Below are 112,048 nucleotides of genomic sequence, written 5' to 3'. Positions count from 1 at the left end.
CCCGGCCGCGCCCAGCCGGGCGACGGCCGCCACGACCGCACACCCCCACCCCACACCCGGAACGAGGACCACGCGATGACCCAGAACCCCTTCGACGCTCTCGGCGGGGCCGGCGGCTTCGACATGAACGCCCTGCTCGCCCAGGCCCAGCAGATGCAGGAGCAGCTCGCCTCCGCCCAGGAGCGGCTCCAGGAGGTGCGCGTCGACGGCACGGTCGCCGGCGGCTCCGTCACCGTGACCCTGAGCGGCTCCGGCGAGCTGGTCGCCGTCGCCATCAGGGCCGGCGAGTTCGACGGCAACGAGCCCGACGAGCTCGAGGACCTCGGCGACATGATCGTCGCGGCGTTCCGTGACGCCAAGGCCAAGGCCGACGCGATCGCCGCCGAGGCGCTCGGTCCGCTGGCCGGTGGCGGCGGCATCCCCGGACTGGGCTGACTCCCTTTGTACGAGGGCGTCGTCCAGGACCTCATCGACGAGCTCGGCCGGCTGCCGGGCGTCGGTCCCAAGAGCGCGCAGCGGATCGCGTTCCACCTGCTCCAGGCCGAGCCGGCCGACGTCCGCCGTCTCGCCGACGTGCTGATCGAGGTCAAGGCCAAGGTCAAGTTCTGCTCCGTGTGCTTCAACGTCTCCCAGGACGACCAGTGCCGGATCTGCCGCGACCCGCGTCGTGACCCCTCGGTGCTGTGCTGCGTCGAGGAGTACAAGGATGTGGTGGCCATCGAGCGGACCCGTGAGTTCCGCGGTCGCTACCACGTGCTGGGCGGCGCGATCTCGCCGATCGACGGGATCGGGCCCGACCAGCTCCGGATCCGGGAGCTGATGGTCCGCCTGGCCGACGGCACCGTCCAGGAGGTGATCCTGGCCACCGACCCCAACCTCGAGGGCGAGGCCACGGCGACCTACCTGACTCGGATGCTGCGGCCGATGGGGTTGCGCGTGACGCGACTTGCGAGTGGACTGCCAGTGGGCGGTGACCTGGAGTACGCCGACGAGGTCACCCTGGGCAGGGCTTTCGCTGGAAGGCGGTCCGCTGATGACTGACACGTCCGGAACGACCGGGGCCGACACGACCTCGCCCCTGACGGGCGACCTGGCGGAGCTCGCCGGACAGATCGCCGCGCAGGTGGAGACCTTCCTGGTCGCCCTCCAGGCGGTCGCGGCGGAGGAGGACGGCGGCCTGGCGATCCCGGTGCTGCTGCTCGAGACCGCGCAGATCTCCCTGGCCGGGGCCCGGCTGGGCGCGCAGGTCGACTTCCACCCCCGGGCGGAGTACCAGCCCGACGTGGGGCCCGAGCCCGACGTGGACCCCCTGCGCCTGGGCCTGGCCCGCACGCTCGGGCCGGTCGACACCTACAGCTTCGTCACCGACCCCTACCAGCCCGAGGTGGTGACCAGCCAGCTCTCCGACGACCTCACCAGCGTCGCCACCGACCTGGCCAACGGTCTGCGCCACTACGTGGCGGGCAACGTGATCGAGGCCCTGTGGTGGTGGCAGTTCTCCTACGTCTCCTCCTGGGGCAACCTGGCCGGGACCGCCCTCAACGCCCTGTGGTCGGTGGTGCACCACGACCGTCTCGACGCCGAGTTCTCCGGCGAGGACGAGCAGGTCGCGGCGGCGAATGAGATGTTGGAATCCGACGCGATCAGCGGAAGTTAGACTTGCTCCTTGGCCGGCACCGCCGGCCCTGTCAGGTGCGAAGAGACCGAGCAAGGGGTGTGGCGTGGGCATTGTCGTGCAGAAGTACGGCGGCTCCTCGCTTTCCGACGCCGACGCCGTCAAGCGCGTCGCGCGTCGAATCGTCGAGATGAAGAAGGCCGGGCACGACGTGGTCGTGGCCGTCTCCGCCATGGGCGACAAGACCGACGAGCTGATCGACCTCGCCCACGAGGTCTCACCGCTGCCGCCCGCCCGCGAGATGGACATGCTGCTCACCGCCGGGGAGCGGATCTCCATGGCCGTGGTGGCGATGGCGATCTCCGACCTGGGCTACACGGCGCGGTCCTTCACCGGCTCGCAGGCCGGCGTGATCACCGACGCGGTCCACGGCAAGGCCAAGATCATCGACGTCACCCCCGGCCGCATCACCGCCGCCCTCGCCGAGGGACACATCGTCATCGTGGCGGGGTTCCAGGGCGTCAGCGCGGACACCAAGGAGATCACCACCCTGGGTCGCGGCGGCACCGACACCACCGCGGTGGCGCTGGCCGCCGCGCTGGGCGCCGACGTCTGCGAGATCTACACCGACGTGGACGGCGTCTTCACCGCCGACCCGCGCATCGTCAAGACCGCCCGCAAGCTCGGCAAGGTCTCCTACGAGGAGATGCTCGAGCTGGCCGCCTGCGGGGCCAAGATCCTGCACCTGCGCTGTGTCGAGTACGGCCGCCGGCACGGCATCCCCATCCACGTCCGCTCGTCGTTCAGCCATCTGCAAGGCACCTGGGTCGTGGACGACCCCAGTGAGGGAGGCACCATGGAACAGCCCATCATCGCCGGAGTGGCCCACGACCGGAGCGAGGCCAAGATCACGGTCGTCGGTGTGCCCGACAAGGTGGGCGAGGCGGCGCGGATCTTCGAGGCGCTCGCCGACGCGCAGACCAACCTGGACATGATCGTGCAGAACGTCTCCGCCGTGGCGACGGGACTGACCGACATCTCCTTCACCCTGCCCCGCACCGACGGGCAGACCGCGATGGCCGCCCTCGCCCGGATCCAGGCCGAGGTCGGCTACGAGAAGCTCCTCTACGACGACCGGATCGGCAAGGTCTCGCTGATCGGCGCCGGGATGCGCTCCCACCCGGGCATCACCTCGAAGTTCTTCGGCTCGCTGGCCGGGGCCGGCGTCAACATCGACATGATCTCCACCTCCGAGATCCGGATCTCGGTGATCGTGGCCGAGTCCGACGTCGACGACGCGGTTCGCGCCACGCACACCGCGTTCGACCTGGACGCCGACGAGGTCGAGGCCGTCGTCTACGGCGGGACCGGCCGATGACCAGCATCGGCATCGTCGGCGCGACCGGCCAGGTGGGGGTGGCGATGCGCCAGATCCTCGAGGAGCGCGACTTCCCCGCGAGCCAGGTCCGGTTCTTCGCCTCCGTGCGCTCCGCCGGCAAGGTGCTGCCCTTCCGCGGCCAGGAGATCGTCGTCGAGGACGCGGCCACCGCCGACCCCACCGGGCTCGACATCGCGCTCTTCTCGGCCGGGGCCACCACCTCGCGCGCCCAGGCGCAGCGGTTCGTCGACGCGGGCGTCATCGTCATCGACAACTCCTCCGCCTTCCGCAAGGTCCCGGAGATCCCCCTGGTGGTCTCCGAGGTCAACCCGGAGGCGATGGACGAGGTGATCGCCGCCGGCCGCGGCATCGTGGCCAACCCGAACTGCACCACGATGGCGGCCATGCCGGTGCTCAAGGTGCTGCACGACGCGGCCGGGCTGAAGCGCCTGGTCGTCTCGACCTACCAGGCCGTCTCCGGCTCCGGCGTGGCCGGCGTGGAGACCCTCGCCACCGGCGTGGAGAACGCCGGGGACGCGCGTGGCCTGGCCTACGACGGTGCGGCCGTCCCGGCGGGGGACCCCGGCCCCTACGCCGAGCCCATCGCCTACAACGTGCTCCCGCTGGCGGGCTCGATCGTCGACGACGGCCTCAACGAGACCGACGAGGAGCAGAAGCTGCGCAACGAGTCGCGCAAGATCCTGGGCCTCCCCGACCTGTTGGTCTCCGGCATCTGCGTGCGGGTCCCGGTCTTCACCGGCCACTCGCTGGCGGTCAACGCCGAGTTCGCCTCCGAGCTGACCGTCGACGCCGCGCGCAAGCTGCTCGCCGACGCCCCTGGCGTCGCCCTGGAGGAGATCCCGACCCCGCGGAAGGCGGCCGGCCAGGACCCGTCGTACGTCGGCCGGATCCGGCAGGACGAGGGCGTCGACGGCAACCGCGGGCTGGCGCTGTTCATCAGCAGCGACAACCTGCGCAAGGGTGCCGCGCTCAACACCGTGCAGCTCGCGGAGATCATCGCCGCCGCCCGCTGAGCCCATGCCCCGTGGGGGCAGCCGAAGCACCGTTCCCGGTCCCGGGGGCGGTGCTTCTGCGTTCCGCCACCATGTGGCGGGAGGACGGGCCGGGATAACCGGCCGGGGGAACGCGCCCGGGGGAACGGGCGGGAAATGCAGCAGGCCCCGGACCCTGACGGATCCGGGGCCTGCTGCCGGGAAAACTCTGTCGGGCTGACAGGATTTGAACCTGCGGCCTCCTCGTCCCGAACGAGGCGCGCTACCAAGCTGCGCCACAGCCCGATCGTGGGCGTCACCGTGCCAGGCACGACTGCTCACGAGCAACGCGAGCATAGCGGAGCCTCGGGGGCTCCCCGAAATCGGGTGGGCGCCGTGGGCGCTCAGTCGCGGGGGAGCAGGGTGAGCAGCGTCGCCTCCGGACGGCAGGCGAGCCGCAGGCGGACGTAGGGGCTGGTGCCCAGCCCCGCGGAGACGTGCAGCCAGGACGAGCCGGGGTCGCCGTCGACCGAGTCCGCCGGGTGGCGGTGGAGCCCGCGGGCCCGCTCCGGCTCCAGGTCGCAGTTGGTGGTCAGCGCCCGGCCGCCCGGCAGGCAGACCTGCCCTCCGTGGGTGTGGCCGGCGATGATCGCGTCGTAGCCGTCGGCGGCGAACTGGTCGAGGACCCGCAGGTAGGGGGCGTGGCAGACCGCCAGCCGGAGGTCGGCGTGGGGGTCGGCGGGCCCGGAGACCCGGTCCAGGTCGTCGTAGCCCAGGTGGGGGTCGTCGACCCCGGCGAACGCGATCCGGGTGCCATTCACCTCGAGGGCGCCGAAGGCGTTGGTGAGGTCGAGCCAGCCCGAGGCGTCGAACGCCGACTTCAGGTCCGGCCACGGCAGCTGGGGGACGTCGGTGTGGCGGGACCCGTCGTCGGGGAGCAGGTAGCGCAGGGGGTTGCGCAGGCTGGGGGAGAAGTAGTCGTTCGAGCCGAGCACGTAGGCGCCCGGCACCTCCAGCAGACCGCCCAGCGCGTCGAGGACGACGGGCACCGCGCGCTGGTGCGCGAGGTTGTCGCCGGTGTTGACCACCAGGTCGGGCGCCAGGTCGGCCAGGGAGGCCAGCCACTCCTGCTTGCGCCGCTGGTCGGGGGTCATGTGGATGTCGGAGAGGTGCAGCACCCGCAGCGGGGCGTGGCCGGCCGGCAGCACCGTCACCTCGACCTTCCGGAGCGTGTAGGCACGCGCCTCCCAGGCGGCGTACGCCGCGAGGCCGGCACCGGCCGCCACTGCGAGGCCGGCGGCGCGGGGCAGGATCTCGCTGGGGGTCACCGCACCTAGGCTGCCACACTGGACCCATGAGCACTCTCAAGGACCGCCTCCGCGCCGACCTGACCACCGCGATCAAGGCCCGCGACGAGCTGCGCTCCTCCACGCTGCGGATGGTGCTGACCGCGATCACCAACGCCGAGGTCGCCGGCAAGGAGCACCGCGAGCTCTCCGACGACGACGTGATCGGCGTGCTCAGCAGCGAGGCGAAGAAGCGGCGCGAGGCCGCGGCCGCCTTCGAGGACGGCGACCGCCCGGAGCAGGCGGCCAAGGAGCGGGCCGAGGCCGAGGTGCTCGCCGACTACCTGCCGACCCCGCTGACCGAGCAGGAGATCGCCGACCTGGTCACCTCCGTGATCGCCGAGACCGGCGCGGCCGAGCAGGGCATGCGGGCGATGGGACAGGTCATGGGCCGGGTGCAGGCGCAGACCAAGGGTCGCGCCGACGGGGGCGCCGTCGCCGCGGAGGTGCGGCGCCAGCTGGGCTGAGCCGGCTCAGCCCCGGCCTCGGCGGCCCTTCCCCTTGCCCTTCTTCTTCTTCTTGGGCTCGGGGACGAAGCCGGTCGAGGGGTGGTAGACGACCGTGTCGCCGGCGCTCAGCTGGGCACCGCTCTCGGGGGTCGTCTTGGCCACCGAGCCGTCGGGGATCTCGGAGTTGAGGTAGCCGCCCAGCGACGGGTTGAAGCCCGCCGCCCGCAGCGCTGCCTCGGCGTCGGCGACCGGCATCCCGACCACGTCGGGCACCGAGGTGAGCACCCCGGCGATCTGGGTGGAGTCGGGGCGCTGGAAGTCCTCGTCGGGCAGCGAGGCGGCGACGGTGCCCATCGCGTCACCCCACATGGGACCGGCGTTGCCGGAGCCCGAGGCCGAGGAGATGTAGGAGCCGCCCACCACCTGGCCGTTGAGGCTGACCCAGTGGCCCACGTCGTTGGCGCCGGCGATCATCGCGGCCGTGGCGAGGTTGGGGGTGTAGCCGACGAACCAGACCGCCATGTTGCCGTTGATGGTCCCGGTCTTGCCGGCGGCCGGCTGCGGCGGGGCGATCGCGGCACCGAAGCCGCCGGGCTCCACCACGCCGCGCAGCACGTCGTTGACCGCGTCGGCCACCGCACCGGGCAGCACCTGCTGGCACTTCTCCGGGTACTCCTTGAGCAGGTTGCCCTGGGCGTCCTCGATGGCGCTGACCGGCCGGGAGTCGCAGTGCAGCCCGCGGCCGGCGAAGGTCGCGTAGGCCTCGGCCATCTCCAGCGGGCTGGTGCTGGGGATGCCCAGGGTGAACGAGGCGACCCGCTCGGCGCCGAAGCCGTTCTCGTCGCCCTCGGGGTTGGTCAGCCGGATGCCCATCTGCTTGGCGAGGTTGAAGGGCTCGCAGATCCCGGTCTCCCGGATCAGCTGCACGTAGAAGGTGTTCACCGACTCCCGGGTGCCGGTGTACATGTTCTTGGTGCCGGACGTGGTGGAGTTGCTCACCGGCCACGGGCCGTAGTCGTAGGGCTTGCCGTCGCAGTCGATGAAGTCCTCGCGCCGGAAGACCATCGACTCGGGCGAGTTGAAGGTCTGGGTCAGCGACATGCCCTGCTTGAGGGCGGCGGCGAGGACGAAGACCTTGAAGGTCGAGCCGGCCTGGAAGCCGCGGGAGTCGCCGTACTCCTCGGGGACCACGTAGTTGAGGTAGGTCTGGCCGGCCTGCCGGTTGGCGCCCATCGGGCGGGACTGGGCCAGGGCCTTCACGTTGCCGGTGCGGGGCTCGACCATGGCCAGGCCGCCGATGGCGTTGTCGGTGGGGTAGACGTGGCTGCGCACCGACTCGTCGGCCGCCTGCTGGTAGCTCAGGTCCAGGGTGGTGCGGATGGTGAGCCCGCCGGACTTGATGAGCCGCTCGCGGTCGGCCTCGGTCTTGCCCAGGGAGCGGTCGGCGAGGAGGTACTTCACGACGTAGTCGCAGTAGAACGGGGCGGGGGAGTTCACGCACCCGTTGGCCGACGGCTGGATCTTGAGGCCCAGCTTCTGGCCCTTGAGCTTCTCGGCCTTGTCGCGGGGGATGACGTTGAGCTCGGCCATCCGGTCGAGCACGACGTTGCGCCGGGAGAGCGCGCGCTCGGGGTAGTTGGTGGGGTCGTAGCCGGTGGGGTTCTTCACCAGGCCGGCCAGCGTCGCGGACTGCTTGAGGTTGAGCTGCTTGGCGTTCTTGTCGAAGAAGTGCCGCGCGGCGGACTGGATGCCGTAGGCGCCGTCGCCGAAGTAGGCGATGTTGAGGTAGCGCTCGAGGATCCACTCCTTGGAGTAGTTCTGCTCGAAGGCGATCGCGTACCTGAGCTCCTTGAACTTGCGCGCGTAGGTCTCGTCGGTGGCGGCGTCCGCCTCCTCGTCGTTCTCGGCCTGGTCGATCAGCGTCAGCTTGACCATCTGCTGAGTGATGGACGAGCCGCCCTGCACCACGCCGGCGCTGGCCTGGTTGGTGACCAGGGCGCGGAGCGTGCCCTTGAGGTCCAGGGCGCCGTGCTCGAAGTAGCGGTAGTCCTCGATGGCGACGATCGCCTCGACCATGTTGCGCGAGATCTGGTCGAGCCCGACGCTGATGCGGTTCTGGTCGTAGAGCGAGGCGATCAGGTTGCCGTTGATGTCGTAGACGGAGGTCTTCTGGGCAAGCGGCTTGGCCTCCAGCTCGGCGGGCAGCTCGTCGATGCCGCGGGAGACGTCTTCGGAGGCGGAGCCGAGCACGGCCGCGAACGGCAGCACGAGCCCCGCGGCGAGGACTCCGACGACGGTGGCCACCGCCGCCATCACCCCGAGGTGGGAGAGGATGCGACCGGTGCGCGGGTTGCCCTCTGCGGACCCCTGGGCAGGCTGAGACATGTCACCCAATGTACGGGAGAGTCGGGTGGGGGCCACCTCCACGACCACCCGTCGTTGGGCGCGCGGGTCGGCCCGGAGTGGCCGCAGGTCCCGCCGGGACTAGTCCGAGATGACTACTCAAAGTGGGCCATACGAGTCTGGCTGACAGGGGTGCTGGTCCATACCTTTACACCAGATCACAAAAGCGTGAGTGGACTTCATGGGGATGTCCACCCGCATATTGAGGATCTGGGGAGAAAATCATGTGGGTCGAGGACTGGACGTCGAAGGCAGCATGTCGGGATTCAGCCCCCGACCAGCTCTTCGTGCGGGGTGCCGAGCAGAACAAGGCCAAGCAGCTGTGCAACAGCTGCCCCGTGCGCACCGAGTGCCTCGCGGAGGCGCTCGACAACCAGATCGAGTGGGGCGTCTGGGGTGGCATGACCGAGCGTGAGCGCCGCGCCCTCCTCCGCCGGCGGCCCGGTGCCAGTTGGCGCAACGTCTTGGAGAGCGCCCGCGAGGAGCACACCCGCACGGCGTCCCCGCTCACCGCCTCCGTCGACGTCTGAGCCCAGCCCTCACTCCTCGCCGGCGAGCAGCCCGCCGATGCGGCGCAGGCCGTCCAGGTCGTGCACGTCGGTGGGCAGCGCCCTGACCACCACCTCCGGCACGTGCGGGTGGGCGGCGGCGAAGCGCGTCACCAGGCGTCGCTCCCGGCCGACCATCGACAACCGGTCGGCGTGCAGCCGCAGCAGGCCCGCGGTGATCGACCCCGGGTCGGAGCGGCGCAGCCGGTCGGCCGCGGCCCCGGCCTCCTCGGCCGTGAGCGTCCCGCTGGTCGCCGGGCTGGCCCGGTTGACCACGAGCCCGGCCAGCGGCATGTCCTCCTCGGCGAGCCGCTCGACGAAGTAGGCGGCCTCGCGCAGCGCGTCCTCCTCGGGGGCGGCCACCACCAGGAACGCGGTGCGGTCGTCCTGGAGCAGGGCGAAGGTCTTCTCCGCGCGGGCGCGGAAGCCCCCGAAGAGCGTGTCGAAGGCCGCGACGAAGATCTGCATGTCCCGCAGCACCTGGGTGCCGAGGATCTTGGTCAGCGCGCCGGTCATCACCCCGACGCCCGCCGACATCAGGCGGGCCGGCCCCCGGGCCGGGGCGGTGAGCAGCCGGATGAAGCGTCCGTCGAGGAAGCTGGAGAGCCGCTCCGGCGCGTCGAGGAAGTCCAGCGCGGAGCGCGAGGGCGGGGTGTCGACCACGATCAGGTCGTAGGACCCGTCGGCCTCGGCCTTGCGGTAGATCTGGCCGAGCTTCTCCATCGCCATGTATTCCTGGGTGCCGGCGAACGAGCTGGACAGCGCGACGTAGAACGGGTTCTCCAGGATCTGCCGAGCCTTCTCCGGGGTGGCCTGGCTGCTCACCACCTCGTCGAAGGTGCGCTTCATGTCGAGCATCATCGCGTCGAGCGAGCCGCTGCCCCGCACGGTCGGCACCGGTCGCGGGGTGTTGTCGAGCTTCTCCACCCCCATCGCCTGGGCCAGCCGACGCGCCGGGTCGATGGTCAGCACCACGACCTTGCGCCCCCGCTCGGCCGCCCGCAGCGCCAGCGCCGCCGAGGTGGTCGTCTTGCCGACCCCGCCGGACCCGCAGCAGACCAGGATCCCGATGCCGGGGTCGTCGAGCAGGGTGTCGACGTCGAGGACCGGTGCCTGTGTGGGGTGGGAGGCCAGCGGGCCCACCCGGGTGCGTCGCTCGCTCATCGTCCCATCCCCTGTTCCTTGAGGCAGGCGGCGAGCTCGTACAGCCCGCCCAGGTCCACCCCGCCCGCCAGCAGGGGCAGCTCGTAGGTCGGGCGGCCCAGCTCGACGACCAGGGCGCGCTGGCTCTCCTCCAGGTCGCGACGCTCCGCGTGCTCGCGGCCCTCCTCGACGAGCTCCTCGACCAGCGCCGGGAGGTCGTCGTCGGCCTCGACGCCGGCCGCCACGAGGTCGTCGCGGATCCGGTCGGTGTCCAGGGTGCCGCGGGCGGCGGAGGACAGCGCCTCCTCGTCGAGGTCGCGGGGCCGGACCAGGTTGACCACCACCCCGCCGACCGGCAGGTCGGCCCGCCTGAGCTCGGCGATCCCGTCGGCGGTCTCCTGCACGGGCATCTCCTCCAGCAGGGTGACGAGGTGGACCGCCGTGCGTGGGGAGCGGAAGAGGGTCATCACGGTGTCGGCCTGGCTCTTGATGGGCCCCACCTTGGCCAGTCCGGCGAGCTCGCCGTTGACGTTGAGGAACTGGGTGATCCGGCCGGTCGGCGGGGCGTCCAGCACCACGGCGTCGTAGGTGACCGCGCCCTTGCTGCGGGCGTTGCGCTGCACGGCCTCGTAGACCTTGCCGGTCAGCAGCACGTCGCGCACCCCCGGCGCGATGGTGGTGGCGAACTCGATCACCCCGAAGCGGTCCAGCGCCTTCCCGGCCCGGCCCAGCTTGTAGTACATCGCCAGGTACTCCAGCAGCGCCGACTCGGCGTCGATGTGGAGCGCGTGGACCACCCCCGCCCGGCCCTTGCTGTCGGCCAGACCGCGGGCGACCCGGGTCTCGGCGTAGGGCAGGGGGTCGACGTCGAACATCCGGGCGATGCCCTGGCGTCCCTCCACCTCGCAGAGCAGGACGTTGCGTCCCGACGAGGCCAGCGCCAGGGCGAGGGCTGCGGCCACGGTGGACTTCCCGGTGCCCCCCTTCCCCGTCACGACGTGCAGGTCGACGCCGGACCAGTCGGTCCCGGACGCCTGGGTGGGTGCGCTCTCGTCGCTCACCCCAGCAGGATAGGCAGGCGCAGGTTGTCCGGGTCGTCCGGAGAAGGGCGTACGGATGTGCAAGTTGCGAAAACCGCCCGAATGTCCCCGGCGACCTCCTTACGATCATCGGCTGCAGCACCAGGGACCCACGCTCCGGCGGCTCGCGGGGGAAGCCGCCGGAGCGGGGTCGCCGAGTGCCGCACCAGTGGACGCTCGGCCCGGGCCCGCTTTCTAGCGGCGCATCCTGCGGGTCAGCGCGTGGGCCTCCTCCAGCAGCAGGGCGCCCAGCTCGCGCTGCCGGGCCGTGGCGAAGCGCTGCTCGATCCCGGTCAGGCTGAGCGCCCACGCCGGGCGGTCCTGGGTGTCGAAGACGGCCGCTCCCATGCCCCAGCTGCCCTCGACGAGGAGGCCCGGGTTGACCGCCCAGCCGTCGGCGCGGGTGCGGGTGATCCGCTCGCGCACCCGGGCGGGCGCGTGCGCCTCGCCGTACGCCGTGACCAGATCGGCGCGGCGCAGGTAGTCGTCGACGTCGGGGTCGGGGAGGTGGGCGAGGATCGCCAGGCCGGCCGAGGCGACCCCGAGCGGGAACCGGATCCCCTCGTGGAGCACGTGGGAGCGGATCGGGAAGCTGCCGTCCTCGCGGAGCAGGCAGACCGTCTCGTCGCCCCGGCGCACGGAGAAGAAGGCGCTCTCGCCGGTCGCGACGCTGAGCCGCCGGACCACCGGCTGCGCGAGCGCGGTCACGTCGTACCGCTCGGCGGCGGCGACGCCCAGCAGGTAGAGCTCGGGTCCGAGCACCCACCGCCCCGAGGCGGGGTCACGCTCGGTCAGCCCCTGGTCGGCCAGCGAGACCAGCAGCCGGTGGGCGGTGGGGCGGGCCAGGCCGGTGGCGCGGGCCAGCTCCGAGGTCCCGGTGCCGTGCGGCTCGTGCGCCGAGACGGCCTTGAGCAGTGCGGCGGCACGGCCGACCACGTCGACCGGGGTGTCCCGGAGCGGGGATGCGGGGGTGTCCACTCAATGAACGCTACCGCGGACCAGGGTTCGCTCAGCGAGAGATTCGCGTCAGCAGGGTGGTCGGGCGTTGACGCCGCGCGAAGCCGGGCATTGAATCGCCACACAGTTGCACCGAACGAGGAGGAGTCGATGGACAAGGTCGTGGCCAGCGCCGCGGAGGCGGTGGCGGACATCGCGAGCGGAGCCACCCTCGCCGTCGGCGGGTTCGGGCTCTGCGGGATCCCCTCGGTGCTCATCGAGGCGCTGCTGGCCTCCGGGGTCGACGACCTCGAGGCGGTCTCCAACAACTGCGGCGTCGACGACTGGGGCCTGGGCCTGCTGCTCGCGCAGAAGCGGCTGCGGCGGATGGTGTCGTCCTACGTCGGGGAGAACAAGGAGTTCGCCCGGCAGTACCTCTCCGGGGAGCTGGAGGTCGAGCTGACCCCGCAGGGCACGCTGGCCGAGCGGATGCGGGCCGGCGGCTCCGGGATCCCGGCATTCTTCACCGCCACCGGCGGCGGCACCCAGGTCGCCGAGGGCGGACTGCCCTGGCGCTACGACGACTCCGGCAACGTGGTGGTCGCCTCCCCGCCCAAGGAGACCCGCGAGTTCGAGCTCTACGGCGAGCGCCGCGACTACGTGCTCGAGGAGGCGATCGTCGCCGACTTCGGCCTGGTCCGCGCCTGGAAGGGCGACCGGCACGGCAACCTCGTCTACCGCGACTCCGCACGCAACTTCAACCCGCTCGCCGCGATGTGCGGCCGGGTGACGATCGCCGAGGTCGAGCACCTGGTCGAGCCCGGCGAGCTGGACCCCAACGACGTGCACACCCCGGGGGTCTACGTGCAGCGCGTCGTCGCGCTGACCCCGGAGCAGGCCGCGGAGAAGCGGATCGAGAAGCGGACCGTGCGTCCGGCCGGAGAGGACGCCTGATGACCGAGCCGACCGGCTGGACCCGTGAGCAGATGGCCGCCCGCGCGGCCTCGGAGCTGACCGACGGCTCCTACGTCAACCTGGGCATCGGGCTGCCGACCCTGGTCCCCAACTACGTCGCCGACGACGTCGAGCTGGTGCTCCAGTCGGAGAACGGCATCCTCGGCGTCGGCGCCTACCCGGTCGAGGGGGAGGAGGACGCCGACCTCATCAACGCCGGCAAGGAGACCGTCACCGTGCGCCGCGGGGCGTCGTTCTTCGACTCCGCGACCTCCTTCGGGATGATCCGCGGCGGCAAGATCGACGCCGCGATCCTCGGCGCCATGCAGGTCTCGGCCGCCGGCGACATCGCCAACTGGATGATCCCCGGCAAGATGGTCAAGGGGATGGGTGGCGCGATGGACCTCGTGCACGGCGCCAAGCGGGTGATCGTGCTGATGGAGCACGTGGCCCGTGACGGCTCCTACAAGATCGTGCGGGAGTGCTCGCTGCCCTACACCGGCCGCGGCGTGGTGCAGCGGATCATCACCGACCTCTGCGTCCTCGACGTCACCCCCGAGGGCCTGCGGCTCGTCGAGCTGGCGCCGGGGGTCACCGAGGACGAGGTGCGGGAGAGGACCGAGCCGCCCGTCCTGTGAGCGGCACGGGGCGCGTCACGGCCCGCGCAGGTAGGTGAGGACGGCGGCCACCCGCCGGTCGCTGCCCGGATCGACCGGGAGCTTGGCGAAGATGTTGCCGATGTGCTTGCGCACGGCCGCCTCGCTGACGAAGAGCGCCGCCGCGATGGCCTGGTTGGTGTGGCCCTCGGCCATCAGGGCCAGCACCTCGAGCTCGCGTGCGGTCAGGGCGGCCAGTGGGCCGTCGGTGCGGTTGCGGCGCAGGAGCTGACGGACCACCTCGGGGTCGACGACCGTGCCGCCGGCCGCCACCCGGTCGAGGCTGTCGAGGAAGTCCCGGACGTGACCGACCCGGTCCTTCAGCAGGTAGCCGATCCCGCCGCCGGGAGCCGAGTCGAGCAGGTCGGCGACGTAGGCATCGGCGATGTAGGCCGAGAGCACCATGACGGCGGTGCCCGGGTGCTCCGCCCGGATCGCCATCGCGGCCCGCAGCCCCTCGTCGGTGTGCGTCGGGGGCATCCGGATGTCGGTGATCACCAGGTCGGGGGTGGTGCGCTGCACGAAGGCGAGCAGGGCGTCGGCGTCGGCGACGTCGGCGAGGACCCGGTGGCCCGCGCGTTCGAGGATCCGCACCAGTCCTTCGCGGAGCAGGGCCTCGTCCTCGGCCAACACGACCGTCAGCGGGCGCACTACGGGAGCGGACATGTCATCCTCACCGTCGTCGGGCCGCCGGGCGGGCTGGTGGTCCGCAGCGAGCCGTCCATCGCCTCGACCCGTAGCCGGAGCCCTTCCAGCCCGGAGCCCGGCCTCGCCTCGGCACCACCCGTCCCGTCGTCGCCGACGCTGAGCACGAGCTCGCCCTCCTCCGTCCAGGCGTGCACCTGCGCCGACCCGGCGCCGGAGTGGCGGACGACGTTGGTGAGCGCCTCGCTGACGAAGAAGTAGGCGGCGGCCTCGACCGGTCCCGGCAGTCGTTCCTCGAGGGCGAGGTCGACGTGGACGGGCACCGGTGAGCGGTCGGCGATCTCGTGGACGGCCGCGGTCAGCCCGTGGTCGGTGAGCACCCGCGGATGGATGCCGCGCACGGTGGTGCGCAGTTCGGCGAGGGCCTGCTCGGCCTGCTCGTGCGCCTGCCTGATCAGCGTGAGAGCGGGTCCCTCGGCCTCGAGCTCGGCCGACCCGAGGGTCATGGTGAGCGCGAGCAGTCGTTGCTGCACGCCGTCGTGCAGGTCGCGCTCGATACGCCGCCGCTCGGCCTCGAAGGCGTCGACCAGCCCGCTGCGCGAGCGGCGCACGGCGGCGACCGCCTCCGCCTGCCGCGCGTCGGGCGGGTCGAGCAGCAGCCGGGTGAGCGCGGCGTGGCCGCAGGCGGCCCAGGTGACGACGTACGCCGCGACGGCGAGCAGCAGGACCCCGACGACCGGCGCCACCCAGGCCTCGCGGGGCGAGTCGATCCGCCAGCCGACGACGTCGATCACGTCGGCGCCCACCAGCCAGGGGGCAAGGAGCAGGATGACCGGCACCGAGGCGAAGGCGGCGGCGCCGAGCCCGACCAGCCAGCCCACCGTGGCGAGCAGGGCCAGGTGACCGATCTCGGCCCACGCCACCGGGCGCCCTGGCTCCCCCCGCTGGGCCGCGCGCCATCCCACCTTCCAACCTGCCCCGTCGTCGGCCGTGGGGAGGACCAGGCGCAGCCGCCGCCGTTCCACCTCGGCGGCCAGGTGGGCGAGCGCCGGCACGGCGGCGAGGACGAAGAACCCGACCACCAGGACCAGGGTGGCCAGCCCGATCCCGAGGACCAGGGTGAGCAGCAGCAGCCAGGCCAGCCCGACCACGACTGAGCCGACGACGTAGGCAAGTGCCCGCCACGGCCACGCCGAGAGCAGGAAGCGCCACGGCCGCCCGCGCACGGCCGTCCACGCGTCCGGATGCCTCGTCACGCCCCAACCCTAGAGAGCCGTGCCCCCGCGTGGGGTAGCGCGGGCGCTACCCAGGTGTGGCGTGCAGGCCCGGGTGTCGCGGCCCGTGCGCTGGTGCAGTGGGAGCCATGACCAGCACCCTCACCACCGCGCCCCCCGCGGTGACGCTCGACGGCATCGCCCACACCTACGGCTCCCGGGCGGGGGGCGTGCGGGCGCTGCACGGCGTGACGCACGTGTTCCACCGCGGCACCTTCACCGCGATCATGGGCCCGTCGGGGTCCGGCAAGTCGACCCTGCTCCAGGTCGCCGCCGGCCTGGAACGCCCCACCGACGGTCACGTGGTGATCGGCCGGACACCGCTGGGGCGGCTCAAGGAGAACGAGCTGACCCGCCTGCGCCGGACGTCGATGGGGTTCGTCTTCCAGGCCTACAACCTGCTCGACGCCCTCACGGCATTCGACAACGTCGCCCTGCCCTCCCGGTTGGCGGGCGTCCGGGTGGAGCGCGCCGCCGTGCTCCGTGCCCTCGCGGCGGTCGGACTGGCCGAGCTGGCCGGACGCCGCCCCTCGCAGCTGTCGGGTGGACAGCAGCAGCGCGTCGCGATCGCCCGGGCCCTGCACACCAGGCCCGAGGTGCTCTTCGCCGACGAGCCCACCGGGGCCCTGGACCGCAGGACCGGGCGGGACGTGCTCGCCCTCCTGCGGGCAGTGGCCGATGCCGGGCAGACGGTCGTCATGGTCACCCACGACCCGGTGGCCGCCTCCTACGCCGACGCCGTCCTCTTCCTGGCCGACGGCCGCGTGGTCGGCCACCTCCAGCACGCGAGCGCGGACGCGATCGCGACCACCATGAACGGACTCGAGCGGTGATCCTCCCCCTGGCCTGGCGCAGCGCGCGGGCCACCTGGCGGGGCTACCTGGGCGCGTTCGTGGCGCTGGCCCTGGGGGTCGGCCTCCTGGCCGTCAGCACCGCCCTGGTCTCCGCGACCGACGCCACCGCAAGCCGGGAGGGCCTCACCCCCGCCCAACGGCTGCAGCTCGACGGGCTGGCCAGCCTCTTCGGCATCATGGCCGGCGTCTCGATGTTCATGGCGGTCTTCGTGGTCGGCAGCACCTTCTCCTTCGTCGTCGCCGACCGGCAGCGCGAGCTGGGGCTGCTCCGGCTGATCGGGGCGACGCCCCGACAGGTCCGCCGCCTGCTCCTGGGCGAGTCCCTGGTCGTCGCCACCGGGGCCACGCTCGCCGGCGGCCTGCTCGGCTCCCTGCTGGTGCCGGGGCTGCTCTGGTTCGTCCGGGCCGTCGGCGTCACCGACCTCCACCTGAGCGCGTCCGGCTCCTGGACCACCTGGGCCGTCGCGGCGCCCAGCGGGGCGACGGTCGCCCTCCTCGGGGCCCGCCGCGCCTCGCGCCGGGCGTCGCGGACCTCGCCCACCTCGGCGCTGAGGGAGGCGGCCGTCATCCCCACCCGTCCCTCGCTCGGCGCGCTCCTCGTCGCGGTCCTCTGCCTCGGGACTCTGTTGGCCACCTTCGCCCTCGCCCCGCGGCTGCCACCGCTCTTCGCGCTGATCGCCGCGATCGTGCTGCCCGAGGTCGCCGTGGTCGGCATCCTGGCGGTCGGACCGTCCCTGGTCCCACGCCTCGCCGCGCTGCTCGCCCGTCCGTTCGTCACCCGTGACGTCACCGCCCGGATGGCGCGCGACGACCTCCGGGCGGCCGCGAGGACGACGTCCGCGGTCGCCGCACCGATCGTCGCCATCTCAGCGATCGCCGGCTCCCTGATGCTCGCGCTCAGCTTCACTGCCGACTGGACGACCGCGCTCAACACCGCCCAGCTCCGCGCGCCGCTGGTCCTCGAGGGGGCCGAGCCCCCTCAAGCCGCTTCCCTGGCGGGGGACCCACGGATCGCCGCCGTCGACGTGCAGCGGCAGGCGACCTGGCAGCTCGGCGAGGAGGGTGGGGCCCTCTACCGCGAGCAGGTCGAGGTGGTCGACCCGGCCAGCGCGGCCGCCGCCCGTGGGCTGCGCGCCACCAGGGGCGACCTCGGTGACCTGCACGGCCCCGCGATCGCCGTCACCGAGGGGTGGGCGAGCGACTCCGGGACGGGACTGGGAGGCGAGGTCGCGGTCTGGGTCGACGGGGAGCGGATCCCGTTGCGGGTGGTCGCCGTGGTGCCAGAGGCTCCCGACCTGTACGCCGACCTGGTCGTCGCCTCGAACGCCGTCCCGGGCCGGGTGGGCTCGGCGACCGGGACCCTCTTCGTGGTCCCGGGTCCGGACGTCGACCCCGGTGCCCTGCACGCCGGCCTCGCCGGCGACCTGGACGGAACACCGGCGCGCGTGCTGCCCGCCGAGGAGTGGATCGACGCCGCCGACGCCGGGACCCGTCGGGCCAACGACCTCGCACTCCTCGTGCTGCTCGGACCGGCCGCGCTCTACTCGGCGATCGCCATCGTCAACGCCACCCTCATCGGTGCCTCCCAGCAGCGTCGCCAGCGCCGGCTGCTGGCCCTCCTCGGCGCCACCCACGACCAGGTGCGCCGAGCGTCGATCTGGCAGGCCGGCCTGGTCAGCGCCACCGGGCTGCTGCTGGGCGGGACGATCACGGTCAGCCTGGGCTGGCTGATCCGGACGGCCACGACCGCCGACCTGGCGGGCACCGGAGTCGCCGTACCGCTGACGATCCCGTGGCTGCCCCTGCTGGCGAGCGCGTCGACCTGTCTGACGCTGGGCGTCCTCGCCGCGCTGGTGGGCTCGAGGAGTGCTCGCGTCCTGCACCGCCTGCGGCGAGAAGGGGGGAAGACGGAGCCCCTCGTCCTGGCCTAGCGTGCCAGGCATGAGCCGACTCCTGCGTGCCGTCGCCCTGCTCGCCTCGCCCGCGCTGCTCGCCGGCGCGCTGGCCGCCCCGGTCCCTGCGGCGGCACCGCCGCCGGAGCCCCTCGTGGTGGTCCCGCCGGTCGGGGCACTGCCGCTCGGTGACCCGATCGCCGGGCCGCACCTGGAAGACCGGCGCACCCTGGTCGACGGCGACGTGCGGATCCGGGTCCCGGCCGACGTCTGGATCGTCGGCCGCACGGGGCGGGCGTACGTCGTGGAGGAGTACAAGCGCAACAACCTCGTCGACGTCCTGCGGGTCACCCGCGACGGGCGGCTCCGGACGCTCGCCAGCGACGTCGACGGCTCGCAGCTCTCCGCCGACGGCACCCTCCTGGCCACCAGCCGGCTGGTCCGCTTCCGCACCGAGGTGCGGGTGCGGGAGGCGCGCACCGGCCGGCTGCAGGCGAGCCGCACGGTGAACGAGGGGGTCTGGGCGATCGGCGTCGACGAACAGCGTGTGCTGCTCGGGGGCGTCGGCGGGGCCAGCGGGGGGACCCACCTGTGGAACCACCGGACCGGCCGGATCAAGCGGCTCAGCGGCCAGAGCGCGTACGCCGCCAACCTCGAGCGGGGCCTGTACGCGCGCCACACCGACGACGCCGACCAGTACAACGGCGGCTGCACGGTCATCGCCAGGATCGGCTCCGGGAAGACGCTGTGGCGCACCTGCGGTGAGTCGGTGGAGGCTTTCTCGGCCGACGGCCGGTCGGTGCTCACGATGGGCAACGGCGGATCGTCCGCGAGGGTGCGCACCGTGCGCGGCGAGCGGGTGGTCCGCTACGGGGTGCGCTACCCCGACGCGCTCCAGTACGCCGAGTGGGACACCGACGGGCGGGTGCTGCTCGGCATCGACGACGAGGACGGGCGCAGCTTCGTGGTGGCCTGCTCCGGGGCGGAGTGCCGGCGCACCTCCTGAGCCGTCAGCGGCGTACGGCGCCGGGGGAGGCGGTCCGGGAGGCGGCCACCACCGCGCCCACCGCGCAGAGGATCCCCACCAGGTAGACCGCGACGAAGGGGTCCAGCGCCGACCCCTCGGTGCGGGTGAAGACCACGCCGGTGACCGAGAGCGCGAGCGCCGCCCCGAGCGAGTCCGAGACCGCCAGGGCCGAGGAGTTGGCGCCCCGGTCGCGGTCGGTGGAGTGCTGCAGCATCGCCACGCCCAGCCGGGGGAAGCCGAAGCCCATGCCGGCGCCGGCGAAGACGTAGGCGAGCATCGCCAGCGGCGCCGGGGCCTCGAGCTGGATCACCACCGTGACCAGGCTGACGCCGAGCAGCACCCCCGAGGTGCCTATCACCAGGGCGCGGGTGTGCGAGACCTTCGGCAGCCGCGACTGCACCTGGCTGGCGGCCGCCCACACCACGCCGACCCCGGTGAGCGCCAGGCCGGCGGTCGCCGCGGCGATGCCCCAGCGCTCCTTGAGCACGAAGACGATGTAGGCCTCGGCGCAGAAGAAGCCCGCGCTCATCAGGCCGCGGGTGGCGATCACCGCGGGCAGCCCGCGGGCCAGGCGCAGCGTCCCGGTCGGGAGCAGCCGCCCCAGCGCCAGCACCACCACGAGCAGGCAGCCCGCGGCCAGTGGGAGGGAGGAGTCGAGCAGCTTCACCCCGAGCGCGGCCACCGCAGCCACGACGGCCCAGGCCAGTCGGGAGAGGGGGACCCGGTCGGCGTGCTCGTTGCCCGCCGGCGCGGTGCGCAGCGTGGGCAGGAGCACCACCAGCGCCAGCAGGATCAGGGCCACCACGCCGAGGAAGACCCAGCGCCAGCCGAACGCGTCGGCGACCAGCGCCGCCAGGTAGGGGCCGAAGAGGGCCGGCAGCACCCACGCGGCGGCGAAGCTCGCGAAGATCGCCGGCTGGAGCCGCGGTGGGTAGAGCACCCCGACCACCACGTAGAGCACCACCGTCGCGGCACCCCCGCCGAGACCCTGCAGCACCCGGCCGGCGACCAGCACCTCCATGGTCGGCGCGGTCCCGCAGACCACCAGCCCGGCCGAGAGGGCGAGCAGGGCGGCCACCAGCGGCACGGTCGGCCCCCGGCGGTCGCTCCACATGCCCGCCGCGACCATGCCGATGACGCTGCTCGCCAGCGGGGAGGCGAAGGCCAGGGCGTAGAGCCCGACGCCGTCCAGCCGCTCGGCCACCTCCGGCATCACCGTGGTGACCGCCAGCGACTCGAAGGCGACGATCGCGATCAGGCCGAACGCCGCGACGGTGGTGGCGACGTACGCCGGGGAGAGGATGCCGCCGGTGTCCGGGGTCGGGGTGGTGCTCACCCGTGGAGGGTAGGCGGTGCCGGGGCGCTGCCTCTCAGCGGGCGATCAGCGGGCGATCGCGGCGTACGACGCCCCCAGCAGTGCGACCAGGTCGTCGGGCGCGAGCTCGACGTCGAGGCCGCGCTTGCCGGCGGAGACCAGGATCGTCTCGTGCAGGATCGCGCTCTCGTCGACCACCGTCGGCAGCAGGGTGCGCTGGCCCAGCGGGGAGATGCCGCCCACCACGTAGCCGGTCGTCCGGGACGCGACGGCCGGGTCCGCCATCGTCGCCTTCTTGCCGCCCAGCGCGGCGGCGATCGCCTTGAGGTCGAGCTTGGTGGAGACCGGGACGACGCCCACCGCCAGCTCGGTGCCGCGGGCGGTCGTCACGTCGACCAGCAGGGTCTTGAAGACGCGCTGCGGGTCCACCCCCAAGGCCTCGGCCGCCTCCATCCCGTAGGACGCCGCGCGCGGGTCGTGGGTGTAGGGGTGCAGCGCGTGCGCCACCCCCGCCGCCTCGAGCACGTCGGTCGCCGGGGTGCCGCCGCCGGCCTTCTTCGCCATGGGCAGAGGTTAGGACCCCTCGAGCATCCCGAGCGCGTAGCCGACCTGGCCGACGTGCTGGGTGACGTCGTTGACCACGCTGACCAGGCGGACGCCGAGGGTGACGGGCGGGTCCCAGGAGTCGTCCACGACCCGCTCCAGGTCGTCCCCGGCGAGCTGCTCCACGATCTCCAGGGTGCGGGCGTGCACGGCGTCCGCGTAGCCCAGCAGCTGCTCGGCGGCCGCCCGGAACTGCCCCACCTCCGCGGTGCTCTGCCCGTAGCCGTGGGCGTCGCGGTCGTAGGGGAGGCCGAACCGGTCCACCCAGCCCTCGTGCCACACCTGGGGCCTGGAGACGAGAGCGGCCAGGTGGTCGTCCTGCACCCGCAGCGCGTGCCAGGCGATCCACCCGACCGGGTTGGCCTCGGGCGCGGGACGGGCCACCAGCGTCTCGGGGGAGAGACCGGAGAGGTGGCTGTGCCACGACTCGTGCGTGCGGCCGAAGAGGTCGGTGACGAGGGCGGTCCACATGCTCTGCACGCTAGACCCGCCCCCGTCCCCCCACCACCCCCTCACCCGCGCTGGTCCCGCTACTCCAGGGCCAGTCCCGCCGCCGGGGCGACCCGGCTCGCCCGCCTGGCCGGCAGCACGCAGGCGGCGAGCCCCGCCAGCGCCGCCACCGCGACCACGGCAGCCAGCTGGGCCGCCGGGACGGCGAAGCCGATGTCGTCGGCCACCTGGCTCACCATCACCTGGACCGCGACCCAGGCGAAGGCCAGGCCGATCGCGGTGCCCAGCACGGTGGCGACCATCGAGAGCAGGAGCCCCTCGACGGCCATCGCCCGGCGCAGCTGGGCCCGGGTCAGGCCCATGGCTCGCAGCAGGGCGTTCTCCCGGCTGCGCTCGAGCACCGAGAGGCCGAGGGTGTTGGCGATGCCGACCAGGGCGATCACCACCGCGATCCCCAGCAGGCCGACCACCGCGCCGGTGAGCACGTCGATCTGCTGGCCCACCCAGGTCCGCTCGGAGTAGCCGTCGAGCAGGTCCGCGCCGGTGCGGGCGGCCAGCACGGCCAGGTCGCCGCGCAGGTCCTCCGCGTCGGCGCCGTCGGCGGCGCGGACCCAGAGCGCGGTCGGGACGGCGTCGGGGGTGAGGGAGGCCAGGGTGGCGGCCGAGACCAGGCCGACCTGGCCCCACCCGGTGCCGGTCTCCACGTCGAGCACCCGGTCGCGCCCGCCGATCCGGACGGTGACGGTGCCCTCCTCGGTCCACTGCGTCGTGGCTCGCTCGTCGAAGGAGTTGGTGACCCGGTGGGGCAGGTGGATCACGCCGTCGACGGGAGAGATCCGGGAGGCGTCGCGGGCCACGGCCGCCGCGTCCGCGACTCCCACCAGGGTGACCTCGTCGGCGGCCCCGACCACCTGGGCCGTCGTGCCCGGCAGCAGCAGCGCCTCCGCGACGCCGGGCAGCGCCTCGGCCCGGGTGACGACGTCGTCCTCCAGCGGCTCGTCGACCGCGGCGAGCGCGGAGTCGAGCGGGTTGGAGAGGTCCATCTCCTCCTCGACGATCGCCCGCGAGCTGTGCAGCCCGGTCAGCACGGCGGTGGTCAGGGTGACCCCCACCAGCAGCGAGGCGGCGGTGGTCGCCGTACGACGGGGGTTGCGCACCGCGTTGCCGGTGGCGAGCCGCCGGACCGGCCCGTCGCCGAGCACCCGGCCGGTGAGCCGGATCAGCGCGGGCACCAGCACCGGGCCGAGCAGCAGCACGCCGAGGAAGGTCACGGTGCCACCGGCCACCATCACCACGAGGTCGCTGCGGTCGATCGCCAGCGCCAGCAGGGCGACCCCGCCGACCAGGGCGAGGCCGGCCAGGGCCAGCCGCAGCACCCCGGCGCGGGAGGCGACCTCGACCCCGGTGTCGGGGCGGAGCGCGGCGAGCGGTGCCACCCGGGTCGCGGCCCGGGTGGGCAGCCAGGCCGCCGCGACGGTGACGGCGGTGCCCACCACGATGCTGCCGAGCACCCACGGCAGCCCGAACGCCGGCGAGCCGATCGCGTCGAACCAGATCCCGATCAGGGCCACCACCCCGGTCCCGGCGGCCATCCCGACCAGCACGCCCAGGGTGGAGGAGACCAGCCCCAGCACCAGCGCCTCCAGGCGCACCGAACGCCGCAGCTGCCTGCGGGTCACCCCGACGCAGCGGAGCAGGGCGAAGTCGCGCATCCGCTGGGCGAAGAGGATGGAGAAGGTGTTGGCGATGACCATGATCGCCACGAAGAGGGCGATCGCCACGAAGAGCAGCGCCATGATCGCCAGGTAGTCGACGCCGCGGACGATCTGGGCCTGCTGCTCGGCGACGAAGTCGGCGGTGGCCCACACCTCCACGGCGTCGTCGTCGACGACCGAGAGGGCCTGCTCGGCGGTGCCGCCCCAGGCGATCGCCTCGATCCACAGGGACTCGTCGAACCGGCTCAGGTCGGCCCACGGGACGTAGAGCGCGGCGCTGGTCATGGCCGGGGTGTCGACCAGGCCGACCACCTCGATCTCGACGGCGTCGGCGCCCGACCCGACGACCACGGTGTCGCCCACCGCCACGCCGTTCTGCTTGGCCGCGTTGTGGTCGGCGACCCCCTGTCCCGGTGCGGTCGGCTGGCGACCGGCGACGAGGTCGAGCCACTGCAGGCTCTCCTCGAGCGGCGCCTCGGAGATCCAGAGGTCCTCGCCCAGGCTCACCCCGTCGCGCACGACCCGCTCCGAGGCGTAGCCGTGGGTGGCCGCCGGGATCCCTTGCTGGCGCGCGTGCTCCATCAGCGTGGCCGCGTCCTCGTCGCCCACGTAGCCGAGGACCACCTCGACCCCCTCGTAGGGGGCCCCCACGTCGGCGGTCAGGCCCTCGCGCATCGCGCTGGAGACCCCGTTGGTGACCATGATGAAGGTGACGCCGATGACCACCGCGACGGCGGAGGCGACGTAGCGGCGGGTGTGGCGGCGCAGCGAGGCCAGCAGCACGGTCCGCATGCCCGTGGCCCTGCGGCGGCTCACCGCCGGACCTTGCGGCGCAGCGCGGTGACGAGCTCGTCCTGGCCCGGGTCGACCAGGTGGGCGCTGATCGCGCCGTCGTGGATGACCACCACGTCGTCGGCGTACGCCGCGGCGTCGAGCTCGTGGGTCACCATCACCACGGTCATCCCCAGCTCGCGCACCGAGCGGCGCAGGTGGCCCAGCACCTCCGCGCTGGCCTCGCTGTCGAGGTTGCCGGTGGGCTCGTCGGCGAAGACGATGTCGGGCTGGGTCACCAGCGCCCGGGCGATCGCCACCCGCTGCTGCTGCCCGCCGGAGAGCTGGCTGGGCAGGTGGCTGAGCCGGTCGGCCAGGCCGAGGACGCCGACCACCGCGTCGTAGCGCTCCCGGTCGACCGGGCGGCCGGCGAGCTCGAGCGGCAGCAGGATGTTCTGGCCGGCGGTGAGCATCGGCAGCAGGTTGAAGGCCTGGAAGACGAAGCCGATGTGCTCGCGGCGGAAGAGCGTGAGCTCGGTGTCGTCCATCCCGGCCAGCTCGCGGCCGGCGACCGAGACGGTGCCGCTGGTCGCGGCGTCGAGGCCGGCCAGGCAGTGCATCAGGGTCGACTTGCCGGAGCCCGAGGGCCCCATGATCGCGGTGAACCGCCCGGCGGGGAGGTCGAGGTCGACACCGCGCAGGGCTTGCACGACGTGGTCGGCCTGGCCGTAGGTCTTGGTCAGCCCGCGGGCGGTCGCGGCCAGCTGGGTCCGCGCCGGTCCGGCGAGGTCGGAGTGCTCAGTGGTGGTCATGGTGTCCAGGCTGCCGTGGATCCGGCCGCGTTCCGTCGGCCCGCGGGGCGAACGTGGGGTACGACGAGGGGCGGAGGCGCCGGTGCGGCGTACGACCTGGGGAGGACGGAGGCGCGGGTCCGGCCCCGGTAACCTCAGGCCATGCTGCTGAGCCGTCAGGACGTCCTCACCGCCGCTGCCACCGGGGCGGCCACGCTGATCGACCCCCGTCGCCTCCCCCCGCGGATGCGCCGCGGCTACCGGCTCGGTGCCACCGCCCTCGTCGCCGTGGGCGGCTACGTCGCCACGGGGCAGATGGAGGAGGACGTGCTGCTCCCGCCGCCGGCCCGCGCCGCGATCGCCGGAGGGATCGCCGCGGTGGTCTACGGGACCTTCGGCGGCGCCGAGAGGCTGGACGCCGCCAGCGTCGACTGGCTGGCCCGGCGCGGGGTGAAGCGGCCCCGCGTGGTGCTCGCCGTGGCCGGCACCGCGGCCACCCTGGGCATGACCGCGCTGGAGAAGTGGGGAGAGCGCCGGGAGGCCGAGAAGAAGGCCGCGGTCGACGCCGACGAGATGGTCGACGTCACGCCGGACCCGGCCGAGGGCGACCGCAGCGCCTGAGGCTCACACCTCCGGGTTGCTCACGCGCATGATCAGCAGCGCGAGCAGGAACGCCCAGCCCCCGGTGAGCCGCCGGGGGCTCCGGGGCGCCGGCAGGACGGCCGCGGCGCCCCCGAGCACCAGGTAGGCCACCGAGCCGACCGGACCGCCCAGCAGCACCAGCCAGGTCCAGGCCGCGCGGGTGCCCCGCTGTGGGCTGGCCTGCAGCCGCACCGCCGCGAACGTGCCGAGCCAGAGGACCAGGAGCACGAAGAGCGACCACATCGGCGTGCGCCAGCCGAAGAGAAGCGCGTGAGCGGTGCGGTGGCCCACCTCGACGACCTGCACGTCCGGGTCGAGGGCGGCCATCCGGTCGGCCAGGCCGGGCTCGACGACGGGGACCCGTGGTCCGTCCTGCTGCCGCTGACCCTGGCGGGCCTGCTGGGCCTGGCGGCCCGGGGTGGCCTCGATCGCCGAGGCCTCCCGCACGGTCCAGCCCGCGCGCCACACCAGCTGGACGCCGGCGTACCCCGTCGACCCCGGCTGGAGACCGCCCACGACCTCCACCCGCTCGGCCTTCCCCGAGCGGAGGTCCGACTCCAGGCCCTCCAAGGTTGCGGGTCGCACCCCGACCAGGCTGAGCCAGACCACCAGCAGCACCCATGAGGCCAGGAGCAGCCGAGCCGCCCACCGGCCCGTGGTGGCCCCGCGCCGGTCCGACGCCGCCGCCTGCGAGGGGGCGGTCGTCGTCCCGACCGTGCCGGTCACGGCGTGACCAGGCCGGTCTCGTAGGCGAGCACCACCAGCTGCACCCGGTCCCTCGACCCGGTCTTCGCCAGGATCCGGCCCACGTGCGTCTTGACCGTGGTCTCGGCGACCACGAGGTCCTGGGCGATCTCGGGGTTGGTCCGGCCGCGCGCCACCAGCCCGAGCACCTCGCGCTCCCGCTCGGTGAGCGCGGTGAGCCGGTCGTCGGCCGGTGCCGCGGCGCCCGGCTCGGGCAGGGCGGCGAAGTGGTCGAGGAGCCGCCGGGTGGTGCTCGGCGCGACCACCGCATCACCGGCGTGCACCGCCCGGATCGCCCCGAGCAGATCGGGCGGGGTGGCGTCCTTGAGCAGGAACGCCGAGGCGCCGGCCCGGATGGCGGCGAACGCGTACTCGTCGAGGTCGAAGGTGGTGAGCACGATGATCCGTGGGCCGCCCGGAGTGGCGGCCAGTCGCCGGGTCGCCTCCACGCCGTCCATCCGCGGCATCCGCACGTCCATCAGCACCACGTCGGCCGCGGTCACCGCGAGCTGCTGGAGCGCCTCGCCGCCGTCGCCGGCGTCCCCGACCACGACCATGTCGTCCTGGCTCTCCACCAGCATCCGGAAGCCGGCGCGGACCATCTGCTGGTCGTCGACCAGGAAGACCCGGATCGGGCCGCCGGCGACGTCGTGCTCAGGGCTCACCGGGGGATCCTCGCACGCACCTCGAACCCGCCACCAGGAGCTGGGCCCGCCTGCACCGACCCCCCGTGCACGGCGGCCCGCTCCCGCATCCCGACCAGGCCGTGGCCGCCGCCCTGGGGTGCCGCGGCGCCGCGTCCGTCGTCGCACACCTCCACCAGCACCTCGCGGCCGACCTCCACGGCGACCCGCACCTTGGCCGAGGGGCCGGCGTGCTTGCGGACGTTGGTCAGGGCCTCCTGGACGATCCGGTACGCGGCCAGCCCGACGCCCTCGGGCACCGCGGCGGCCGGCGCGGGGTCCGGCAGCCGTGCCTCCAGCGCCATCCCGGCCTCGCGCGCCTCCTCGACCAGGTGCGGCAGGTCGCCGAGCCCGGGCTGCGGTCGTACGCCGGAGTCCCCCGAGCGCAGCAGGCCGAGGAGCCGGCGCATCTCGGTCAGCGCCTCGCGGCCGGTGCCGCCGATGGTCTCCAGCGTGCGCACCGCCACCTCGGGGTCCTTCTCCGCGGCATACCTGGCACCGTCGGCCTGCACCACGATCACCGACAGGCCGTGCGCGACCACGTCGTGCATCTCCCGGGCGATCCGGGAGCGCTCGTCCTGCGCGGCCAGCTGCACCTCGCGCTCCGCGATCCGCTCGGCCTGCTCGGCCCGCTCGAGCAGGGTGGCCACGTGCGCCTCGCGGGTGCGGCCCACGGTGCCGAGCGCCCACGAGGTGACGACGATCGCGCTGATGCTGAGGAAGTTGGGCAGCAGGGTGGACCAGGTCAGGTCCAGCGAGGAGCTCCAGTCGACGGTCGCGACCGCGGCCGCGGCGACGCTGACGCCCAGCGCCGTCCAGGCTGCCGCCGCCGTCCCGAAGCGGGCCACCGAGTAGAGCGCCACGGGGAAGGCCAGCTGGCTCCAGATGGGGGAGTCGATCACCAGCACCTGGCACGCCGAGGCCACGGCCACGGCGGCGAAGGCCGCGAGCGGGTGGCCGCGCCGCCACCACAGCGGCACGACCTGGGCGAACCCCAGGATCGTCCACCACGGGTCCGCTCCGGAGACGGCGATCACCAGCACGGGCAGGAGGAGCCCGGCCACCAGGAGGCGGTCGAAGTAGCGCCGCCCCCGTGCCCCCAGCTGCCAGGGCGCGCGGGAGGTGGGCTGGCTCATGCCGGTCAAGGTAGTCGGAGACAGGGCCTCACACGTCAGACCGGAGGAGGATCTGTGCGCAGGTAAGGTCCACCCATGACCAAGTGGGAGTACTTCACGGCACCGATCCTCAACCACGCCGCCAAGCAGATCCTGGACAACTTCGGCCAGGACGGCTGGGAGCTGGTCCAGCTGATGCCGGGGCAGACGCCGGACAACTACGTCGGCTTCTTCAAGCGCCCCCTCGGCGGGGGCGCGGGCTGATGCACCCCGAGGAGCGGCTCGCGGAGCTGGGCCTCGCGGTGCCGGAGGTGGCGAAGCCGGTCGCGGCCTACGTCCCCGCCGTCCGCACCGGCTCGCTGGTGCTGACCTCGGGCCAGCTGCCCGTTCGCGACGGCGAGCTGATCGCCACCGGCAAGGTCGGCGCCGAGGTGAGCCCCGAGCAGGCCGTCGAGTGCGCCCGGCAGTGCGTGCTCAACGCGATCGCCGCCGTCAAGGCCGAGATCGGAGACCTCGCGATGGTCCAGCGGGTGGTCAAGGTGGTCGCGTTCGTCGCCTCCACCCCCGACTTCACCGGGCAGCCACAGGTGGCCAACGGCGCCTCGGAGCTGCTCGGCCGGGTCTTCGGCGACGCCGGCGTGCACGCCCGCTCGGCCGTCGGCGTACCGGTGCTGCCCCTGGACGCGCCAGTCGAGATCGAGATCATGGTGGAGGTCTGAGCGGTGCAGCACATCGCGCTGCCCGAGCAGCTGGTCGTCCAGGCGCTGCGGTACCGCGACGGTGAGGCGACGCCGGCCGAGCCCCGCGACGCCGCCACCGTGGTGCTGATGCGCCCGGGCGACGACGAGCCCGACGTCTACCTCCTGCGCCGCCAGACGACGATGGCCTTCGCCGGCGGCATGTGCGTCTTCCCCGGCGGGGGCGTCGACCCGCGCGACGACGACCCGGCGGTCGGCTGGGCCGGACCGTCTCCCGCCGAGTGGGCGGAGCGGCTCTCGGTCGGCGAGGAGAAGGCCCGCGCGCTGGTCTGCGCGGCGGTCCGCGAGACCTTCGAGGAGTCCGGGGTGCTGCTCGCCGGCCCGTCTCCCGACACGGTCGTCGCCGACACCACCGGCGACGACTGGGAGGCCGACCGGGTCGCGCTGGAGTCCCGCGAGCTGCTCTTCAGCGACTTCCTGGTGCGCCGCGGCCTGGTGCTGCGCAGCGACCTGCTCGGGGCCTGGTCGGGTTGGCTGACCCCGGAGTTCGAGCCGCGCCGCTACCGGACCTGGTTCTTCGTGGCGGTGATGCCCGACGGGCAGGTCACCCGGCACGTCGGCACCGAGGCCTCCTCCGTGCGCTGGGTCGCCGCCTCGGAGGCGGTACGCCGCGTCGAGGCCGGCGAGATCGGCATGCTGCCGCCGACCTGGCTGACCTGCCTGGCGCTCTCCCGGCACGCCGACCCGGCCGCCGTGCTGGAGGCCTGCCGAGGCCGCCGGGTCGAGATGTTCACCCCCGCCCTCCACCAGGAGGGGGAGGAGTGGACGCTGACCACCCACCCCGACTACGTCGAGCTGCTCGCCGACCACCAGCGCCGCGCCCGCGGCGGGGCGGGCTCCTCGCGATGAGCTGGGACGGCGGCAGCTTCGGCGAGCGCGCGCGCTGCGTGCTGGCGCCCAACGCCAACGCGATGACGCTGGACGGCACCAACACCTGGGTGCTGCGCGAGCCCGGCGCCGCGCGCTCGGTGGTGGTCGACCCCGGGCCGTCGATCCTCAGCCACCTCGACCAGGTGGCGGCGTACGCCGAGCAGGTGGGGGTGGTGCTGCTGACCCACCACCACCTCGACCACAGCGAGGCGGCCAAGGAGTTCGCCCAGCGGATGGGCTGCGGCGTACGCGCCCTGGACCCCGCCCACCGGCTCGGCTCGGAAGGGCTCGCCGACGGCGACGTGGTCGAGGTCGACGGCCTGGAGGTGCACGTGGTGGCCACCCCCGGGCACACCTCCGACTCCCTCTCCTTCCTGGTGCCGGGCGACCGGGCGATCCTGACCGGTGACACCGTCCTCGGCCGGGGCACCACCGTCGTGGCCCACCCCGACGGCGAGCTGGGCGCCTACCTGGACTCCCTGGACCGGCTGCACGCCCTGGCGGACGCTCGCGAGGCGCAGGCGATCTGGCCCGGGCACGGCCCGGTGATCGAGGACGCGCTCGGTGCCCTGGACTTCTACATCGCCCACCGGCGCCAGCGCCTCGCCCAGGTCGAGCAGGCGCTGCTCGACCTCGCCCAGCGGCCGACCCTCGCCGCGGCCCTGACCGAGCTCGACCTCGCGCCGGGCAGCGGCGCGACCGTCTCGCCGCGCGCGGTCGTGGAGCGGGTCTACGCCGACGTCGACCCGGTGCTGTGGGGGGCGGCCGAGCTCTCTGTGCGCGCCCAGCTCGCCCACCTGGTCGGGCGTGCCGGCAGCTGAGCCGAGGAGCGGCCGTGGGCTCGCCCGGGTCGGGCGGTCGAGCAGATCGGGGGGTGACTCCCTTCGGCGGCCCGCGCCATACTGGCGCGATGGGGGAGAACGACGAGCAGCACCACCGACTCGACTACGTCGAGCTCCCGGTCACCGACTTCACGGTGGCCAAGCGGTTCTACGCCGAGGCGTTCGGCTGGGAGTTCAACGACTACGGTCCCGGCCCGAGGTACGTCGGGATCAAGGGCACCGGCGAGGACGAGATCGGCGGCTTCCGCCTCGAGCCGGAGGTCGTGACGGGCGGGCCGCTGCTCATCCTCTTCTCCACCGACCTCGAGGCGAGCCTGGAGGCGGTCCGACGTGCCGGCGGCGAGCTGGTCGAGGGCCCGTACGCCTTCCCGGGCGGGCGGCGCTTCCACTTCCGTGACCCGTGCGGCAACCAGCTGGGCGTCTGGGCGGAGTGAGGGCGGCGCGGCCGGCCCTCGTGGGTTTGCGATGATGAAAGGGTGAACACCCGGATCACCGACCCCCTCCTCCTCTCCCGCGTCGTGACCGCGGAGGAGGCGGTCTCCCACATCAGGCCCGGCGACAACGTGGGGATGAGCGGGTTCACCGGGGCGGGCTACCCCAAGGCGGTGCCGGCGGCGCTCGCCGAGCGGATGGAGGCGGCCCACGCCCGGGGCGAGGAGTTCCAGATCGGGCTGTGGACCGGTGCCTCCACCGCGCCGGACGCCGACGGCGTGCTGGCCGAGGCCCGCGGCATCTCCCAGCGGCTCCCCTACAACTCCGACCCGACGCTGCGGGCGCTGATCAACGCCGGCGAGGTCGACTACGTCGACGCCCACCTGAGCCACTCGGCGCCGCACATGTGGTTCGGCTTCTACGGCCACCTGCACGTCGCGGTCGTCGAGGTGACCGCGGTACTGCCCGACGGGATGCTGGTGCCGGGCAGCTCGATCGGCAACAACAAGACCTGGCTGGACCGCGCCGACAAGGTGATCCTCGAGGTCAACCACTGGCAGCCCCGGGAGTTCGAGGGGTTTCACGACGTCTACTACAAGACGGCGCTGCCCCCGCACCGGCTGCCGATCCCGCTCGACGACCCCACCGACCGGATCGGCGAGCCCTACCTGCGCGTCGACCCCGCCAAGGTGGTCGCCGTGGTCGAGACCCGGGCACCGGACCGCAACAGCGACTTCACCGCGCCGGACGCCGTCTCCGAGGCGATCGCCGGGCACGTGCTCGACTTCCTGCGGCACGAGGTGTCGGCCGGCCGGATGCCGCCGGAGCTGCTGCCGATCCAGTCCGGCGTGGGCAACGTCGCCAACGCGGTGCTCGCCGGTCTCGGGGGCAGCGAGTTCACCGACCTGGTCGCCTACACCGAGGTGATCCAGGACGGCATGCTCGACCTGCTCGACGACGGCACCCTGCGCTTCGCCTCCGCCACGTCGTTCGGCCTCTCCAACGCCGGGGTCAAGCGGTTCATGGACGGGATCGACCGCTACAAGGGCCGGATCCTGCTGCGCAGCGAGGAGATCTCCAACCATCCCGAGCTGGTCCGCCGGCTCGGGGTGATCGCGATGAACGGGATGATCGAGGCCGACATCTACGGCCACGTGAACTCCACCCACGTGATGGGATCGGCGGTGATGAACGGGATCGGCGGCAGCGGCGACTTCGCCCGCAACGCCTACCTCAACTTCTTCGTCTCCCCCTCGACCGCCAAGGGCGGGGCGATCTCCGCGGTCGTGCCGATGGCCAGCCACGTCGACCACACCGAGCACGACGTGCACGTGATCGTCACCGAGCAGGGGCTCGCCGACCTCCGTGGCCTCTCCCCGCACGACCGGGCACGGAGGGTGATCGCCAACTGTGCCCACCCGACGTACCGCGACCGGCTGAGCGACTACATGGACCGGGCGATCGCCGCGCGGCCCACCGCCCGGCACACCCCGCACCTGCTCGACGAGGCGCTGAGCTGGCACCAGCGCTACCTGGACACCGGGAGCATGTGAGTCAGCGGGCGCGGCGGCGGAGCAGGTAGGCCGAGGCGCCGGCCGGCATCACCAGTGTCACCGCGAGGGGTCGTCGACCCACCCGAGCGGGAAGACCTCTGCCCCTCCTCGTAGAGGCCGAGGTCCTTTGCCGGCGGCCGCTCCGCGACCGCGCGGCCGCGAACTCGTGGAACTCCTGCTCGTCGTCACCCCCCTCACCCATCTTGACGCGGAGGGGGCCCCGGCTCGCGGGGCACCCACGCCGAATCTCTCCCCCACCCCGCGGGACGTCATCGGGGGTGGTGGCGGGGGCAACCGCTGGTGATGACGTCCGCCGGGACGCCGGGGAGCGGTGCGGGACGTCATCGGGGGTGGTGGCGGGGGCGACCTCTGGTGATGACGTCCGGGGGGACGCCGCCCCACCCCGCGGGACGTCATCGGGGGTGGTGGCGGGGGCGACCGTTGGTGATGACGTCCGCCGGGACGGCGCGCGACAGCGGCGGCGCAGCGCAGCGCGCGCGACGGACGTCGGCGGGACGTACGACGGCGGTACGGCGGTGCGGGGCGTCAGCGGGCGCGGCGGCCCAGGCGCTCGATGTCCATGATCACCACGGAGCGGGGCTCCAGGCGGACCCAGCCGCGGGAGGCGAAGTCGGCCAGCGCCTTGTTGACCGTCTCGCGGGAGGCGCCGACGAGCTGGGCCAGCTCCTCCTGGGTGAGGTCGTGGTGCACGTGGACGCCGTCGTCGGCGGTCCGGCCGAAGCGGTCGGCGAGGTCGAGCAGCGCCTTGGCCACCCGGCCGGGGACGTCGGAGAAGACCAGGTCGGAGACCACGTCGTTGGACTTGCGCAGCCGGCCGGCCAGCTGGGAGAGGAGGCTGCGGGCGACCATCGGCCGGCCGTCGAGCCACTTGAGCAGGTCGTCGTGGGAGAGGGAGGCGAAGGCGGCGTCGGTGACCGCGGTGACGGTGGCCGAGCGCGGGCCGGGATCGAAGAGGGAGAGCTCGCCGAACATCTGGCCGGGACCCATCACAGCCAGCAGGTTCTCCCGGCCGTCGGCGGACGAGCGGCCCAGCTTCACCTTGCCCTCGACGACGATGTAGAGCCGGTCGCCGGAGTCGCCCTCGTGGAAGAGGACCTCGCCGCGGCGCAGTCGGGTCTCGGCCATCGAGTTGCGCAGGGCGCTCGCCGCCTCGTCGTCCAGACTGCTGAAGAGCGGTGCCTGGCGCAGCACGTCGTTGTCCACGAGAAGTCCTCCGGATGGTTAGCGGCCCGTCCGCTGATCGTGCACGGACAGGTGTCTCCTTCGATCCTAGCCGTGGTGGGGGTCACAAGGGGATAAGTGGGTCATCCGGGGTCCTGGTCAGGCCTCCGCGGCGCGTCGCCGGGGTCGGTGCTGTCGGCGGCCCCCCGTACGCTGGGCGCGTGCCCGCCGCCCCACCCGTCCGCCCCGACACCGCCCTGGTCCGCCGTGCCCGCAAGATCGACCGGGTGCTCGCCGAGACCTATCCCGACGCCCACTGCGAGCTCGACTTCGACGACGCCTTCCAGCTGCTGGTGGTCACGGTGCTGAGCGCGCAGACCACCGACCGTCGCGTCAACGCGGTGCGCCCCACCCTCTTCGCGGCCTACCCCGACCCCAAGGCGATGGCCGCCGCCCCGCGGGAGGACCTGGAGCGGATCGTCGGGCCACTGGGCTTCTTCCGGGCCAAGACCGAGGCGCTGCTCAAGCTGAGCGCGGCGATCGTCGAGCGGTACGACGGCGAGGTGCCGGGCCGCCTCGACGACCTCGTCTCGCTGCCCGGGGTGGGCCGCAAGACCGCCTTCGTGGTGCTCGGCAACGCCTTCGACGTCCCCGGGATCACCGTCGACACCCACTTCGGCCGGCTCGCGCGCCGCTTCGGGTGGACCACCGAGACCGACCCGGTCAAGGTCGAGCACGCCGTCGCGGCGCTCTTCCCCAAGAAGGACTGGACGATGCTCTCCCACCGGGTGATCTGGCACGGTCGCCGGCGCTGCCACGCCAAGAAGCCGGCCTGCGGCGCCTGCCCGGTGGCCAAGCTCTGCCCGTCGTACGGCGAGGGTCCGACCGACCCGATCGTGGCGGCCGCCCTGGTCAAGACGCAGGGTCCGGCGTGAGCCGCGCGCGGGCCGTGGCAGGCCTCCTGCTCGCCCTCGGGCTGCTCGCGGGCTGCAGCGACGACGGCGCGGGCGACGCCGAGGCGGGCAGCGGCCAGGCTGCGAGCAGCCTGCCCGCCCCTCTGCCCGCCGTCGAGCTGGCGTCCTTCGACGGCGGCGAGCCCCTCGACCTGTCGACCCTGGAGGGGCCCGCCGTGGTCAACCTCTGGGCCTCGTGGTGCGGCCCCTGCCGGGACGAGATGCCGATCCTCGAGGAGTTCGCGCGCAAGCACGCCGACAGCGTCGCCGTCGTCGGGATCGACTTCCAGGACCCGCAGTCGCAGAAGGCGCGTGACCTCGTCGAGGAGACCGGGGTGACCTACCCGCTCTACACCGACCCCGACGGCGACCTCGACCGCGCGGCGCCCTTCCCGCACCTGCGCGGGCTCCCCTTCCTCGCCTTCGTCGACGCCGAGGGGCAGGTCGTGGCGCAGCAGTTCGTCGAGATCAGGGATCTCGAGCACCTCGAGGGGCTCGTCGAGACCCACCTGGGGGTGGCGTGACCGAGACCCCCGACCCCGGCCGCTTCCCCGAGTGGCTGCGCCCCGTCGTCGAGCGCTGCCACGAGGTGACCGCCGACCACCTCACCCGCTTCGTCGTGCCGCCCGGCGGCGACCCGCGGCGCGGTGCGGTGCTGATGGTCTTCGCCGAGTCGGCCGACGGCGAGCCGGAGGTGCTGCTCACCGAGCGCGCCCACCACATGCGCAGCCAGCCCGGCCAGGTCTCCTTCCCCGGCGGGCACATCGACCCCGGCGAGAGCGTGGTCGAGGCGGCGCTGCGCGAGGCCTGGGAGGAGATCGGGCTCGCCCCGGCCGAGGTGGAGGTCTTCGGGGAGCTCCCCGAGCTGTGGCTGCCCCCGGCCAACTTCGCCGTCACCCCGGTGCTGGGCTACTGGCGCGACCGCGGCGAGGTGAGCGTGGTGAGCCCCGACGAGGTGCACGCCATCCACCACGAGCGGATCTCCGAGCTGCTCGACCCCGCCCACCGGATCAGCGTCCGGCACCCGTCGGGATGGGTCGGCCCCGGCTTCCTCATCGGCGACGACAAGGAGCTCATCCTGTGGGGGTTCACCGCCGGGATCATCTCGCGGCTCTTCGAGTTCCTCGGCTGGGGCACGGAGTGGGACAGGTCCCAGATGCGCGATCTTCCGCCCCACATGCTGCAAGGTGTGCAGACGCGGGCCGACCTCGCGCCCAACACCAACCTTCGGGAGTAGTCGCGTGAACGTCCTGGACTGGGTGCTCGTGGTCGTCGCCGCCACCTACGCCCTCTCCGGCTACTGGCAGGGCTTCATCACCGGCGCGAGCGCCACCGCCGGGCTCCTGGTCGGCGGGCTGATCGGGGTCTGGCTGGCGCCGCTGGCGCTGGGCGACGCCGCGCCCTCGCTGTGGGTCTCGCTGGGCGCGCTCTTCATCGTCATCGTCAGCGCCTCCCTCGGTCAGGCGCTCATGCAGTACGTCGGCGCCCGGATCCGCGACGTCCTCACCTGGCAGCCGGTGCGGGCGCTGGACGCGGTCGGCGGGGCGGCGCTGAGCGCGTCCGCCGTGCTGCTGGTGGCCTGGGCGCTGGGGGTCGCCATCTCCGGTTCACGGATCGGCGGCGTCACCCCCCTGGTGCGCGGCTCCACGGTGCTGGCCGAGGTCGACGAGGTCCTGCCCGACCGTGCCGACCGGGTGCTCCAGGCGTTCAACAACGTGGTCGGCACCACCTTCTTCCCCCGCTACCTCGAGCCCTTCGCGCCCGAGCGGATCGTCGACGTGCCGGCCGGCGACGCGCGGATGCTGGAGGACCCGGACGTGATCGCCGCCGCCGGGGCGGTGCTCAAGATCTACGGCAGCAACGACTGCGGTCGCGGCATCGAGGGCACGGGCTTCCACTACGCCCCCGGGCGGCTGATGACCAACGCCCACGTGGTCGCCGGCGTCGAGGAGCCCGAGGTGGTGCTCGCCGACGGGCCGGTGCCGGCCACGGTCGTCCACTACGACCCGGACCTCGACGTGGCGGTGCTGGCCTTCGCCGCCGCCGGGCTGCCCACGGTGGGCTTCTCCACCGAGATCGCTGCCAAGGCGCCGGTGGCCGTGCTGGGCTACCCGCAGGACGGCCCGTACGACGTGCAGACCGGGCGGGTGCGCGCCGAGCAGCGCCTCCGCTCGCCCGACATCTACGGCGACGGCGCGGTGATCCGGCAGGTCCTGTCGCTGCGGGCCCTGGTGCGTCCCGGCAACTCGGGGGGCCCGGTCGTCGACTCCGACGGCAAGGTCGTCGGGGTGGTCTTCGCCGCCTCGGTCTCCGACACCGAGACCGGCTACGCCCTCACCTCGGCCCAGGTCGCGGAGAGCGCCACCCTGGGCGTGCGCGGCGACGAGCCTGTCGAGACCGGCGACTGCGCGGGCTGAGAGCCCGCCCAAGATCAGCCGCGCTTGAGGATGTCCTTGGTGGCCTGGGCCTGGTGGATGGCCCGCTCGGGCGCCCGGACCTTGCGGACCTTGCGGTAGCCGACCAGCCCGAGGAGGGCCGCGACCAGCACGTAGAGCACGGTCACGATCAGGAAGGCCCAGTGCAGGGCGAGGCCGCTGCCGCCCCAGTGGATGAAGTAGACCAGGGTCCACGAGAAGAGGATGAGCGCCAGCAGCCCGACGAAGGCCGCGCCGGCGAACAGCCCGAGACCGGTGCCACCGGCCTTGACGCTGACCTTCAGCTCCGACTTGGCGAGCTGGATCTCCTTGTTGATGAGCGTGGAGATGTCCCGGCTCGCGTCGCTGATCAGTCGGCCGATGGTCGGATCGGTGTCCCTGACCGGTTCGGTTGCCATGACGCGACCCTACACAACTCGGGTGAAGCAGGACACACGGCCGTTGCTAGGCTGGGACCCGGAGTGCCGGGAAGTCTGGTCGGCCCGCCGCGCTTCGCGGTGGTCAGCCAAGCCGTCGACCCCTGAGAGGCCCCAGATGACCAGCCCCACCCCAGACGACCGACGCCACGGGGTCGATGACCGAGTCTGGCGCTCCGGTCCGCTCTACAGCTACAGCGACCGCCCGCTGGCCCGGCTGGTGGCCCGCCCCCTGCGGGAGTTCCTGCGGATCGAGGCGTCCGGCTCGATCCTGCTGCTGGTGGCAACCCTGGCGGCGCTGGTCTGGGCCAACTCGCCGGCCGCGTCGTCCTACGACACCTTCTGGCACACCCCGATCACCCTGGATCTGGGGATCGTCGAGCTCTCCGAGAGCCTCCAGCACTGGGTCAACGACGCGCTGATGGTGATCTTCTTCTTCGTCGTCGGCCTGGAGATCAAGTACGAGATGGTCAACGGCGACCTGCGCGACCCGAAGACGGCCGCCCTGCCGATCGTCGCCGCCCTCGGCGGGATGGTGGTGCCGGCGCTGATCTACACCGCGGTCGTGGGCGGCGGCGACGGCTCGTCCGGCTGGGGCATCCCGATGGCCACCGACATCGCGTTCGCGGTCGGCGTCCTCGGCGTCCTGGGACGTCGCATCCCGTCGGCCGCCCGGCTCTTCCTGCTGACCCTGGCCATCGTCGACGACATCGGGGCGATCATCGTGATCGCGGTCTTCTACACCTCCGACCTCGCCCTGGGGTGGCTCGCGGTGGCCGCCGCGCTGCTGGCGGTGATGGTGCTCATGCGCGTCATGAAGGTCTGGGCCACCTGGGCCTACGCGGTCGTCGGCGTGCTGCTGTGGTTCGCCATGCTGGAGTCGGGGGTGCACGCCACCCTGGCCGGCGTCGCCATCGGCCTGCTCGCCCCGGCCGTCGCGCTGCTCCGCGAGGACGTCGCGCGGGACTACGCCCAGCAGGCGCTGGCCGACCACGAGCTCGACCCCGAGGAGCTGGTGCGGTTGCGCTTCCTGCTCAACGAGTCGGTCCCGGTGGTCGAGCGGCTGCAGATCGCGCTCCACCCGCTCTCCGCCTACGTCGTGCTGCCGATCTTCGCCCTCGCCAACGCCGGGGTGAACCTGGGCGGTGGCGTGCTCGGGGAGGCGCTGGAGTCGAGCGTGGCCCTGGGGATCGTGGCCGGCCTGGTGGTCGGCAAACCGGTGGGCATCCTGCTCTTCAGCTTCGTCGCGGTGAGGATCGGCCTGGGCCGGCTGCCCGACCGCACCACCTGGCCGATGCTCACCGGCCTGGGCGCGGTGGCCGGCATCGGGTTCACCGTGAGCCTCTTCATCGCCGGGCTCTCCTTCCCCGGCGTCGAGCAGCTCACGGAGGAGGCGAAGGTCGGCATCCTGGGTGCCTCGCTGATCGCTGCGGTGGTCGGCGTGGCCCTGCTGCTCGTGTTCTCCCCCCAGGACGCGGAGACCGAGCTCGACCAGGACCCCGAGGGCGACGGCCCGGCGCCCGCCGTCTCCCCGGAGTCGACCACCGACCACGCCTGAACCGCCCACCCGCCCAGACGTGCCACGCCCGCCCGGCCCAGCGCGCGACTGCTGGGCGGGGCGGGCGTGGCGGGCGGCTACTCCTCCGAGGCGGCGGGGCCGGACTCCTTCTGCTTGATCAGGTCCATCACGGTGGAGTCGGCGAGCGTGGTGACGTCGCCGACCTCGCGGTTCTCCGCGACGTCCTTGAGCAGGCGGCGCATGATCTTGCCCGAGCGGGTCTTCGGCAGCTCCGGCACGATCATGATCTGCCGGGGCTTGGCGATCGCGCCGATCTCGTGGGCCACGTGGGCACGCAGCTCCTCGACGATGTCGGCGCCACCGTCGCCCGCGGCGTCGCGCAGGATCACGAACGCGCAGACGGCCTGGCCGGTCGTCTCGTCGGCGGCACCCACCACCGCCGCCTCCGCGACCTTGGGATGGGAGACCAGGGCAGACTCGATCTCGGTGGTGGAGAGGCGGTGGCCCGACACGTTCATCACGTCGTCGACGCGGCCCAGCAGCCAGATGTCGCCGTCCTCGTCCTTCTTCGCGCCGTCGCCGGCGAAGTAGAGGCCCGGCCAGCGCGACCAGTAGGTGTCCTTGAAGCGCTGGTCGTCACCCCAGATGGTGCGCAGCATCGCGGGCCACGGCTCCTTGATCACCAGGTAGCCGCCCGACCCGTTGGGCACCGACTTCGCCTCGTCGTCGACCACGTCGGCGACGATCCCGGGCAGCGGCGTCATCGCCGAGCCGGGCTTGCCGGCGGTGACGCCGGGCAGCGGCGAGATCATGATCTGACCGGTCTCGGTCTGCCACCAGGTGTCCACGATGGGCGCCGTGTCGGCACCGATGTGCTTGCGGTACCACATGTAGGCCTCGGGGTTGATCGACTCACCCACCGAGCCGAGCAGCCGGATCGAGGAGAGGTCGAACTTCGCCGGGATGTCGTCGCCCTGCTTCATGAAGGTCCGGATGGCGGTGGGGGCGGTGTAGAAGATCGTCACGCCGTACTTCTCCACGATCTCCCACCAGCGGCCCTTGTGCGGCGAGTCGGGCGTGCCCTCGTACATCACCTGCGTCGCGCCGTTGGCCAGCGGGCCGTAGACCAGGTAGGAGTGGCCGGTGACCCAGCCGACGTCGGCGGTGCACCAGTAGACGTCGGTCTCCGGCTTGAGGTCGAAGACCGCCTGGTGGGTCCAGGAGGTGCCGACGAGGTAGCCGCCGGTGGTGTGCAGGATGCCCTTGGGCTTGCCGGTGGTGCCGGAGGTGTACATCACGTAGAGCGGGTGCTCGGAGTCGTGCAGCTCGGCCGCGTGCTCGCTCGAGGCGGAGTCGACCACGTCGTGCCACCAGACGTCGCGCTGGTCGTCCCACTCCACCTCCTGACCGGTACGACGCACCACGAGCACCTTGTCCACGATGCCGGCCTTGCGGCACGCCTCGTCGACGGCGGGCTTGAGCGCCGAGGCCTTGCCGCGCCGGTAGCCGCCGTCGGCGGTGATGATCACCTTCGCGTCGCAGTCGGTGACCCGGGAGGCCAGGGCGTCGGCGGAGAAGCCGCCGAAGACCACCGTGTGCGGGGCGCCGAGCCGGGCGCAGGCGAGCATCGCGACGACCGTCTCCGGGATCATCGGCATGTAGATCGCGACCCGGTCGCCCTTGCGCACCCCGAGCTCGGTCAGCGCGTTGGCGGCGCGGCAGACCTCGTCCTGGAGCTGGGCGTAGGTGAGGTCCCGGCTGTCGTCGGCGGGCTCGCCCACCCAGTGCAGGGCGACCTTGTCGCCGCGGCCGGCCTCGACGTGCCGGTCGACGCAGTTGACCGAGGCGTTGATCGTCGCCCCGGTGAACCACTTGGCGAAGGGCGGGTTGCTCCAGTCGAGCACCTGGTCCCACTTCTGCCCCCAGTCGAGGCGCTCGGCGGCGTCGGCCCAGAACGCCTCACGGTCCTGGGCGGCGCGCTCGTAGGCCTCGGCGGTCACGTTGGCGTGGGCGGCCAGGTCGGCGGGCGGCGCGAAGCGACGGTTCTCGTGCAGCAGGTTCGACAGGGTCTCGTCAGCCATGGGGAGTGGGCTCCTGGGGGATCGCGGGGTGGCTCGGTGTGATCGGGGTCTCGCTGAGGACGGAATCTACCTACGCTCCCCCCGGGACGTCATGGGGGAGTGCGCCGGAGCGCCCCCCTCCCCATGACGTCCGCGGAAGGTGCGTGGGGGTGGTCGGTCAGTGCACCACCGCCCGCTCGGCCCCTGCGCCGGTCAGCGCCCGGACCTCCAGCTCGGTGTAGCGCTCGGCGGCGTCCGGCTCACGCGAGGTGATCGACCCGATGAAGCCGAGCAGGAAGCCCAGCGGGATCGAGACGATGCCGGGGTTCTGCAGCGGGAACCAGGCGAAGTCGGCGTTCGGGAAGAGCGCCGTCTCGCTGCCCGAGAAGACCGGCGAGAAGATCACCAGGCCGACGGCCGAGATGAGGCCGCCGTAGATGCTCCACACGGCCCCGCGGGTGTTGAAGCCCCGCCAGAACATGTTGTAGAGGATCGCCGGCAGGTTGGCCGAGGCGGCCACCGCGAAGGCCAGCGCCACCAGGAAGGCGATGTTGAGCGACTGCGCCGGGATGGCCAGCAGGATCGCCACCAGCCCGATCACGCCCGCCGCGATCCGCGACACCTTGAGCTCCTCGGCCTCGGTGGCCTCGCCCTTGCGGATCACCGCGTTGTAGATGTCGTGAGCCACCGACATCGACGAGGTCAGGGTGAGGCCGGCAACCACGGCGAGGATGGTCGCGAAGGCGACCGCCGCGATCAGGGCGAGCAGGATCGCCCCGCCGACCGTCCCGACCCCGCCGCCGACGACCTCGGCGAGCCGCGGTGCGGCCAGGTTGCCGGCCGCGTCGAAGTCCTCGGGGTCGATCAGGGCCGCGGCGCCGAAGCCGAGGACCAGGGTGAAGAGGTAGAAGGTGCCGATCAGCCCGATCGCCCACAGCACCGACTTGCGGGCGTCCCGCGAGGTGGGGGTGGTGTAGAAGCGGATCAGGATGTGCGGCAGGCCGGCGGTGCCGAGCACCAGGGCGAGACCGAGCGAGATGAAGTCGATCTTGCTGGTCAGGTCGGCCCCGTAGCGCAGCCCCGGCTCCAGGAAGGCCTGGCCGGCGCCGTTGTTGCTGGCGGCGGCACCGAGCAGGTCGGAGATGTTGAAGTTGAACTTCATCAGCACCAGGACGACGATGAGCGCCGAGCCGGTCATCAGCAGGACGGCCTTGACGATCTGCACCCAGGTGGTGCCCTTCATCCCGCCGACGGTGACGTAGAAGATCATCAGCGCGCCGACCACGAAGATGGTGAAGTTCTTCACCCAGCCGCCCTCCACGCCGAGCAGCAGGGCGACCAGCGCGCCCGCGCCGACCATCTGGGCGAGCAGGTAGAAGATCGAGACGGCCACCGTGCTGACCGCGGCGGCGGTGCGCACCGGGCGTTGCCGCATCCGGTAGGCGAGCTGGTCGGCCATCGTGTAGCGGCCGGAGTTGCGCAGCACCTCGGCGACCAGCAGCAGGGCCACCAGCCAGGCGACCAGGAAGCCGATGGAGTAGAGGAAGCCGTCGTAGCCGTAGAGCGCGATGGCTCCGGAGATGCCGAGGAACGAGGCCGCCGACATGTAGTCGCCGCCGATGGCCAGGCCGTTCTGGAAGCCGGAGAACCCGCGGCCGCCCGCGTAGTAGTCGGCCGCGCCGGAGGTCTGCCGGCTCGCCCAGAAGGTGATGGCGACGGTGAGTGCGACGACCGCGAGGAAGAGCCCCGCGGTGAGGATCTGGTTGCCGTCCATCAGACGTCCCCTCCCTGGCCGGCGCTCTCGTGGCCGGGGCGCGGGCTGCCGGTGACGCCGCGGGAGGCCCGGTCGGCGTCGAACGCCTCGTTGAGCTGGCGGGCCAGCGGGTCGAGGTGCTTGTTGGAGTACTGGCTGTAGAGGTAGGCGATCCCGAAGGTCGTGACGAACTGCAGCAGCCCGAAGACCAGCGCCACGTTGATGTTGCCGAAGAGCACGTGGTTCATGAAGCCGGGCGCGAACATCGACATCACCACGTAGAGCGCGTACCACCCCATGAAGACCGCGGTGGCCGGGATGATGAACCTGCGGTAGAGGTGACGCAGCCGCGCGAACTCGGGTTGCTCGGACAGATGGTCATAGATCGGGTCGTGGCGCGCGGCCTGGTCATGGGGACTCACGGGGGCTCCTCGAGGGTCGAGGCTCGGGCTGGATGATCGCCGAGCTGTGATCCCCGTCACGGTGGCGCAGGTCGCACGCGCCGCGCGAGGGGTCCACGGTCGGCGGTCGCCGAACGGGTACGACGGCGCGCCGAACGGTCGGTGCCGCGCGACGAGCGGCGCACCCCGAGGGTCGACGGTGGCTGGGGGTCACCGACGGCCCCGAGATAGCCTGCACCTGTGAGGACCAGGAGCGAGCTGGTGGGTGGCGCGAGCGCGCTCGCGACCCTGATCGCGCTCATGGTCGCCGACGTCGCCGTCACCGAGGGCTCCAGCGTCGTGCTGAGTCCACTGTTCGCGCTCTCCCCGCTGGTCGCGGCCACCGTGCTGAGCGCCGGCCCGACCGCCGCCTTCGCGGGCGCGGCGCTCGTGGCCGCCGTCGCGTCGGGGTGGTGGAACGGCGACGCGGACACCGCGCAGCACCTGGTGCGTCTGGTCGACGTGGCGCTGATGGGCCTGGCCGCGGTCGGGGTGTCCGCGTTCCGGGTCTACCGCGAGCGTCAGGTCCTGCGCCTGACCACGCTCGCCACCGTGGCCCAGCGGGCGGTGCTCCCGGTGCTGCCCGTCCACGCGCGGCGCACCGACATCGCCGCGCGCTACGAGTCGGCGGCGCGGGACGCGGTGATCGGCGGCGACCTCTACGACTGCTACCACTCCCGCAGCCACACCCGCTTCCTGCTGGGCGACGTCCGGGGCAAGGGGATCGGGGCCATCGAGCAGGCCGCCCGGGTGATCCGCGCCTTCCGCCAGGCGGCCGGCATCCAGTCGGGCCTCGGGGCGGTGGCCGAGGACATGAGCAGCTACCTGATCCCGTTCTTCGACGACGAGGAGTTCGTCACGGCGGTGCTCCTCGACACCACCGACGCCGACCGGCCGGTGCTGGTCAACGCCGGCCACCCGCCGCCGCTGCTGGTCCGACCCGACGGGACCTGCGAGTTCGTCGAGGTCCCCGCGGACCTGCCGCTGGGGCTGGGCACGGCCTACGAGGCCCACGAGTTCGCGTGGCGGCCAGGCGACCGGCTGCTGATCTACACCGACGGGGTCAGCGAGGCGCGCGACGCCGGCGGCGAGTTCCTCGACCTGCGAGAGGTCGCCCCGCTGCTGGTCGGCGGCCCGCTGGAGGAGGCGCTGGACCGGCTGCTCGACGGCGTACGCCGGCACGCGGCGCTGGGCGAGCTCAACGACGACGTCGCGGTGCTGCTGCTCGAGCACACCGCCGTCGGCGACTCCTACCTGCCGGAGTCCGGCGAGCACGACTGGCGGACGTCGCTGACCCGGTAGCCGCCGTGCCGTCCGCGCGGCACCAGCGGGGGTCTACCGCTCCAGGTCGAGCGCCTCCGGCGTGTGCAGCCGCACCATGAACCGGTCGGTGCCCGCCGGCGTCCGGTGCCGGGTGAGGCGGGAGACCAGCACCATGGCGGCGAAGGCGGCCGGCACGCTCCACGCCGCCGGCTGGCCGAGCAGCACGGTGGCCCACCCCTCGGTCGCCGTGGTCAGCAGGGTCCACCCGACGGCGAACCCCGAGCCGAGGCCCCCGACGAGCAGGCCGGCCACCGCGCCCGGCGCCGTCAGGCCGCGCCACCAGATGCCCAGCACCAGCAGCGGGCAGAAGGTCGAGGCCGCGACCGCGAAGGCGAGCCCGACCACCCGGGCCACCCCGACGTCCATCGAGGCCAGGGCCAGCACCGCGGGCACGACGACGGCGAGCACCGCACCGACGCGGAACGCCGCCACTCCCGAGAGGCGCCGCTCCCCGAACCGCCGGCCGGTGACGTCCTGGCCAAGCACGCCGGCCACCGCGATCGTCAGCCCGGAGGAGGTGGAGAGGAACGCCGCGAAGGCGCCGGCCGTCAGCAGCCCGGTGAGCACGTCGCCGCCCAGGCCCGGCAGCATCAGGCGGGGCAGCTCGAGGACGAGGGTGTCCGCAGCGCCCGAGGCGGCCAGCTCGGTGGCGTAGACCCGGCCGAGCGCGCCGTAGACCGGGGGCACCAGGTAGAAGAGCCCCAGCAGGCCCAGCACGACCAACGTGGTGCGCCGCGCCGCCCGCCCGTCGGGGTTGGTGTAGAAGCGGACCACCACGTGCGGCAGGCCCATGGTGCCCAGGAAGGTCGCCACGATCAGCGAGTAGGTGACGTAGAGCCCCTGCGCCCCGCCGTCACCCAGCGGGATCGACCAGAACCCCGCACCCCCGGGCGGCCCGGCGTCCGCGGGGTTGAGGGCCCCGTCGCCCACCCAGACCGCCAGCAGCACCGCCGCGGGGATGAGCAGCGCGGTCAGCTTGAACCAGTACTGGAAGGCCTGGACGAAGGTGATCGAGCGCATCCCGCCCGAGGTGACGTTGGCCAGCACCACCAGGCCCACCACCAGGGTGCCGACCCACGGCGGCGCCCCCACGGCCTGGCGCAGCACCAGCCCGGCGCCCTGGAACTGGGGCAGCAGGTAGAGCCAGCCGATCGCCACCACCAGCACCGAGCAGGCGGCGCGGGCGGTGCGCGACTGGAGCCGCGCCTCGGCGAAGTCGGGCAGCGTGTAGGCCCCCGAACGGCGCAGCGGGGCGGCGACCAGGACCAGCAGCACCAGGTAGCCGGCCGTCCAGCCCACGGGATACCAGAGCATGTCCGCGCCGAAGGTGAGCACCAGGCCGGCCACGCCGAGGAAGGAGGCGGCGGAGAGGTACTCGCCGCCGATCGCGGAGGCGTTGAGACCGGGGCGCACCGTGCGGGAGGCGACCATGAAGTCGCTGGTGGTGCGGGAGAAGCGGAGCCCCCAGGTGCCGATCGCCAGGGTGGCGACGGCGACCCCCACGGCGCCGACGAGCGCGGCCCAGGAGTCGATCATCCGTCGTCCGGCTCCGGCGGGCGGGCCTCGGAGACCAGCTCGCTGAAGGCCCGTTCGGTGGCCTCGACCCGGCGCAGGTGGAGCCAGCCGAGGAGCATCAGCCACGGGTAGACGAGGACACCGAGCAGCAGCCACGGCACCGGCATCCCGAGCACCCGTATCTCGGCCAGGTGCGGGGCGAGATGGAAGACCAGCGGCCACGAGCCGACGCTGAGCGCCAGCGCCAGCAGCGTCTGCCAGGCCAGCCGGCGCTGCTCGGTCAGCAGGCTGCCCATCAGGATCGCGCCGATCCGGGTGCCGGCGTCGATGTCGCCGGTGCCGGGCCGCCGGGCGCCGCCGTGGTGGCGGGGCGGCCCGGTGACCCGGACCCGCGGGGGAGGGGCGGTCACGGTCCGGCCCGGCGCAGCAGCAGGTCGCGCAGCTCGCGGGTGTGCCGGCGGCTGACCGCGAGCTCGCGCCCCTCGACCACCACCGAGCAGCGGCCGCCGTCGGTGCGCAGCTCGGTCACGTGGGCCAGGGAGACCAGCAGGGAGCGGTGGATCCGGACGAACCCCGCGCCGGCCCACTCCGCCTCCAGGGTGGAGAGCGGGGTGCGCACCAGGAACGAGTCGTCCCGGGTGTGCAGTCGGGCGTAGTCGCCCTGGGCCTCGACGTGGCTGATCTCGCTGCGCGCCAGGAACCGGGTGACCCCGCCGCGCTCGACCGCGACCTGCTCCTCCTCGCTCGGCCGGGCCGGGCGCCCCGCGTCGGGCTGCCGGCGCTCGACGACGCGGCGCATCGCCTCGCCCAGGCGCTCCTCGCGGACCGGCTTGAGCACGTAGTCCACCGCCGCCAGCTCGAAGGCCTCGAGCGCGTGCTGCTCGTGGGCGGTGACGAAGACGATCGGGGGCGGAGTCTTGAACCGGCCCAGCACCTGAGCCATCTCGAGCCCGTTGAGGCCCGGCATCGAGATGTCGAGGAAGACGGCGTCGGCCTCCCACTCCGGCAGCACCAGCAGGGCCTCGGTGGCGGTGGCACAGGTCCGTACGTCGCCGACCCGCGGGTCGCGGGAGAGCAGGAACCCGAGCTCGTCGAGGGACGGGCGCTCGTCGTCGACCACGAGCACGCGCAGGCCCGGGCGGGTGGGCGCGGGCGTCCGCGCGGGTGGCTGCTGGGTCATGGGTGCACTCCGGGGGCGAACTTGGGCACCCGCACGATCACCTTGGTGCCGGCGCCCGGGGCCGTCTCCACGACGAGACCGTAGCCGTCCCCGAAGGCGTTGCGCAGCCTCGCGTCCACGTTGCCCAGGCCCACGGAGTCCAGGGAGTCGTCGCCGGCCAGGGCGCGGCGTACCCGCTCGGGGTCCTCCCCGACCCCGTTGTCCTCGACCTCGATCAGGCACTCGTGGTCGGCGTCGCGGGCGACGATGCTCAGCCGGCCCACGCCCTCCACCGCCTCGAGGCCGTGGCGCACCGCGTTCTCGGCGAGCGGCTGGATGCAAAGGAAGGGGACCGTCACCGGCAGCACCTCGGGGGCCACCTGCAGGGTCACCCGGAGCCGGTCGCCGAACCTGGCCTGCTCCAGCACCAGGTAGCGCTCGATCGAGCGCAGCTCCTCGGCCAGGGTGGTGAACTCGCCGTGGGAGCGGAAGGAGTAACGGGTGAAGTCGGCGAACTCCAGCAGCAGCTCGCGCGCCCGGTCGGGGTCGGTGCGCACGAAGCTGGCGATCGCGCCCAGCGAGTTGTAGATGAAGTGGGGGCTGATCTGGGCCCGCAGCGCCCGCACCTCCGCGGCCATCGCGCGGGTGCGCTGGGCGTCGAGCTCGGCGAGCTCCAGCTGCCCGCTGACCCACTGGGCGACCTCGTGGGTGGCCAGCACCAGCCCCGCCGCCGGCTCCGGCGCGAAGGCCATCAGGATCCCGACCAGCCGGTCGTCGACGACCAGCGGCGTGGCGATCGCGTGCCGCACCGGACAGGTCGGGTCGTCGCACGGCAGGTCCGAGGCATCGGCGGTGTGGGTGTCGCCGTGCTCGAGCGCGGGGCCGATGAGCCGCGCCACCTGGCCGGCGTGATGGCTGCCGTCCCCGTCCCAGGCGAGCAGGCCGACGGTGTCGGTGAGCGCCACGGCCGGCGAGCCCAGCAGGGCGCGCAGGTGGCGCACGGCCAGCGCCGCGCTCGCCGGGGTCAGGCCCTCGCGCAGGGCGGGGGAGGCGAGCGCGGCGGTGTGCAGCGTGTGGAAGGTGGCGCGGTCGGCCTCGGTGCCCAGCGGCGTACGACGCAGGAACCGGGGCCAGGCGCTCATGTGACGCAGGTTACTGCGACCTGGCCGCCGGTCGTGCCCCACCGCGCCTGAGGGCAGTGGCCCGAGCCGACGGCCGCACCGTCAGCGGCGCTCGCAGCTCTTCCGCTTCTCGGCCTGGCACAGGTCGCGTCCCTCGCCGCCGTTGGCCCGGTCCTTGCCGGGACCGCCGTAGAGCTTGTCGCGGCCCTCGTCGCCGGCGAGCCGGTCGCGGCCCGGGCCGCCGAGCAGCTTGGAGCGCTTGCGGCAGGAGAAGGCGTCGCTCTCCAGCCGCTTGAGCACGTCGGCGCCCCCGAGGCCGTAGGCGCGGACGGTGCAGCCGCCGACGCTGAGCCGGTTGCCCTGCCCGTCGCCCTTCGCGGTCGCGTTCCTGGCCCACACGGTGGCGTCGGTGAAGCCGGTGACGCTGGCCGCGACGGCGCCGCGCTTCTTCCCGCCGCGCCACAGGCGGGCCGCGGTGAGGTCGACGGTCAGCCGCTCGCCCGGTGAGGAGACCGCGATCTCGTCGCGGCCGTCGCCGCCGTCGTAGGTGCTGCTCGCGGGGGCCTGCGGGGCGACCGTCAGGTGGTCGTTGCCCGCCCCCATCGTGACGGTCGTCGCGCCCACCGGGCCGCCCGCCGGGTCGGCGTAGGAGAGCCGCTCGTTGCTGGGGCTGCCGCGGAAGATGAAGCGACCCGCGGTGGGGATCACGTCGAACTGCTCGAAGGCCACCCAGGTGTACTGGCGCTCCCTGTTGCGGTTGGCGATCCCCTTGTTGTTGTCGATGTACCACGGCGCCTTGCCGGAGAAGTCGAGGTCGAGCGCGTCGCTGTTGCCGCCGCCCGAGATCGAGCCGCCCTGCCCCCTCGTCACCCCGCGCAGCACCAGGCGGTCGTTGCCGTCGCCGAGGTCGACGGTGTCGGCGTTGGGCTCGCCGGGCGCCCCCGACTGCACGACGTCGTCGCCGCCGCCGGTCAGGATCGTGTCGGCGTCCAGGTCGGGGACCAGCCCTTCGCCGTGGGTGCCGACGGTGTCGGGGCCCTCGCCGCCGTAGAACTGGTCCGGGCCGGCTCCCAGCCACACGCTGACGGCCGCGCCCCCCGCGCTGACGGTGTCGACCACGTCGGCGCCGGTCGCGGTGTCGACGTACGGCGTGCCGCCGGTGACGCAGACGATGTCGTCGCCGCCCAGGGTGCTCACCACCGTGGCGCCGTTGGTGACCACCACGTCGTTGCCCGGCGTGCCGGTCAGCGGGGTGCCGGGGGTGCCCAGGATCGTCGTCACCGCTCCGCGGCAGGTCTCGGCCGAGTGGGCCGGCGAGCCGGTGGCGACCGCGAGGCCGCCGGCGGCCAGGCAGGCCGTGGTCAGGCCCGCGAGCAGGCGGTGGGTGGTCTTCTGGCGTGCGTGCATGTGCTCTTCCCCCTGGAGTGCCCGAGTAGGTCGGCGCGAGCATGCCCCGTCGGGGGGAAAGGAAACCCGCCTAGCGGAAGTCGATGAGCAGCATGTCGGTGTCGGTGCCGTCGGAGCGGAAGATCTCCAGGCTGCGGGCCCGGCGCGCGGCGTCCGGGTCGGTCGCGTCCGAGGCCGCCTCGCCGGCAGCCGCTGCGGCGTCCCCTGCGGCGTCCCCCGTGGAGGGGTCCGTGGGGGCCGCGGCCGGCACCACCGGGGCGGAGTGCGTCACGACCTCGGAGCCGTCGTCGAAGAGGCCGGGCTGGTGCACCACCTGGGTGCGCAGGCAGCGGACCAGGTAGGGCAGCTGCATGCCGTCCATGCCGCGTCCGTACTCGGCGTAGAGGTCGAGCACGTCGTCGACGCGCTCCTCCTGCCGCTCCGGCGGCAGGGAGGCGACGTGGGGGCGGGAGAGGACGAGGTCGCGCACCGACTCGGCGTTGACGTCCTGCCAGGACTTGAAGGTCCGCTCCTCGACGAAGCTGAAGAGGGGGGAGCCGACGAGCACCTCCTGCAGCGGCTCGCGCTCCTCCTCGGGGCCGTCCAGCAGCCGCCCCAGCCGTCGGACCCACGGGATCCGCGAGTCCGGCTCGTTCCACACCACCGCCAGGTGGCCGCCGGGGCGCAGCGCCCGGGCGATCGTCTCCAGCGCCGTGGGGGTGTCGAAGAGGTGGAAGGAGGCGGCGCAGACGACCACGTCGACCGAGCGGTCCGGCACGCACGACTCCTCGGCGCGGGCGGTGCTGGTCCGGACGCCGGGGAGCTCCTCGACGAGCGCCTCCAGCATCGCCGGCTCGGCGTCGGTGGCGAGCACGTCGTGGCCGGCGGCGACCAGGTGCCCGGTCAGCTGCCCGGTGCCGGCGCCGAGCTCGAGCACGCTCCTGGCCTGACCGGCGACCAGCCAGTCGGCCGCCTGCCGGGGGTAGCCGGGCGCCCCACGGTGATAGAGCCGCGCCGCCGCTCGGGCGGAACGGTCTCGGTCCGGGGGTTGCTCGTGGTTCATTGCCCCGAGGCTACTAGCGTGGCCCGCGTGAGCAGGGACCCCTTGGCGTGGTTGGCGGCGCTCGAGGGCGTCTCCTCGGCCCTCGCAGCCACCCGCGACGGCATCGACGTGATGCTGCGCGACCGTGGACTGCGGCGTACCTCCCCGGAGATGACGGGGGAGTCGCTGATGCGCGGCGCCCACGCCTCCGCGGTCCTGGAGGGGTCGGGCTCGCAGCTCTCCGACCTCGCCGAGGGGGGCGGCGACCAGGTCGCCCAGGACGCGCTGCGCCTCTCCGCCGTCCTGCTCGCCAACGCGCCCCTGCTCAAGACCGCCCCCCTGCAGGCGCTGGCCCGGCTGCACGCGGTGGCCGCGGCGACCACGCTGCCCGAGGACCAGCTCGGCCGGCCCCGCGACGCCGCGTCGGCCGAGCGGCTGCGCCGGGTCTCCGAGCTGCTGCTGGCCCGCACCGAGGCGCCTGCCCTGCTGGTGGCCGCCGTGGCCCACGCCGAGATCGCGACCGGAGCGCCGTTCGGCTCCCACAACGGCATCGTGGCCCGCGCGGTGGAGCGCCTGGTGCTCGTCTCGCGCGGCGTCGACGCCAAGTCGCTGGTCGTGCCCGAGGCCGGCCACCTGGCGCTGCGTCCGCAGTACGAGTCGAACCTGCGCGGCTACCGGGACGGCGGGGAGCGCGGGGCACACGCCTGGGCGCTCTACGCAGCCGAGGCGTTCGCGGCGGGTGCGGAGGCCAGCCCGCTGCGGCGGTCCGGCAGCTGAGGGTCACGAGCGTGCGAACGGCACCCGCGCCGCGTGGGTGGGTGCCGTCGCTGACACATGAGCCTGGCTACCAAGCGTGCATCGAAGTGTGGCCTGGCGGGCGTGCCGCTGTGACCAACGCCCTTTCGAAGGGATGATCGCCGCGTGGGTACCGGGACCATGTGCTGCTCTGTGGAGTTCTGACTCCTTTCTACGCCCGTGCGGGCGTAGAAACAAGGGTTTGACCGAGCCCCTCTCGACCTGGTGTCACCCTGGTTCAGCCTGGTTCAGGCAGGGCCGCGGTGGCGCCGGCTGTTGACCCAGACGTAGCCGCCGACGGCCACCGCGCCGCCCACCGCGAGGGCGGCCAGGGCCTGCTTGGCCGGCAGCGGGACCCGGGAGCCGAGCCGCACCGGGCGGGTGAAGGTCAGCACCGGCCAGCCGCGCTCGGTGGCCACCCGGCGCAGCTCCTTGTCCGGGTTGACGGCGAAGGGGTGACCCACCGCCTGGAGCATCGGGACGTCGGTGATCGAGTCGCTGTAGCCGTAGCTGGTGTCGAGGTCGTAGCCGCACTCCTGCGCCAGCGCCTCGATGGCCCGCGCCTTCTCCTCGGCGTAGGCGTAGTACTCGATCTCGCCGGAGTACTTGCCGTCGACGATCTCCAGCCGGGTGGCCACCACCCGGTCGGCGCCGAGCAGCTCCGCGATCGGCCCGACCACCTCGGTGCCGCTCGCCGAGACCACCACCACGTCGCGGCCGGCGGCGTGGTGCTCCTCGATCAGGTCGACGGCCTCGTCGTAGACGATCGGGTCGACCACGTTGTGCAGGGTGTCGGCGACGATCTCGCGCACCGTGGCGACGTCCCAGCCCGCGACCAGCTGGGACATGAAGCCCCGCAGCCGCTCCATCTGGTCGTGGTCGGCACCGCCGATGAGGTAGACGAACTGGGCGTACGCCGAGCGCAGCATGGCTCGCCTGGTGATCAGCCCGCCGGCCTGGAAGGGGCGGCTGAAGGCGAGAGTGCTCGACTTGGCGATGATCGTCTTGTCGAGGTCGAAGAAGGCCGCAGCCGCGCCAGGCATGCCTTCATGCTAGGCGGCGCGTCCTCGCCGGGTCGCCGAACGCCGCGGAAGGCTGGCCCGGTGGCCGCCTAAGCCGTCGCTCGCAGCGGGCTCCGCGGGCCGCTCGGCCCCCACAACCCGTGCCGTCCCGGACGCCGGGGCCTGCTCCTCCACAGGTGCCACGGTCCGTTCGGCGGCCCGCCCGGCCGGCCGGACAGGGTGGCGTCATGAGGGAGTCGAGCGCGGGCAGGTCCGGCACGGAGCAGGGGGCACGGCTGCTGGTGGTGAGCCGCGACCCGCGGCTGGTCGAGGAGGTCCACCGGCTGGCCGCGGGGGTGGGGGTGATGCCGTACGTGGCCGAGGGCAGCGCGGAGGCGCTGGCGTGCTGGCAGGAGGCGGGCGTGGTGGTCGTCGGCACGGACCTGGCCGCGGACCTGGCCCGGTCGGCACCGCCCCGCCGGCGCGGCGTCCACCTGGTGGGGTGCCGCGCGCCGGAGGAGGCCGACTTCCGCCGTGCGGTCGCGCTCGGCGCCGAGGCGGTCCTCGAGCTGGACCTGGCCGCGGGCTGGCTCGCCGGCCTGATGACCGACCTGGTGGCGGCCCCGCGGCACGGCCACGTCCTTGCCGTCCAGGCCGGCTCGGGCGGGGCCGGGGCGACCACCCTGGCCTGCGCCCTGGCCCAGGTGGCCTCCCGCTCGGGTCCGGTGCTGGTGGTCGACACCGACCACGGGGGCCCCGGGGCGGACCGGGTGCTGGGCTTCGACGGCGAGCCGGGGCTGGGCTGGGAGGCGCTCGTGGGCGCCACCGGACGGCTCAGCGGGGTCTCGCTGCGTGACGCGGTGCCCCGCCGCGGGACGCTCGGGGTCCTCACCTGGGGGAGCGGGGCGCCGGAACCGCCGACCCCCGAGGTGGTGCGGGCCGCCGTCGAGGCGGCGCGCCGGGTCCACGACCTGGTCGTCGTCGACCTGCCCCGGCTCCGCGGCGACCTGGTGGAGGAGGTGGTCACCCGCAGCGACCGGCTGCTGCTGGTGCTGCGTCCGACCCTGACCGGCGTCGCCGCCGCCTCGCGCGCCCTGGAGGCCCGGGCGGGCCGGGCCTCGCTGGTGCTGCGGGGCCGGGGGCTCTCGCCGGGCGACGTCGAGCGGGCGGTGGGCGCACCGGTGCTGCTGGCGATGGCCGAGCAGCGCGGGCTGGAGGAGTCGGTGGAGCTCGGGCTGGGTCCGGCCCGTGCCCGCCGCGGGCCCCTGGCGCGGGCCGCCGCACAGCTGCTCGCCGGCCTGGGAGAGCCGTGGACGGCATGAGCCTGCCCGGTCCGGCGACGGTCGAGGCGGTCCGTGAGCAGCTGGCCCGCGAGCACGGCGAGGTGACGCCGCACCGGGTCGCCGACGTGCTCCGGCGCCAGGGTCGCCCGGTCGGCGACGACGCGGTGCGCGCGATCCACGAGGTGCTGCGACGCACCGCCTTCGGGGTCGGGGTGCTGGAGCCCCTGGTGCGCGACGAGACGGTGACCGACGTGCTGGTCAACGGGCCGGGGCCGGTGTGGGTCGACCGGGGGCAGGGGCTCGAGCGGACCGAGGTCGAGCTCGCCGACGAAGAGGAGGTCCGTCGCCTGGCCCAGCGGCTGGCCGGCCTCGGTGGGCGGCGGCTCGACGACGCCACCCCCTGCTGCGACGTCAGGCTGCCGGACGGCACCCGCTTCCACGCCGTGCTGGCCCCGGTGGCCCGGCCGGGGACCCTGATCTCCCTGCGGGTGCCGCGCTCGGCCGCCTTCACCCTCGACGACCTGGTCGCCGCCGGGGCCCTCACCGCTCCGGGGGCGCGGCTGCTGCGCGACGTGGTGGCCGGACGGCTGGCCTTCCTGGTCAGCGGCGGCACCGGGTCGGGCAAGACCACGCTGCTGGCCACCATGCTCAGCCTGGTCCCGCCCGACGAGCGGATCGTGCTGGTCGAGGACTCCTCCGAGCTGCGGCCCGACCACCCGCACGTGGTCGCCCTGGAGGCCAGGCCGGCCAACGTCGAGGGGCAGGGGGCGCTCGACCTGCGCCACCTCGTCCGGCAGGCGCTGCGGATGCGCCCCGACCGGCTGGTGGTGGGCGAGGTCCGCGGCGCGGAGGTGGTCGACCTGCTGGCCGCCATGAACACCGGCCACGAGGGCGGCGCCGGCACCCTGCACGCCAACGCCGCCACCCAGGTCACGGCCCGCATCGAGGCGCTGGCCGCCACGGCGGGCCTCGGCCGGGCGGCCACGGCGAGCCAGCTGGGCGCGGCGGTCGACCTGGTGCTCCACGTGGTCCGGGGGCCGGACGGCGTGCGCCGGCTCGGCGAGGTCGCCGTGCCGCAGCGTGTCGACGACCGGGTCGAGATGGTCCCGGCGCTCACCTTCGGCCGTGACGGGACCCTGCGGGAGGGGCCGGCGGCCGACTCCCTGGCCGACCGACTGGCCGGACGACCGTGACGGGGTGGGTGGCCGCGGCCCTGCTGGGTGCCGCCGTGGTGCTGGCCGGGCCCCTGCCCGCGGTCGGCCCGGGCGCCGGGCCACGCGCGCCGGGCCCGGGCGGGCCCCCGGACGGAGCCCCCGACGAGCCGGCGCCGGGCGTCCGGGCGGCGGCCCGACTGGTGCTGGTGTGCCTCGGCGGGATCCTCGCGGGCGTGGTCAGCGGCGCCCTGGGCCCCCGGGGTGCGGTGCACGCCGTCCTCGCCGGCGGCGTGGTCGCCACCGTGCTGGGCCTGCTCGCGCGGGGGCGCCGGCGGCGCTCCTCGCGGGTGCTGGCCGACCAGGTCCTCGAGGCGTGCGGCGCGCTGGCCGACGAGCTGCGCGCCGGCCGCAGCCCCGAGCGGGCGCTGGAGCTGGCGGCCCGGGACTGCCCCGAGCTGGCCCCGGCCGTGCGCGCCTCGCGCCTGGGGGCGGACGTGCCGGGAGCCCTGCGCCGCGGCCGGCACCCCGACCTGCGGCTGCTGGCGGGAGCCTGGCAGGTCTCCCACCGCAGCGGCGACGGCCTCGCCACCGCCCTCGGCAGGGTCGCCGACGGGCTGAGCGCGGCCCGGGCGACCCGACGGGTGGTGGCCTCCGAGCTCGCCTCGGCCAGGTCGACGGCGCAGCTGCTGGTGGCCCTCCCGGGGCTCGCGCTGGTCGGCGGCGCGGGGAGCGGCGCGCGACCCTGGGAGTTCCTGCTCGCCACCTGGGTCGGCACCGGCTGCCTGGTGGGCGGCCTGGCCCTGGGCCTGGCCGGCCTGTGGTGGATCGAGGCGATCGCCGCGGACGTGGAGGACGAGCTGTGACAGGCTCCGTCGACCCGGCCCTGGTGGCGGCCGGACTGGTGGGGGCCACCGTCCTGCTGGCGTCGCGGCCCTCGCCGGTGCGGCAGCGCCCGGAGCCGGCCGCCGCCGGTCCCGGCGGCGACGTCCGCGGCTGGGGGAGGCGGGCCGTGCTCTGCGTCCTGGCGGGAGCCGGCGCCCACCTCTTCGTCGGCGGACTGCCGGGCCTGGCCGCCGGGCTCCTGGCCGGCGGCCTGTGCTGGCACACCCTGGGCCGGGTCGAGGCGCCCGGGGTCCGCCGGGCCAGGGCCCGCGCGGCGCGCGACCTGCCGCACCTGGTCGGCCTGATGGCGGCCGGGCTGCGCGCCGGAGCCCCGCCCGCGCACGCCCTGGCGGCGGCCTGCGGCGCCCTGCCGGGGGAGGCCGCCACGGCGTTCGCCCCGACCCTGGCGCGCCTCGCGCTCGGGGTCGACCCGGCGGTGGTGTGGGCCGAGCTGGCTGCGGCGGACCCGCCGGACCGGGACGGGGTCGGCGGCGCCGGGGTGGCGGTGCTCGGGCGCACCCTGGCCCGCGCGCACCACACCGGCGCCTCGGTGCGCGAGACCGTGGAGGGGCTGGCCGACCAGCTCGCCGGGCAGTCGCGCGCCGCCACCGAGGACCGAGCACGGGCGGTGGGCGTCCGGGCCGCGCTGCCCCTCGGGTTGTGCCTGCTGCCGGCCTTCCTGCTGCTGGGCATCGTTCCGGTGGTGGCTGGGCTGGCGGCACAGCTCGGGGCCGGCTGAGCCGACGAGCCTTGACAGGATCGCCCTCGCCCGCGAGCGTGTGACTCCTCGCCGGCACGGTCGGGCGTGCGGGGGTGGCGAGGACCCAGCAGGGAGGGCCGGGTTGCGTACGACGAACTTGGGAGCCGCACACGTGCGTCCCGGCAGGGTGACGGCCTGGGTGCCGACGGGGCGCTGCCTCGAGGCCCAGCGGGCCAGCCCTGCGGACCCGCGCCCGCTCACCGTCGACCAGCACCACCACCTCCTCGCCGCGCTCGGCCATCCGGGGGCGGACGCCGCCGAGGCGCCGTGGATCGGGTTCTCCTGCCGCCTGGAGAACGCCGGGCCCGAGCCCCTCGCCGCCGCCCTGGCCAGCTTCTTCGACCGGCACGAGAGCCTGCGCTGCGACTACGAGCGCGACGCCGGGCACTTCACCCGGCGCCTGCTGCGCGCCGGCGAGGTCGAGTTCGAGCCGCTCTCCTTCGGGGTGGCGCCCGACCACCACAGCGCCCACGCGTGCGTGACCGAGCACCTCTCGGCCAGTGCGCAGCCCCACGTGTGGCCGCGCGCCGGCTTCGTGACCGTCGAGGACGAGGGGCACGTGACCCTCTTCGCCGCCTTCGACCACGTCACCTTCGACCTGGCCTCGATGCACGCGGCCGTCGACGAGATCCCGGTCCTGCACCGTGCCTACGTCGCCGGAGACGGTCCCGACCCCGCGCTCGCCGCCCCGGTCAGCCACCTCGACCACGCCGCCGCGGAGCAGGAGCGGCTGGCCGGCATCACCCCCGACGACCCGAGGCTCGAGCCGTGGCGCGAGCTCCTCGAGGACGGCGGCCTGCCGGGGCTGCCCCCCTCCTCCGGCGTGGGCCGCACCGAACTCCACGCGCACGAGCTGGTCTCGATGCCACTGGCCACCCGGAGCGAGACGACCGAGCTCGAGGAGCTCCTCGCCCCCTGGGACGCCACCTTGGAGAGCGCCGTCCTGGCGCTGGTGCTCCGCGCCGTCGCCGCCCAGGAGGGGCCGGCCCCCCACCTGGTCTCCACGCTGCTCGCCGTCCCCGGCCGCACCCCGCAGCAGCGGGGCGCGATCGGGTGGTTCGCCCAGACCGTCCCGCTGCGCTTCGAGGTCGACCCGGGCGGCGCGCTGTCCGACCTGGCCGCCGCGGTGGAGGAGCGGCGGCGCCGGGTCGGTGCCGAGCCGGTGCCCGCCCCCGTGGTCAGCCAGGTCCTCGGTGTCCCCGTGCGCCCGAGCCTGGTGCTGGCCTTCGTGGACCACCGCAGCGGCCCCGGGGTGGCGGCGTGGAAGGCCAGCCGGGCGCACGGCTTCCTCGGCCACGTCCCGGCCGGCGACCAGCTCCACATGTGGATCACCTGCCTGCCCGAGGGCACCTTCCTGGAGGCCCGGCACCCGGCCACGTCGGAGTGCGGCGCCTGGGTCGCCACCTTGGCCGTCACCATCCGCCGGGCGGTGCTGGCCGAGCTGGACCCACGACCCGTCTTCGCCTCGGCCCCCGTGTCGCGGTGAGAGAAGCAGGAGGGGACGAGATGGAGGTCGAGCCGTCGCAGCCGGACCTCGACGACTTCCTGGCCGACGCGCCGGACGAGCCGTTCGTGATGCTCAACCTGCTGCGGTACGCACCCGACGGGCGCGGCCTCTACGGGGAGTACCTGCGCCGTGCGTCCCCGTTCGTCGAGGCGGTCGGGGCCCGGGTCCTCTACTTCGGCAAGGGCGAGGAGCCGCTGGTCGGCGAGGAGCACTGGGACAGCATCATGCTGGTCTGGTACCCCTCGCCGCGGGCGTTCCTCTCGATGGTCGCCCGGCCGGGGTACGCCGAGGTCGCGGGCCTGCGGAAACGGGCCCTGGAGGCCGCGGTGCTCCAGCCCTCGCGTCCGGTCGGGCTGCGGCCCGACCCCGCCTGAGGCACGACACCCCGCACGCCGCCGCACGACCGCTGGTGCTCCACAGGGGCGTCCGACGCGCCCTTCTGCACAGCGGCTGGCCGGCGCGGCGCCCGCCCTTCCTCCATCCCGCGAGGCTCCTCGGGACGGTCGCGACGGGCGGCCGCGAGAGGGAGGAGTCACCATGGAGACAGACGTGCCGGAGGCCGCGCAGGCGGACGAGAGGGCGACCGAGACGGTGGGGCAGCGCGACGAGCGGGGGATCACCACCGCGGAGTACGCCGTGGGCACAGCGGCGGGTGCCGGCCTCGCCGGCCTGCTCTACAAGCTGCTCACCGGGGGCTTCGGCGACAACCTGCTCAAGACCCTCTTCGACCACGTGCTCGAGCTGCTGGGCATCGGGTGAGAGTGGCGGCTCGCCGTCCCCGGCCCCGGCGGACCCAGCGCGGCGCGGTCACCGCCGAGCTGGCGCTGGGCATCCCGGTGCTGATGGCGCTGGTCCTGGTGCTGGTCTGGATGGTCGCGCTCGGCGCCGCCCAGGTGCGCGTGGTCGACGCCGCGCGCGAGACGGCGCGGGCGCTGGCCCGCGGCGAGACCCGGCCCGAGGCCCTCGCGCTGGGACGGCGGGTCGCGCCCCCGGGCGCCCGGTTCGAGATCCGGGACGAGGCCGAGGTGGTCGTGGTCAGCGTCCGGGCCGAGGCCGCCGCGCCGCCCGGGCTGCTCGGTGCCGTCCCGCGGCCCGAGGTGGCGGCCGAGGCCGTCGCGGCCTGGGAGGAGCCGCCGTGAGCCGACCGGCGCCGCGCCGCGACGAGCGCGGCGCCGCCACCGTGCTGGTGGTGGCGATGAGCGGCGTGCTCCTCCTGGTCGCCCTCGCCGTCGCCGGGGTGGCCGGGCTTGTGGGCACTCACCGGATGGCGCAGTCGGCCGCCGACCTGGCCGCCCTGGCCGGAGCGGCGGAGGCGTTGCGCGGCGGGGACGGCTGCGCCCGGGCCACCGAGCTGGCCAGCGCCAACGGCGCCACGCTGGTCGACTGCCGGGCGGAGGCCGCGTGGGTGCAGGTCGAGGTGGAGGTGGCGCCGCCGACGGCCCTGGGCCTGGCCGACCGGCTCTCGGCCCGGGCCCGGGCGGGGCCGGTCGGCCTGGCGCAGTGACCCGGCCCGGGCGCGAGCGGAAGGTGAGTGCGCATGCTCATGCCGACCACTCGCGGACGGCGGAGGGTGGTGGGGTGAACTCTCTGCTGCTGGCTCTCCTCAGGGTCCCGGGACCCCTGGTCACCGGCTTCTTCGCCACGATCGGGATCTGGGGGCTGGGCTTCGGTGTGATGACCGACTGCACCAACGAGTACAGCTGCTCCACCGACACCTGTGACCCGTGCCTGGCCGCGAACGTCCTCCTCCTCTCGAGCTGGGCCGTGCAGGGGTTCCTCTTCGTGCTCGCCGTCGGTCTGTGGCTGCCGGCGCTCGCGAGACGACTTGAGCGGCGCACCCTCGCGCTGCTCGCACTGGCTGTCCCGCTGGTCTCGCTCCTCGTGTTCGCGAGCACGGCGTGGGTGACCCGCCTGTCGTACTGACTGGTGCTGACTCGTCCTGACGGGGACCTAGGCGGGAGGGCGCCCGGGGTCGCCGGGCGGGCCCGGGTCGTTCCGGTCGCCGTAGCTCCCCGCGTCACCCACGTCGCCGTGGTCCGGGTGCGAGCCGTGGTCGCCTCGGCCCCCGTGGCTCTCGGCGTTCGCCCGGTCGAGCTTGGCGTTGAGCTTCTGGAGCTCCCGTCGCTCGCGGCGCGAGGCGATGCTGCGCTTGGTCCCCCACTTGAGGATGGTGAGGCCCCACAGCACGCAGACCCCCGCGGCGAAGCCGACCAGGAAGATCGAGAGCGCCGGGAGGTCCATCCCGAGGAGCTCGGCGGTCCCCTCGCTGACGAAGAGCGCGGCCAGGATCGCGATCCCGCCGACCACGATGAGGACGAGCCCGAGAGCGACCATGCAGGTCACGCTACCGGGCGGCGTGCTCCAGGAGTAGGTCGAGAAGGCGGGTCGCGCCGGACTTGTCGAGCGGGTTGTTCTGGTTGCCGCACTTGGGGGACTGGATGCACGAGGGGCAGCCCTCGTCGCACTCGCAGGCGGCGATCGTGTCGCGGGTGGCGGTCAGCCACTGCCGGGCGGCCCGGTAGCCCCGCTCGGAGAACCCCGCCCCGCCCGGGTGCCCGTCGTGGACGAAGACGGTGAGCACCCCGGTGTCGGGGTGCCTGGCCGTGGAGACACCGCCGATGTCCCAGCGGTCGCAGGTCGCGAAGAGCGGGAGCAGGCCGATCGAGCAGTGCTCGGCGGCGTGGGCGCTGCCGGGCAGGTCGGCGGCGTCGAGGCCGGCGCTCGCCAGCACGTGGTCGGGGACCTGCCACCACACGGCGGTGGTCCTCAGGTCCCGCGGGGGGAGGTCGAGCGGCTCCTCGGCGATCACCTCGCCGCCGGGCTGGCGGCGCTTGAGGTAGGAGACCACCTGGTGGGTGACCTCGACCTCCCCGAAGGAGAGGCGGCAGTCGCCCCAGCGCTCGTGCTCGCGCTCGGCGACGATGGTGATCTCGGTGGTCTCCCGCGCCGAGGTCGACCAGTCGACGTCGGCCCGCTCCATGGTGGCGACCCGGTCCCCGAGGTCGAGCTCGCCGACCAGCCAGGACTCGCCCCGGTGCAGGTAGACCGCGCCGGGGTGCGCCGTCTGGTGGGCGCTGGAGGCGTCGACGGTGCCCACGACGCGGCCGCTGGACCCCTCGATCAGAGAGAACGCCGCACCGCCGCTGCTGCGGATGTCGGTGAGGTCGCTGGGCCTGGTCCGGTCGGTCCAGTACCAGCCGCGCGGCCGGCGGCGCAGCAGGCCCGCCTCGGTGAGCCCGTCGACCGCCTCGCGGGCGGTCGGGCCGAAGAGCGGGAGGTCGGCCTCGGTGAGCGGTGCCTCGTGGGCGGCCGCGCACAGGTGGGGAGCCAGCACGTAGTGGTTGTCAGGATCGAAGACCGTCGCCTCGACGGGCGCGCCGAGCAGGCTCTCGGGGTGGGCCACCAGGTAGGTGTCGAGCGGGTCGTCGCGGGCCACCAGCACAGCCAGCGCGTCCTGGCCCTCCCGCCCGGCCCGGCCGATCTGCTGCCACATCGCCGCCCGGGTGCCGGGGAAGCCGGCCAGCAGCACGGCGTCCAGCCCGCTGATGTCGATGCCCAGCTCGAGGGCGTTGGTCGCGGCGAGCCCGGTGAGCCGGCCCGCCCGCAGCGCCGCCTCCAGGGCGCGGCGCTCCTCGGGGAGGTAGCCACCGCGGTAGGCGGCGACCCGCCCGGCCAGCTCGGGGTCGACCTCGGCCAGCAGCTCGGCGGCGCGCACCGCCACCTGCTCGACGCCCCGCCGGGAGCGGAGGAACGCCAGGGTCGAGACGCCCTCGACGACCAGGTCGGCGAGGAGGTCGGCGGTCTCCGAGGACGCCGCCCGGCGCACCGGGGCGCCGTTCTCCCCGGCGAAGGAGGTCAGGGGCGGCTCCCAGAGCCCGACGCAGAGCTCGCCGCGGGGCGAGTGGTCGGCGGTCAGGGGGAGGACGTCCAGGCCGGTGAGCCGGCCCGCGGCCTCCGCGGGCTCGGCCACGGTCGCGGAGAGCAGCACGAAGGTCGGGGATGAGCCGTAGAGGGCGCAGACCCGGCGCAGGCGGCGCAGCACCTGGGCGACGTGGGCGCCGAAGACCCCGCGGTAGTGGTGGCACTCGTCGACCACCACCACCTGGAGCCCGGCCAGGAACCTCGCCCACCGGCTGTGCCCGGGGAGCAGCGAGCGGTGCAGCATGTCGGGGTTGGTGAGCAGGTACTCGGCGTGGTCGCGGGCCCAGTCGCGCTGCTCCCGGCTGCTGTCGCCGTCGTGGGTGGTGGCCCGCACGCCCGTGCGGAGCTCCTGTAGGCCGGCGAGCTGGTCGTGGGCCAGCGCCTTGGTGGGCGCCAGGTAGAGCACCCCGGCGCCCCGCTCGTCGCGGGGGCCGCGGCGTTCGAGGAGGCTGGTGAGCGCGGGGAGCTGGTAGGCCAGCGACTTGCCCGAGGCGGTGCCGGTGGCCAGGACGACGTGCTGACCGGCGCGGACCGCGTCGGCGGCGACCACCTGGTGGCGCCACGGCGCGTCGATGCCCCGGCGCTCGAAGGCCTCGCGGACCACGGGGTGGGACCACTGCGGCCACGGCTCGTGCACGGCGGGCCGGGCGGGCAGCACCCGGACGTGACGCAGCCGCTCCTCGCGGCCGGGGAGGTGCCCGAGGCGAGCGAGCAGCTCGCTCGTGCGGGAGGAGGTGGCGGTCGACGGGGTGGCCGACGTGGTGGGGGGCACGTCCCCAAGTCTGACAAGGAAGACCGACAGAACCCGAAAGCGTGGTTTGATATCTTCCGCAGACAGCACGGGAGCGTCCTGCTCCCCGTGCCTGAACCCCGCGGAAAGGCCGAGGAACACGACGTGGACCTGACTCTTGTGACACGCGACGTCGACGGCAAGACCGTTGTCGCTGTCGGGGGCGAGATCGACGTCTACACGGCCCCCAAGCTGCGCGACAAGATCACCGAGCTCGTCGGCGCCGGTGTCTACGACCTCGTCATCGACCTGGCCGACGTGGAGTTCCTCGACTCGACCGGTCTCGGCGTCCTGGTCGGCGGGCTCAAGAAGGTCCGGGCCCACGACGGCTCGCTCGCCCTGGTCTGCAACCAGGACCGCCTGCTGAAGATCTTCCGGATCACCGGCCTGGCCAAGGTCTTCGCGATCCACGAGGACCAGACCAGCGCCCTCGCCGGCTGACCAGCCGCCTCCAGCTCCTCCAGGGGCCCGTACGCCGACGGCGTACGGGCCCCTGTGACGTGCGCCAGATCCCGTGCCGGCATGGGATCCGGGCGTTCGGGGGTGGCGTGGTGCGGGTCACATCTGCGTAGACTCCGCCTCGGTTGGACTCATCCGCACGACCCAGGAGGCCGTTCATGCTCGGGATCCTTCCCACCGTCGTGGAACCGGAGCTTTCGGGGAGCAACCTCGCCCTGGTCGTCGTCGTCCTCGTGATCGCGCTCGGCGCGCTCGTGATGGCGGCGGTCTTCCGGTCCCAGGTGATGGCTGCCTCCGATGGCACCGGCAACATGAAGACGATCGCCCAGGCCGTGCAGGAGGGCGCCAACGCCTATCTGGCGCGCCAGTTCCGCACGCTCGCCCTCTTCGCCGCCATCGCCTTCTTCGTGCTGCTGGCGCTGCCGGCCGACGACCTGTCCGTCCGGATCGGGCGTTCGATCTTCTTCCTGCTGGGGGCGGGGTTCTCCGCGGCGATCGGCTACCTGGGCATGTCCCTGGCGGTGCGGGCCAACGTCCGGGTGGCCGCGGCCGCCCAGAACGAGGGCCGCGACCCGGCCATGCGGATCGGCTTCCGCACCGGCGCCTTCGTGGGCATGGCCACCGTGGGCCTGGGCCTGCTCGGGGCCAGCGTGGTGGTGCTGATCTTCCGCGACGAGGCCGCCCACGTGCTGGAGGGCTTCGGCTTCGGGGCCGCCCTGCTCGCGATGTTCATGCGCGTCGGCGGCGGCATCTTCACCAAGGCCGCCGACGTGGGCGCCGACCTGGTCGGCAAGGTCGAGCAGGGGATCCCCGAGGACGACCCGCGCAACGCGGCCACCATCGCCGACAACGTGGGCGACAACGTGGGCGACTGCGCCGGGATGGCCGCCGACCTCTTCGAGTCCTACGCCGTGACCCTGGTCGCCGCGCTCATCCTCGGCTCGCAGGCCTTCGGCGACAAGGGCCTGGTCTACCCGCTGCTGATCCCGGCCGTGGGTGTCCTGACCGCCGTCCTGGGGGTCTTCCTGACCAGGCCGCGGGCGCAGGAGAACGGCCTGACGACCATCAACCGGGCCTTCTACGTCTCCGCCGCCGTCGGCGCCGTCGGCTCGGTGGCGCTCTCCTACCTCTACCTGCCGGGCAGCTTCGCGGAGTTCGGCCCGGCCTTCGCCCTGCTGGACGGCGACCCGCGGCTGATCGCCTCGGCCGCCGTCGTCATCGGCATCGTGATGTCGGCCGGGATCCTGGCTCTCACCGGCTACTACACCGGCACCGAGTACCGCCCCGTCAAGGACGTCGGGAAGACCTCGCTGACGGGCGCCGCCACGGTGATCCTCTCGGGCCTCTCGGTGGGCTTCGAGTCCGCGGTCTACACCACGCTGGTCATCAGCAGCGCCGTCTTCGGCGCCTACCTGCTGGGCGGCGCCTCGCTGACGGTCTCGCTCTTCGCCGTCGCCCTCGCCGGCTGCGGGCTGCTGACCACGGTCGGGGTGATCGTCGCGATGGACACCTTCGGGCCGGTCTCCGACAACGCCCAGGGCATCGCGGAGATGTCGGGCGACGTCAGCGAGGAGGGGGCGCAGATCCTCACCGAGCTCGACGCCGTCGGCAACACCACCAAGGCCATCACCAAGGGGATCGCGATCGCCACCGCGGTGCTCGCGGCCACCGCGCTCTTCGGCTCCTACGCCACCTCGGTCTTCGAGGCGCTGGCCGACTCCGGCTCCGACGAGGTGCTCCGCTTCGAGGTCTTCAACCCGGCGGTCCTGGTCGGCGTGCTCCTCGGGGCGGCCGTGGTCTTCCTCTTCTCCGGCCTGGCCATCAACGCCGTCGGCCGGGCCGCCGGCGCGGTGGTCTTCGAGGTGCGCCGGCAGTTCCGCGACATCCCCGGGATCATGGAGGGGACCACACGCCCGGAGTACGGCAAGGTCGTCGACATCGTCACCCGCGACTCCCTGCGCGAGCTGGTCGCGCCGGGCCTGCTCGCGGTGCTGGCGCCGGTGGCCGTCGGCTTCGGGCTCGGCGTCACCGCGCTGGCCGGCTTCCTGGCCGGCGCGATCGGCGCGGGCACCCTGATGGCGGTCTTCCTGGCCAACGCCGGCGGGGCTTGGGACAACGCCAAGAAGCTCGTCGAGGACGGTCACCACGGCGGCAAGGGCTCCGACGCCCACGCCGCCACGGTCATCGGCGACACCGTCGGCGACCCCTTCAAGGACACCGCCGGTCCCGCGATCAACCCGCTGATCAAGGTGATGAACCTGGTCTCGCTGCTGATCGCCGGTGCGGTCGTGTCGCTGAGCGTGGGCGAGGACCAGAACGACGTGCTGCGGGTCGCCATCGCCCTGGCGGCGGTCGCGATCATCGTCGTGGCGATCTGGGTCTCCAAGCAGCGCGAGGTGGCGATCAACGACGACGGGGACGACGGCGGGTCCTCCTCGATGGAGCCCGGGCGGCGTACCCGGCCTAACATCGGGCCCAGCGCGTGATCATCAATCGGAGCGATGCCACCGGCGGGGCGGCTCCCCTATAGTCGCCGCAGTCCACGACAGGTCACCGCAGCCGGGCGCGATGCGCGCCCTCATCGAAGGGCAGTTCCCGCATGCGTCGTCTCACCCCGTTCCTCCTCGCCGCCCTCCTCGCGCTGCCGCTCACCGCGTGTGGCGGCGAGGACTCCGAGGGTGGCGACGAGGAGGCCTACGTCGACGCGCTGGCCACCGAGATGGCCGGGAAGTCCTCGCCGATGGACGGCGAGCAGGCCCGCTGCTTCAGTGAGGGGTTCATCGACGTGGTCGGACTCGACCGGGTGAAGCAGGCGGGCAGCCCCAGCGAGTTCGCGGCCCAGTCCAACGGCCTGGAGTTCACCTCGGTCGAGCTCAAGGACGACGAGGCGCAGACGATCTACGACAACTTCGGCGAGTGCGGCGTCGACCTGCGCGGCACCTTCCTGACCCAGATGGACGCCGACACCACGGTGCCGGAGGCGGCCAAGCAGTGCATCAAGGACGCCCTCGACGAGGAGGTGCTCCGCGGCTTCTTCGTCACCTCCATGGTCGAGGGCCAGGAGGCCGCCGCGTCCAACCCCACGCTGCTGAGCTCCCTGATGGCGTGCGTGCCCGAGACCGAGAGCCCCGCCGCCGGCTGAGGGTCGTCGGCCGTCGCCGGCCGGGGTCAGGCGGTGGAGACGATCCGGCTCTCCACCGCCTGCACCACCTCGGGGGTGAGCTCGGTGATGCCGTGGTCGGCGGCGGCATGTGCGGCCACCTTGGCCAGCAGCACGTCGCGGTCGGTCTCCTCGAAGCGCGACGCGCACCCGGGCATCACGTCGCCGCAGGCCAGCTTGAAGGTCATGGGTTCTCCTGGTGGTCGGTCGGCCGTCTCACGGTGAGACGGCGGTGGTGAGCAGGGGGGCGGGGCCGGCGGCGGGCACCCGCACCCACAGGACGGCCCGGTGGTCGTCCTGCTCGACGCCGAGGGTGCCGCCGTGCGCCACGGTGAGCGCCCGGGCCAGGTAGAGCCCGATGGTGACCCCGGAGGCGTCGTCGTTGAGGTCGAAGGGGTCGAAGAGGGCCTGCAGCACGGCCGGGTCGATGGGGTCGGCGTCGCGGACCACGCGCAGCTCCACCCACGGCTCGGCGACGACCACCTCCCACCGCAGGGTGCGGGGCGCCGGCTGCGAGCCGCCCGCCTCCCACAGGTCGCGCAGCACCCGCCGGAAGAGCGTGGGGTCCACCAGCACCGCGGGACCGGTCGCCCCGTCCGCGGCGAGGTCGGCAGGGAGGCAGCCGGGCAGGCCGTCGGCGCCGGCGAGGTCCGCGAGCAGCCGGCCTACGGGCACCCGGCGCGGCTCGGGCCGCAGCAGGCCCAGGGAGGCGGCGGCGAGGAGCTCCACGTCGCGGATCCGCTCGGTGAGCCGCCCCAGGGCCTGGTCCAGCTTGTCGACGGTGCGCGCCACCGGCGGTTCCAGCTCCTCGTCGGCCAGCAGCCCGACCCAGCCCCGGGCCACCGTCAGCGGGGTCCGCAGCTCGTGGGCGAAGGCGGCCAGGAAGCGGTCGCGCTGCTGCGCGGCCCCGGGCTCCGGGCGGTTGGTGACCGTGGCGGTGCCGGAGGCGACGAACCCGCGCACCCAGCGCGTCAGCACCGCGCGGTCCACCCCGTGGCGGTGGGCGACCTCGCCCGGCTGGGCGCCGCCGAGCACCTCGAGCACGGCGGTGACGCGCAGATCGACGGAGGGCTCCTCGAGACCGCCGTCGAGGAGCTGGAGGTCGAGGGTGGTCATGTGGGTCCCCATCGGCCCCGCGCGCGCGTTGCTGAGCCTTTGCCGCGTCCGAGTCCGTCGTGGCCTCTGCGAGGATGAGCGCCATGTCCGACCAGCTCGCCGCCCTCGCCCGGGAGCTGCGCTCCCACGTCATCGCCGCCGGCTTCACCTACGACGCCGTCGCCGAGCTCCTCGGCCCACAGGCCCACGCCGCCCTCGGCCGCAACGAGACGACGCCGGGGGTCCGGGCCACCCGGGGCGGCTCGCCGCTCGAGACGCTGACCCGGCTCTTCCTGCTGCAGGTGCCGGTCAGCGCCGAGCACGCCGAGCAGGCGCTGCCCGGCCTCCTGGACCGGCTCGCCGCCCAGGGGCTGGTGGAGCGCTCGGTGGGCGAGGTGGCGGCCCGCCTCGACGTGCGTCCCTATGCCACCGACGACCCGGACCTGCCGGACCTGTGGGTGGTCAGCGACCTCACCCCCGGCCTGGACGGCAGCCAGACCCGGGTGGGCCCCGACCACGTGCTGGGGATCAGCCCCGCCTCGACCTCGCTGGCGCAGATGACGCTGCGCGAGCCCGTCGGCAGCTCGCTGGACCTCGGCACCGGCTGCGGGGTGCAGGCCCTGCACCTGGCCGCCCACAGCCGGCGGGTGGTCGCGACCGACGTCAACCAGCGGGCGCTGTGGATGACCCGGTTCAACATGGCGCTCAACGACGTGGCCGGCGTCGAGGTCCGCGACGGCTCGTTCTTCGAGCCGGTCGCGGGCGAGACCTTCGACCTGATCGCCACCAACCCGCCGTTCGTCATCTCCCCGGCGACCGGCGAGCGGCTGGTCTACCGCGACTCGGGGCTGCCCGGCGACCGGGTGGTCGAGCACATCGTCCGGAGCGCCCCGGGCCTGCTCAACGACGGCGGCTGGTGCCAGGTGCTGGCCAACTGGGTGATCGCCCGCGACCGCTCCTGGTCGGAGCGCCTCGAGGAGTGGATCCCGGCGGGCACCGACGCCCTGGTCGTGCAGCGGGAGGTGCTGGACCCGGCGGCGTACGTCGAGCTGTGGCTCAAGGACGCCGGTCACCACGGCGGCCCCGACTACGTGCGCCGCTACGACACCTGGCTCAGCTGGTTCGACGAGCAGCAGGTCGAGGGCGTGGGCTTCGGCTGGATCAACCTGCGCAAGGGCGGCCCGACCGCCGGCACGGCCCGCGAGCTGCTGGAGTGGCCGTACGAGGTGGAGCAGCCGATCGCGCCCGCCACCGCCCGCTGGGCCCGCGCCCGCGACCTGCTGCACCGCACCCCGGACCTGACCGGGCTGCGGCTGGTCGCCCCGGTCGACGTGGTGCAGGAGACGCACGGACAGCCGGGCGCCGAGGACCCCGAGACGATCGTGCTGCGCCAGCAGCGGGGGCTGCGCCGGGCCCGCAAGGTCGACACGGTGGAGGCGGCGCTGGTCGGTGCCTGCGACGGCGAGCTCGAGGTGGGGCAGATCCTCGACGCGATCGCCTCGCTGCTGGGTTCCGACCCGGCCCGGCTGCGGTCCACCCACCTGGCGGCGGTCGCCGAGCTGGTCGCCGAGGGCTTCTTGGAGGAGGCCCACTGACGGACGGGTCCCGCGCAGCCACCCTCCCCGATGGCGGCGCGGGACCCAGCTCGGGGGGCGTCAGACCTTCGTCGGCTTCGAGACCGCGCTCGCGGTCTGCGGGTTCCCCCCGAAGAGGGCCTGCAGCCTCGTCGCGCGCTTGCTCGAGCCCTGCAGCGCACGGAGCTTCGCCGCCTTGACCATCAGCGTGACCCGCGTGGTCCGAGCGCCGACCGTCTTCTTGGCGAGGACCTTCTTGCCCGCCTTGAGGGTGACCAGACCGGCGCTCGACCCGCCGGCGGAGACCTTGAGCACCACGACGACGGCGACCTTCTTGCGGGTCGACCTCGACTTGTCGACCTTGAGCCGCACCTGGGACGACGCGAGTGCGGGTGGCGCGGGCGCCGGCGCGGGGGTGGGCGCCGGCGTGGGCACGGGCGTGGGCACGGGCGCCGGCGTGGGCACGGGCGCCGGCGTGGGCACGGGCGTGGGCACGGGCGCCGGCGTGGGCACGGGCGTCGGCGTGGGCACGGGCGTCGGCGTGGGCACGGGCGTGGGCACGGGCGCCGGCGTGGGCACGGGCGTGGGCACGGGCGTCGGCGTGGGAGTCGGGACGGGCGTGGGCGTCGGGTCGGGCGTCGCCGTGGGCACCCCGGCGACGAGCCGGCCGAGGACGACCGGTGCCTGCCCCACCGTCACGCTGTGCGGCCCCACGCCGGTCTCGGGGAGCTCGCTACCCCCGCCGAGGAAGAGCGGAGCGGCACCGGCCTGGACGAACTCCAGCGTGACCGTCGACTCCCGCGGGAGCCGGACCCGGAAGGTGCCGTCGGGGCCGGTGGTCGCCGTGGCGCCGGTGGGCGAGTAGAACGGGTCGTCCCAGCGGTGCACCACCACGGTGACACCGGGGCGGGGCGTCCCGTCGGCCGCCAGCAGGGTGCCGCTGGCCGTCAGCGGGGCGAGGAGGACGTCGTCGCGGGTGATCTCGGCGAGCGAGTCCGGGACGACGAAGACGCCGGGGGAGCTCGGGGAGGTCGGTTCGGCCCCGCCGAGCCAGCCGGAGTCCGCCAGGTCGGCGACGTCGTCGGTGACGAAGCGCAGCGTGTGCGGTCCGGGGGCGGCCAGCTCGACCGCGTACTTGCCGCCGTTGCGGGAGCGGTCGGTGCCGACCAGCCTGAACTCGCCGGCCGTGGCGTCCCAGCGGTGGAGCTCGACGTCGACCCGGTCGAGCGGCTCGGGCTCGGTGGCTCCGGGGGCGCGGACGACCCCGCGCACGTGCGGCGCCGAGCGCAGCGCCAGGACGGGCGCGGTGACCGTGCCGGAGACGGGCAGCGGGGCGCTCGTCGCCGGGTCGCGGGTGCCGCCGAGGTAGGCGTTGCGGTGGCCGGCGGCCGAGGCGCCGATCGTGTAGGTCAGGCCGGGGCCGTACTTCACGTCGGCGAACCGGTAGACCCCCTGGGCGTCCGTGGTGGTCGCGGCGACGACCTCGTGGCCGGAGTACGGTGCGGCGTCGCCCACCAGGCGCACCAGCTCGACCTCGGCGTCGGGCAGGACGGGACCGTTCTCGGTGCGGACCGTCCCGGTGACGGTGCCGTAGGCGTACCGGGTGAGCGTGACCGTGGGCACGGTGACCGTCTGGTCGGCCGCCACCGGGTAGGTGGTGGGCAGCGTGAGCGTCGCGAAGACGTCGCTCTCCTCGGCGAAGGTGAGGGTGTAGGGGCCGCCCGCGGTGACGTCGACCTCCCAGCGGCCGTCGGGGTCGGTGTCGAACGGGTAGTCGCCCTGGGCGGAGCGCGCGACCCCGTCGACCGAGCCGGTCTCCCCGCCGCCGGCGGCGCTGACCCGGCCCGACAGGAGCCCCCACTCCGGGTCGTCGGCGGCCTGGGCCAGCGAGGGCACGACGAGGACGGTCAGCAGGGCGAGGAGCACTCCCAGGAGGGCCCTCGGGGCGCGGCGGCGCGGCGTCGATGACACGGGTCTCACCGGCGCACTTTGACAGAACCGGAGCCGCGGAGGCCCGTGTGGCGCCCTGATTCCCCTAAATCGGGGACGCCGCCCGCGCGCCGACGCGGCCCACACGGGGGACGGCGTGAGCGGCGTTGATGAGATGTCGCGCTACCGTGTCGGCTCTGAGCCTCGCGTGAGTCCCACGTGCGGTCCCTCGAGCAAGGAAAACAAGAAGTGGCGCACAAGCTGGTCATCGTGGAGTCCCCGACCAAGGCCCAGAAGATCGGTGGGTACCTCGGCAAGGGCTATGTGGTCGAGTCGTCCATCGGCCACATCCGCGACCTGCCCCAGAGTGCCGCCGACACCCCGGCCACGATCAAGGACAAGCCGTGGGGCCGGCTCGGGGTCGACGTGGAGCACGGCTTCGAGCCCTACTACGTCGTCCCGCGGGACAAGAAGAGCCACATCACCAAGCTGAAGAAGCTGCTCAAGGACGCCGACGAGCTCTTCCTCGCCACCGATGAGGACCGTGAGGGCGAGGCGATCGCCTGGCACCTGCTCGACGAGCTGAAGCCCAAGGGCATCCCGGTGCGCCGGATGGTCTTCCACGAGATCACCAAGCCCGCGATCCTGGCGGCCGCGGAGAACCCCCGCGAGATCGACATGGACCTGGTGGAGGCCCAGGAGGCGCGCCGCATCCTGGACCGTCTCTACGGCTACGAGGTCTCCCCGGTGCTGTGGAAGAAGGTCATGTCCGGCCTCTCCGCCGGCCGGGTGCAGTCGGTGGCCACCCGCCTGGTCGTCGACCGCGAGCGCGAGCGGATGAAGTTCCGCGTCGCCTCCTACTGGGACCTCGAGGGCACCTTCGACGGCGGCGCCGAGGCCGACCCGCGGATGTTCCCCGCCAAGCTGCACTCGGTCGACGGCAAGCGGGTCGCCCGCGGCTCGGACTTCACCCAGGTCGGGGAGCTCAAGTCCCCCGACTCGGTCGCCCACCTGGACCGAAAGGCCGCGGAGGGCCTCGTCGAGGCCCTCTACGACACCTCCTTCGAGGTCCGCTCGGTCGAGTCCAAGCCCTACAAGCGCTCGCCGTACGCCCCCTTCCGCACCACCACGATGCAGCAGGAGGCCGGCCGCAAGCTGGGGATGAGCGCGTCGGTGGCCATGTCGGTGGCCCAGCGTCTCTACGAGAACGGCTTCATCACCTACATGCGTACCGACTCCACCACGCTCTCCAGCGCGGCGGTCGGAGCTGCGCGTGACCAGGTCCGCGAGCTCTACGGCGCGGAGTACCTGCCCGACGCCCCTCGTACCTACGCCTCCAAGGTCAAGAACGCCCAGGAGGCGCACGAGGCGATCCGCCCGGCCGGCGACACCTTCCGCACCCCCGCCCAGACGGGGCTCAAGGGCGACCAGTTCCGGCTCTACGAGCTGATCTGGATGCGCACCGTCGCCTCCCAGATGAAGGACGCGGTCGGCCAGTCGGTCTCGGTCCGCCTCGGGGGGACCGCCTCCGACGGCCGCGACGTGGTCTTCGGTGCCTCGGGCCGGGTGATCACCTTCCACGGCTTCCTGAAGGCCTACGTCGAGGGGCTCGACGACAGCTCCAAGCAGCGCGACGACCAGGAGACCCGCCTCCCCGAGCTGGTGCAGGGGGCCGCGGTCAGCGCCGCGTCGATCTCCGCGGCCGGCCACGAGACCAAGCCGCCGGCCCGCTACACCGAGGCGACCCTGATCAAGGAGCTGGAGGACCGCGAGATCGGTCGCCCCTCCACCTACGCCTCGATCCTGGGGACCATCCAGAACCGCGGCTACGTCTACAAGAAGGGCACGGCGCTGGTGCCCGCCTGGATCGCCTTCTCGGTGATCCGGCTGATGGAGGAGCACTTCCCCCGCCACATCTCCTACGAGTTCACCGCCGACATGGAGGACACCCTCGACGAGATCGCGGCCGGGCGTCGCGACCGCGTCACCGAGCTCGGCGAGTTCTACTACGGTTCCGACAAGGTCACCGGCCTCCACCCGCTGGTCACCGGGCTGGGCGACATCGACGCCCGCGAGCTCGCGACGTTCCCGGTGGGCGGGGAGGACTCCGGCATCCACCTGCGGGTGGGGCGCTACGGGCCCTACATCGAGGAGGTCCCGGGTCCGGACGACGACGGGACCGCGCCGGCCAAGCGGGCCAACGTGCCCGACGACCTGCCGCCCGACGAGCTGACCCTGGCCAAGGCCAAGGAGCTCCTCGCCAACCCGGCGGGCGAGGAGATCGAGCTCGGTGTCCACCCCGAGACCGGCCTGAGGGTGGTGGCCAAGAACGGTCGCTACGGCCCCTACGTCACCGAGGTGCTCCCCGAGGACGCGCCCAAGAGCGCCAAGCCGCGCACCGGCTCGCTCTTCAAGTCGATGTCCCTCGACACGGTCACCCTCGACCAGGCCGTCCAGCTGCTCAGCCTGCCGCGCGTGGTCGGGGTGGACGCCGAGGGCGTGGAGATCACCGCCCAGAACGGCCGCTACGGCCCCTACCTGAAGAAGGGCACCGACTCCCGGACGATCGACTCCGAGGAGAAGCTGCTCACCATCACCCTGGACGAGGCGCTGGCCATCTACGCCCAGCCCAAGGCTCGGGGTCGCGGCGCGGCCACCGCACCGCTCAAGGAGCTCGGCAACGACCCCGTCTCGGGTCAGCCGATCGTGGTCAAGGCCGGCCGCTTCGGCGAGTACGTGACCGACGGCGAGTACAACGCCACCCTGCGCAAGGACGACACGGTCGAGGACATCACCCTCGAGCGCGCGGCCGAGCTGCTGGAGGAGCGGCGCGCCAAGGGTCCGGCCAAGAAGGGTGCCAAGAAGGGCGCGAAGAAGTCGCCCGCCAAGAAGGCTCCCGCGAAGAAGGCGGCCGCGAAGAAGTCCACGGCCAAGAAGACGGCGGCGAAGAAGACGACGGCGAAGAAGGCCGCCGCCAAGAAGGCCTGAGCCGCGGCGTCGCCCCAGCGGGCGACGCCGCGCCGGCTCACCGCCGGACCTTGAGCCTCACGACCGCACGGGCCCGCGCGTAGGAACCCGTGTCGTGCGGGAGGAGCACGACGACCAGCCGGGCCGTCCCGGTGCCGGAGGGGACGAGCCGGGGCCGGACCTTGCCCAGGGAGACCTTGGTCCGGCCGGTGGCGGTGACCCGCACGGTGCGGTGGACCTTCTTCCGGCCCAGCCGCAGGGTGACCCGGGCGGTGCCCGAGGTGGAGGCCTGCAGCCAGGCCACCCCCCGTCGTCCGACGCGGAGCCGGGCGCCGGCGACGCGGACGCGGGCCCGCTGCTTGCCGGCGCCGGCTGGTCCCGGGGGCCGGGTCTCCGGGGGCCGGGTCTCCGGGGTCCGCGGGCCCGGGGGCGTCGGCGCCACGGCCGGGACCGTCGGCGTCGGGGTCGGTGCGGCGGGTTCCGGCGGCCGGGTGCCCGTCTCGACCACGCGCTTGGTCCCGTCGGCGGCCTTGTGGATGGTGAACGAGTCGAGCACCTCGCCGACCACCAGGGGCCGCGCGGGCACGGTGTAGGCCCCGGGCGCGGTCTCGGCCAGGAACGAGCGGTAGACCAGGGCGTCCTCGGAGACCGTGACCACCTGGTAGGTGGTCACCCGGGCGCCGAGGAGGACCTGGGTGGCGCCGTTCGCGGTCCACACGTTCCGGGCCGGGGCCTCGAGGTTGTAGTGCCGGTCGCCGGAGTTGCTCACCACGTAGACCGGGCCGTCGGTGACCCCGGGATCCGCGGTGCGGTCCTCGTCGAGGTAGCCCCGCGCGTAGGCGTGGTCGTGGCCCATCTGCACCAGGTCGACGTCGTGGCGCTGGAGGACGGGCAGCCAGTGCTTGCGCAGCAGCGGCTCGTCGCGCCCCGCCGTGGCGGAGAGCACCGGCTGGTGGAAGGTGACGACGTTCCACCGCGCGGGGGAGGCGCCCAGCACGTGGTCGAGCCACGCCGCCTGGTACTCCACCCACAGCTCGGCCATCCGGAGCTCGGGGCAGTCGTCCCCCGCGCAGGAGGGCAGCGCCGCCGGGGTCAGGAACTGCAGGTCGCGGGTGGCGTTGACGGTGACGAAGCGGACGTCCTGGTAGTCGGTGAAGTAGATCGTCTCGTGCGCCAGGTCGCGCCAGTGGTCGAAGAGCGCGCGGTGCTGGCGGGCAGCCGCGCCGTCGCCCACCGCGCGGGCCGCGAGCGCGCCGATGGTGCCGCTGTCGGGGTGGTTGGCGGGGTACTCGAAGTGCGCCTTCCACGAGCGGAGCAGCCGGTCCCCGGCGTACTCGTGGTTGCCCGGGGCAGCCAGCACGTTGGTGCCGGCCGCGGAGCGCGCCATGGCGCGGAACCAGCTGTCCCACAGGTGGTCGTGGTTGCCGACGTCGACCAGGTCGCCGGCGTGCACCGAGCCGATGGAGTCGGGCGCGCTCGCCTCGGCCATCTCCACCACCCGCGGCCAGGTGGTGTCCAGCCCGGTCTGGGCGTCCCCGTAGTAGACGTACTCGAGGTCGGGGTCGTCGGGATCGGCGGTGGTGAAGGCGGCCCAGGACGACCAGACGGGCGCCACGCCCACCCGGTAGCGGTACGTCGTGCCGGGCGCGAGGTCGCTCAGGGTGGCGGTGAAGTGACGGCGGGCCTGGTTGGGTGCCGGCCCGCGGCTGCTCGCCGCCACGGTGCGCACCGCGCCGCCGGCCGCCGGCTGGAGCTCGACCTGGCCGGGCGTGTCCTCGGCGGTGGCCGCGAGCCAGGTGACGTGCTGGGAGGTCGCCGGCGTCGCGGTGGGCGTCAGCACGACCCGGCTCGGCGCCGGCTCCGTGGGTGCCGGGGGCGGGGCCGGGACGGGAGCGAGCCGGTCCAGGGACCACCAGATGTCGGAGCTGTCGGGGCGGCCCTGGTGGAGCGCGACGGCCAGGGTGTTGGTGCCGACGCGGAGGTCCTGGGAGGCGAGGGTGAAGTCGAGGTCGCCGCCGACACCGTCGTCGAACGCGAGGTTCGGCGTGCCCGGCTCCACCAGGTGCCGCACCACCTCGCGGCCGTTGAGGTAGATCAGGGCCGCGTCGTCGACGTAGGCGTCACCGACCAGGTCGCGGCCCGAGGCGAGCAGCTCGGGAGTCACCTCGAAGGTGGTCCGGAAGAAGTAGGTGCGCACGTTGCTGAGGGCACCTGTGGGGCGGATCGGCAGCTGGGTGACGGCGACCCGGCCCTGGTCGAACGCCGGCGTCTCGCCCTGGCTGCCCAGGCGACGGCCGCCGAACCCGCCCTGGCCCGACGCCCAGCGGCTGTCGTCGTAGCCCGGGGTGGTCCACACCCGCGGGTCGGCCGGCGTGCCCGGGTCGGTGTCGTCGGCCAGGTAGCGCCAGGTGGTGGCGGGACCCACCAGCGGACCGGTCGCCTGCGCGGCGTCGCGCGGACCCTGCGTCGGGACGGCGACCGATCCCGCGGCGAGCAGGGTGGCCAGGGCGGTGAGCAGCCCCCGAAGACGGCCGCGGCTCCTGCTCGACAGCGATGTCATGGCTCCCCCGACGTCGTCGCCGCGACCACCCCCCGTGGTCGCGCGCTGGGGACAGTCAACCCCAGACCGGCCCCGACTGCCCGGTCGTCTTGCCCCGGGGAAGGGGCAGAAGGACCCCTTGATCCCCTGGCGGATCGGGCGCACGCTGGATGGAGGAGGAACGCCCATGACCATGTCGCAGACACCTGACAGCTTCCCGATCTTGTCCCGAGGCCGCCACCGAACGCCGCGATCGGGCGCGTGCTTCATGGAGATGGCCTCCGTGCTGGCCGGTGAGCGGTGGAGTGACCATCCGGCCTGCACCGACCCGCTCCTGGCCGAGCTCGCCCGGCTCGTCAACGACAACATCAGCGACGGGGAGCGCTCCGCGCTCGCGGTGATGGTGCCGTCGGTGGTGGGGCTGCGGGGCGGACCGCGCACCGAGGTCGAGGTCGCGGCGGCGGCGGCGATCCACGCCCTTCCCCTCTCGCCGCAGTCGGTACAGCGTGCCCTGGCCGCCGGCCTGCTCTCGGTGCAGCGGCTGCTGGAGGTGATCGGCGACCCCGAGCCGGGTCGCGGCACCACCAGGGCCGAGATCGAGGAGGTGCTGCGCGAGGTCCCCGGCGAGGCCGGGTGGGCCCGGCGCTTCGCCCAGGGCAGGCCGGTCTCGGAGAAGGTCTTCCACAAGCGGGTCGCGCCCACCCTGGTCCGGGCCGCGGTCCGGGGGGTGCGGGGTGAGAACGCCGACAGCGACCAGCGTCTGCGCTCGCTCCTGGAGGCTGCCATCGCGGCGGCCGTCCGGAGCCTGCCCCCGGTGCCCGAGCCGGGCCCGTTGCCCGGCCTGACCCGGCCCGGAGGTCAGCTGCGGGCGGAGCCCAGGAAGCCGTAGCCCCACGGGCGCGCGGCCGCGGGGCCGGAGACCAGGTAGCGCTGCTCGAGCGCGACCGGTTCGAAGCCCGCGGCCGCGAGCAGTGCCGGCAGGTCGTGGGTGAGCCGGCAGCCGCCGCAGACGCAGCCCTGGAGGCCGTTGAGCCGGTGCTGCCACCGGGCCACCGCGGTGTCGGGGGAGAGACCGTGCTCGAGGAAGGCGAGGGTGCCGCCGGGCCGTAGCGCTCGGCGTACCTCGGCCAGCGCCCGCGCCGGGTCGGGGATGGTGCACAGCGAGAAGGTCACCAGCGCGGAGTCGTAGGCCTCGTCCCCGGTGTCGAGGGCCTGGCCGTCGACGCCGATCCGCTCGACCGGGACACCTGCGGCCGCCCGCCGGGCCGACGAGCGGGACCACCCCAGGTCCGAGGGCTCGACGGCGTCGACCGAGGTGACCGCGGCGGGCAGGTGCGGCAGGTTGAGGCCGGAGCCGAACCCGATCTCCAGTACCCGCCCGGTCAGCGGGGCGCACACCTGCGTGCGCAGCTCCCCGATCTCCGGCGCTGCCAGGGTGGCGTCGGTCAGCCGCGGCACCACGTGGTCGGTCCACCAGCTCATCGGCCCAGGCTAGTCCCGTCGCGCCCCGTCGCGCCCCGTCGCGCCCCGCGTAGGGTGGGGCAGGTGAGCGCGCCCGTCCCACCCGTGTACGCCGACACCGGTCTCTTCGTCTGCTTCGAGGGCGGCGAGGGCGCCGGCAAGTCGACCCAGTCGCGGGCGCTGCGGGAGTGGCTGGAGGCCCAGGGGCACACCGTGGTCCTCACCTTCGAGCCCGGCGACACCGCGGTCGGGCAGCGGCTGCGGCGGATCGTCCTCGACCCGGCCACCGGGGAGCTGTCGGACCGCACCGAGGCGTTGCTCTACGCCGCCGACAAGGCCGAGCACGTCGACACCGTGGTCCTCCCGGCGCTGGCGCGCGGCGAGGTCGTGATCACCGACCGGTACGTCGACTCCGCGCTCGCCTACCAGGGTGCCGGGCGGGCGCTGAGCGCTGCCGAGGTGGAGCCGGTGATGCGCTGGGCCACCGGCGGGCTGCGCCCCCACCTGACCGTCGTCCTCGACCTCGAGCCCGCGGCGGGCCTGGAGCGCTTCACCGAGCGCGACCGGATGGAGGGGGAGTCGCTCGACTTCCACCAGCGGGTGCGCGAGGCGTTCCTCGCGATGGCCGCCGAGGATCCCGCTCGCTACCTCGTCCTGGACGCGCGCGCCCCCGTCGAGGAGATCGCCGCCGCCGTCCGGAGCCGGCTCGCCCCGCTGCTGGACCCGGTCACGACGTCCGCCCCGGCGGTGGCCGAGTGACCGCCACCCGGCTGCCCGCCGCCGGCGTCTGGGACACCCTGGTCGGCCAGCGCCACGTCGTGGAGACCCTCGGCCGGGCGGCGCTCGGCGACGGGATGACCCATGCCTGGCTCTTCACCGGCCCGCCCGGGTCGGGCCGCTCCAACGCGGCCATGGCCTTCGCGGCCGCGCTCCAGTGCGAGCGCGCCGGCTGCGGCGAGTGCCACGCCTGCCGCACGGTGCTGGGGCGGACCCACGCCGACGTCACCCTGGTCCGCACCGAGAAGCTCTCCATCGGCGTCGACGAGGTCCGCGATCTGGTCCGCAAGTCGGCGCTCGCCCCCAACGGCAGCCGGTGGCAGGTGATGATCGTCGAGGACGCCGACCGGCTCACCGACCAGGCGTGCAACGCGCTGCTCAAGGCGATCGAGGAGCCGACGGCACGCACCGTGTGGCTGCTCTGCGCCCCGTCGGCCGAGGACGTGCTGGTGACCATCCGGTCCCGCTGCCGCCTGGTCACGCTGACCACCCCGTCGGCCGCGGCGGTGGCCGACTTCCTGGTCCGCACCGAGGGGGTCGGCGAGCCCCTGGCCGCGCACGCCGCCCGCGCCAGCCAGGGTCACATCGGCCGGGCCCGGGCGCTGGCCCGTGATGAGGAGACCCGCAACCGACGGGCCGAGGTGGTCCGCCTCCCGGCGCGGCTGACGTCGCTGGGCTCGTGCATGAACGCCGCGTCCAACCTGCTCGAGGTGGCCAAGGCCGAGGCCGAGTCCCAGACCGCCGCGCTGGACGCGCGGGAGAAGTCCGAGCTGGACAGGTCGTACGGGGTGGAGGGCCGCGGCAAGCGCCCACGGGAGTACGCCCCCGCGCTGCGCGACCTGGAGAAGGGGCAGAAGACCCGGGCCAAGCGCCGGCTCCTCGACGTCGTCGACCGCGGCCTGATGGATCTCGTCTCGGTCTACCGGGACGCCATCGCGCTCAAGCTGGGCGCCCCGGGCAGCCTGGTCAACGAGGAGATCCGGGCCGACGTCGCCACCCTGGCGCGCAGGTCGACCCCGGAGGAGAACCTGCGCCGGATCGAGGCGATCTTCGTGGCCCGGGAGCAGATGCTGGAGTTCAACGTGCCACCGGTGATGGCGCTCGAGTCGATGATGGTCGCGCTGCGGCTGGAAGGCGGTACCGGTCGGTGAAGCGTGTGGTGGCGGCGGTGTTGGCGCTGGTGCTGGTCCTCGGGGCGGTCGCGGTGGGAGCTGCCCTGCTCCTGGACGACGGCGACGGGAGGGCCGGGCGCGACGACACCCAGACGACGCGGGTCCCCGAGCGCCCCCTCAAGACCGGCGGCGCCCCCTCCCAGGACGCCACGAAGGCGCCGGAGGAGGACCTCCAGCCGTTCTACTCCCAGGAGGTCGACTGGTCCGACTGCGGGCAGGGCTACGAGTGCGGCTGGCTCAAGGTGCCGCAGGACTACGACGAGCCCGACGGCAAGCAGCTCGACCTCGCGCTCCTCAAGGTGCTGGCCGACGCGCCCGACCGGCGGGTCGGGTCGCTGGTGGTCAACCCCGGCGGACCGGGCGCCCCCGGCACCCAGTACGCCGCCCAGGCCTCTCTGGTCTTCCGTGCCCCGCTGCTGGACCACTTCGACATCGTCGGCTTCGACCCCCGCGGCACCGGCCGCAGCAACCCGGTGGACTGCCTCACCGACTCCGAGCTCGACGACTACCTGGCCGGTGACCCCGACCCCGACACCCCCGCCGAGGCGGCGGAGCTGATGGAGTGGACCGAGCGGTTCGGCCGTGGCTGCGCCGAGCGGAGCGGCGACCTGGCCGACCACGTCTCCACCGTGGAGGCCGCCAAGGACATGGACGTCCTGCGGGCCACCCTCGGGGAGGAGCAGCTGGACTACTTCGGCGCCTCCTACGGCACCAAGCTGGGCGCCACCTACGCCGAGCTCTTCCCCGACCGGGTGGGCCACTTCGTGCTCGACGGTGCGGTCGACGTCTCCTTGGACGCTCGCGGGCTGAGCCTGGGCCAGGCCCGGGGCTTCGAGACCGCGCTCAGGGCCTACGTGCAGGACTGCGTCGACAGCGGGGACTGCTTCCTCGGCGACTCGGTCGAGGAGGGGCTGGCCGCGATCAGGCAGCTCATCGACCGGGTGGACAAGAAGCCCCTGCCCGCCGGCGACCGGGAGCTCAAGGTCGGCAACGCCTTCTACGGCATCGTCGCCCCCCTCTACAACCGCGACTACTGGGTGCTGCTGACCCGGGCGCTGGAGCAGGCGATGAAGGGCGACGGCACCAGGCTGCTGGAGCTGGCCGACCTCTACGCCTCCCGCGGGCCCGACGGCTACCTGGACAACTCCTCGGAGGCGATCTACGCGATCAACTGCCTCGACGACCCGTCCTCGGTCCCGGCGTCGAAGGTCCCCGACGAGTACGCCGCCTTCGAGGAGGCCTCGCCCACCTTCGGCCGAATCTTCGCCTGGGGCCTCGTCGGGTGTGACGGCTTCTCGGGGGAGGCGGCCGAGCCGCTCGAGATCGACGGCGAGGGAGCGGCGCCGATCCTGGTCACCGGCACCACGCGGGATCCCGCGACGCCGTACGAGTGGGCCGAGGCGCTCGCCGAGCAGCTGGGCTCCGCGATCCTGGTGACCCGCGACGGCGACGGCCACACCGCCTACAACGCCGGCAACTCCTGCGTCGACGAGGTGATCGAGTCCTACCTGATCGACGGCGTCGTCCCCGACGGTGAGGTCACCTGCTGAGCCGCTGAGCCGCGGGGAGCCGCCCTGACGCGGCACAGCCGGCCGGGTCCGTGGGGACCCGGCCGGCTGAGCGAGGTGGTGAGCGACGTGCGTGACGTCAGCTCACCAGCGCACCGATGTCGGAGAACGACGCGGCGTCGCCCTTCAGCGGGATGCTGGAACGGCCGTCGATCCCGACCGGGATGTCGCCCGCGACGGTGATCCGGCGCACCTCGCGAGGCTGGGTGTCGAAGTCGGCCACCGCGTAGTGCTGGGTGGCGCGGTTGTCCCACATCGCCACGTCACCGGGCTGCCAGCTCCACCGGATGGTGTTCTCGAGCTTGGTGACGCGGTCCTGGAGCAGGTTGAAGAGGATCGCGGACTCCTTCTGGTTGAGGCCGACGAACTTCTTCACGAAGTGGCCCAGCAGCAGGGTGCGCTCGCCGGTCTCGGGGTGGACCCGCACCACCGGGTGCTCGGTCTCGAAGGTGGTCGAGGCGAACTGGCTGCGGGTGAAGGACTTGTGCGACTCCTCGACCGACTCGGGGGACTCCGCGGAGTGGGCGTAGTCGTAGTCGTTGCTGTGCAGGGCCCACAGGTTGTCGACCAGGGCGCGCAGCGAGGCCGGCAGCGACTCGTAGGCCACGGCCGTGTTGGCCCACACCGTGTTGCCGCCGTACTCCGGGATGGTGACGCCGCGCAGGATGCTGATCGCCGGGATGCGGTCGACGAAGGTCACGTCGGTGTGCCAGCTGTTGGCGGCCATGCCCTTGTTGGCGGTGAGGGTGAAGATCCGCGCGCTGCCGGTGTTGACCGTCGGGTGCGCGGTGGTCAGGCTGCCGAGCTGCTCGGCGAAGGCGATGTGCCCCTCGTCGTCGAGGTGGTCCTGACCGCGGAAGAAGACGACCTTGTGGGTGAGGAGGGCGGCTCGGATCTGGCGGATCGTGTCGTCGCCGAGGTCGGCGCCGAGCCGGACGCCGTCGATGCGGGCACCGATGTTGCCGCCGAGCTGCTGGACCGCGAGGGCGGTCTCGTGGCGTCGGTCGAGGCTGATGGTCATGGGAAGTCCTCCGTGCGTGGGTCGACCGGCGTCGGGTGACGGCCGGGAGGACCCCCACGATCCGGTGCGGGGAAGCCGCTCTCAACGGTTCGCGACACCGTGGCCCTAACTGCGTGTCGGGGTTGAGACGACGGCCGATCGAGGCCACTGTCTGTCATTCTCGAGCAACTTACTCGACTTTAATCCCGGGCTCCTTCGCCCGCTCCAGGAGTGCAGATGACCCCACAGTCCCCGACCATCGTGGTCACCCGCGGCCGCTTCGGCTCGGCCGCGGGCCGCGTGCTCGAGCAGGTCAGGGGCCGGGGCCGCGCGACGCGCGAGGAGCTGGCCGGCCCGACGGGCCTGAGTGGCCGCACCGTGGCCCGCACGGTCAGCGCCCTGGTCGAGGGTGGACTGCTCCGCGAGCGACCCGACAAGGTGCAGGCCGGGTCGATCGGGCGGCCGAGCACCCCGGTGGAGATCGACCGCGCGGTCTACGTGGCCGTCGGCGTGCACGTCGGCGCCCGGCTCCTCACCGTGGCCCTGGGGGACCCGTCCGGGCAGGTGGTGGTGAGTCGCACGAAGGAGAAGCTGCCCACCGACCCGCTCGATCTCGACTGGATCGGGCACGAGCTGGTCGAGATGCTCCGGGCCCACCCGGGCCGCCGGCCACTGGTCGCGGGAGTGGTGGCCCCCTGGCAGGCGGTGGGCCTGGACGAGCGGGCGACCGGGGCGGCGCTGGGCGACGCGCTGGGCCTGCAGGTGACCACCAGCGAGCACATCGCCGCCGTGGCCGCGGCGGAGTTCATCCACCGCCGCCACGGCACCCAGGGGGTCACCACCTACTTCTACGCCCGCAACACCACCGGCGTCGCCGTGGCCCTGGACAAGGGCGGCCAGACCGAGGTCTCGCGGGCCGCGCGCCTGACCCACTTCCCGACCCGCTCCGGCGCACCCTGCTCGTGCGGACGGACCGGCTGCCTGGAGGCCAGCGTCAGCGACCATGCGCTGGCCGTGGCCGCCCACCGGGACGGGCTGGTCGACGAGCCGCTGATCGCGCGGGTCTACGCGGCCGCCGACGGGGTCCCCGCCGTCCGCGCGCTGCTCTGCGCCCGGGCCAGGCTGCTGGGCGAGACCGCGGCCCTGGTCCGCGACATGGTCGACCCGGACCGGATGATCCTCGTCGGCCAGGCGTTCACCGACTTCCCCGGCGTCCTCGACGAGGTGGTGGCCGCCTTCGACGCGACGACCACCCTGCCGCCGCTCGATCTCTCCTTCACCCGCTTCGGCGCCGGCATCCAGGCCCTCGCCGCCTGCACGATCGCGCTCGCGCCGGTCTACGACGACCCGTTCGACGTGCTGCCCGCCGGACCCAGGACCAAGACCCGCCCGACGTCCGCCTGAGCGCCTGGCCGCTCGCTCCGCTCCACCCCGCGCACCACTCCCGCTCCCTGACCCGAAAGGCAACGCCCGTGTCCGCAACGCGTCCTCGCTCCTTCTTCCCCAGGCTGGCCTCCGCTGCCGCCGCGTCGGTGCTCCTGCTCGCCGGCTGCTCCTCGGCCGTCGGGGAGAAGTCCCCCTCGGGCTCCTCCGGCGACCCGGTGGCCGGCGGCACCCTGCGGGTCGCCGCGGCCACCGACCACGTCCCCGCCTCCGTCTTCGGCCAGTCCAGCGACGTCGGCAACACCCTGATCGGCCTGACCTACGACTCGCTGGTCGAGTACCCGCACGACAGCCTCGACGCCCAGCCGTCGCTGGCCACCTCCTGGGAGGTGGCCGAGGACGGCCGGTCGATCACGCTGCAGCTGCGCGACGACGTGACCTTCCACGACGGCCGTCCCTTCACCTCCGAGGACGTGCGGTTCAGCATCGAGACCTTCGCCGACCCGGCCTGGGCGGTCCAGGTCCAGCGGACCGCCGCCGCGGTGACCGGCTTCGACACCTCCGACCCGCACGCCATCACGTTGGAGTTCGCCCACCCGCTGAGCAACATCCTCGACCTGCTCGACATCGTCCCGATCGTCGACGCCGAGACCTTCGACGGTCTCAAGGAGGCCGAGGTCTACAACGGCACCGGCCCCTTCGAGTTCACCGGCTGGACCCCAGGGTCGGCGATGACCTTCGAGCGCAACGAGGAGTACTGGAAGGGGGCCCCCAAGCTCGACGCCGTCGACGTCTCGGTCGTCCCCGACGCCCAGGCCAGGGTCGCCGGCCTCCGCTCCGGCCAGTACGACCTGGCGACCGGCGTCACCCCGCGCGACGTGGAGACACTCAGCAAGGACCCGAAGTTCCAGATCAGCAGGTTCGAGGGCGCCACCAACCAGCAGTACATCGGGTTCCAGCTCAAGAACAAGGACCTCCAGGACGTCAGGCTGCGCCGGGCCGTGGCCTACGCGGTGGACCGCGAGCGCATCGTCGCGGACATCTACCGCGGCGCCGCGGTCCCCCAGGGGCTCCCGTGGTCGCCGGCCTCCCCGGCGTACGACGAAGAGGCGGGCCTGCACTACGCCCGCGACCTGGACAAGGCGAAGGCGCTGGTCGCCGAGATCGGCGAGGTGCCCACCCTGCCCCTGCAGTTCGCCGCCGGCGACCCGACCGCCGAGGCGATCGCCCAGATCGTGCAGGCCGACTTCGGCGAGGCCGGCATCGAGGTCGAGCTGAAGCCCACCGAGTTCGCCTCGATGTACAAGCAGCTCGTCGGCGCCCAGTTCGAGGGCATGTGGATCTTCAGCCACACCTACGCCCAGTACACGCCGGCCACGCTGACGGTCAGCGCGTTCCCCTTCAACGCCGCCCACAACGCCTCCAACTTCGAGGACGCGCGGTACCGCGCCGACTCCGACGCCTCCTGGAAGGTCGCCGACCCGACCTCGGCCGAGGCCGGGGAGCTCTTCGAGAAGGTCAACGACCACATCGTGGAGAACGTCTGGCTCACCGACCTGGTCACCTACTACCCCCAGCTGGTCTCCACCAGCGCGGTGCACGGCATCGACTACAGCAAGCGCACCGAGCTCCTCCTCGACGAGGCGTGGAAGGAGCAGTGATGCTGCGCTACGTCCTTGGGAGGCTCCCCTCCGCGCTCGGCCTGCTGGCCGCGGCCTCGCTGCTGATCTTCTGGCTGATGCGGCTGGTGCCCGGCGACCCCATCGACACGCTGGCCGGGCCCGACGCCTCGCCCGAGGCCCGGGCGGCGATCCGCGCCGACCTCGGGCTGGACCAGTCGTTCCTCACCCAGTACCTCTCCTGGATCTCCGACGTGCTCACCTTCGACCTCGGCCGTTCCTTCGTGGTCGGCGGGCAGGTCAGCGACCTGCTCGCCGACGGGGCCACCAACACGGTGGTCCTCACCCTGACCGCCCTCGCCCTGGCGGTCGGCGCGGCCACGGCGACCGCGGTGGTCGCGGTGGTCGCGGAGCGCCGGTGGCTCGACGCCACCCTGGCCGGGATCAACACCGTGGCGCTGGCGATGCCGACCTTCGCCACCGGGCTGCTGCTGGTGCTGGTCTTCGCGGTCCTGGTGCCGGTGCTGCCCTCGGGCGGCACCCCGCCGGACGGCTTCATCGCCCGGCCCGACATCGCCGTGCAGTACCTGCTGCTGCCCGCGACCTGCCTCGCCGTCCCGGTCTGGGCCGGGCTGACGAGGTTCCTCACCGAGTCGCTGCGCTCACAGCTGCGTCAGCCCTACGTCACCACCGCGCGCGCGGTGGGCATCGGGCACTCCAGGATCGTGCTCACCCAGGCCCTGCCCAACGCGCTGCCGTCGGCCGTCACGGTGCTGGGCATCCAGTTCGGCACCCTGCTGGGCGGGGCGGTGCTGGTGGAGGCGATCTTCACCTGGCCGGGCCTCGGCCGGCTGGTCGAGGAGGCGATCTCCGGGCGCGACTACCCGGTGGTGCAGGTCCTGCTGCTGCTCTCGGTGACGATCTTCGTGGTGACCCAGCTGGTCACCGACGTCGTCCACGCGTGGCTCGACCCGCGGATCCGGATCGGCGGCACGGCATGAGGGCCGCGCTGCGGACCCCCAAGGGGATCGCCGGGCTGGTGCTGGTGGGCTCGATCGTGCTGCTCGGGCTGCTCGGGCTGCTGGGTCCGCTGCTGGCGCCGTACTCCCCGACCCAGCAGGTACCGGGCGCCAACCTGGTGGGCCCCTCGGCGGCGCACTGGCTGGGCACCGACGACGTCAACCGCGACGTCCTCTCCCGCACGCTGGCAGGCATCCGGGTCGACCTGCTGGTGGTTTTCGTCGCCGTCCCCGCCGGCGCCACCCTCGGCATGCTCCTGGGCCTGGTCACCAGCTGGTGGAGGGTCACCGACGTGCTCACCCAGCGCCTCTTCGACCTGGTGCTGGCCTTCCCGACGCTGATCCTGGCCATCGCGCTGGCCGCGGTCATCGGGCCCGGGGTGGCGACCATCGCGGTGGTGATCGTGGCCATCGAGGTGCCGGTCTTCGGCCGCCTGGTGCGGACCTCCCTGCGCACCGTCAGGGAGATGCCGTACGTCGAGGCGGCGCAGGTGGTCGGCGCCCGCCCGTGGTGGCTGCTGCGCCGTCACGTGCTGCCCAACTCGCTGGAGCCGCTCACGGTCCAGCTCGCGCTCTCGATGTCGGTGGCGGTCTTCATCGAGGGAGCGATGAGCTTCCTCGGCATCGGCGTCAAGGCCCCGCACCCCTCGCTGGGGTCGCTGATCAAGGACGGCACGCGACTGATGTACGACGCCCCGTTCCTCTCCCTCGGCCCCCTCCTCGTGGTCGTGCTCCTCGTCCTCGGGCTGCTCCTGGTGGCCCAGTCACTCTCGGAGGCCCACCGTGCCTGAGACGCTGCTCACCGTCGAGCACCTCGCCATCTCCTTCGCCCACCCGCGGCCGGCCGTCAACGACGTCTCGCTGCACGTCGACCCGGGCGAGGTGCTCGCCCTGGTCGGGGAGTCCGGCTCCGGCAAGTCGATGACCGCCCGGGCGGTGCTCGGTCTGCTGCCGCCGGGGGCCCGCGCCACCGGGTCGATCCGGTTCCGCGGCGAGGAGCTCCTCGGGCTCGACGAGGCCGGGCTCTCCGGCTTCCGCGGGAAGCGGATCGCGATGGTCTTCCAGGAGCCGCAGACCGCCCTCAACCCGGTGCGCACCGTGGGCTGGCAGCTCCGTGAGGCGTTGCGGGCGCACGGGCGCCTGTCGCGGGTCCAAGCCCGGAGCCGGGCCGTGGAGCTGCTCACCCAGGTCGAGATCCCCGACCCCGAGGAGCGGCTCGGCTACTACCCCCACCAGCTCTCCGGGGGGCAGAAGCAGCGGGTGGTGCTGGCCCTCGCCCTGGCCAACGAGCCGGAGCTGCTGCTCGCCGACGAGCCCACCACCGCGCTGGACGTGACCGTCCAGGCGGAGATCCTGGCGCTGCTGCGCCGCATCCGCGACCGGACGGGGACCAGCATCCTGCTGATCACCCACAACATGGGGGTGGTCGCGGAGATCGCCGACCGGGTCGTGGTGCTGCGTCAGGGTGACGTGGTGGAGGAGGGGAGCACCCGTCAGCTCTTCGCCTCCCCGGAGCACCCCTACACCCGCCAGCTGCTCGCCTCGGTGCTCCGGCTCCCCGACGCGGGCGACGTGGTCCACTCCGTCCCGGACCCGGGGCCGGCGACCGGCCTCCCGGCCCTGCGGTTCGAGCACGTGCACGTGCGCTACGGCTCGTCGCGCCGGGGCCGCGCCTTCCCGGCGGTCAACGGCGTCAGCCTCGAGCTGCCGCCCGGCCGGGTGCTGGGGCTGGTGGGCGAGTCCGGCTCGGGCAAGACCACCCTGGGCCGGCTGGCCGCGGGCCTGGTCCCGCTCGCCGAAGGCCGCGTCGAGGTGGCCGGCGAGGACCTCTTCGCCCTCGGCGCGCGCCGCCGGCGCGAGCTCCGGCGCGACCTGGCCTTCGTGCACCAGGACCCCGAGGCCTCCCTCGACCCGAGGATGTCGGTGGGCGCCAGCGTCCGGGAGCCGCTCGACATCCATGGCGTCGGCACTGCGCAGGAGCGCCGTCGACGGGTGGCGGAGCTGCTCGAGGCGGTCCGGCTCACCCCGGATCTCGCCGACCGCCGGCCGCGGGCGCTCTCGGGCGGCCAGCGGCAGCGGGTGGCCCTGGCCCGGGCCCTGGTGCTCCGCCCGAGGCTGCTGATCGCCGACGAGCCGACCAGTGCGCTGGACGTCTCGGTCCAGGCCGACGTGCTGGAGCTCTTCCGCGCGCTGCAGCAGCAGCTGGGCTTCGCCTGTGTCTTCATCAGCCACGACCTGGCCGTGGTCAACAAGGTCGCCGACGACGTCGCGGTGCTCCGCCGGGGCGAGGTCGTAGAGTCCGGGCCGGTCGCCGAGGTCTTCGCCCGGCCGCAGCACGACTACACCCGCCGGCTGCTGGCGGCCGTGCCGGTGCCGGACCCGGCGGCCCGGGCCGACGGCTGGCAGGCCGTCCCGACGGTCGAGGTCGCGTCGTGACCTGCTGCTCGGGCGGGGTGGGGGGTGCGCCCCCCGCGGGGGTGGCGGGCGCGTACCGGCCCTCGCCGCAGGAGGCCGTCCGCAGCGGGCAGGTCCGGATCGCCGGCGGCACCTTCGCGATGGGCGACGCGTCCGGCGAGGGCGACCCGGCCGACGGCGAACGCCCGGTCCACCAGGTCCGGGTGGCGCCGTACTGGATCGACGAGACGGCCGTGACCAACGCGGCCTTCGCCCGGTTCGTCCGGGAGACGGGCCACGTCACCGAGGCCGAGGAGCTCGGCGTCTCGGCGGTCTTCCACCTCGCCGTCGACGCGCACCCGCGCGACGTGCTCCACCCGGTGGTGGGGCTGCCCTGGTGGTGGGCGGTGCGCGGCGCCGACTGGCGTCATCCCGCCGGGCGCGGCTCCTCGGCCGCCGACCTGCCCCACCACCCCGTCGTGCACGTGACGTGGCGCGACGCCGACGCCTACTGCCGGTGGGCCGGCACGCGGCTGCCGACGGAGGCGGAGTGGGAGCACGCGGCCCGCGGCGGCCTCGACGGCGCCCGCTATCCCTGGGGCGACGAGCTGCTCGACCGCGGGGCCTGGCGGCTCAACATCTGGCAGGGCGACTTCCCGCTGCACAACACGGCCGAGGACGGTCACCTCACCACCGCGCCGGTGCGCTCCTTCCGGCCCAACGGCCACGGGCTGTGGAACACCGTGGGCAACGTCTGGGAGTGGTGCGCCGACTGGTTCTCGCCCACCGAGTACGCCGAGCGCGCCCTGGCCGGTCCGGAGCCCGTCGGCGACCCGCGGGGCCCCGGCCGCGGGACCCAGCGCGTGATGCGCGGCGGCTCCTACCTCTGCCACGACTCCTACTGCCGCCGCTACCGGGTGGCGGCCCGCTCCAGCAGCACCCCCGACTCGGCCTCGGCCAACGTCGGCTTCCGCTGCGCCAACGACGACCTGCCCGACCGCCGCGACGACTGAGAGAAGACCGAGATGACCCGCTCGCACCTGCCCTTCCACCAGCCCCGCCCGCCCTTCGAGGCGGCCGAGGCGCTCGCCGACCAGGCCGAGCAGCTGCCCGCCCAGCCCCGGCTCGAGGCGCCCGAGGGCGCCCCGAACGTGTTGGTGGTCCTCCTCGACGACATGGGCTTCGGCGCCTCCTCGGCGTTCGGCGGCCCGTGCGCGATGCCGACGGCCGACCAGCTCGCCGCGGAGGGGCTGCGCTACTCGCGGTTCCACACCACCGCGCTCTGCTCGCCGACCCGGGCCGCCCTGATGACCGGCCGCAACCACCACGCGGTCGGGATGGGCACCGTGGTCGAGATCAGCAACGGCACCCCCGGCTACGACGCCACCCGACCGCTGAGCGCCGGCACCCTGGCCCAGGCGCTGAGCGGCAACGGCTACGCCACCGGCGCCTTCGGCAAGTGGCACCAGACGCCGACCTGGGAGCAGACCCCCGCCGGGCCCTTCGACCGGTGGCCGACGCGGGAGGGCTTCGACCGGTTCTACGGGTTCCTCGGCGGCGAGGCCAGCCAGTTCGAGCCGACCCTGGTGGAGGGGACGACGTTCGTCGAGGCGCCGCGGACCGCCGCGGAGGGCTACCACCTGTCGGAGGACCTGGTGGACCAGGCGATCGGCTGGATCGACGACGTCCGGGCTCACGGCGGGGGCAGGCCGTGGTTCACCTACCTGGCCTTCGGCGCCACCCACTCGCCGTTCCACCTGCCCGAGGAGTGGCGGGGCCGCAACCGCGGCGACTTCTCCCACGGCTGGGACCGGCAGCGGGAGCTGACCCTGGAGCGGCAGAAGGAGCTCGGGGTGGTGCCGCCGGACGCCGAGCTCGCGCCCTGGACGCCGGGCGTGCCGCACTGGGACGAGCTCGACGAGACCCAGCGGCTGGTCGCGGAGCGGTTGATGGAGACCTACGCGGCGTTCGCCGAGCACACCGACGTCCAGGTGGGGCGGCTGCTCGACCACCTGCGTGCGGCCGGCGAGCTGGAGAACACGGTGGTCCTCTACATCCTCGGCGACAACGGGGCGTCGGCCGAGGGTGGGCTGGAGGGGACCCTCAACGAGACGATGCGCTTCAACGGGATCGAGGACTCCGCCGAGCGGATCGCCGAGCAGCTCGACCTGATCGGCGGGCCGGAGTCGTTCGTCCACTACCCGGCCGGGTGGGCGGTGGCGATGGACACGCCGTACCAGTGGACCAAGCAGGTGGCCTCCCACTACGGAGGGACCCGCAACGGGCTGATCGTGCACTGGCCGCAGGGGATCGCCGACCGCGGCGGGGTCCGGGACCAGTGGCACCACGTGATCGACGTCTTCCCGACGATCCTCGAGCTGGCCGGAGTGCCCCACCCCGAGACCGTCGACGGGGTGCGGCAGGACCCGGTCGACGGGGTCTCCTTCGTCTACTCGCTCAACGACGCGGCCGCGCCGGAGCGGCACGTCACGCAGTACTTCGAGATGTTCGGCAACCGCGGGATCTACCACGAGGGGTGGACCGCGGTGACCAAGCACCGGACGCCGTGGGCGCTGGCCGAGTCCCCGGTGCCGCTGGCCGAGGACCGGTGGGAGCTCTACGACACCACCACCGACTGGACCCAGGCCCGCGACCTGGCCGCCGAGCACCCCGAGCGGCTCGCGCAGCTGCAGGAGCTCTTCCTCGCCGAGGCGCGGCGCAACAACGTGCTGCCGATCGACGACCAATCGCTGCGCCGGCTCGACAGCGACGGGGAGGCCGTGACGGTCGGCCACCGCCCGCCGCCGCCGCGCCGGCTGACGTTGCGGGCGGGCGCGGGCAACCTCCGCGAGGACGCCGTCCCGCCGCTCAAGAACGGCTCGTGGTCGATCACGGCCCGGTTCGCCGACGAGACCGGGAAGGCGGAGGGGGTGCTGGTCGCGCAGGGCAGCCGGTTCGCCGGGTGGTCCTTCTACGTGCGCGATGGCTTCCTCACCTTCACCTACGCCTGGCTGGGCGCCGAGGAGACGGTCATCCGCTCCCAGGGCCCGGTCTGCGAGGGTGCGCACACTGCGCAGGTGCGCTTCACGTATGACGGCGGCGGTCCCGGCCGGGGCGGCGACCTGGTGCTGGTGCTCGACGGCCAGGAGGTGGGCTCGGGCCGGATCGAGCGGACGATCTCGTCCTTCTTCTCGATGGACCAGACCCTCAACGTCGGCGTCGACCGCGGGACCCCGGTGACCGACGACTACGGTCCGGGTCGCGGGTTCTGCTACGGCGGCACGATCCGCGACGTGACCCTGGTGGCGGGCGACGACCACCAGCCGCTGAGCGAGTCCGAGGAGCTGAGGGCGACGCTGGTCGTGCACTGAATCCCGGGCGCCACCGGTCCCGGGGACTGCCCGGTGGGCGGTTTTCGCTGCCGGGCGCCGGTGTCCGTATACTTCCCCGGGTTGCCCGGCCACGCCCTCGTGGACAGCCGGGCGGCACGCCGCCTTAGCTCAGTCGGTAGAGCGAATCACTCGTAATGATTAGGTCATCGGTTCGATTCCGATAGGCGGCTCAGATCGGAACCGCAGGTCGGGGGAGCAGTCCCCGGTGCCTGCGGTTCCTGCTTTCTCACGGCACTCTCACGCCGCAGCCGTTCGGCCGGCGCGCACGCGATCGCCCCCGGGAAAAGTGGGTACAACCGCCCCGATCGATCTCGGAACTCCGACCGACCTTGGAACAGAGGCCCATGAAGAAGCTCGCCGTCCTCCTCGCCGCCCCGCTCGTCCTTGCCACGATCTCCCTCGGCCCAGGTGCCCACGCCGCGACCGGCAGCATCAAGGACAAGTCGGGCGACGCTCCCGCCAAGCTCGACCTGACCCGTCTCAAGGTCTCCCACACCGCCACGGAGCTGGTGATCACCGCGAAGGTGCGCGGGCTCCGCAAGAAGGACACCCAGTTCTACGGCTACTACGTCTACGGCGCGACGACCTCGTCGGCCGGCACCAGCCACCGGGCCCGGAACGGCACGGTCGAGGAGGAGTGGTACCTGCGCCGCAGCGACGGCATCCTGGTCCCGACCGAGTGTGCGGCGACCACGACGTGGAACATCAAGCGCAGCACCATCCGCACCACGATCCCGCGCTCCTGCGTGCCCGAGCCCGGAACGCTGCGGGTGAAGGCCTCCACGGGGCCGGGCACGAGGAACGGCGGCGTCTCCGACGTCACCAGGAAGGTCAAGGTCGCCCAGGACTGACGACGCGCAGGTCGCGCCGTTGACTCAGTCGCAGTTGTCGCAGGTGCCCATCGAGGCGAGCACGTGGTTGCACTTGGGGCAGACCGGCAGCACGCGCTCGGCCAGCGCGTTCTTGCGCTCCCGGGTGCGGCTGGCGGCGAGCCGGGGAGTCAGCTGCGCCCGGCCGCCGTCGGCGGGAAGACCGGTGGCCTCCAGCAGCTGGTAGCAGGCGAGCCGCTCGCGGGACGCGTGGCTGTCGGGGTCGGCGGGGGTCTCGCCGCTCTGCGCCAGCACGATCTGGGCGTAGGAGGGCACCACGCCACCCTGGGCGTTGACGACCAGCGAGGGGAGGAGGGGCTCGTCGTTCGCCGCGCACTCCTCGGCCACCAGAGCCAGCACGTCGCCGATCCAGTAGTGAGCAGCCTGGGTGGTCGTCACTCCCGAGCGCTCCTGGACCGCAGCGGCCAGGTCCTTCGAGGTGATCACCGCGTTGTACTTGCCGGCCACCTCGAGCAGCACCTCGCGGGCTGACTCCGCCCAGATCGGCTTCGGCTCCGCGACGTCCTCCATCTCGGTCTCGGTGAGCGTCTCCGCGTCGAGCTGGCTGTCGTGGTCGAGGGTGTTGCGGTCGGTCATAAGGCCTTGCTCTCTGGGTCTTCGGTCTGCTGGCTTGGAGGCGGTGGAGCAGGGGCCACCCCCCGACGGTACCGGCTGGTAGCGCTGAACGCGCCTTCAGGGACGTTCAGGCAGGGTTCAGCACGCCTACCGCACAGTCGGCCACATCCGATTCACGATCCGAGAGGCATCTCCATGAAGATCTCCAAGCTCCGCACCAAGCGCGTCCTGATCCCGTCGGTCGCCGTGGTCGCCGTCCTCGCCGTCGGCGGCGTGGCGCTGGCCAGCACCGCCGGGGCCGACGAGCTCCGGGGCAGCGACCGCGACCGCGCCTCCACCGCCGCGCTGGAGGCGGCGGGCGGTGGCACCGTCACCGACGCCGAGACCAGCGACGACCCCGGCGAGGCCTACGAGGTCGAGGTCCGGCTCGAGGACGGCACCGAGGTCGACGTCGCGCTCGACGAGGACCTGGCCGTCGTCAGCAAGAAGACCGACGACACCGACCACGACAGCGACGACGACACCGACGGGTCAGACGACCGCGCCCTCAGCGACACCGAGCGCGACTCCGCCGAGCGGGCCGCGACCGAGGCCGTCGGCGGCGGCACCGTGACCGACGTCGAAGCCAGCGACGACCGCGGCGTCGCCTTCGAGGTGGAGGTCGTCGAGGACGACGGCACCGAGTGGGACGTCGACCTCGACGACTCCTTCGAGGTGGTCGGCAAGACCGCCGACCGCTGAGTAGCTGCGACCGGCCAGATGCTGGGCAGGAATGTCGGTGGTCGCTGGTTGGCTGGTGGTCATGGAGCTGGGGGGCGTGATGCTGGAGGAGCTGTCCGAGGGGCAACTCCTCCAGTACGCCGACCGCGTGGCGCGGGTGCGCCGCGAGTGCGAGGTCGAGGAGCTGCGGATCGCGGTGCAGCACGCGGTCCTCAACAACCCCGAGACGCTCGATCCGGAGCTGGCCCGGCTGCCCGGGCGTGAGAAGGCTCGGCGGTACGGCGGCCTCGGCACGCCGCAGGTCGCGGAGCTCTGCTGCGCCACCCTGGCCGCCCGGTTGGGGATCTCGCCGTGGGCAGGAGCCTCGCTGATCGCCGACGCGCTGGACATCACGATCCGCCTCCCCAGGTTGTGGCGCAGGGTCCAGGCCCTCGAGGTGCGCGCCTCCTACGCCCGGCACGTCGCACGACGGACCCGGGAGCTCGATCGCGACCAGGCCAGGTACGTCGACTCCCGGGTCGCGGAGTCGGCCGACGGCCGGATCCCGTGGTCCCGTTTCGAGGTGCTGGTCGACGGCGCGGTGGCCGCCGCGGATCCGGTCGCGACGGCAGAGCGGGAGCGCGCGGCCGCCGAGCACCAGTTCGCCCGGCCGACGCGGTCCACCGACGCCGGCATGCGCGGGTTCTACGTGCGCGGCCCGTTCCACGTCATCACCCTGCTCGACGCGCGGGTGGCGTGGCTGCCGACGTGCTCGCCGCCCTGGGCGACGCCGACCCGGTCGACCACCGGCGGGTCAAGGCGATCGCGGTGCTGGCCAACCCGCACCTGGCCGTCGAGCTGATCGCCGCCTTCCAGGCCTGGAAGGACCGGCCCGCGGATCCACCCGAGGCCGCAGACCCGGAGAAGGCGGAGCCTGCCGCGGCGGGCTCGGAGGCAGTGGACCCGGACGCACGCTCCGGTGCCGCACCGGTCCTCGACTGGGGCCGGGTGCTGCCCAGGGTCACCGTCACGGTCCACACCTACGCTCCGGCCTGCTCGTGCGACGAGCAGTCGATCGGGATCGTCCGCATGCCCGACCACGGCCCGGTGACCGCCGGGTGGGTGCGTCGCTGGCTGGGGGAGGCCCGGTTCACCATCGCCCCCGTCCTCGACATCGCCGGGCAGGCCCCGGTCGACTCCTACGAGATCCCGGAGCGGCACCGCCGGGCGGTCGAGGTGATGAGCCCGGCAGACGTCTTCCCCTTCGCCTCCTCGGTCCGCCCCGGCTCGCACCAGATCGACCACACCGAGCCCTACGACCACGCAGAGCGTCACGGCAGGCCCCCGCCGGGCCAGTCCCGGATCGGCAACTACGGGCCGTTGAGTCCCTTCACCCACCGGGTCAAGACCCATGGCGGGTGGACTCTCCGCCAGCCCTTCCCGGGGATCTACCTCTGGCGCGATCCGCACGGTGCCCTCTACCTGGTCGACCACACCGGCACCCGCCGCCTCCGCGACGGCACCCGACACCCGCCCGGGCCACCAGCGGCCCCGCGCACCCCACGTACTCGCCCACACACCCACCCGCGGGTCGACTACTTCCTGGGGACCCCGGCGGAGGAGGAGCTCGTGCGGGCGGCGGCGCGCGACGTCGCCTGACCGGTCCGGCCGGGCCGCCGCCCCCGCAGTGCCCCGAGCGACCTGGCGCGCAGCGCCCCCCACCAGAGCCCGGCACCGTACGCCGCGTCGTCCAGGCGGCGTCCGACCACCAGCGCCGGCAGGTCGAGCTCGGCGTCCAGGTGCTCGGTGAGCGCCACGACGGTGTCGACCACCACGGCGGTGGCTGCGGCCCGGCGGACCGGGGGCAGCGCGCAGGCCGCGACCGCCGCGGCGGGCCACCAGTGCCGCAGCAGCAGGGAGGACTCCTGCCGCACCGCCCAGCCGAGCCCACGGAGCGCCAGGACTCCCGCGACCGACGCCCGGGCGCCGCGTGGCACGTCGGCGGGCAGCGCCCGGCCCACGGAGACGGCGGCGTGGGCCAGGGCGGCACCGGCGACCGGCAGCGACCACCGGCGTCGCAGCAGCAGCGCCGCCCCGGCGACGGCCAGGGTGGGGGAGAGGACGGCGGGCGCGACGTGGGCGCCGTGCCGCTGGGCCAGCAGCGCCCCGCCCGACCCGTAGAGCACCTTGCGCCCCAGCCACCCCCGCACCGTGGGTCGCACGTCGTGGCGCACCGTCACCGCGGGCTCGTAGCGCACCCGGTGCCCGCCGTCGACGAGCCGCCACACGAGGTCGACGTCCTCACCGACCCGCAGGTCGGTGTCGAAGCCGCTGCCCAGTGCCGTGGTGCGACCGACCAGGCAGGCGCTGGGCAGCCAGGCCACGCCGGCGCCCGGGCGCACCGAGTAGGGCGTGCGGCCCAGGCTGAGCGAGGAGGCCGCGGCGTCGTAGCGCTCGAACCAGCGCGGTCGGGAGCGCCGGACGTGGCCGACGACCCGGGGGCCGACCAGCGAGACGGACGGGTCGTGGAGGTGGCGGGTGAGCTCCAGCAGCGCCTCCGCGGGTGCCTCCACGTCGGAGTCGACCAGTGCGACCACCGGCGTGGTGACCCGGGCCAGGCCGGCGTTGCGGGCGCCCGCGGGCCCCAGGTTGGTCTCCAGGGCCACGACCGTGGCGCCGTGGCGGGCGGCGACCGCCGCGACGGCGGCCGGGTCGTGGGAGGCGTCGTCGACCACCACGACCGGCAGCGGGCGCAGGGCGGCCAGGCAGCGGTCCAGCTGCGCGGGGCGGTCGCGCACGGGCACCACCACCGTGACCTCCGAGGGTGGCAGCGGCGGCGTCGTGCCCAGCACCGGCCGGGCCAGGTTGGTGGCGAGCAGCCGCTCGGCGACGTGGGCGCTGGCCGCGTCAGCGACGACCAGCCGCCGTCGCTCCAGGTGGGTGCGCGCGGCTTCGGAGAGGCCCATCGCGGTGAGCGGGGAGCCGCCGACCAGGAAGCGCCCGCCGTCCAGCAGCCGCACCGCCGGGTCGAGCTCGACGGTGAAGCCGGCGGGCAGCCGGCCGGCCGGGGCGGGCGCGGTGCTCACGCCCCGAAGCCGCCGTCCGCGTGCAGCACGGTGCCGTTGACGACGCCTCCGGCGGGGGAGGCGCAGAAGGCGATCGCCGCGGCGATCTCGGCCGGGTCCAGGACGCGACGGTTGAGCTGGTGGGCGGCCAGCTCGTCGGTCGGGACGTCGTAGAGGGTGGCGGTGGTGCGGAGCATGGCGGTGTCGGTGGAGCCGGGGGAGACGGCGCTGGCCGTGACCCCGGTGCCGACCAGGTCGGCCGCGAGGCCCTTCACCAGGCCCACCACGGCGTGCTTGGTCGCGTTGTAGGCGGCGAGGTGGAACAGGCCGTGGGTGGCGGCCGCGGAGGCGACGGCGACGAAGCGGCAGGTGCCGGGGTCGGGGCCGGCGAGCATCGCGGGAACGGCGGCGGCCGCGGTGTTCCACACGCCCTTGGTCACCACCGCCCAGAGGTCGTCGAGGACCGTCTCGGGGGTCTCCCACAGCGGCTGGCCGCCCAGGATGATCCCCGCCGCCGCGACGGCGACGTCGAGGTGGCCCCACGCCTGCACGGCCTCGTCGACCGCGGCCGCGAGGCCAGCCCGGTCGCGGACGTCGACGACCCGGCAGAGCACCCGGTCACCGTGCTCGGCGGCGAGCACCGCCAGGTCGTCGCGGGTGGCCAGCGGCGGCCCCTCGCAGGAGTCCACCGCCATCACCCGGTAGCCGTCGGCCACCAGTCGCGCCACCGTGGCGGCGCCGATGCCGCGCGCCGCCCCGGTGACCAGGGCCGTCCGGCTCACGACGGGGCCGGGGCCGCGCGCCGGAGGCGGGAGACGACGTCGCCGACCATCGTCTCGAGCACCGCGGCACCCTCGGCCGCCGAGGCGCCGGCGGGGTCGCCGAGCACCCCGTTGGCCGAGACCGCGGCGATGCCGCCGGCCATCAGCGCGGGCAGGATCTCGGCGAGCGGGCGGCAGTCGCCGGCCTCGGCGAGCTCGAGCCGCACCGCCTCGGGCGCGAGGTGGAGCAGCAGCGAGGTCTCGGTGTGCCCGGCGTGCAGGTCGACGTCCTCGGTCGCGCACGCCACCCAGGCCACGTCGTGGCCCTCGGCGACGAGCTGGTCGACCGCGGAGCGCAGCGCGCCCAGGTTGCCGCCGTGGCCGTTGACCAGCACGACCCGGTCGGCCCAGGTGCGCAGCGAGCGGACCAGCTCGACCACCACGAGCCGGAGCGCCTCGGTGCCGATCGACACCGTGCCGGGGAAGGACTGGTGCTCCCCGCTGGAGCCGTAGGCCAGCGGCGGCGCCACCCAGACCCCGGCCGCCGGGCCGCCGAGGCGCTCGGCGGCGGCCTCGGCGACGGCGACGGCGATCATCGTGTCGGTCTCCAGCGGCAGGTGCGGCCCGTGCTGCTCGGTCGAGCCCACCGGCACCAGCACCAGGCCGGCCCCGGCCGTCTCGGCGGAGGTCGCCCGGGCCAGCACGCTCAGCCCTGGGTGCGCTCGGCCGCGGGCAGGCCCACCGGACGGGTCTGGCCCACCGGACGGGTCTGGCCCAGCGCGCGGTGGAAGCCCTCGGGCACCAGCAGGTGGTCCGGGGTCAGCTCGTCGAGGGAGGAGACGCCCATCCCGAGCAGCGCGGAGTCGATGCCGGAGCGCAGCACGTCGAGCACGTTGCCGACCCCCTGCTCGCCGTTGGCCGCGAGGCCCCACAGGTAGGCGCGGCCGATCATCACCGCGCGGGCCCCCAGGGCCACCGCCTTGACCACGTCGGAGCCACGGCGGATGCCGCCGTCCATGACCACGTCGAGGTCGGCGCCGACGGCGTCGCTGATCGGCTTCACCATCCGGATCGCGGCCGGGGTGCCGTCCAGGTTGTTGCCGCCGTGGTTGGAGACCGAGATCGCCGCCGCGCCGAGGTCGCGGGCCCGCAGGGCGTCGTCGATCCGGCAGACGCCCTTGAGCATGAAGGGCTTGCCGCCACTGATCTGCGACCACTGCTCGCGCATCCAGGCCACGTCCTCCCAGGAGGGGGGCGGGGTGGTCATCCACTCGTAGTAGGCGCCGAAGAAGGTCGGGGCCTCCCCGCCGGGCGGGGCCAGGTTGGGCGCGGTCAGGTCGGGGATCTGGCCGGTGCGGCCGAACTGCCACAGCCAGCGCGGCCTGGTGGCGACCTGCGGCGCCAGCCGCACCATCGTCTTGAGGTCGACCTTCTCCGGGATCTCCGGGCTGCCCCAGTCGCGGCCCATGGAGAAGGACCAGTCGAGGGTGGCGATCAGGCCGACCGCGCCGGCGGCGTGGGCGCGCTGCATCCGCTGGACCACCACGTCGCGGTCGCCGGTCCAGTACATCTGGAAGAAGGTGGTGGCACCGGTGGCGGTCACCTCCTCCACCGACTTGGAGGCGAAGTTGGACAGGCCCATCACGGTGCCGCGGGAGGCCGCGGCACGCGCGACGGCCACCTCGCCGTCGGGGTGGACGGCCTGGACGCCGGTGGGGCTGATCAGCACCGGCAGGGAGATCTCCTGGCCCATCACCGAGGTGGTCATCTCGCGCACGGCCTGGAGGCCCGCCACGTGGGGCGCCAGGCCGATCTCGGCGAAGGCGGCCTGGTTGTCGCCGACCGTCTGGCCACGCTCGGAGCCGGCGACCAGGGCGCCGTAGACGGGCGCCGGGAGCCGCTTGCGGGCGCGCTCCTGCGCGACCGCGACGGACTCGAACCAGGGGTTCTGCTTCCAGGGGTTCTGCAGCCACTCGGGCTTCTTGGGCGCCATCGTCAGGGGTCCTCGTCAGTTGGTGGGAACGGCGAAGCCGGCCAGCGGGTTCTCGGCGCACGCCGAGACCGGGGGAGCGCTGGGCGCGGGCTGGTCCAGGCCGGGGCGGCGGCCGAGGGTGAGCATCACCGGCTGGTTGCGGGTCGGGTTGGCCTTGGAGTGGTCCTGGCTCGCGGCCGGGACGGTGCGCTCGCCGGCGAGCGCGGTCTCGCCGTAGCCCTGGACGCACTCGGGGTCGGGGCCGTCGAGCGGCAGCCCGGTGAAGAACTTCGCGGCCATGCAGCCGCCGCGGCAGGCGTCGAAGAACGCGCACGACGAGCACGCCCCGCCGGTCTGCGGGGAGCGCAGCTCGGTGAAGAGCGCGGACTCCTGCCAGACCCGCTTGAAGCCGCCCTCGTCGAGGAGGTTGCCGGCCAGGAAGTTGTCGTGGATGGCGAAGGGGCAGGCGTAGACGTCGCCGATGGGGTCGATCAGGCAGACCACCCGCCCGGCGCCGCAGAGGTTGAGGCCGGGCAGCGCCTCGCCGAAGGCGGCCAGGTGGAAGAACGAGTCGCCGGTCAGTACGCCCTCGCCGTGGGCCATCAGCCAGTCGTAGAGCTCGCGCTGCTGCTCGGGGAGCGGGTGGAGCTCGTCCCACACGTCGGCGCCGCGGCCGCTGGGGCGCAGCCGGGTCAGGCGCAGGGTGGCGCCGAAGCGGTCGGCCAGCGCCTTGAACTCGTCGAGCTGGCCGATGTTCTGCCGGGTGCACACGACGCTGATCTTGGCGTCGGAGAACCCCGCCTCCTGGAGGTTCGCCAGCGCGGTCAGCGCGGTGTCGTAGGAGCCGGGGCCGCGCACGTAGTCGTTGACCTCGGCGGTGGCGCCGTCCAGGGAGATCTGCACGTCGACGTAGCCGTTGCAGGCCGGGGAGGCGAGGAAGGCCGCCCGCTCGGGGGTGAGCCGGACGCCGTTGGTGGAGAACTTCACCCCCACCTGGTGGTCGACGGCGTACTGCAGGAGGTGCCAGAAGTCGGGGCGGATGGTGGGCTCGCCGCCGCCGATGTTGACGTAGAAGACCTGCATCCGCTGGAGCTCGTCGATCACCGCCTCGCACTGCTCGGTGGTGAGCTCGCGCGGGTCGCGGCGGCCGCTGCTGGACAGGCAGTGGGCGCACTCCAGGTTGCAGGCGTAGGTGAGCTCCCAGGTCAGGCAGATCGGCGCGTCGAGACCGAGCTCGAACTGCTCGACCAGCGTGCCGTTGACGGGTCGGGCCGGGGCGCTGGGTCGTTCGGGGGCGATGGTCACGCGGCCACTCCTTCGCGGGGGCGGATCATGTCGGTGCGGGCGAGGCCGGCCAGCGCGTCGGCGTACGCCGGGTGCTGGCTCTCGGGGACGCCGGCGGCGAGCAGCGCCGAGCGGACGTCGGGCTGCTCGCCCAGGGCCTGGACCACTGCCACCAGCTCGGGCCGCTTGAGGAACGTGAGCTTGCGGTTGCCGAAGTGGTAGGCCAGCGCACCGAAGGGCTCGGGGCGCAGCGCCACCGCCGGCGACAGGGTCCAGGCCTCGTCGAGCATCAGTAGACGCCGCACATGCCGTCGATGGAGACCTCTTCGATGAGGCTCTCGGCGGTGAGGGTGTCGTCGGTCTGGGGGGCGGTGGTGTTCTCGGGGTTCATGGCGGGTCCTTCCCAGGAAATGTGACGTGGACCTCAACAATAAGTGCACTCGTGGTCAAAAGGGAAGGCCTACATTTCACCCGTGTCCAGGAGAGCGAACGTCGGCCGGCCCGAGGTGACGAGCCACGCCGCCATCGAGCAGGCGGCGTTCGAGCTCTTCCGCGAGCGCGGCTTCGAGGCGACCACGCTGGAGGCCATCGCGGGAGCGGTGGGCGTCGGGCGGCGCACCCTGTTCAACTACTACCCGTCCAAGAACGACATCCCCTGGGGGCGGTTCGACCTGACCCTCGAGGGCTTCCGCCGGCTCCTGGCCGAGTCGCCCGAGGGGCTCGGAGTCCACGAGGCCGTCGGCCGGGCGATCGTCGAGTTCAACCGGTTCCCCGACGACGCCACGCCGCCGCACATCGAGCGGATGCGGCTGATCCTGGAGACGCCCGCGCTCCAGGCCCACTCCGCGCTGCGGTACGCCGAGTGGCGCCGGGTGATCGCGGAGTTCGCCGCCGAGCGGCTCGGGGTGGACGCCGACGCGCTGGAGCCGCGGCTGCTGGGTCACGTCGGCCTGGCGCTCGCGCTGACGGCCTACGAGCTCTGGCTCGACGACCCCGCGCGCGAGGTCACCGACCTGCTGGAGCAGGGGATGGCCGCGCTCGCGGACCACTTCGCTCGCTGACCCGCTCTCGGATCGCCCTGGGGATCGCCCTGGGGATCGCCCTGGGGATCGCTTCCGGGTCACCCCTCCGGCCCCGCCGGTCACTCGCGTCCCGCGCGTCCTGGTCGGGCTCGCGATCGACGTGCCTGCCCCTTGTTTTTCCTTGTTCCAGTGGGCAAGATCATATGCATCAATCGAATCAATCGATGAGACCTCGGGACTGGGAGCACGGATGAAGATTCAGGGCGCACTGCTGTGGGAGCCGGGCACGAACTCGGGATGGACGGTCGAGGAGATCGAGCTGGACCCGCCCAAGCGCGGTGAGGCCACCGTTAAGCTCGCCGCCTCCGGAATCTGCCACAGCGACGACCACCTGGACACCGGCGACATCCCCCTCGACTGGGCGCCGGTCCTCGGCGGCCACGAGGGCGCCGGCGTGGTGACCGAGCTCGGCGAGGGCGTGGAGGGCATGGAGGTCGGCGACCACGTCGTCCTCTCCTTCCTGCCCAGCTGCGGCAAGTGCCCGATGTGCATCAGCGGCCGGGCCAACATGTGCGACCTGGGCGCGGGCGTCCTGGCCGGCACCTCCCCCGACGGCACCCACCGCATCCACGCCCGCGGCAAGGGCATCGGCGCGATGTCCTACCTCGGCACCTTCGCCCCCTACGTGACCGTGCCGACCAACGCGCTGGTCAGGATCGACAAGGACATCCCGCTGAAGTCCGCTGCGCTGATCGGCTGCGGCGTGCCCACCGGCTGGGGCTCCTCGGTCCGCGCCGCCGACATGCAGCTCGGCGACACGGTGGTCGTGATCGGCACCGGCGGCGTCGGCATGAACGCCGTGCAGGGGGCCCGCCAGAAGGGCGCGAGGAACCTGGTCGCGGTCGAGCCGGTCGAGTTCAAGCGCGACCTCGCCAAGCAGCTCGGCGCGACCCACAGCGCCGCCGACTTCGCCGAGGCGGCCGAGCTGGTCTCCGGCATGACCAACGGCCAGGGCGCCGACGTCGTGATCATCACCGTCGGGGTGCTGACCCCGGAGATCCTCCAGCCCGCCCAGGAGATGACCAGGCGCGGCGGCACCATCGTGGTCACCTCCGCGGCGCCGGTCACCCAGCGCGACATCCAGCTCGACCTCTACACCTTCGCCATGTCGGGCAAGCGGATCCAGGGCACGCTCTACGGCACCACCAACGCGCAGATCGACATCCCGCTGATCGCGGACCTCTACCGCCGCGGCGAGCACAAGCTCGACGAGCTGATCACCAAGGAGTACAGGCTCGAGGAGATCAACACCGCCTTCGCGGACATGCGCGAGGGCCGCAACGTCCGCGGCGTCATCGTCTACGACGACTGAGCCGGCGGCGGCCACCCCGCCACCCCACCCTCCGGCACCCCAGACCCAGACCCACCAGACCCACCAGACCCCAGAGATAAGAGGAAGTCCATGAGCGAGGGCAACATCAGGAGCTTCGACAAGCTCTTCATCGGCGGCCAGTGGGTCCAGCCCAGCACCGACCGCACCATCGAGGTCGTCTCGCCGATCACCGAGGAGGTGATCGCGACCGTCCCCGAGGCCGCCGAGGCCGACATGGACAAGGCGGTCGCCGCCGCCCGCCGGGCGTTCGACGAGGGCCCCTGGCCCCGGATGTCGCCCGCCGAGCGGGCCGAGGTCCTGGCGCGGGTCGGCAAGGAGGTCGAGAACCGGCTGCCGGAGATGATCGAGTCGTTCACCGCCGAGATCGGGGCTCCCGCGGCCATCAGCGAGGCCTTCCACGGCAACGCGATCAAGATGTGGGGCGACGCCGCCACCCTCCACGAGCGCTTCGAGTTCGAGGAGGAGCGCACCTGGGCCGACGGGCACGGCAAGCTGGTCCGCGAGCCGGTCGGCGTCGTCGCGGTCATCATCCCGTGGAACGGCCCGGTCGCCACCGCCTCGCTCAAGATCGGCCCGGCGCTCGCGGCCGGCTGCACCGTGGTGCTCAAGCCGGCCCCGGAGGGCCCGGTCAGCACCCTGATCCTGGCCGAGGCGCTGGAGGCGGCGGGCCTGCCCGAGGGCGTCATCAGCCTGCTCCCCGGCGGTCGCGAGGTCGGGGAGTACCTGGTCAAGCACAAGGACGTGGACAAGATCTCGTTCACCGGCAGCACCGCCGCCGGACGCCGGATCATGAGCCTCGCCGGGGACCGCATCGCCCGGGTCACCCTCGAGCTCGGCGGCAAGTCGGCCGGCATCATCGCCGACGACATCCCGCTCGACCAGGTCCTCCCGACGCTGGCCTTCGCCGGCATCGGCTCCTCGGGCCAGGTCTGCGCCGCGATCACCCGGATCGTGGTGCCGCGGCACCGGCAGGACGAGGTCGTGGAGGCGCTCAAGGGCATCTTCGAGAGCGTCAAGGTCGGCGACCCCCGCGAGGCCGACACCGTGATCGGCCCGCTGGCCGCCGAGCGCCAGCGCGAGCGGGTCGAGGGCTACATCCAGATCGGCATCGAGGAGGGCGCCCGCCTGGTCACCGGCGGCGAGCGACCGAAGGATCTCGACCGCGGCTGGTACGTGCCGCCGACGATCTTCGCCGACGTGCGCAACGACATGCGGATCGCGCAGGAGGAGATCTTCGGGCCGGTGGTCTGCGTGATCCCCTTCGACACGGTCGAGGAGGCGATCCAGATCGCCAACGACTCCGACTACGGACTCTCCGGGGCCGTCTACGCCTCCGACGTGGAGCTCGCCGAGAGCATCGCCCGACGGGTGCGCACCGGGCAGATCTCGGTCAACACCTGGGGGATGTGCGTCGTGCAGCCCTTCGGCGGCTACAAGCAGTCGGGGCTCGGCCGCGAGGGCAACGTCGAGGGCCTGAGCGCCTTCCTCGAGACCAAGCTCATCCAGTACGCCTGAGAGTCAGGGCCGGCGCGCGGCCCGCAGGCCCAGCACCACGCCCCAGCCGATCACCCCGAGGAGGACGCAGAGTCCGCCCGCGGAGGCGAGGAGCAGGGCGAGCACGGTGGCCCCCGGGCTGCCGGCCTGCGTCGCCGTGCCGTCCAGGACGCGCTCCGCCTCTCGTGCCGCGACCACCCACAGCACGAAGGCCGCTGCGAGCTGCAGGAGGATCCCGCCGGCGACGGCCAGGTTGAGGATCCGCTGCGCCCGTTCGGCGTCGGTGGGCGACTCGGCTCCCTCGGGCGCCGCGACCGGTCCGCCGGCCCGCTCCACCGCGCGCACGATCTGCGGCCCGTGGGCGGCCGTGACCAGGCCCAGCCTGGTCATCGTCGGCGAGTGGGCGGCGCGGAGGCCGAGCGTCCCACCCTCGGCCACCACCCGGCGCAGCTCGGCCCAGCGGAAGACCCGCTCGGTCTCCAGGCCGTAGACGCAGAGCGCGCCCTCCCGCACCGCCAGGACGTGCGGCTGCCCGTCCACGACCACCGGCCAGGTGTCGGTGGTCTGCCCCGTCGCCGCGACGCGACGGCGCAGCTCCTCGCTCACGTCCAGCTCGTCGATCTCCATCGGCGCAGGATGGCAGACCCAGGCGGGCGTCGTGGCGTCTTTCGGCTACGGCGCGTCTCACGGCCGCCGCGTCGCAGTGATCTGCGTCTCACCGACGTGCCACACTGACCGGGTGATCGCCTTGCACACCGCCGTCGCGATCGTCCTGGCGATCGGCCTGATCATCCGCTTCAAGGTCGACCCGGTGATCTCGCTGATCATCGCCTCGCTCTACCTCGGCCTCGCCTCCGGCGTGGGAGTCACCGGGACGATCGAGGCGATCACCCTCGGGTTCGGCGAGATCATGGCCGAGGTCGGCCTGCTCATCGGGTTCGGCGTGCTGATCGGCGCGCTGCTGCAGGTCAACGGCACCTTCCAGCGCCTGGTCGACGTCCTGGTCCGGGTCGTGGGCGCCACCCGGCTGCCCTACACCCTCTCCACCCTGCTCTCCACCGTGCTGCCGTCGATCTACGTCGACGTGCAGGTGGTGCTGGCCGCGCCCGTGGCCCGCTCGGCCGCGCCGCGGCTGGGCCGGATCGGGCTGCCGCTGCTCGCCTCGGCCCTGGGCGCCGGCATCTTCGCCGGCTACGTCTTCGTGATCCCCGGCCTGGCGGCGATCTCGATCGCCGGCCTCCTCGACGTCTCGCTCGGCACCTGGCTGCTCTTCGGCATCGTGATCGGGCCGCTGACGGCGGTCCTGACCTCGCTGGTGATGCGGGTGGTGCTGAGCCGCGGCTTCTGGAAGCCCGAGACCGACGAGGAGCTCCACCAGGCGCTGGCCGAGCGGGAGGCCGCCGCGGAGGCGGCCGCGGAGGAGGAGGCGGACACCGAAGGTGAGGCGGGTGGCGCCCGACGGCTGCCGCTGCTTGTGCTGCTGCTGCCGATCCTGGTGCCGTTGGCGATGATCGCCTTCGGGGCCTTCGCCGACCTGCTCGACTTCTCCACGCCGTTCATCGAGTTCCTCGGCAACGCCAACTTCGCGCTCTTCGTCGGGCTCGTCGGGGCCTACGCGCTCTCCCGCGGCACGGCCGGGCTCGACCGCACCCGCGAGGCCCTGGACGACGGCTTCCAGACCACCGGCGAGATCCTGCTGGTGACCGGCGTCGGCGGCTCGCTCGGCGCGGTGATCGGCGCGACGGACCTCGACGAGGTCCTCGAGGGGTTCTTCACCGCCGACACCGGCGCCCCGGTGATCCTGAGCATCCTGCTGGCCTGGTTCGTCGCCGCGCTGCTCCACCTGGCCATCGGGTCGGTCTCGGTGGCGGCGATCGCCGCGGCCGGGATCATCGGGCCGATCGTCGGCTCGCTCGACGTCGCCCCGGTCGCAGTCGGCCTCGCCATCGCCTCGGGGGCGATGTTCGCGCTCCAGGTCAACAGCAACTTCTTCTGGATGTTCAAGGCCCTGCTCGGCCTCTCCACCAAGGGCGCGCTCAAGACGCTGACCCTGGCCACCTCGGTGGCCTCGGTGGTCTCCCTGCCGATGGTGCTGGCGGTCTCCCTCTTCGCCTGAGCGGTGCTGCCCGGCGCCGCCGGGTCAGGGCTGGAGCGACCAGTCGCCGCAGCCGGAGGTCTCCAGGAAGCGCCCGGCGTCCAGGGTGACCGTGGCCTCGTCGCCACCGGTGACCGACCCCTCGAGGAGGGTCTCGCCACCGATCTCGGCCCACCGCACGGCCCACGTGCAGCTGTCGCTGCCCCCCGACGAGCGGTAGGTCCCGGGGCGGAGGTCGACGCCGACCTGGAAGACGCCGTCGCCGAGGACGCGGTCGGCCGGGCCGGACTGCTCGGCCAGCGTCTCCTCGGCGGCCGTGACCGCCTGCTCGCGCCGTTCGAGGCCCTTGGCCCGCGTGGTGAGCGCCTTCTGCTTCCTGGTCAGTCTGCGCTCGGCCTTGGCGAGCTTCTTCTGCTCCTCCTCGAGCGCCTCCTCGCGGCTGCTCAGGTCCTCCTCGAGCGAGCTCAGCTCGGCCGCGCGGACCTGCCGGCCGGAGTCCGAGTCGCCGAGCAGGTCGCCGGCGCCGGCGGCGAAGCCCGCCGCCCCGGCCGCCAGGGCCGCGACGAGGCCGACCGCCCAGAGACGGCCCGCGCCCCCGTGCCGCTCCTCGGTCTCGGACGCCGCGGTGCCGACCGTGGCGACCGGCTCGTCACGCTCCGCCTCGTAGGTCGGCAGCGGCTTCGGCTCGACCTCGAAGCGTCCGTTGGCGACGTCTCTCCAGCTGGGCGGCGTGTCGGTCATGGCAGTGGTCGCGTCCTTGGTCGTGTGGTGCGTCGAGGCTCACCCCGAGGGCTCGTGCACGACAGTGAAGCGTGGGCGGGGTGCCCCGTGGGCCGGAACCGGCAAAGTGGACGCGGCCGGCACTCAGTCGTCGCGCAGGCGCGCGTAGGCGTGCTGGAGGAAGTCGGAGACCGAGACCACCACCATCACCCCGGCCCATGCCCGGCTCGCCCGCGGCGCGAAGGTCAGGCCGGCGACGTACGCCGTGCTGACCCAGACCCCGAGGCAGAACGGGCAGGTGAGCAGCTCGCCGACGGTGTGGCGGATCGGGCCGTCGTCGGTGGGGTGCTCGAGGTGCTCACCGGAGCCCGCGGGTGCCTCGAAGCGCACGAAGGGCGCCCGCAGCGGACTGGCCACCGAGGACCGGGAGACGAGCCGGGTGAACTTGTGGGTGGCGACGCCGCCGAGCAGCAGGTCCTGGACGCCGTAGCTCTCCGGCACCTGCCCCGGCCGCGCTCTGGCGACCGCCGTGGTCAGCGCGACGATCGCGGAGTAGGAGAGCAGGCTGCCGGCGAAGCCCGCCAGGTTGACCTCCCGCCCGGGGTCGTAGGCGCGGGGCGTCGACACCAGCCCGGTGAGGGCGGAGGGGACGAGCTTCATGGTGCTCCTCGGGGCGCGGTGCGGTGAGGGCCCTTGCGTACCCAGCCGCGAGGCCCTTCACCCCTCAGCGCCGCGTCAGTCGGGGAGAACCTCGCCCAGCACCCGCAGCGTGTTGCCGCCCATGATCGCGGCGACGTCGGCCTCGCTGTGGCCCCGGTCCCGCAGCTCCTGGGTGATCACCGCGATCTCGCTGACGTCCCAGGCGACCGTGGTGGCGCCGTCGTAGTCGCTGCCCAGGGCGGCGGTCTCGAGGCCGCCGACCTCGATGACGTGCTCCAGGGCGTCCACGACGGCCTCGGGCGTGGGGTCGCAGATCGCGGCGTCCCAGTAGCCGATGCCGACGACCCCGCCGGTGGCGGCGACCGCCTTGATCTGCTCGTCGCTGAGGTTGCGGTTGACCCCGCAGGTCGCCTGCACGCCACCGTGGCTGGAGACCAGGGGTCGTGTCGCCGTCTCGAGGATCTCCGCGACCGCGGGCGCACTGGCGTGGGCGATGTCGACGACGATGCCGAGCCGCTCCATCTCGGCCAGCACCTCGCGGCCCAGGTCGGTGAGCCCGCCCTTCTCCTCCCCGTGCATCGAGCCGGAGGTCTCGTTGTCGAAGAAGTGGGTGAAGCCGGCCATCCGGACGCCCGCGTCGAAGAGCCGCTGCAGGTTGGCCGGGTCACCCTCGAGGTTGTGCAGCCCCTCGACCGAGAAGAGGGCGCCGGTGACCTGCTCGCCGTTCCCGCGGGCCGCGAGGAGCTCCTCGAGGTCGCCTCGGGTGCGGATGGTGCGGAGCCTGCCCTGCGACTCCTCGGCCGCGCGGTCCAGCTTGTCGGCGTGGTAGAGCGAGCGCTCGAGCAGCGACGTCCAGGTCCGCGGCGGCTGTGCCTGGGCCAGCGTCAGCAGCGTGATGTTGTCGGTCTCGTCGGTGTTGGAGTCGTAGTTCTGCTTCTTCGGCGACTTCGAGACCGAGGAGAAGACCTGGAGGGCGACGTTGCCCTCCTCCAGGCGGGGCAGGTCCAGGTGGCCGCGGTCGCCCCGCTCGAGCAGGTCGCGGTCCCACATCAGGGTGTCGGAGTGCATGTCGACGATGGTCAGCCGGTCGTGCAGCGCCCTGGTCTCCTCGGTGACCGCCGGCAGGTCGGCGTCGGTGAGCTGGTTGAGGGAGTTCTCCACGATCCGCGGGGCGAGGGTGAAGAAGCCGACCGCGGCGAGGACCAGCACCACGACGAGCCCCAGCGCGGTGCGGCGCACCCACCGGCGCCTCCTGCGCGGCCGCGCCGCGGGGGTGCCGGGCGAGTCGGGCGAGTCGGGGGCGGAGTCGGTGCTGGAGCGGGTCACGGGACGCAGCGTAGGGGGTGAGGGCGGCTCATGCCCCGCGGCTCACGGGGTGCGCCGTCCGAGCGGCCACCGGAGCCCGGTCGACCGCGCCCGCCCGCAGGAACCGGCCGGTCCGCTCGCGGTCCACCAGGTCAGTGGGCGTGCCGTGGCGGAACACCGTGCGCCCGCCCACCATCACCAGCGGCACCGCCGCGTCGTTGCGGTTGACCATCCGCGAGAGCCCGCCGTACTGCTCGCAGGGCTCCTCGGCGTAGGTCTCGACCGTCTCGTCGAGACGGGCGGGGTCGACCAGCATCAGGTCGGCCCGGTCGCCCACCCGCAGGTGACCGGCGTCGATCGCGTACCAGTCGGCCAGCTCGCCGGTCATCCGGTGCACCGCCCGCTCCACGGTGAGGAACGGCGAGCCCGCCCGCTCGGCGTCCTGCACGTGCTTGAGCAGGCGCAGCCCGAAGTTGTAGAACGCCATGTTGCGCAGGTGGGCCCCGGCGTCGGAGAACCCCATCTGCACGCCCTTCTCGGCCGCGATCTTGCGCAGCACCTCGGGCCGGTGACCGGAGATGGTGGTCCGCCAGCGCACCGCGGTGCCGTGCTCGACGACCAGGTCGAGGAAGGCGTCGACCGGGTGCTGGCCGCCGCGCTCGACGCCGACCTGGCCGAACGACTTGCCGACCACGTCCGCGTCGGGGCAGGCGGTGATCTCGGCGTCGAAGAAGTCGCGGTGCCACACCCGCGGGGAGTACTTCGACTCGTAGTCCTTGCGGAACGCCGCCCGGTAGGCCGGGTCGCGCATGAGCTCGTCACGGGCGATCCTCTCGCTCAGGTGGAGCGCGGCCGCCCCCGCGCCGAACTCCTCGAAGATGACCAGGTCGATGCCGTCGGCATAGACCTCGAACGGCACCGGGAGGTGCTGCCAGCGGAAGTCGCCGCCCAGGCGGTTGACCACCGCGGCGAGCCCGCGCATCAGGTGGATGACGAACGGGATCGCCTTGAGGTCGGCCGCCGAGAGCAGGCTGGTGCGCAGCGGCCGGCGGCCGAGGGCGCGCAGGCCGATCGAGTGCAGTGCCTGCACCACGACGGTGTGCGGGTGGGAGGCGTCCGGGCCGGCCTGGAGCACCCGGTCGCGGCGGCGCAGGATCGACCGGAGCCGGCGCATCTCGCGGCTCCTGGCGAAGGTCGAGGGCAGGGTGCGGGAGCGGCACAGGTCGCCGTCGAGCTTGTCGAAGAGCAGCTGCTGGGCCGACATCCCCACGAACCCGGCGTCCAGCGCGGAGGCGAGCATCTCCTCCATCCGGTGCTGCTCGGCCGGGCTCGGGCGCTCCTCGGCGCGGGTGGCGCGGTCCAGGCCCATGGTGGCGGTCCGGATGTCGGAGTGACCGAGGAACGCCGCCAGGTTGGGGCCGAGCGCCAAGCCCTCCAGCGCCTCGACGTAGCCGGCCGCGTCGCGCCAGGACCTCGCATCCTGCAGGTGGTCGATGACGTGCTGGCGGGGGATCGCCTCGACCCGGCCGAAGAGGTCGCCGGCGTCCACGCTGTCGACGTGCACGGTGGAGAGGGAGCAGGAGCCGATCAGGACGGTGGTCACGCCGTGGCGCAGCGACTCGCGCAGCGAGGGCCCGCGCAGCACCTCCACGTCGTAGTGGGTGTGGATGTCGATCATCCCGGGCATCAGCCAGCGCCCGGCGGCCTCCACCACCTCGGGGCAGCCGGTGGTGTCGAGCGGGTCGGCCGAGAC

At 73.6% G+C, this 112,048-nt stretch carries 108 protein-coding genes and 2 tRNA genes (1 of these 110 cut by a window edge); 61 read left to right on the top strand and 49 right to left on the bottom strand.

Annotation, left to right across the window (positions count from 1 at the left end; genetic code table 11):
- Window positions 1-75: 75 nt before the first annotated feature.
- The 5 genes from AC4BG9_RS08175 to AC4BG9_RS08155 all read left to right on the top strand — a co-directional run bounded on the left by AC4BG9_RS08175 (window position 76) and on the right by AC4BG9_RS08155 (window position 4,027).
- On the top strand, window positions 76-435 hold the full coding sequence (locus AC4BG9_RS08175; RefSeq protein WP_490570585.1) for a YbaB/EbfC family nucleoid-associated protein: 360 nt from the start codon (window positions 76-78) through the stop codon (window positions 433-435).
- A 6-nt stretch (window positions 436-441) separates the two neighbouring features.
- A complete protein-coding gene (gene recR / locus AC4BG9_RS08170; RefSeq protein ID WP_490570584.1) occupies window positions 442-1,041 on the top strand; it encodes a recombination mediator RecR in 600 nt (199 codons plus the stop codon).
- Window positions 1,034-1,657 (top strand): DUF5063 domain-containing protein, encoded by a 624-nt coding sequence (locus tag AC4BG9_RS08165; protein WP_490570583.1) that lies wholly within the window; start codon window positions 1,034-1,036, stop codon window positions 1,655-1,657. The genes recR and AC4BG9_RS08165 overlap by 8 nt, the downstream gene beginning before the upstream one ends.
- Window positions 1,658-1,721: 64 nt before the next feature.
- Entirely contained in the window at window positions 1,722-2,993 is a 1,272-nt protein-coding gene (locus AC4BG9_RS08160) for an aspartate kinase (protein WP_490570582.1), read from the top strand.
- Complete coding sequence (locus AC4BG9_RS08155) at window positions 2,990-4,027, top strand: aspartate-semialdehyde dehydrogenase (protein ID WP_490570581.1); 1,038 nt, start codon at window positions 2,990-2,992, stop codon at window positions 4,025-4,027. Before AC4BG9_RS08160 ends, AC4BG9_RS08155 begins: the two co-directional genes overlap by 4 nt.
- A 190-nt stretch (window positions 4,028-4,217) precedes the next feature.
- On the opposite strand, the gene AC4BG9_RS08150 is transcribed toward AC4BG9_RS08155, so the two are convergent.
- Both AC4BG9_RS08150 and AC4BG9_RS08145 read right to left on the bottom strand, forming a co-directional pair.
- Window positions 4,218-4,291, bottom strand: a tRNA-Pro gene (locus tag AC4BG9_RS08150).
- Window positions 4,292-4,389: 98 nt separating this feature from the next.
- Window positions 4,390-5,313, bottom strand: coding sequence for a metallophosphoesterase (locus tag AC4BG9_RS08145; RefSeq protein ID WP_490570580.1), 924 nt, complete (start codon window positions 5,311-5,313; stop codon window positions 4,390-4,392).
- Between the two features lie 26 nt (window positions 5,314-5,339).
- Between AC4BG9_RS08145 and AC4BG9_RS08140 the strand changes: the two genes are divergently transcribed.
- Window positions 5,340-5,798 carry a GatB/YqeY domain-containing protein gene (locus AC4BG9_RS08140; RefSeq protein WP_490570579.1) on the top strand — a complete coding sequence of 153 codons (459 nt, stop codon included), beginning with the start codon at window positions 5,340-5,342 and terminating at the stop codon, window positions 5,796-5,798.
- A 6-nt stretch (window positions 5,799-5,804) separates the two neighbouring features.
- Here the strand turns inward: AC4BG9_RS08140 and AC4BG9_RS08135 are convergent, their stop codons facing one another.
- Window positions 5,805-8,165 (bottom strand): transglycosylase domain-containing protein, encoded by a 2,361-nt coding sequence (locus AC4BG9_RS08135; protein WP_490570578.1) that lies wholly within the window; start codon window positions 8,163-8,165, stop codon window positions 5,805-5,807.
- A 242-nt stretch (window positions 8,166-8,407) separates the two neighbouring features.
- Here AC4BG9_RS08135 and AC4BG9_RS08130 point away from each other — a divergent pair, with 242 nt between their 5' ends.
- A complete protein-coding gene (locus AC4BG9_RS08130; protein WP_490570577.1) occupies window positions 8,408-8,713 on the top strand; it encodes a WhiB family transcriptional regulator in 306 nt (101 codons plus the stop codon).
- A 9-nt stretch (window positions 8,714-8,722) separates the two neighbouring features.
- On the opposite strand, the gene bagB is transcribed toward AC4BG9_RS08130, so the two are convergent.
- The 3 genes from bagB to AC4BG9_RS08115 all read right to left on the bottom strand — a co-directional run bounded on the left by bagB (window position 8,723) and on the right by AC4BG9_RS08115 (window position 11,931).
- Window positions 8,723-9,895 carry an ATPase BagB gene (gene bagB, locus AC4BG9_RS08125; protein ID WP_490570576.1) on the bottom strand — a complete coding sequence of 391 codons (1,173 nt, stop codon included), beginning with the start codon at window positions 9,893-9,895 and terminating at the stop codon, window positions 8,723-8,725.
- Window positions 9,892-10,935, bottom strand: a complete 1,044-nt coding sequence (gene bagA / locus AC4BG9_RS08120; RefSeq protein WP_490570575.1) for an ATPase BagA — start codon at window positions 10,933-10,935, stop codon at window positions 9,892-9,894. Before bagA ends, bagB begins: the two co-directional genes overlap by 4 nt.
- A 213-nt stretch (window positions 10,936-11,148) precedes the next feature.
- Entirely contained in the window at window positions 11,149-11,931 is a 783-nt protein-coding gene (locus AC4BG9_RS08115) for an IclR family transcriptional regulator (protein WP_490570574.1), read from the bottom strand.
- A gap of 129 nt (window positions 11,932-12,060) precedes the next feature.
- On the opposite strand from AC4BG9_RS08115, the gene AC4BG9_RS08110 reads away from it, so the two are divergent.
- Complete coding sequence (locus AC4BG9_RS08110; protein WP_490570573.1) at window positions 12,061-12,843, top strand: CoA transferase subunit A; 783 nt, start codon at window positions 12,061-12,063, stop codon at window positions 12,841-12,843.
- On the top strand, window positions 12,843-13,481 hold the full coding sequence (locus AC4BG9_RS08105) for a CoA transferase subunit B (RefSeq protein ID WP_490570572.1): 639 nt from the start codon (window positions 12,843-12,845) through the stop codon (window positions 13,479-13,481). The genes AC4BG9_RS08110 and AC4BG9_RS08105 overlap by 1 nt, the downstream gene beginning before the upstream one ends.
- 15 nt (window positions 13,482-13,496) lie before the next feature.
- Here AC4BG9_RS08105 and AC4BG9_RS08100 read toward each other — a convergent pair whose 3' ends face one another.
- Entirely contained in the window at window positions 13,497-14,165 is a 669-nt protein-coding gene (locus AC4BG9_RS08100; protein WP_490570571.1) for a response regulator, read from the bottom strand.
- Entirely contained in the window at window positions 14,150-15,400 is a 1,251-nt protein-coding gene (locus tag AC4BG9_RS08095; protein ID WP_490570570.1) for a sensor histidine kinase, read from the bottom strand. The genes AC4BG9_RS08100 and AC4BG9_RS08095 overlap by 16 nt, the downstream gene beginning before the upstream one ends.
- Before the next feature lie 107 nt (window positions 15,401-15,507).
- Between AC4BG9_RS08095 and AC4BG9_RS08090 the strand changes: the two genes are divergently transcribed.
- Genes AC4BG9_RS08090 through AC4BG9_RS08080 form a run of 3 tightly spaced genes read left to right on the top strand, consistent with a single transcriptional unit; the run spans window position 15,508 to window position 19,170 of the window.
- Window positions 15,508-16,251, top strand: coding sequence for an ABC transporter ATP-binding protein (locus AC4BG9_RS08090; protein WP_490570569.1), 744 nt, complete (start codon window positions 15,508-15,510; stop codon window positions 16,249-16,251).
- The gene (locus AC4BG9_RS08085) at window positions 16,248-18,203 is read left to right on the top strand and encodes an FtsX-like permease family protein (RefSeq protein ID WP_490570568.1); all 1,956 of its coding nucleotides are present in this window, start codon (window positions 16,248-16,250) and stop codon (window positions 18,201-18,203) included. The genes AC4BG9_RS08090 and AC4BG9_RS08085 overlap by 4 nt, the downstream gene beginning before the upstream one ends.
- 10 nt (window positions 18,204-18,213) lie before the next feature.
- Window positions 18,214-19,170, top strand: a complete 957-nt coding sequence (locus AC4BG9_RS08080) for a hypothetical protein (RefSeq protein ID WP_490570567.1) — start codon at window positions 18,214-18,216, stop codon at window positions 19,168-19,170.
- Window positions 19,171-19,174: 4 nt separating this feature from the next.
- Here the strand turns inward: AC4BG9_RS08080 and AC4BG9_RS08075 are convergent, their stop codons facing one another.
- The 5 genes from AC4BG9_RS08075 to AC4BG9_RS08055 are packed head-to-tail and all read right to left on the bottom strand — an operon-like array spanning window position 19,175 to window position 24,857.
- Window positions 19,175-20,527: an MFS transporter gene (locus AC4BG9_RS08075; RefSeq protein WP_490570566.1), complete on the bottom strand. Its 1,353-nt coding sequence runs from the start codon at window positions 20,525-20,527 to the stop codon at window positions 19,175-19,177.
- Window positions 20,528-20,572: 45 nt separating this feature from the next.
- Complete coding sequence (ybaK, locus tag AC4BG9_RS08070; protein WP_490570565.1) at window positions 20,573-21,070, bottom strand: Cys-tRNA(Pro) deacylase; 498 nt, start codon at window positions 21,068-21,070, stop codon at window positions 20,573-20,575.
- Window positions 21,071-21,079: 9 nt separating this feature from the next.
- Window positions 21,080-21,580, bottom strand: a complete 501-nt coding sequence (locus AC4BG9_RS08065) for a mycothiol transferase (RefSeq protein ID WP_490570564.1) — start codon at window positions 21,578-21,580, stop codon at window positions 21,080-21,082.
- Between the two features lie 59 nt (window positions 21,581-21,639).
- The gene (locus AC4BG9_RS08060) at window positions 21,640-24,090 is read right to left on the bottom strand and encodes an ABC transporter permease (RefSeq protein WP_490570563.1); all 2,451 of its coding nucleotides are present in this window, start codon (window positions 24,088-24,090) and stop codon (window positions 21,640-21,642) included.
- Window positions 24,087-24,857 (bottom strand): ABC transporter ATP-binding protein, encoded by a 771-nt coding sequence (locus AC4BG9_RS08055; RefSeq protein ID WP_490570562.1) that lies wholly within the window; start codon window positions 24,855-24,857, stop codon window positions 24,087-24,089. The genes AC4BG9_RS08060 and AC4BG9_RS08055 overlap by 4 nt, the downstream gene beginning before the upstream one ends.
- Before the next feature lie 141 nt (window positions 24,858-24,998).
- Between AC4BG9_RS08055 and AC4BG9_RS08050 the strand changes: the two genes are divergently transcribed.
- On the top strand, window positions 24,999-25,457 hold the full coding sequence (locus AC4BG9_RS08050; RefSeq protein WP_490570561.1) for a hypothetical protein: 459 nt from the start codon (window positions 24,999-25,001) through the stop codon (window positions 25,455-25,457).
- Window positions 25,458-25,460: 3 nt separating this feature from the next.
- Here AC4BG9_RS08050 and AC4BG9_RS08045 read toward each other — a convergent pair whose 3' ends face one another.
- Genes AC4BG9_RS08045 through AC4BG9_RS08035 form a run of 3 tightly spaced genes read right to left on the bottom strand, consistent with a single transcriptional unit; the run spans window position 25,461 to window position 28,041 of the window.
- Window positions 25,461-26,204: a hypothetical protein gene (locus AC4BG9_RS08045; RefSeq protein ID WP_490570560.1), complete on the bottom strand. Its 744-nt coding sequence runs from the start codon at window positions 26,202-26,204 to the stop codon at window positions 25,461-25,463.
- Window positions 26,201-26,887, bottom strand: a complete 687-nt coding sequence (locus AC4BG9_RS08040; protein WP_490570559.1) for a response regulator — start codon at window positions 26,885-26,887, stop codon at window positions 26,201-26,203. The genes AC4BG9_RS08045 and AC4BG9_RS08040 overlap by 4 nt, the downstream gene beginning before the upstream one ends.
- Entirely contained in the window at window positions 26,884-28,041 is a 1,158-nt protein-coding gene (locus AC4BG9_RS08035) for a sensor histidine kinase (RefSeq protein ID WP_490570558.1), read from the bottom strand. The genes AC4BG9_RS08040 and AC4BG9_RS08035 overlap by 4 nt, the downstream gene beginning before the upstream one ends.
- A 75-nt stretch (window positions 28,042-28,116) precedes the next feature.
- Here AC4BG9_RS08035 and sp36 point away from each other — a divergent pair, with 75 nt between their 5' ends.
- The 6 genes from sp36 (at window position 28,117) to scpC (ending at window position 32,475) form a co-directional block, all read left to right on the top strand.
- Entirely contained in the window at window positions 28,117-28,284 is a 168-nt protein-coding gene (gene sp36, locus AC4BG9_RS08030) for a Sp36 family protein (RefSeq protein ID WP_490570557.1), read from the top strand.
- A complete protein-coding gene (locus AC4BG9_RS08025; protein ID WP_490570556.1) occupies window positions 28,284-28,739 on the top strand; it encodes a RidA family protein in 456 nt (151 codons plus the stop codon). The genes sp36 and AC4BG9_RS08025 overlap by 1 nt, the downstream gene beginning before the upstream one ends.
- Window positions 28,740-28,742: 3 nt before the next feature.
- Window positions 28,743-29,627, top strand: coding sequence for an NUDIX hydrolase (locus tag AC4BG9_RS08020; RefSeq protein ID WP_490570555.1), 885 nt, complete (start codon window positions 28,743-28,745; stop codon window positions 29,625-29,627).
- Window positions 29,624-30,469 carry an MBL fold metallo-hydrolase gene (locus AC4BG9_RS08015; RefSeq protein ID WP_490570554.1) on the top strand — a complete coding sequence of 282 codons (846 nt, stop codon included), beginning with the start codon at window positions 29,624-29,626 and terminating at the stop codon, window positions 30,467-30,469. The genes AC4BG9_RS08020 and AC4BG9_RS08015 overlap by 4 nt, the downstream gene beginning before the upstream one ends.
- Before the next feature lie 89 nt (window positions 30,470-30,558).
- Entirely contained in the window at window positions 30,559-30,924 is a 366-nt protein-coding gene (locus AC4BG9_RS08010) for a VOC family protein (RefSeq protein WP_490570553.1), read from the top strand.
- Window positions 30,925-30,966: 42 nt separating this feature from the next.
- On the top strand, window positions 30,967-32,475 hold the full coding sequence (gene scpC / locus AC4BG9_RS08005) for a succinyl-CoA:acetate CoA-transferase ScpC (RefSeq protein ID WP_490570552.1): 1,509 nt from the start codon (window positions 30,967-30,969) through the stop codon (window positions 32,473-32,475).
- A 546-nt stretch (window positions 32,476-33,021) separates the two neighbouring features.
- Here scpC and AC4BG9_RS08000 read toward each other — a convergent pair.
- Window positions 33,022-33,699: a Crp/Fnr family transcriptional regulator gene (locus AC4BG9_RS08000; RefSeq protein WP_490570551.1), complete on the bottom strand. Its 678-nt coding sequence runs from the start codon at window positions 33,697-33,699 to the stop codon at window positions 33,022-33,024.
- Window positions 33,700-33,878: 179 nt separating this feature from the next.
- Between AC4BG9_RS08000 and nth the strand changes: the two genes are divergently transcribed.
- The 4 genes from nth to AC4BG9_RS07980 are packed head-to-tail and all read left to right on the top strand — an operon-like array spanning window position 33,879 to window position 37,027.
- Entirely contained in the window at window positions 33,879-34,592 is a 714-nt protein-coding gene (nth, locus tag AC4BG9_RS07995; protein ID WP_490570550.1) for an endonuclease III, read from the top strand.
- Entirely contained in the window at window positions 34,589-35,134 is a 546-nt protein-coding gene (locus AC4BG9_RS07990; protein ID WP_490570549.1) for a TlpA family protein disulfide reductase, read from the top strand. The genes nth and AC4BG9_RS07990 overlap by 4 nt, the downstream gene beginning before the upstream one ends.
- The gene (locus tag AC4BG9_RS07985) at window positions 35,131-35,847 is read left to right on the top strand and encodes an NUDIX hydrolase (protein WP_490570548.1); all 717 of its coding nucleotides are present in this window, start codon (window positions 35,131-35,133) and stop codon (window positions 35,845-35,847) included. Before AC4BG9_RS07990 ends, AC4BG9_RS07985 begins: the two co-directional genes overlap by 4 nt.
- 4 nt (window positions 35,848-35,851) lie before the next feature.
- Window positions 35,852-37,027 (top strand): MarP family serine protease, encoded by a 1,176-nt coding sequence (locus tag AC4BG9_RS07980; RefSeq protein WP_490570547.1) that lies wholly within the window; start codon window positions 35,852-35,854, stop codon window positions 37,025-37,027.
- 14 nt (window positions 37,028-37,041) lie between these two features.
- On the opposite strand, the gene AC4BG9_RS07975 is transcribed toward AC4BG9_RS07980, so the two are convergent.
- Entirely contained in the window at window positions 37,042-37,443 is a 402-nt protein-coding gene (locus AC4BG9_RS07975; RefSeq protein ID WP_490570546.1) for a phage holin family protein, read from the bottom strand.
- Window positions 37,444-37,579: 136 nt separating this feature from the next.
- Between AC4BG9_RS07975 and nhaA the strand changes: the two genes are divergently transcribed.
- Window positions 37,580-39,019 carry a Na+/H+ antiporter NhaA gene (gene nhaA, locus AC4BG9_RS07970; RefSeq protein WP_490570545.1) on the top strand — a complete coding sequence of 480 codons (1,440 nt, stop codon included), beginning with the start codon at window positions 37,580-37,582 and terminating at the stop codon, window positions 39,017-39,019.
- A gap of 77 nt (window positions 39,020-39,096) precedes the next feature.
- Here nhaA and acs read toward each other — a convergent pair whose 3' ends face one another.
- The 3 genes from acs to AC4BG9_RS07955 form a co-directional block, all read right to left on the bottom strand.
- Window positions 39,097-41,061: an acetate--CoA ligase gene (acs, locus tag AC4BG9_RS07965; RefSeq protein WP_490570544.1), complete on the bottom strand. Its 1,965-nt coding sequence runs from the start codon at window positions 41,059-41,061 to the stop codon at window positions 39,097-39,099.
- A gap of 157 nt (window positions 41,062-41,218) precedes the next feature.
- Window positions 41,219-42,814 carry a solute symporter family protein gene (locus AC4BG9_RS07960; RefSeq protein ID WP_490570543.1) on the bottom strand — a complete coding sequence of 532 codons (1,596 nt, stop codon included), beginning with the start codon at window positions 42,812-42,814 and terminating at the stop codon, window positions 41,219-41,221.
- Entirely contained in the window at window positions 42,814-43,215 is a 402-nt protein-coding gene (locus AC4BG9_RS07955; RefSeq protein ID WP_490570542.1) for a DUF485 domain-containing protein, read from the bottom strand. Before AC4BG9_RS07955 ends, AC4BG9_RS07960 begins: the two co-directional genes overlap by 1 nt.
- A 219-nt stretch (window positions 43,216-43,434) precedes the next feature.
- Here AC4BG9_RS07955 and AC4BG9_RS07950 point away from each other — a divergent pair, with 219 nt between their 5' ends.
- Window positions 43,435-44,535, top strand: coding sequence for a PP2C family protein-serine/threonine phosphatase (locus tag AC4BG9_RS07950; RefSeq protein WP_490570541.1), 1,101 nt, complete (start codon window positions 43,435-43,437; stop codon window positions 44,533-44,535).
- A 33-nt stretch (window positions 44,536-44,568) separates the two neighbouring features.
- Here AC4BG9_RS07950 and AC4BG9_RS07945 read toward each other — a convergent pair whose 3' ends face one another.
- From AC4BG9_RS07945 to AC4BG9_RS07920, 6 genes are all read right to left on the bottom strand, one after another.
- Entirely contained in the window at window positions 44,569-46,092 is a 1,524-nt protein-coding gene (locus AC4BG9_RS07945) for a sodium/solute symporter (protein WP_490570540.1), read from the bottom strand.
- Complete coding sequence (locus AC4BG9_RS07940; RefSeq protein ID WP_490570539.1) at window positions 46,089-46,481, bottom strand: hypothetical protein; 393 nt, start codon at window positions 46,479-46,481, stop codon at window positions 46,089-46,091. Before AC4BG9_RS07940 ends, AC4BG9_RS07945 begins: the two co-directional genes overlap by 4 nt.
- Window positions 46,478-47,251, bottom strand: a complete 774-nt coding sequence (locus tag AC4BG9_RS07935; RefSeq protein ID WP_490570538.1) for a LytR/AlgR family response regulator transcription factor — start codon at window positions 47,249-47,251, stop codon at window positions 46,478-46,480. Before AC4BG9_RS07935 ends, AC4BG9_RS07940 begins: the two co-directional genes overlap by 4 nt.
- Window positions 47,248-48,372: a histidine kinase gene (locus tag AC4BG9_RS07930; protein WP_490570537.1), complete on the bottom strand. Its 1,125-nt coding sequence runs from the start codon at window positions 48,370-48,372 to the stop codon at window positions 47,248-47,250. Before AC4BG9_RS07930 ends, AC4BG9_RS07935 begins: the two co-directional genes overlap by 4 nt.
- An 81-nt stretch (window positions 48,373-48,453) precedes the next feature.
- A complete protein-coding gene (locus AC4BG9_RS07925; RefSeq protein ID WP_490570536.1) occupies window positions 48,454-49,758 on the bottom strand; it encodes a hypothetical protein in 1,305 nt (434 codons plus the stop codon).
- Window positions 49,759-49,828: 70 nt separating this feature from the next.
- Window positions 49,829-50,800, bottom strand: a complete 972-nt coding sequence (locus AC4BG9_RS07920; RefSeq protein ID WP_490570535.1) for a class I SAM-dependent methyltransferase — start codon at window positions 50,798-50,800, stop codon at window positions 49,829-49,831.
- 27 nt (window positions 50,801-50,827) lie between these two features.
- Between AC4BG9_RS07920 and AC4BG9_RS07915 the strand changes: the two genes are divergently transcribed.
- Window positions 50,828-51,556, top strand: a complete 729-nt coding sequence (locus AC4BG9_RS07915) for an oxidoreductase (protein WP_490570534.1) — start codon at window positions 50,828-50,830, stop codon at window positions 51,554-51,556.
- Between the two features lie 266 nt (window positions 51,557-51,822).
- On the opposite strand, the gene AC4BG9_RS07910 is transcribed toward AC4BG9_RS07915, so the two are convergent.
- Complete coding sequence (locus AC4BG9_RS07910) at window positions 51,823-52,617, bottom strand: HAD family hydrolase (RefSeq protein WP_490570533.1); 795 nt, start codon at window positions 52,615-52,617, stop codon at window positions 51,823-51,825.
- 206 nt (window positions 52,618-52,823) lie between these two features.
- Here AC4BG9_RS07910 and ssd point away from each other — a divergent pair, with 206 nt between their 5' ends.
- From ssd to AC4BG9_RS07860, 10 genes are all read left to right on the top strand, one after another.
- Window positions 52,824-53,897: a septum site-determining protein Ssd gene (gene ssd, locus AC4BG9_RS07905; RefSeq protein WP_490570532.1), complete on the top strand. Its 1,074-nt coding sequence runs from the start codon at window positions 52,824-52,826 to the stop codon at window positions 53,895-53,897.
- Window positions 53,894-55,051 (top strand): TadA family conjugal transfer-associated ATPase, encoded by a 1,158-nt coding sequence (locus tag AC4BG9_RS07900; protein WP_490570531.1) that lies wholly within the window; start codon window positions 53,894-53,896, stop codon window positions 55,049-55,051. Before ssd ends, AC4BG9_RS07900 begins: the two co-directional genes overlap by 4 nt.
- Window positions 55,048-55,875 carry a type II secretion system F family protein gene (locus AC4BG9_RS07895; RefSeq protein ID WP_490570530.1) on the top strand — a complete coding sequence of 276 codons (828 nt, stop codon included), beginning with the start codon at window positions 55,048-55,050 and terminating at the stop codon, window positions 55,873-55,875. The genes AC4BG9_RS07900 and AC4BG9_RS07895 overlap by 4 nt, the downstream gene beginning before the upstream one ends.
- Entirely contained in the window at window positions 55,872-56,633 is a 762-nt protein-coding gene (locus AC4BG9_RS07890) for a type II secretion system F family protein (protein ID WP_490570529.1), read from the top strand. The genes AC4BG9_RS07895 and AC4BG9_RS07890 overlap by 4 nt, the downstream gene beginning before the upstream one ends.
- A gap of 133 nt (window positions 56,634-56,766) precedes the next feature.
- The gene (locus AC4BG9_RS07885; RefSeq protein ID WP_490570528.1) at window positions 56,767-58,140 is read left to right on the top strand and encodes a condensation domain-containing protein; all 1,374 of its coding nucleotides are present in this window, start codon (window positions 56,767-56,769) and stop codon (window positions 58,138-58,140) included.
- A gap of 20 nt (window positions 58,141-58,160) precedes the next feature.
- Window positions 58,161-58,535, top strand: a complete 375-nt coding sequence (locus AC4BG9_RS07880) for a DUF1330 domain-containing protein (protein ID WP_490570527.1) — start codon at window positions 58,161-58,163, stop codon at window positions 58,533-58,535.
- Window positions 58,536-58,698: 163 nt separating this feature from the next.
- A complete protein-coding gene (locus AC4BG9_RS07875) occupies window positions 58,699-58,920 on the top strand; it encodes a DUF4244 domain-containing protein (protein ID WP_490570526.1) in 222 nt (73 codons plus the stop codon).
- 2 nt (window positions 58,921-58,922) lie between these two features.
- Window positions 58,923-59,300, top strand: a complete 378-nt coding sequence (locus AC4BG9_RS07870) for a TadE family type IV pilus minor pilin (protein WP_490570525.1) — start codon at window positions 58,923-58,925, stop codon at window positions 59,298-59,300.
- Window positions 59,297-59,665 carry an Rv3654c family TadE-like protein gene (locus tag AC4BG9_RS07865; protein WP_490570524.1) on the top strand — a complete coding sequence of 123 codons (369 nt, stop codon included), beginning with the start codon at window positions 59,297-59,299 and terminating at the stop codon, window positions 59,663-59,665. The genes AC4BG9_RS07870 and AC4BG9_RS07865 overlap by 4 nt, the downstream gene beginning before the upstream one ends.
- 74 nt (window positions 59,666-59,739) lie before the next feature.
- A complete protein-coding gene (locus AC4BG9_RS07860; protein WP_490570523.1) occupies window positions 59,740-60,084 on the top strand; it encodes a hypothetical protein in 345 nt (114 codons plus the stop codon).
- A gap of 27 nt (window positions 60,085-60,111) precedes the next feature.
- Here the strand turns inward: AC4BG9_RS07860 and AC4BG9_RS07855 are convergent, their stop codons facing one another.
- Complete coding sequence (locus AC4BG9_RS07855; protein WP_490570522.1) at window positions 60,112-60,495, bottom strand: hypothetical protein; 384 nt, start codon at window positions 60,493-60,495, stop codon at window positions 60,112-60,114.
- A gap of 10 nt (window positions 60,496-60,505) precedes the next feature.
- Window positions 60,506-62,854: a DEAD/DEAH box helicase gene (locus AC4BG9_RS07850; protein WP_490570521.1), complete on the bottom strand. Its 2,349-nt coding sequence runs from the start codon at window positions 62,852-62,854 to the stop codon at window positions 60,506-60,508.
- A gap of 123 nt (window positions 62,855-62,977) precedes the next feature.
- Between AC4BG9_RS07850 and AC4BG9_RS07845 the strand changes: the two genes are divergently transcribed.
- The 3 genes from AC4BG9_RS07845 (at window position 62,978) to AC4BG9_RS07835 (ending at window position 66,473) form a co-directional block, all read left to right on the top strand.
- Window positions 62,978-63,313: an STAS domain-containing protein gene (locus AC4BG9_RS07845; protein ID WP_490570520.1), complete on the top strand. Its 336-nt coding sequence runs from the start codon at window positions 62,978-62,980 to the stop codon at window positions 63,311-63,313.
- Window positions 63,314-63,489: 176 nt separating this feature from the next.
- Window positions 63,490-65,817, top strand: a complete 2,328-nt coding sequence (locus AC4BG9_RS07840) for a sodium-translocating pyrophosphatase (protein ID WP_490570519.1) — start codon at window positions 63,490-63,492, stop codon at window positions 65,815-65,817.
- A 113-nt stretch (window positions 65,818-65,930) separates the two neighbouring features.
- Window positions 65,931-66,473 (top strand): hypothetical protein, encoded by a 543-nt coding sequence (locus AC4BG9_RS07835; protein WP_490570518.1) that lies wholly within the window; start codon window positions 65,931-65,933, stop codon window positions 66,471-66,473.
- Window positions 66,474-66,499: 26 nt separating this feature from the next.
- Here AC4BG9_RS07835 and AC4BG9_RS07830 read toward each other — a convergent pair whose 3' ends face one another.
- Complete coding sequence (locus AC4BG9_RS07830; protein WP_490570517.1) at window positions 66,500-66,679, bottom strand: DUF1059 domain-containing protein; 180 nt, start codon at window positions 66,677-66,679, stop codon at window positions 66,500-66,502.
- Between the two features lie 28 nt (window positions 66,680-66,707).
- The gene (locus AC4BG9_RS07825) at window positions 66,708-67,607 is read right to left on the bottom strand and encodes a sensor histidine kinase (protein ID WP_490570516.1); all 900 of its coding nucleotides are present in this window, start codon (window positions 67,605-67,607) and stop codon (window positions 66,708-66,710) included.
- Between the two features lie 83 nt (window positions 67,608-67,690).
- On the opposite strand from AC4BG9_RS07825, the gene AC4BG9_RS07820 reads away from it, so the two are divergent.
- On the top strand, window positions 67,691-69,181 hold the full coding sequence (locus AC4BG9_RS07820) for a DUF7059 domain-containing protein (RefSeq protein ID WP_490570515.1): 1,491 nt from the start codon (window positions 67,691-67,693) through the stop codon (window positions 69,179-69,181).
- A 60-nt stretch (window positions 69,182-69,241) separates the two neighbouring features.
- Here the strand turns inward: AC4BG9_RS07820 and AC4BG9_RS07815 are convergent, their stop codons facing one another.
- Window positions 69,242-71,140, bottom strand: coding sequence for a carboxypeptidase-like regulatory domain-containing protein (locus tag AC4BG9_RS07815; RefSeq protein ID WP_490570514.1), 1,899 nt, complete (start codon window positions 71,138-71,140; stop codon window positions 69,242-69,244).
- 198 nt (window positions 71,141-71,338) lie between these two features.
- Here AC4BG9_RS07815 and topA point away from each other — a divergent pair, with 198 nt between their 5' ends.
- Complete coding sequence (gene topA / locus AC4BG9_RS07810; protein WP_490570513.1) at window positions 71,339-74,077, top strand: type I DNA topoisomerase; 2,739 nt, start codon at window positions 71,339-71,341, stop codon at window positions 74,075-74,077.
- A gap of 37 nt (window positions 74,078-74,114) precedes the next feature.
- Here topA and AC4BG9_RS07805 read toward each other — a convergent pair whose 3' ends face one another.
- A complete protein-coding gene (locus tag AC4BG9_RS07805) occupies window positions 74,115-76,616 on the bottom strand; it encodes a purple acid phosphatase family protein (protein ID WP_490570512.1) in 2,502 nt (833 codons plus the stop codon).
- Between the two features lie 247 nt (window positions 76,617-76,863).
- Here AC4BG9_RS07805 and AC4BG9_RS07800 point away from each other — a divergent pair, with 247 nt between their 5' ends.
- Window positions 76,864-77,484, top strand: a complete 621-nt coding sequence (locus AC4BG9_RS07800; protein WP_490570511.1) for a hypothetical protein — start codon at window positions 76,864-76,866, stop codon at window positions 77,482-77,484.
- On the opposite strand, the gene AC4BG9_RS07795 is transcribed toward AC4BG9_RS07800, so the two are convergent.
- The gene (locus AC4BG9_RS07795) at window positions 77,454-78,077 is read right to left on the bottom strand and encodes a class I SAM-dependent methyltransferase (protein ID WP_490570510.1); all 624 of its coding nucleotides are present in this window, start codon (window positions 78,075-78,077) and stop codon (window positions 77,454-77,456) included. The genes AC4BG9_RS07800 and AC4BG9_RS07795 overlap by 31 nt on opposite strands.
- A 63-nt stretch (window positions 78,078-78,140) precedes the next feature.
- Here AC4BG9_RS07795 and tmk point away from each other — a divergent pair, with 63 nt between their 5' ends.
- The 3 genes from tmk to AC4BG9_RS07780 are packed head-to-tail and all read left to right on the top strand — an operon-like array spanning window position 78,141 to window position 81,555.
- Window positions 78,141-78,815, top strand: coding sequence for a dTMP kinase (gene tmk, locus AC4BG9_RS07790; protein WP_490570509.1), 675 nt, complete (start codon window positions 78,141-78,143; stop codon window positions 78,813-78,815).
- Complete coding sequence (locus tag AC4BG9_RS07785; protein ID WP_490570508.1) at window positions 78,812-79,984, top strand: DNA polymerase III subunit delta'; 1,173 nt, start codon at window positions 78,812-78,814, stop codon at window positions 79,982-79,984. Before tmk ends, AC4BG9_RS07785 begins: the two co-directional genes overlap by 4 nt.
- On the top strand, window positions 79,981-81,555 hold the full coding sequence (locus AC4BG9_RS07780) for an alpha/beta hydrolase (protein WP_490570507.1): 1,575 nt from the start codon (window positions 79,981-79,983) through the stop codon (window positions 81,553-81,555). The genes AC4BG9_RS07785 and AC4BG9_RS07780 overlap by 4 nt, the downstream gene beginning before the upstream one ends.
- 97 nt (window positions 81,556-81,652) lie before the next feature.
- Here AC4BG9_RS07780 and AC4BG9_RS07775 read toward each other — a convergent pair whose 3' ends face one another.
- A complete protein-coding gene (locus tag AC4BG9_RS07775; protein WP_489965818.1) occupies window positions 81,653-82,594 on the bottom strand; it encodes a TauD/TfdA dioxygenase family protein in 942 nt (313 codons plus the stop codon).
- Between the two features lie 216 nt (window positions 82,595-82,810).
- On the opposite strand from AC4BG9_RS07775, the gene AC4BG9_RS07770 reads away from it, so the two are divergent.
- The 9 genes from AC4BG9_RS07770 to AC4BG9_RS07730 all read left to right on the top strand — a co-directional run bounded on the left by AC4BG9_RS07770 (window position 82,811) and on the right by AC4BG9_RS07730 (window position 93,231).
- The gene (locus AC4BG9_RS07770) at window positions 82,811-83,977 is read left to right on the top strand and encodes an ROK family transcriptional regulator (protein WP_490570506.1); all 1,167 of its coding nucleotides are present in this window, start codon (window positions 82,811-82,813) and stop codon (window positions 83,975-83,977) included.
- Between the two features lie 68 nt (window positions 83,978-84,045).
- Complete coding sequence (locus AC4BG9_RS07765; protein WP_490570505.1) at window positions 84,046-85,617, top strand: ABC transporter substrate-binding protein; 1,572 nt, start codon at window positions 84,046-84,048, stop codon at window positions 85,615-85,617.
- On the top strand, window positions 85,617-86,576 hold the full coding sequence (locus tag AC4BG9_RS07760) for an ABC transporter permease (RefSeq protein WP_490570504.1): 960 nt from the start codon (window positions 85,617-85,619) through the stop codon (window positions 86,574-86,576). Before AC4BG9_RS07765 ends, AC4BG9_RS07760 begins: the two co-directional genes overlap by 1 nt.
- On the top strand, window positions 86,573-87,385 hold the full coding sequence (locus AC4BG9_RS07755; RefSeq protein ID WP_490570503.1) for an ABC transporter permease: 813 nt from the start codon (window positions 86,573-86,575) through the stop codon (window positions 87,383-87,385). The genes AC4BG9_RS07760 and AC4BG9_RS07755 overlap by 4 nt, the downstream gene beginning before the upstream one ends.
- Complete coding sequence (locus tag AC4BG9_RS07750; RefSeq protein WP_490570502.1) at window positions 87,378-89,030, top strand: ABC transporter ATP-binding protein; 1,653 nt, start codon at window positions 87,378-87,380, stop codon at window positions 89,028-89,030. The genes AC4BG9_RS07755 and AC4BG9_RS07750 overlap by 8 nt, the downstream gene beginning before the upstream one ends.
- Window positions 89,031-89,071: 41 nt before the next feature.
- A complete protein-coding gene (locus AC4BG9_RS07745) occupies window positions 89,072-90,001 on the top strand; it encodes a formylglycine-generating enzyme family protein (RefSeq protein WP_490570501.1) in 930 nt (309 codons plus the stop codon).
- 12 nt (window positions 90,002-90,013) lie between these two features.
- Window positions 90,014-92,359, top strand: a complete 2,346-nt coding sequence (locus tag AC4BG9_RS07740; RefSeq protein WP_490570500.1) for an arylsulfatase — start codon at window positions 90,014-90,016, stop codon at window positions 92,357-92,359.
- Window positions 92,360-92,477: 118 nt separating this feature from the next.
- Window positions 92,478-92,550 (top strand) — tRNA-Thr (locus tag AC4BG9_RS07735).
- A gap of 174 nt (window positions 92,551-92,724) precedes the next feature.
- Window positions 92,725-93,231, top strand: coding sequence for a hypothetical protein (locus AC4BG9_RS07730; protein WP_490570499.1), 507 nt, complete (start codon window positions 92,725-92,727; stop codon window positions 93,229-93,231).
- Between the two features lie 24 nt (window positions 93,232-93,255).
- Here AC4BG9_RS07730 and AC4BG9_RS07725 read toward each other — a convergent pair whose 3' ends face one another.
- On the bottom strand, window positions 93,256-93,846 hold the full coding sequence (locus AC4BG9_RS07725; RefSeq protein WP_490570498.1) for a hypothetical protein: 591 nt from the start codon (window positions 93,844-93,846) through the stop codon (window positions 93,256-93,258).
- Window positions 93,847-94,020: 174 nt separating this feature from the next.
- Here AC4BG9_RS07725 and AC4BG9_RS07720 point away from each other — a divergent pair, with 174 nt between their 5' ends.
- Genes AC4BG9_RS07720 through AC4BG9_RS07710 form a run of 3 tightly spaced genes read left to right on the top strand, consistent with a single transcriptional unit; the run spans window position 94,021 to window position 96,183 of the window.
- A complete protein-coding gene (locus tag AC4BG9_RS07720) occupies window positions 94,021-94,566 on the top strand; it encodes a PepSY domain-containing protein (RefSeq protein WP_490570497.1) in 546 nt (181 codons plus the stop codon).
- A 37-nt stretch (window positions 94,567-94,603) separates the two neighbouring features.
- Window positions 94,604-95,386, top strand: a complete 783-nt coding sequence (locus AC4BG9_RS07715) for a DUF222 domain-containing protein (RefSeq protein WP_490570496.1) — start codon at window positions 94,604-94,606, stop codon at window positions 95,384-95,386.
- Window positions 95,281-96,183, top strand: a complete 903-nt coding sequence (locus AC4BG9_RS07710; protein WP_490570495.1) for a hypothetical protein — start codon at window positions 95,281-95,283, stop codon at window positions 96,181-96,183. The genes AC4BG9_RS07715 and AC4BG9_RS07710 overlap by 106 nt, the downstream gene beginning before the upstream one ends.
- On the opposite strand, the gene mftF is transcribed toward AC4BG9_RS07710, so the two are convergent.
- Genes mftF through mftA form a run of 7 tightly spaced genes read right to left on the bottom strand, consistent with a single transcriptional unit; the run spans window position 96,120 to window position 101,997 of the window.
- Window positions 96,120-97,610 carry a mycofactocin biosynthesis glycosyltransferase MftF gene (gene mftF, locus AC4BG9_RS07705; RefSeq protein ID WP_490570494.1) on the bottom strand — a complete coding sequence of 497 codons (1,491 nt, stop codon included), beginning with the start codon at window positions 97,608-97,610 and terminating at the stop codon, window positions 96,120-96,122. The two genes, AC4BG9_RS07710 and mftF, sit on opposite strands and share 64 nt — an antisense overlap.
- Window positions 97,607-98,371, bottom strand: coding sequence for a mycofactocin-coupled SDR family oxidoreductase (locus AC4BG9_RS07700; RefSeq protein WP_490570493.1), 765 nt, complete (start codon window positions 98,369-98,371; stop codon window positions 97,607-97,609). The genes mftF and AC4BG9_RS07700 overlap by 4 nt, the downstream gene beginning before the upstream one ends.
- On the bottom strand, window positions 98,368-99,054 hold the full coding sequence (gene mftE, locus AC4BG9_RS07695; protein WP_490570492.1) for a mycofactocin biosynthesis peptidyl-dipeptidase MftE: 687 nt from the start codon (window positions 99,052-99,054) through the stop codon (window positions 98,368-98,370). The genes AC4BG9_RS07700 and mftE overlap by 4 nt, the downstream gene beginning before the upstream one ends.
- 2 nt (window positions 99,055-99,056) lie before the next feature.
- A complete protein-coding gene (mftD, locus tag AC4BG9_RS07690; RefSeq protein ID WP_490570491.1) occupies window positions 99,057-100,343 on the bottom strand; it encodes a pre-mycofactocin synthase MftD in 1,287 nt (428 codons plus the stop codon).
- Between the two features lie 15 nt (window positions 100,344-100,358).
- Complete coding sequence (gene mftC / locus AC4BG9_RS07685; protein ID WP_490570490.1) at window positions 100,359-101,627, bottom strand: mycofactocin radical SAM maturase; 1,269 nt, start codon at window positions 101,625-101,627, stop codon at window positions 100,359-100,361.
- Complete coding sequence (gene mftB, locus AC4BG9_RS07680) at window positions 101,624-101,896, bottom strand: mycofactocin biosynthesis chaperone MftB (protein ID WP_490570489.1); 273 nt, start codon at window positions 101,894-101,896, stop codon at window positions 101,624-101,626. Before mftB ends, mftC begins: the two co-directional genes overlap by 4 nt.
- Window positions 101,896-101,997: a mycofactocin precursor MftA gene (mftA, locus tag AC4BG9_RS07675; RefSeq protein WP_490570488.1), complete on the bottom strand. Its 102-nt coding sequence runs from the start codon at window positions 101,995-101,997 to the stop codon at window positions 101,896-101,898. The genes mftB and mftA overlap by 1 nt, the downstream gene beginning before the upstream one ends.
- Before the next feature lie 82 nt (window positions 101,998-102,079).
- Between mftA and mftR the strand changes: the two genes are divergently transcribed.
- The 3 genes from mftR to AC4BG9_RS07660 all read left to right on the top strand — a co-directional run bounded on the left by mftR (window position 102,080) and on the right by AC4BG9_RS07660 (window position 105,536).
- Window positions 102,080-102,667 carry a mycofactocin system transcriptional regulator MftR gene (mftR, locus tag AC4BG9_RS07670; RefSeq protein WP_490570487.1) on the top strand — a complete coding sequence of 196 codons (588 nt, stop codon included), beginning with the start codon at window positions 102,080-102,082 and terminating at the stop codon, window positions 102,665-102,667.
- A 211-nt stretch (window positions 102,668-102,878) separates the two neighbouring features.
- The gene (locus tag AC4BG9_RS07665; protein WP_490570486.1) at window positions 102,879-104,000 is read left to right on the top strand and encodes an NDMA-dependent alcohol dehydrogenase; all 1,122 of its coding nucleotides are present in this window, start codon (window positions 102,879-102,881) and stop codon (window positions 103,998-104,000) included.
- Window positions 104,001-104,090: 90 nt separating this feature from the next.
- Window positions 104,091-105,536, top strand: a complete 1,446-nt coding sequence (locus AC4BG9_RS07660) for an aldehyde dehydrogenase (protein WP_490570485.1) — start codon at window positions 104,091-104,093, stop codon at window positions 105,534-105,536.
- Between the two features lie 3 nt (window positions 105,537-105,539).
- Here the strand turns inward: AC4BG9_RS07660 and AC4BG9_RS07655 are convergent, their stop codons facing one another.
- The gene (locus AC4BG9_RS07655; RefSeq protein WP_490570484.1) at window positions 105,540-106,142 is read right to left on the bottom strand and encodes a hypothetical protein; all 603 of its coding nucleotides are present in this window, start codon (window positions 106,140-106,142) and stop codon (window positions 105,540-105,542) included.
- A 112-nt stretch (window positions 106,143-106,254) separates the two neighbouring features.
- Between AC4BG9_RS07655 and AC4BG9_RS07650 the strand changes: the two genes are divergently transcribed.
- On the top strand, window positions 106,255-107,631 hold the full coding sequence (locus tag AC4BG9_RS07650) for a GntP family permease (RefSeq protein WP_490570483.1): 1,377 nt from the start codon (window positions 106,255-106,257) through the stop codon (window positions 107,629-107,631).
- Window positions 107,632-107,655: 24 nt separating this feature from the next.
- On the opposite strand, the gene AC4BG9_RS07645 is transcribed toward AC4BG9_RS07650, so the two are convergent.
- The 4 genes from AC4BG9_RS07645 to AC4BG9_RS07630 form a co-directional block, all read right to left on the bottom strand.
- Window positions 107,656-108,351 carry an Rv1352/Rv1906c domain-containing protein gene (locus AC4BG9_RS07645; protein ID WP_490570482.1) on the bottom strand — a complete coding sequence of 232 codons (696 nt, stop codon included), beginning with the start codon at window positions 108,349-108,351 and terminating at the stop codon, window positions 107,656-107,658.
- Between the two features lie 123 nt (window positions 108,352-108,474).
- Window positions 108,475-108,990, bottom strand: a complete 516-nt coding sequence (locus AC4BG9_RS07640) for a DUF1360 domain-containing protein (protein ID WP_490570481.1) — start codon at window positions 108,988-108,990, stop codon at window positions 108,475-108,477.
- Window positions 108,991-109,065: 75 nt separating this feature from the next.
- The gene (locus tag AC4BG9_RS07635; RefSeq protein WP_490570480.1) at window positions 109,066-110,316 is read right to left on the bottom strand and encodes a dipeptidase; all 1,251 of its coding nucleotides are present in this window, start codon (window positions 110,314-110,316) and stop codon (window positions 109,066-109,068) included.
- A 28-nt stretch (window positions 110,317-110,344) separates the two neighbouring features.
- On the bottom strand, window positions 110,345-112,048 hold the 3' portion of the coding sequence (locus tag AC4BG9_RS07630) for an N-acyl-D-amino-acid deacylase family protein (RefSeq protein WP_490570479.1). Its footprint extends 156 nt past the window's final position; the window shows 1,704 of its 1,860 coding nt (coding positions 157-1,860); its start codon lies beyond the right edge, outside the window — the gene reads right to left on this strand; it ends in the stop codon at window positions 110,345-110,347.

The sequence above is a fragment of the Nocardioides sp. Z40_12 genome (genome assembly GCF_058215795.1).
This window is presented reverse-complemented; position numbering and strand designations above follow the sequence as displayed.

Coding starts and splice junctions, on each gene's coding strand:
- mftB (WP_490570489.1), bottom strand. CDS start 101,896: ATGCTCGACGAGGCCTGGACCCTGTCGCCGGCGGTGGCGCTGCGCCCC.
- sp36 (WP_490570557.1), top strand. CDS start 28,117: ATGACCAAGTGGGAGTACTTCACGGCACCGATCCTCAACCACGCCGCC.
- AC4BG9_RS07830 (WP_490570517.1), bottom strand. CDS start 66,679: ATGACCTTCAAGCTGGCCTGCGGCGACGTGATGCCCGGGTGCGCGTCG.
- AC4BG9_RS08100 (WP_490570571.1), bottom strand. CDS start 14,165: ATGTCCGCTCCCGTAGTGCGCCCGCTGACGGTCGTGTTGGCCGAGGAC.
- AC4BG9_RS08165 (WP_490570583.1), top strand. CDS start 1,034: ATGACTGACACGTCCGGAACGACCGGGGCCGACACGACCTCGCCCCTG.
- AC4BG9_RS08110 (WP_490570573.1), top strand. CDS start 12,061: ATGGACAAGGTCGTGGCCAGCGCCGCGGAGGCGGTGGCGGACATCGCG.
- acs (WP_490570544.1), bottom strand. CDS start 41,061: ATGGCTGACGAGACCCTGTCGAACCTGCTGCACGAGAACCGTCGCTTC.
- AC4BG9_RS07800 (WP_490570511.1), top strand. CDS start 76,864: ATGGAGATGGCCTCCGTGCTGGCCGGTGAGCGGTGGAGTGACCATCCG.
- mftD (WP_490570491.1), bottom strand. CDS start 100,343: ATGGCGCCCAAGAAGCCCGAGTGGCTGCAGAACCCCTGGAAGCAGAAC.
- AC4BG9_RS07900 (WP_490570531.1), top strand. CDS start 53,894: ATGAGCCTGCCCGGTCCGGCGACGGTCGAGGCGGTCCGTGAGCAGCTG.
- AC4BG9_RS08155 (WP_490570581.1), top strand. CDS start 2,990: ATGACCAGCATCGGCATCGTCGGCGCGACCGGCCAGGTGGGGGTGGCG.
- AC4BG9_RS07820 (WP_490570515.1), top strand. CDS start 67,691: ATGTCCGACCAGCTCGCCGCCCTCGCCCGGGAGCTGCGCTCCCACGTC.
- AC4BG9_RS07740 (WP_490570500.1), top strand. CDS start 90,014: ATGACCCGCTCGCACCTGCCCTTCCACCAGCCCCGCCCGCCCTTCGAG.
- AC4BG9_RS07760 (WP_490570504.1), top strand. CDS start 85,617: ATGCTGCGCTACGTCCTTGGGAGGCTCCCCTCCGCGCTCGGCCTGCTG.
- AC4BG9_RS07840 (WP_490570519.1), top strand. CDS start 63,490: ATGCTCGGGATCCTTCCCACCGTCGTGGAACCGGAGCTTTCGGGGAGC.
- AC4BG9_RS08050 (WP_490570561.1), top strand. CDS start 24,999: ATGCTGCTGAGCCGTCAGGACGTCCTCACCGCCGCTGCCACCGGGGCG.
- AC4BG9_RS07805 (WP_490570512.1), bottom strand. CDS start 76,616: ATGACATCGCTGTCGAGCAGGAGCCGCGGCCGTCTTCGGGGGCTGCTC.
- AC4BG9_RS07935 (WP_490570538.1), bottom strand. CDS start 47,251: ATGACCCAGCAGCCACCCGCGCGGACGCCCGCGCCCACCCGCCCGGGC.
- AC4BG9_RS08090 (WP_490570569.1), top strand. CDS start 15,508: ATGACCAGCACCCTCACCACCGCGCCCCCCGCGGTGACGCTCGACGGC.
- AC4BG9_RS07945 (WP_490570540.1), bottom strand. CDS start 46,092: ATGATCGACTCCTGGGCCGCGCTCGTCGGCGCCGTGGGGGTCGCCGTC.
- AC4BG9_RS08130 (WP_490570577.1), top strand. CDS start 8,408: ATGTGGGTCGAGGACTGGACGTCGAAGGCAGCATGTCGGGATTCAGCC.
- AC4BG9_RS07925 (WP_490570536.1), bottom strand. CDS start 49,758: ATGCACGCACGCCAGAAGACCACCCACCGCCTGCTCGCGGGCCTGACC.
- AC4BG9_RS07910 (WP_490570533.1), bottom strand. CDS start 52,617: ATGCCTGGCGCGGCTGCGGCCTTCTTCGACCTCGACAAGACGATCATC.
- nhaA (WP_490570545.1), top strand. CDS start 37,580: ATGACCAGCCCCACCCCAGACGACCGACGCCACGGGGTCGATGACCGA.
- mftA (WP_490570488.1), bottom strand. CDS start 101,997: ATGAACCCCGAGAACACCACCGCCCCCCAGACCGACGACACCCTCACC.
- ybaK (WP_490570565.1), bottom strand. CDS start 21,070: ATGGCGAAGAAGGCCGGCGGCGGCACCCCGGCGACCGACGTGCTCGAG.
- AC4BG9_RS07755 (WP_490570503.1), top strand. CDS start 86,573: ATGAGGGCCGCGCTGCGGACCCCCAAGGGGATCGCCGGGCTGGTGCTG.
- AC4BG9_RS07725 (WP_490570498.1), bottom strand. CDS start 93,846: ATGACCGACCGCAACACCCTCGACCACGACAGCCAGCTCGACGCGGAG.
- AC4BG9_RS07775 (WP_489965818.1), bottom strand. CDS start 82,594: ATGACCATCAGCCTCGACCGACGCCACGAGACCGCCCTCGCGGTCCAG.
- AC4BG9_RS07930 (WP_490570537.1), bottom strand. CDS start 48,372: ATGAGCGCCTGGCCCCGGTTCCTGCGTCGTACGCCGCTGGGCACCGAG.
- AC4BG9_RS07960 (WP_490570543.1), bottom strand. CDS start 42,814: ATGGACGGCAACCAGATCCTCACCGCGGGGCTCTTCCTCGCGGTCGTC.
- AC4BG9_RS07640 (WP_490570481.1), bottom strand. CDS start 108,990: ATGAAGCTCGTCCCCTCCGCCCTCACCGGGCTGGTGTCGACGCCCCGC.
- AC4BG9_RS08015 (WP_490570554.1), top strand. CDS start 29,624: ATGAGCTGGGACGGCGGCAGCTTCGGCGAGCGCGCGCGCTGCGTGCTG.
- AC4BG9_RS07720 (WP_490570497.1), top strand. CDS start 94,021: ATGAAGATCTCCAAGCTCCGCACCAAGCGCGTCCTGATCCCGTCGGTC.
- AC4BG9_RS08010 (WP_490570553.1), top strand. CDS start 30,559: ATGGGGGAGAACGACGAGCAGCACCACCGACTCGACTACGTCGAGCTC.
- AC4BG9_RS07880 (WP_490570527.1), top strand. CDS start 58,161: ATGGAGGTCGAGCCGTCGCAGCCGGACCTCGACGACTTCCTGGCCGAC.
- AC4BG9_RS07730 (WP_490570499.1), top strand. CDS start 92,725: ATGAAGAAGCTCGCCGTCCTCCTCGCCGCCCCGCTCGTCCTTGCCACG.
- AC4BG9_RS07660 (WP_490570485.1), top strand. CDS start 104,091: ATGAGCGAGGGCAACATCAGGAGCTTCGACAAGCTCTTCATCGGCGGC.
- AC4BG9_RS07655 (WP_490570484.1), bottom strand. CDS start 106,142: ATGGAGATCGACGAGCTGGACGTGAGCGAGGAGCTGCGCCGTCGCGTC.
- AC4BG9_RS07835 (WP_490570518.1), top strand. CDS start 65,931: ATGCGTCGTCTCACCCCGTTCCTCCTCGCCGCCCTCCTCGCGCTGCCG.
- AC4BG9_RS07770 (WP_490570506.1), top strand. CDS start 82,811: ATGACCCCACAGTCCCCGACCATCGTGGTCACCCGCGGCCGCTTCGGC.
- AC4BG9_RS07875 (WP_490570526.1), top strand. CDS start 58,699: ATGGAGACAGACGTGCCGGAGGCCGCGCAGGCGGACGAGAGGGCGACC.
- AC4BG9_RS08065 (WP_490570564.1), bottom strand. CDS start 21,580: ATGTGGACCGCCCTCGTCACCGACCTCTTCGGCCGCACGCACGAGTCG.
- AC4BG9_RS07825 (WP_490570516.1), bottom strand. CDS start 67,607: ATGACCACCCTCGACCTCCAGCTCCTCGACGGCGGTCTCGAGGAGCCC.
- AC4BG9_RS08105 (WP_490570572.1), top strand. CDS start 12,843: ATGACCGAGCCGACCGGCTGGACCCGTGAGCAGATGGCCGCCCGCGCG.
- AC4BG9_RS08135 (WP_490570578.1), bottom strand. CDS start 8,165: ATGTCTCAGCCTGCCCAGGGGTCCGCAGAGGGCAACCCGCGCACCGGT.
- AC4BG9_RS07975 (WP_490570546.1), bottom strand. CDS start 37,443: ATGGCAACCGAACCGGTCAGGGACACCGATCCGACCATCGGCCGACTG.
- AC4BG9_RS08035 (WP_490570558.1), bottom strand. CDS start 28,041: ATGAGCCAGCCCACCTCCCGCGCGCCCTGGCAGCTGGGGGCACGGGGG.
- AC4BG9_RS08055 (WP_490570562.1), bottom strand. CDS start 24,857: ATGACCACCACTGAGCACTCCGACCTCGCCGGACCGGCGCGGACCCAG.
- AC4BG9_RS08080 (WP_490570567.1), top strand. CDS start 18,214: ATGAGCCGACTCCTGCGTGCCGTCGCCCTGCTCGCCTCGCCCGCGCTG.
- AC4BG9_RS07665 (WP_490570486.1), top strand. CDS start 102,879: ATGAAGATTCAGGGCGCACTGCTGTGGGAGCCGGGCACGAACTCGGGA.
- AC4BG9_RS07855 (WP_490570522.1), bottom strand. CDS start 60,495: ATGGTCGCTCTCGGGCTCGTCCTCATCGTGGTCGGCGGGATCGCGATC.
- AC4BG9_RS08140 (WP_490570579.1), top strand. CDS start 5,340: ATGAGCACTCTCAAGGACCGCCTCCGCGCCGACCTGACCACCGCGATC.
- AC4BG9_RS07645 (WP_490570482.1), bottom strand. CDS start 108,351: ATGACCGACACGCCGCCCAGCTGGAGAGACGTCGCCAACGGACGCTTC.
- AC4BG9_RS07920 (WP_490570535.1), bottom strand. CDS start 50,800: ATGAACCACGAGCAACCCCCGGACCGAGACCGTTCCGCCCGAGCGGCG.
- AC4BG9_RS08175 (WP_490570585.1), top strand. CDS start 76: ATGACCCAGAACCCCTTCGACGCTCTCGGCGGGGCCGGCGGCTTCGAC.
- AC4BG9_RS08025 (WP_490570556.1), top strand. CDS start 28,284: ATGCACCCCGAGGAGCGGCTCGCGGAGCTGGGCCTCGCGGTGCCGGAG.
- AC4BG9_RS07795 (WP_490570510.1), bottom strand. CDS start 78,077: ATGAGCTGGTGGACCGACCACGTGGTGCCGCGGCTGACCGACGCCACC.
- bagB (WP_490570576.1), bottom strand. CDS start 9,895: ATGAGCGAGCGACGCACCCGGGTGGGCCCGCTGGCCTCCCACCCCACA.
- ssd (WP_490570532.1), top strand. CDS start 52,824: ATGAGGGAGTCGAGCGCGGGCAGGTCCGGCACGGAGCAGGGGGCACGG.